General features: G+C 69.1%; 103 protein-coding genes and 1 pseudogene (1 of these 104 only partly in view). 61 read left to right on the plus strand and 43 right to left on the minus strand.

Going from position 1 to position 113687, the window contains the following annotated elements; all coding sequences use genetic code 11:
- Together E9536_RS04155 and E9536_RS04160 are read left to right on the plus strand one after the other, a co-directional pair.
- On the plus strand, nucleotides 1–992 hold the 3' portion of the coding sequence (locus E9536_RS04155) for an aminotransferase class I/II-fold pyridoxal phosphate-dependent enzyme (protein WP_021157380.1). 304 nt of this gene lie to the left of the window's left edge; only the last 992 of its 1296 coding nucleotides appear in the window; its start codon lies off the left edge, out of view; it ends in the stop codon at nucleotides 990–992.
- Nucleotides 993–1174: 182 nt separating this feature from the next.
- A complete protein-coding gene (locus E9536_RS04160; protein ID WP_060195046.1) occupies nucleotides 1175–1900 on the plus strand; it encodes a hypothetical protein in 726 nt (241 codons plus the stop codon).
- 22 nt (nucleotides 1901–1922) lie between these two features.
- Here the strand turns inward: E9536_RS04160 and E9536_RS04165 are convergent, their stop codons facing one another.
- Together E9536_RS04165 and E9536_RS04170 are read right to left on the minus strand one after the other, a co-directional pair.
- The gene (locus E9536_RS04165) at nucleotides 1923–2426 is read right to left on the minus strand and encodes a hypothetical protein (protein WP_136469319.1); all 504 of its coding nucleotides are present in this window, start codon (nucleotides 2424–2426) and stop codon (nucleotides 1923–1925) included.
- A 65-nt stretch (nucleotides 2427–2491) separates the two neighbouring features.
- Nucleotides 2492–2764 (minus strand): DUF4148 domain-containing protein, encoded by a 273-nt coding sequence (locus E9536_RS04170; protein WP_136469320.1) that lies wholly within the window; start codon nucleotides 2762–2764, stop codon nucleotides 2492–2494.
- Nucleotides 2765–3081: 317 nt separating this feature from the next.
- Here E9536_RS04170 and E9536_RS04175 point away from each other — a divergent pair, with 317 nt between their 5' ends.
- Nucleotides 3082–4242: a porin gene (locus E9536_RS04175; RefSeq protein ID WP_124839107.1), complete on the plus strand. Its 1161-nt coding sequence runs from the start codon at nucleotides 3082–3084 to the stop codon at nucleotides 4240–4242.
- A gap of 294 nt (nucleotides 4243–4536) precedes the next feature.
- Here E9536_RS04175 and E9536_RS04180 read toward each other — a convergent pair whose 3' ends face one another.
- Nucleotides 4537–4893, minus strand: a complete 357-nt coding sequence (locus E9536_RS04180; RefSeq protein ID WP_247873410.1) for a hypothetical protein — start codon at nucleotides 4891–4893, stop codon at nucleotides 4537–4539.
- 206 nt (nucleotides 4894–5099) lie between these two features.
- Between E9536_RS04180 and E9536_RS04185 the strand changes: the two genes are divergently transcribed.
- On the plus strand, nucleotides 5100–5387 hold the full coding sequence (locus tag E9536_RS04185) for a DUF4148 domain-containing protein (protein ID WP_027790907.1): 288 nt from the start codon (nucleotides 5100–5102) through the stop codon (nucleotides 5385–5387).
- A 79-nt stretch (nucleotides 5388–5466) separates the two neighbouring features.
- On the opposite strand, the gene E9536_RS04190 is transcribed toward E9536_RS04185, so the two are convergent.
- The 11 genes from E9536_RS04190 to E9536_RS04240 all read right to left on the minus strand — a co-directional run bounded on the left by E9536_RS04190 (nucleotide 5467) and on the right by E9536_RS04240 (nucleotide 21968).
- The gene (locus E9536_RS04190; protein ID WP_136469321.1) at nucleotides 5467–6897 is read right to left on the minus strand and encodes a heavy metal sensor histidine kinase; all 1431 of its coding nucleotides are present in this window, start codon (nucleotides 6895–6897) and stop codon (nucleotides 5467–5469) included.
- Nucleotides 6894–7577 carry a heavy metal response regulator transcription factor IrlR gene (gene irlR, locus E9536_RS04195; protein WP_136469322.1) on the minus strand — a complete coding sequence of 228 codons (684 nt, stop codon included), beginning with the start codon at nucleotides 7575–7577 and terminating at the stop codon, nucleotides 6894–6896. The genes E9536_RS04190 and irlR overlap by 4 nt, the downstream gene beginning before the upstream one ends.
- Nucleotides 7577–10801: a CusA/CzcA family heavy metal efflux RND transporter gene (locus E9536_RS04200; protein WP_136469323.1), complete on the minus strand. Its 3225-nt coding sequence runs from the start codon at nucleotides 10799–10801 to the stop codon at nucleotides 7577–7579. The genes irlR and E9536_RS04200 overlap by 1 nt, the downstream gene beginning before the upstream one ends.
- Nucleotides 10802–10926: 125 nt before the next feature.
- Nucleotides 10927–12399, minus strand: a complete 1473-nt coding sequence (locus tag E9536_RS04205; RefSeq protein ID WP_136469324.1) for an efflux RND transporter periplasmic adaptor subunit — start codon at nucleotides 12397–12399, stop codon at nucleotides 10927–10929.
- Between the two features lie 34 nt (nucleotides 12400–12433).
- Nucleotides 12434–13756, minus strand: coding sequence for a TolC family protein (locus tag E9536_RS04210; RefSeq protein WP_136469325.1), 1323 nt, complete (start codon nucleotides 13754–13756; stop codon nucleotides 12434–12436).
- Nucleotides 13757–14006: 250 nt separating this feature from the next.
- The gene (locus tag E9536_RS04215) at nucleotides 14007–15197 is read right to left on the minus strand and encodes a phosphotransferase (RefSeq protein ID WP_136469326.1); all 1191 of its coding nucleotides are present in this window, start codon (nucleotides 15195–15197) and stop codon (nucleotides 14007–14009) included.
- A 36-nt stretch (nucleotides 15198–15233) separates the two neighbouring features.
- Complete coding sequence (gene pnuC, locus E9536_RS04220) at nucleotides 15234–15866, minus strand: nicotinamide riboside transporter PnuC (RefSeq protein ID WP_021157393.1); 633 nt, start codon at nucleotides 15864–15866, stop codon at nucleotides 15234–15236.
- A 59-nt stretch (nucleotides 15867–15925) separates the two neighbouring features.
- Entirely contained in the window at nucleotides 15926–18157 is a 2232-nt protein-coding gene (locus E9536_RS04225) for a TonB-dependent siderophore receptor (RefSeq protein WP_136469327.1), read from the minus strand.
- A gap of 607 nt (nucleotides 18158–18764) precedes the next feature.
- Nucleotides 18765–18968, minus strand: coding sequence for a DUF2970 domain-containing protein (locus E9536_RS04230; RefSeq protein WP_021164122.1), 204 nt, complete (start codon nucleotides 18966–18968; stop codon nucleotides 18765–18767).
- Nucleotides 18969–19091: 123 nt separating this feature from the next.
- Nucleotides 19092–21287 carry a pyridoxamine 5'-phosphate oxidase family protein gene (locus tag E9536_RS04235; RefSeq protein WP_136469328.1) on the minus strand — a complete coding sequence of 732 codons (2196 nt, stop codon included), beginning with the start codon at nucleotides 21285–21287 and terminating at the stop codon, nucleotides 19092–19094.
- A gap of 36 nt (nucleotides 21288–21323) precedes the next feature.
- The gene (locus E9536_RS04240; protein ID WP_060342116.1) at nucleotides 21324–21968 is read right to left on the minus strand and encodes a glutathione S-transferase; all 645 of its coding nucleotides are present in this window, start codon (nucleotides 21966–21968) and stop codon (nucleotides 21324–21326) included.
- 127 nt (nucleotides 21969–22095) lie between these two features.
- Between E9536_RS04240 and E9536_RS04245 the strand changes: the two genes are divergently transcribed.
- The 12 genes from E9536_RS04245 to E9536_RS04300 all read left to right on the plus strand — a co-directional run bounded on the left by E9536_RS04245 (nucleotide 22096) and on the right by E9536_RS04300 (nucleotide 34605).
- Nucleotides 22096–23031, plus strand: a complete 936-nt coding sequence (locus E9536_RS04245) for a LysR family transcriptional regulator (RefSeq protein WP_060195077.1) — start codon at nucleotides 22096–22098, stop codon at nucleotides 23029–23031.
- Between the two features lie 230 nt (nucleotides 23032–23261).
- Nucleotides 23262–24956: a 5-guanidino-2-oxopentanoate decarboxylase gene (locus E9536_RS04250; protein ID WP_080981951.1), complete on the plus strand. Its 1695-nt coding sequence runs from the start codon at nucleotides 23262–23264 to the stop codon at nucleotides 24954–24956.
- Complete coding sequence (locus tag E9536_RS04255; protein WP_136469329.1) at nucleotides 24953–26425, plus strand: aldehyde dehydrogenase family protein; 1473 nt, start codon at nucleotides 24953–24955, stop codon at nucleotides 26423–26425. The genes E9536_RS04250 and E9536_RS04255 overlap by 4 nt, the downstream gene beginning before the upstream one ends.
- 150 nt (nucleotides 26426–26575) lie before the next feature.
- Nucleotides 26576–27673, plus strand: a complete 1098-nt coding sequence (locus E9536_RS04260) for an extracellular solute-binding protein (RefSeq protein WP_048245295.1) — start codon at nucleotides 26576–26578, stop codon at nucleotides 27671–27673.
- A gap of 4 nt (nucleotides 27674–27677) precedes the next feature.
- On the plus strand, nucleotides 27678–28601 hold the full coding sequence (locus E9536_RS04265; protein ID WP_027790891.1) for an ABC transporter permease: 924 nt from the start codon (nucleotides 27678–27680) through the stop codon (nucleotides 28599–28601).
- The gene (locus tag E9536_RS04270) at nucleotides 28598–29440 is read left to right on the plus strand and encodes an ABC transporter permease (RefSeq protein WP_136469330.1); all 843 of its coding nucleotides are present in this window, start codon (nucleotides 28598–28600) and stop codon (nucleotides 29438–29440) included. The genes E9536_RS04265 and E9536_RS04270 overlap by 4 nt, the downstream gene beginning before the upstream one ends.
- A gap of 40 nt (nucleotides 29441–29480) precedes the next feature.
- Nucleotides 29481–30554 (plus strand): ABC transporter ATP-binding protein, encoded by a 1074-nt coding sequence (locus tag E9536_RS04275; RefSeq protein WP_027790889.1) that lies wholly within the window; start codon nucleotides 29481–29483, stop codon nucleotides 30552–30554.
- Nucleotides 30555–30594: 40 nt separating this feature from the next.
- The gene (locus E9536_RS04280) at nucleotides 30595–31413 is read left to right on the plus strand and encodes a transporter substrate-binding domain-containing protein (RefSeq protein WP_021162906.1); all 819 of its coding nucleotides are present in this window, start codon (nucleotides 30595–30597) and stop codon (nucleotides 31411–31413) included.
- A gap of 43 nt (nucleotides 31414–31456) precedes the next feature.
- Complete coding sequence (locus E9536_RS04285) at nucleotides 31457–32221, plus strand: amino acid ABC transporter permease (RefSeq protein ID WP_136469331.1); 765 nt, start codon at nucleotides 31457–31459, stop codon at nucleotides 32219–32221.
- Nucleotides 32218–32874 carry an amino acid ABC transporter permease gene (locus E9536_RS04290; protein ID WP_059693821.1) on the plus strand — a complete coding sequence of 219 codons (657 nt, stop codon included), beginning with the start codon at nucleotides 32218–32220 and terminating at the stop codon, nucleotides 32872–32874. Before E9536_RS04285 ends, E9536_RS04290 begins: the two co-directional genes overlap by 4 nt.
- Nucleotides 32875–32915: 41 nt before the next feature.
- The gene (locus tag E9536_RS04295; RefSeq protein ID WP_091920165.1) at nucleotides 32916–33641 is read left to right on the plus strand and encodes an amino acid ABC transporter ATP-binding protein; all 726 of its coding nucleotides are present in this window, start codon (nucleotides 32916–32918) and stop codon (nucleotides 33639–33641) included.
- A 61-nt stretch (nucleotides 33642–33702) separates the two neighbouring features.
- Entirely contained in the window at nucleotides 33703–34605 is a 903-nt protein-coding gene (locus E9536_RS04300) for a LysR substrate-binding domain-containing protein (protein WP_136469332.1), read from the plus strand.
- 768 nt (nucleotides 34606–35373) lie between these two features.
- Here the strand turns inward: E9536_RS04300 and E9536_RS04310 are convergent.
- Nucleotides 35374–36030: a TetR/AcrR family transcriptional regulator gene (locus E9536_RS04310; RefSeq protein WP_059697151.1), complete on the minus strand. Its 657-nt coding sequence runs from the start codon at nucleotides 36028–36030 to the stop codon at nucleotides 35374–35376.
- An 88-nt stretch (nucleotides 36031–36118) separates the two neighbouring features.
- On the opposite strand from E9536_RS04310, the gene E9536_RS04315 reads away from it, so the two are divergent.
- The 3 genes from E9536_RS04315 to E9536_RS04325 are packed head-to-tail and all read left to right on the plus strand — an operon-like array spanning nucleotide 36119 to nucleotide 39577.
- The gene (locus E9536_RS04315) at nucleotides 36119–37021 is read left to right on the plus strand and encodes an SDR family NAD(P)-dependent oxidoreductase (RefSeq protein ID WP_027790883.1); all 903 of its coding nucleotides are present in this window, start codon (nucleotides 36119–36121) and stop codon (nucleotides 37019–37021) included.
- Nucleotides 37018–38583 (plus strand): NAD(P)/FAD-dependent oxidoreductase, encoded by a 1566-nt coding sequence (locus E9536_RS04320; protein ID WP_059687691.1) that lies wholly within the window; start codon nucleotides 37018–37020, stop codon nucleotides 38581–38583. Before E9536_RS04315 ends, E9536_RS04320 begins: the two co-directional genes overlap by 4 nt.
- Nucleotides 38584–38590: 7 nt before the next feature.
- Entirely contained in the window at nucleotides 38591–39577 is a 987-nt protein-coding gene (locus E9536_RS04325) for an alpha/beta fold hydrolase (protein ID WP_136469333.1), read from the plus strand.
- Between the two features lie 59 nt (nucleotides 39578–39636).
- Here E9536_RS04325 and E9536_RS04330 read toward each other — a convergent pair whose 3' ends face one another.
- Complete coding sequence (locus tag E9536_RS04330) at nucleotides 39637–40035, minus strand: carboxymuconolactone decarboxylase family protein (protein WP_027790880.1); 399 nt, start codon at nucleotides 40033–40035, stop codon at nucleotides 39637–39639.
- Nucleotides 40036–40394: 359 nt separating this feature from the next.
- Here E9536_RS04330 and E9536_RS04335 point away from each other — a divergent pair, with 359 nt between their 5' ends.
- Nucleotides 40395–42581 (plus strand): collagen-like triple helix repeat-containing protein, encoded by a 2187-nt coding sequence (locus E9536_RS04335; protein WP_136469334.1) that lies wholly within the window; start codon nucleotides 40395–40397, stop codon nucleotides 42579–42581.
- A 120-nt stretch (nucleotides 42582–42701) separates the two neighbouring features.
- Complete coding sequence (locus tag E9536_RS04340) at nucleotides 42702–43985, plus strand: isoprenylcysteine carboxylmethyltransferase family protein (protein WP_027790879.1); 1284 nt, start codon at nucleotides 42702–42704, stop codon at nucleotides 43983–43985.
- A gap of 117 nt (nucleotides 43986–44102) precedes the next feature.
- On the opposite strand, the gene cml is transcribed toward E9536_RS04340, so the two are convergent.
- Complete coding sequence (gene cml, locus E9536_RS04345) at nucleotides 44103–45335, minus strand: CmlA/FloR family chloramphenicol efflux MFS transporter (protein WP_136469335.1); 1233 nt, start codon at nucleotides 45333–45335, stop codon at nucleotides 44103–44105.
- Between the two features lie 687 nt (nucleotides 45336–46022).
- Between cml and E9536_RS04350 the strand changes: the two genes are divergently transcribed.
- Together E9536_RS04350 and E9536_RS04355 are read left to right on the plus strand one after the other, a co-directional pair.
- A complete protein-coding gene (locus E9536_RS04350) occupies nucleotides 46023–46700 on the plus strand; it encodes a histone acetyltransferase (RefSeq protein ID WP_136469336.1) in 678 nt (225 codons plus the stop codon).
- Between the two features lie 53 nt (nucleotides 46701–46753).
- The gene (locus E9536_RS04355) at nucleotides 46754–47326 is read left to right on the plus strand and encodes an NADPH-dependent FMN reductase (protein ID WP_136469337.1); all 573 of its coding nucleotides are present in this window, start codon (nucleotides 46754–46756) and stop codon (nucleotides 47324–47326) included.
- 79 nt (nucleotides 47327–47405) lie between these two features.
- On the opposite strand, the gene E9536_RS04360 is transcribed toward E9536_RS04355, so the two are convergent.
- Nucleotides 47406–47723 carry a DUF4148 domain-containing protein gene (locus E9536_RS04360; RefSeq protein WP_060086353.1) on the minus strand — a complete coding sequence of 106 codons (318 nt, stop codon included), beginning with the start codon at nucleotides 47721–47723 and terminating at the stop codon, nucleotides 47406–47408.
- A 248-nt stretch (nucleotides 47724–47971) separates the two neighbouring features.
- On the opposite strand from E9536_RS04360, the gene E9536_RS04365 reads away from it, so the two are divergent.
- Nucleotides 47972–48475 carry a DM13 domain-containing protein gene (locus E9536_RS04365; protein WP_136469338.1) on the plus strand — a complete coding sequence of 168 codons (504 nt, stop codon included), beginning with the start codon at nucleotides 47972–47974 and terminating at the stop codon, nucleotides 48473–48475.
- 34 nt (nucleotides 48476–48509) lie between these two features.
- On the opposite strand, the gene E9536_RS04370 is transcribed toward E9536_RS04365, so the two are convergent.
- Genes E9536_RS04370 through E9536_RS04385 form a run of 4 tightly spaced genes read right to left on the minus strand, consistent with a single transcriptional unit; the run spans nucleotide 48510 to nucleotide 53615 of the window.
- Nucleotides 48510–49133, minus strand: coding sequence for a DUF2894 domain-containing protein (locus E9536_RS04370; protein WP_136469339.1), 624 nt, complete (start codon nucleotides 49131–49133; stop codon nucleotides 48510–48512).
- Nucleotides 49130–49774 carry an OmpA family protein gene (locus tag E9536_RS04375; protein ID WP_021163899.1) on the minus strand — a complete coding sequence of 215 codons (645 nt, stop codon included), beginning with the start codon at nucleotides 49772–49774 and terminating at the stop codon, nucleotides 49130–49132. The genes E9536_RS04370 and E9536_RS04375 overlap by 4 nt, the downstream gene beginning before the upstream one ends.
- 3 nt (nucleotides 49775–49777) lie before the next feature.
- Nucleotides 49778–52825 (minus strand): DUF802 domain-containing protein, encoded by a 3048-nt coding sequence (locus E9536_RS04380; RefSeq protein ID WP_136469340.1) that lies wholly within the window; start codon nucleotides 52823–52825, stop codon nucleotides 49778–49780.
- A gap of 10 nt (nucleotides 52826–52835) precedes the next feature.
- Nucleotides 52836–53615 carry a DUF3348 domain-containing protein gene (locus E9536_RS04385; protein WP_136469341.1) on the minus strand — a complete coding sequence of 260 codons (780 nt, stop codon included), beginning with the start codon at nucleotides 53613–53615 and terminating at the stop codon, nucleotides 52836–52838.
- Between the two features lie 337 nt (nucleotides 53616–53952).
- Here E9536_RS04385 and E9536_RS04390 point away from each other — a divergent pair, with 337 nt between their 5' ends.
- Complete coding sequence (locus E9536_RS04390; protein ID WP_136469342.1) at nucleotides 53953–55164, plus strand: hypothetical protein; 1212 nt, start codon at nucleotides 53953–53955, stop codon at nucleotides 55162–55164.
- Between the two features lie 79 nt (nucleotides 55165–55243).
- On the opposite strand, the gene E9536_RS04395 is transcribed toward E9536_RS04390, so the two are convergent.
- Nucleotides 55244–55882: a LysE family translocator gene (locus tag E9536_RS04395; protein WP_027790869.1), complete on the minus strand. Its 639-nt coding sequence runs from the start codon at nucleotides 55880–55882 to the stop codon at nucleotides 55244–55246.
- Nucleotides 55883–56155: 273 nt separating this feature from the next.
- Here E9536_RS04395 and E9536_RS04405 point away from each other — a divergent pair, with 273 nt between their 5' ends.
- From E9536_RS04405 to E9536_RS04415, 3 genes and pseudogenes are all read left to right on the plus strand, one after another.
- On the plus strand, nucleotides 56156–56734 hold the full coding sequence (locus tag E9536_RS04405; protein ID WP_111939090.1) for a hypothetical protein: 579 nt from the start codon (nucleotides 56156–56158) through the stop codon (nucleotides 56732–56734).
- Nucleotides 56735–56951: 217 nt separating this feature from the next.
- Nucleotides 56952–58331, plus strand: coding sequence for an FAD-containing oxidoreductase (locus E9536_RS04410; RefSeq protein WP_136469343.1), 1380 nt, complete (start codon nucleotides 56952–56954; stop codon nucleotides 58329–58331).
- Between the two features lie 28 nt (nucleotides 58332–58359).
- Nucleotides 58360–58464 (plus strand): annotated as a pseudogene (locus E9536_RS04415) (zinc-binding dehydrogenase); the annotation flags it as partial.
- Nucleotides 58465–58523: 59 nt separating this feature from the next.
- Here the strand turns inward: E9536_RS04415 and E9536_RS04420 are convergent.
- Nucleotides 58524–59417, minus strand: a complete 894-nt coding sequence (locus E9536_RS04420) for an SDR family oxidoreductase (RefSeq protein ID WP_136469345.1) — start codon at nucleotides 59415–59417, stop codon at nucleotides 58524–58526.
- A 95-nt stretch (nucleotides 59418–59512) separates the two neighbouring features.
- Between E9536_RS04420 and E9536_RS04425 the strand changes: the two genes are divergently transcribed.
- From E9536_RS04425 to E9536_RS04435, 3 genes are all read left to right on the plus strand, one after another.
- The gene (locus E9536_RS04425) at nucleotides 59513–60352 is read left to right on the plus strand and encodes a helix-turn-helix transcriptional regulator (protein WP_027790862.1); all 840 of its coding nucleotides are present in this window, start codon (nucleotides 59513–59515) and stop codon (nucleotides 60350–60352) included.
- Between the two features lie 297 nt (nucleotides 60353–60649).
- Entirely contained in the window at nucleotides 60650–61879 is a 1230-nt protein-coding gene (locus E9536_RS04430; RefSeq protein ID WP_136469346.1) for a cyanate transporter, read from the plus strand.
- A gap of 144 nt (nucleotides 61880–62023) precedes the next feature.
- Nucleotides 62024–62794: an ABC transporter substrate-binding protein gene (locus E9536_RS04435; RefSeq protein WP_027790860.1), complete on the plus strand. Its 771-nt coding sequence runs from the start codon at nucleotides 62024–62026 to the stop codon at nucleotides 62792–62794.
- 78 nt (nucleotides 62795–62872) lie between these two features.
- Here E9536_RS04435 and E9536_RS04440 read toward each other — a convergent pair whose 3' ends face one another.
- Nucleotides 62873–63256 (minus strand): hypothetical protein, encoded by a 384-nt coding sequence (locus tag E9536_RS04440; protein WP_027790859.1) that lies wholly within the window; start codon nucleotides 63254–63256, stop codon nucleotides 62873–62875.
- A 223-nt stretch (nucleotides 63257–63479) separates the two neighbouring features.
- On the opposite strand from E9536_RS04440, the gene E9536_RS04445 reads away from it, so the two are divergent.
- On the plus strand, nucleotides 63480–64001 hold the full coding sequence (locus E9536_RS04445) for a GNAT family N-acetyltransferase (protein WP_059687671.1): 522 nt from the start codon (nucleotides 63480–63482) through the stop codon (nucleotides 63999–64001).
- Between the two features lie 36 nt (nucleotides 64002–64037).
- On the opposite strand, the gene E9536_RS04450 is transcribed toward E9536_RS04445, so the two are convergent.
- Nucleotides 64038–64700, minus strand: a complete 663-nt coding sequence (locus E9536_RS04450) for a hypothetical protein (protein WP_136469347.1) — start codon at nucleotides 64698–64700, stop codon at nucleotides 64038–64040.
- 258 nt (nucleotides 64701–64958) lie between these two features.
- On the opposite strand from E9536_RS04450, the gene E9536_RS04455 reads away from it, so the two are divergent.
- Nucleotides 64959–66038, plus strand: coding sequence for a DUF1176 domain-containing protein (locus E9536_RS04455; RefSeq protein WP_136469348.1), 1080 nt, complete (start codon nucleotides 64959–64961; stop codon nucleotides 66036–66038).
- A 158-nt stretch (nucleotides 66039–66196) separates the two neighbouring features.
- Here the strand turns inward: E9536_RS04455 and E9536_RS04460 are convergent, their stop codons facing one another.
- The 5 genes from E9536_RS04460 to E9536_RS04480 all read right to left on the minus strand — a co-directional run bounded on the left by E9536_RS04460 (nucleotide 66197) and on the right by E9536_RS04480 (nucleotide 71862).
- Nucleotides 66197–67681 carry an amidohydrolase family protein gene (locus E9536_RS04460; protein WP_136469349.1) on the minus strand — a complete coding sequence of 495 codons (1485 nt, stop codon included), beginning with the start codon at nucleotides 67679–67681 and terminating at the stop codon, nucleotides 66197–66199.
- A gap of 123 nt (nucleotides 67682–67804) precedes the next feature.
- On the minus strand, nucleotides 67805–69283 hold the full coding sequence (locus E9536_RS04465; RefSeq protein ID WP_136469350.1) for a sodium:solute symporter: 1479 nt from the start codon (nucleotides 69281–69283) through the stop codon (nucleotides 67805–67807).
- Entirely contained in the window at nucleotides 69280–69519 is a 240-nt protein-coding gene (locus E9536_RS04470; RefSeq protein WP_136469351.1) for a DUF3311 domain-containing protein, read from the minus strand. Before E9536_RS04470 ends, E9536_RS04465 begins: the two co-directional genes overlap by 4 nt.
- A 39-nt stretch (nucleotides 69520–69558) precedes the next feature.
- The gene (locus tag E9536_RS04475; RefSeq protein ID WP_060359781.1) at nucleotides 69559–70671 is read right to left on the minus strand and encodes a porin; all 1113 of its coding nucleotides are present in this window, start codon (nucleotides 70669–70671) and stop codon (nucleotides 69559–69561) included.
- Nucleotides 70672–70974: 303 nt separating this feature from the next.
- A complete protein-coding gene (locus E9536_RS04480; protein ID WP_059653728.1) occupies nucleotides 70975–71862 on the minus strand; it encodes an IclR family transcriptional regulator in 888 nt (295 codons plus the stop codon).
- 294 nt (nucleotides 71863–72156) lie between these two features.
- Here E9536_RS04480 and E9536_RS04490 point away from each other — a divergent pair, with 294 nt between their 5' ends.
- The 8 genes from E9536_RS04490 to E9536_RS04525 all read left to right on the plus strand — a co-directional run bounded on the left by E9536_RS04490 (nucleotide 72157) and on the right by E9536_RS04525 (nucleotide 80507).
- The gene (locus tag E9536_RS04490) at nucleotides 72157–73239 is read left to right on the plus strand and encodes an ABC transporter ATP-binding protein (RefSeq protein ID WP_060171306.1); all 1083 of its coding nucleotides are present in this window, start codon (nucleotides 72157–72159) and stop codon (nucleotides 73237–73239) included.
- A complete protein-coding gene (locus E9536_RS04495; protein ID WP_027790849.1) occupies nucleotides 73240–74223 on the plus strand; it encodes an ABC transporter permease in 984 nt (327 codons plus the stop codon).
- On the plus strand, nucleotides 74220–75014 hold the full coding sequence (locus tag E9536_RS04500; RefSeq protein ID WP_027790848.1) for an ABC transporter permease: 795 nt from the start codon (nucleotides 74220–74222) through the stop codon (nucleotides 75012–75014). Before E9536_RS04495 ends, E9536_RS04500 begins: the two co-directional genes overlap by 4 nt.
- Nucleotides 75014–75361 carry a (2Fe-2S)-binding protein gene (locus E9536_RS04505; RefSeq protein WP_027790847.1) on the plus strand — a complete coding sequence of 116 codons (348 nt, stop codon included), beginning with the start codon at nucleotides 75014–75016 and terminating at the stop codon, nucleotides 75359–75361. Before E9536_RS04500 ends, E9536_RS04505 begins: the two co-directional genes overlap by 1 nt.
- A complete protein-coding gene (locus E9536_RS04510; protein ID WP_060171308.1) occupies nucleotides 75358–76791 on the plus strand; it encodes an NAD(P)/FAD-dependent oxidoreductase in 1434 nt (477 codons plus the stop codon). The genes E9536_RS04505 and E9536_RS04510 overlap by 4 nt, the downstream gene beginning before the upstream one ends.
- The gene (locus E9536_RS04515; protein ID WP_027790845.1) at nucleotides 76784–77935 is read left to right on the plus strand and encodes an FAD-binding oxidoreductase; all 1152 of its coding nucleotides are present in this window, start codon (nucleotides 76784–76786) and stop codon (nucleotides 77933–77935) included. The genes E9536_RS04510 and E9536_RS04515 overlap by 8 nt, the downstream gene beginning before the upstream one ends.
- Complete coding sequence (locus tag E9536_RS04520; protein ID WP_136469352.1) at nucleotides 77932–78978, plus strand: ABC transporter substrate-binding protein; 1047 nt, start codon at nucleotides 77932–77934, stop codon at nucleotides 78976–78978. Before E9536_RS04515 ends, E9536_RS04520 begins: the two co-directional genes overlap by 4 nt.
- Nucleotides 78979–79142: 164 nt before the next feature.
- Nucleotides 79143–80507 (plus strand): MFS transporter, encoded by a 1365-nt coding sequence (locus E9536_RS04525; RefSeq protein ID WP_136469353.1) that lies wholly within the window; start codon nucleotides 79143–79145, stop codon nucleotides 80505–80507.
- A gap of 122 nt (nucleotides 80508–80629) precedes the next feature.
- On the opposite strand, the gene E9536_RS04530 is transcribed toward E9536_RS04525, so the two are convergent.
- The gene (locus E9536_RS04530; RefSeq protein WP_060208258.1) at nucleotides 80630–81640 is read right to left on the minus strand and encodes a 3-hydroxybutyryl-CoA dehydrogenase; all 1011 of its coding nucleotides are present in this window, start codon (nucleotides 81638–81640) and stop codon (nucleotides 80630–80632) included.
- Complete coding sequence (locus E9536_RS04535; protein WP_136469354.1) at nucleotides 81637–82743, minus strand: NAD/NADP-dependent octopine/nopaline dehydrogenase family protein; 1107 nt, start codon at nucleotides 82741–82743, stop codon at nucleotides 81637–81639. Before E9536_RS04535 ends, E9536_RS04530 begins: the two co-directional genes overlap by 4 nt.
- Nucleotides 82744–82892: 149 nt before the next feature.
- On the opposite strand from E9536_RS04535, the gene E9536_RS04540 reads away from it, so the two are divergent.
- Both E9536_RS04540 and E9536_RS04545 read left to right on the plus strand, forming a co-directional pair.
- Nucleotides 82893–83867, plus strand: a complete 975-nt coding sequence (locus tag E9536_RS04540) for an AraC family transcriptional regulator (RefSeq protein WP_136469355.1) — start codon at nucleotides 82893–82895, stop codon at nucleotides 83865–83867.
- On the plus strand, nucleotides 83864–84898 hold the full coding sequence (locus E9536_RS04545; RefSeq protein WP_060359742.1) for a LysR family transcriptional regulator: 1035 nt from the start codon (nucleotides 83864–83866) through the stop codon (nucleotides 84896–84898). The genes E9536_RS04540 and E9536_RS04545 overlap by 4 nt, the downstream gene beginning before the upstream one ends.
- A gap of 29 nt (nucleotides 84899–84927) precedes the next feature.
- Here E9536_RS04545 and E9536_RS04550 read toward each other — a convergent pair whose 3' ends face one another.
- Entirely contained in the window at nucleotides 84928–86046 is a 1119-nt protein-coding gene (locus E9536_RS04550) for a porin (RefSeq protein ID WP_136469356.1), read from the minus strand.
- Nucleotides 86047–86457: 411 nt separating this feature from the next.
- Between E9536_RS04550 and E9536_RS04555 the strand changes: the two genes are divergently transcribed.
- Nucleotides 86458–87855 (plus strand): MFS transporter, encoded by a 1398-nt coding sequence (locus E9536_RS04555; protein ID WP_060196658.1) that lies wholly within the window; start codon nucleotides 86458–86460, stop codon nucleotides 87853–87855.
- Nucleotides 87856–88011: 156 nt separating this feature from the next.
- Nucleotides 88012–88986 (plus strand): PDR/VanB family oxidoreductase, encoded by a 975-nt coding sequence (locus tag E9536_RS04560; protein ID WP_136469357.1) that lies wholly within the window; start codon nucleotides 88012–88014, stop codon nucleotides 88984–88986.
- A gap of 25 nt (nucleotides 88987–89011) precedes the next feature.
- Here E9536_RS04560 and E9536_RS04565 read toward each other — a convergent pair whose 3' ends face one another.
- Nucleotides 89012–89932: a LysR family transcriptional regulator gene (locus tag E9536_RS04565; protein WP_136469358.1), complete on the minus strand. Its 921-nt coding sequence runs from the start codon at nucleotides 89930–89932 to the stop codon at nucleotides 89012–89014.
- A 138-nt stretch (nucleotides 89933–90070) separates the two neighbouring features.
- Here E9536_RS04565 and E9536_RS04570 point away from each other — a divergent pair, with 138 nt between their 5' ends.
- From E9536_RS04570 to E9536_RS04580, 3 genes are all read left to right on the plus strand, one after another.
- Nucleotides 90071–91354, plus strand: coding sequence for an aromatic ring-hydroxylating dioxygenase subunit alpha (locus E9536_RS04570; RefSeq protein WP_136469359.1), 1284 nt, complete (start codon nucleotides 90071–90073; stop codon nucleotides 91352–91354).
- A complete protein-coding gene (locus E9536_RS04575) occupies nucleotides 91351–91854 on the plus strand; it encodes an aromatic-ring-hydroxylating dioxygenase subunit beta (RefSeq protein WP_124544288.1) in 504 nt (167 codons plus the stop codon). The genes E9536_RS04570 and E9536_RS04575 overlap by 4 nt, the downstream gene beginning before the upstream one ends.
- A 65-nt stretch (nucleotides 91855–91919) precedes the next feature.
- Nucleotides 91920–92306, plus strand: coding sequence for a 2-hydroxymuconate tautomerase family protein (locus E9536_RS04580; protein WP_136469360.1), 387 nt, complete (start codon nucleotides 91920–91922; stop codon nucleotides 92304–92306).
- A gap of 92 nt (nucleotides 92307–92398) precedes the next feature.
- Here the strand turns inward: E9536_RS04580 and E9536_RS04585 are convergent, their stop codons facing one another.
- Complete coding sequence (locus tag E9536_RS04585) at nucleotides 92399–93946, minus strand: ATP-binding protein (RefSeq protein ID WP_124673498.1); 1548 nt, start codon at nucleotides 93944–93946, stop codon at nucleotides 92399–92401.
- Nucleotides 93947–94112: 166 nt separating this feature from the next.
- Here E9536_RS04585 and E9536_RS04590 point away from each other — a divergent pair, with 166 nt between their 5' ends.
- The 5 genes from E9536_RS04590 (at nucleotide 94113) to E9536_RS04610 (ending at nucleotide 98305) form a co-directional block, all read left to right on the plus strand.
- Nucleotides 94113–95306, plus strand: a complete 1194-nt coding sequence (locus E9536_RS04590) for an acyl-CoA dehydrogenase family protein (protein ID WP_136469361.1) — start codon at nucleotides 94113–94115, stop codon at nucleotides 95304–95306.
- Between the two features lie 113 nt (nucleotides 95307–95419).
- Nucleotides 95420–95797, plus strand: a complete 378-nt coding sequence (locus tag E9536_RS04595) for a hypothetical protein (RefSeq protein WP_021161073.1) — start codon at nucleotides 95420–95422, stop codon at nucleotides 95795–95797.
- Between the two features lie 8 nt (nucleotides 95798–95805).
- Nucleotides 95806–96339, plus strand: coding sequence for a nuclear transport factor 2 family protein (locus E9536_RS04600; protein WP_136469362.1), 534 nt, complete (start codon nucleotides 95806–95808; stop codon nucleotides 96337–96339).
- 31 nt (nucleotides 96340–96370) lie between these two features.
- The gene (locus E9536_RS04605) at nucleotides 96371–97495 is read left to right on the plus strand and encodes an amidase (protein ID WP_136469363.1); all 1125 of its coding nucleotides are present in this window, start codon (nucleotides 96371–96373) and stop codon (nucleotides 97493–97495) included.
- Between the two features lie 66 nt (nucleotides 97496–97561).
- Nucleotides 97562–98305, plus strand: a complete 744-nt coding sequence (locus tag E9536_RS04610) for an SDR family oxidoreductase (protein WP_136469364.1) — start codon at nucleotides 97562–97564, stop codon at nucleotides 98303–98305.
- A gap of 97 nt (nucleotides 98306–98402) precedes the next feature.
- Here E9536_RS04610 and E9536_RS04615 read toward each other — a convergent pair whose 3' ends face one another.
- Nucleotides 98403–99035, minus strand: coding sequence for a response regulator (locus E9536_RS04615; RefSeq protein ID WP_027790826.1), 633 nt, complete (start codon nucleotides 99033–99035; stop codon nucleotides 98403–98405).
- Between the two features lie 353 nt (nucleotides 99036–99388).
- Here E9536_RS04615 and hpaC point away from each other — a divergent pair, with 353 nt between their 5' ends.
- The gene (gene hpaC, locus E9536_RS04620) at nucleotides 99389–99934 is read left to right on the plus strand and encodes a 4-hydroxyphenylacetate 3-monooxygenase, reductase component (RefSeq protein ID WP_059693798.1); all 546 of its coding nucleotides are present in this window, start codon (nucleotides 99389–99391) and stop codon (nucleotides 99932–99934) included.
- Nucleotides 99935–99945: 11 nt separating this feature from the next.
- Here hpaC and E9536_RS04625 read toward each other — a convergent pair whose 3' ends face one another.
- Both E9536_RS04625 and E9536_RS04630 read right to left on the minus strand, forming a co-directional pair.
- Nucleotides 99946–101214 (minus strand): YbfB/YjiJ family MFS transporter, encoded by a 1269-nt coding sequence (locus E9536_RS04625; protein WP_136469365.1) that lies wholly within the window; start codon nucleotides 101212–101214, stop codon nucleotides 99946–99948.
- Nucleotides 101215–101398: 184 nt separating this feature from the next.
- The gene (locus tag E9536_RS04630) at nucleotides 101399–101944 is read right to left on the minus strand and encodes an alpha/beta hydrolase (protein ID WP_136469417.1); all 546 of its coding nucleotides are present in this window, start codon (nucleotides 101942–101944) and stop codon (nucleotides 101399–101401) included.
- Nucleotides 101945–102067: 123 nt separating this feature from the next.
- Here E9536_RS04630 and E9536_RS04635 point away from each other — a divergent pair, with 123 nt between their 5' ends.
- The 3 genes from E9536_RS04635 to E9536_RS04640 all read left to right on the plus strand — a co-directional run bounded on the left by E9536_RS04635 (nucleotide 102068) and on the right by E9536_RS04640 (nucleotide 103996).
- Nucleotides 102068–102523: an Lrp/AsnC family transcriptional regulator gene (locus tag E9536_RS04635; RefSeq protein WP_011356102.1), complete on the plus strand. Its 456-nt coding sequence runs from the start codon at nucleotides 102068–102070 to the stop codon at nucleotides 102521–102523.
- Between the two features lie 338 nt (nucleotides 102524–102861).
- A complete protein-coding gene (locus E9536_RS42520; RefSeq protein ID WP_021158412.1) occupies nucleotides 102862–102984 on the plus strand; it encodes a hypothetical protein in 123 nt (40 codons plus the stop codon).
- Between the two features lie 58 nt (nucleotides 102985–103042).
- A complete protein-coding gene (locus tag E9536_RS04640; RefSeq protein WP_027790821.1) occupies nucleotides 103043–103996 on the plus strand; it encodes a leucyl aminopeptidase (aminopeptidase T) in 954 nt (317 codons plus the stop codon).
- 16 nt (nucleotides 103997–104012) lie between these two features.
- Here E9536_RS04640 and E9536_RS04645 read toward each other — a convergent pair whose 3' ends face one another.
- Entirely contained in the window at nucleotides 104013–104522 is a 510-nt protein-coding gene (locus E9536_RS04645) for an N-acetyltransferase (RefSeq protein WP_136469366.1), read from the minus strand.
- A gap of 55 nt (nucleotides 104523–104577) precedes the next feature.
- Nucleotides 104578–105609 (minus strand): AraC family transcriptional regulator, encoded by a 1032-nt coding sequence (locus tag E9536_RS04650; protein ID WP_027790819.1) that lies wholly within the window; start codon nucleotides 105607–105609, stop codon nucleotides 104578–104580.
- 296 nt (nucleotides 105610–105905) lie between these two features.
- Here E9536_RS04650 and E9536_RS04655 point away from each other — a divergent pair, with 296 nt between their 5' ends.
- From E9536_RS04655 to E9536_RS04670, 4 genes are all read left to right on the plus strand, one after another.
- Nucleotides 105906–107615: a GMC family oxidoreductase N-terminal domain-containing protein gene (locus E9536_RS04655; RefSeq protein WP_136469367.1), complete on the plus strand. Its 1710-nt coding sequence runs from the start codon at nucleotides 105906–105908 to the stop codon at nucleotides 107613–107615.
- Nucleotides 107602–110052, plus strand: a complete 2451-nt coding sequence (locus E9536_RS04660) for an alpha/beta hydrolase fold domain-containing protein (RefSeq protein WP_136469368.1) — start codon at nucleotides 107602–107604, stop codon at nucleotides 110050–110052. Before E9536_RS04655 ends, E9536_RS04660 begins: the two co-directional genes overlap by 14 nt.
- 340 nt (nucleotides 110053–110392) lie before the next feature.
- Nucleotides 110393–110725 (plus strand): type II toxin-antitoxin system RelE/ParE family toxin, encoded by a 333-nt coding sequence (locus tag E9536_RS04665; RefSeq protein WP_048020341.1) that lies wholly within the window; start codon nucleotides 110393–110395, stop codon nucleotides 110723–110725.
- Nucleotides 110722–111051 (plus strand): transcriptional regulator, encoded by a 330-nt coding sequence (locus E9536_RS04670; protein ID WP_011356110.1) that lies wholly within the window; start codon nucleotides 110722–110724, stop codon nucleotides 111049–111051. Before E9536_RS04665 ends, E9536_RS04670 begins: the two co-directional genes overlap by 4 nt.
- Nucleotides 111052–111067: 16 nt before the next feature.
- Here the strand turns inward: E9536_RS04670 and E9536_RS04675 are convergent, their stop codons facing one another.
- Entirely contained in the window at nucleotides 111068–113086 is a 2019-nt protein-coding gene (locus tag E9536_RS04675) for an LssY C-terminal domain-containing protein (protein WP_136469369.1), read from the minus strand.
- Nucleotides 113087–113188: 102 nt separating this feature from the next.
- Entirely contained in the window at nucleotides 113189–113641 is a 453-nt protein-coding gene (locus E9536_RS04680; RefSeq protein WP_027790814.1) for a hypothetical protein, read from the minus strand.
- Nucleotides 113642–113687: the final 46 nt, after the last annotated feature.

Raw genomic sequence — 113687 nt, forward strand, 5'->3', positions numbered from 1 at the left:
CCGAGGCCGGCGACAACATCGTGTCCGCGAGTTCGCTGTACGGCGGCACCTACAACCTGTTCGCGCATACGCTGCCGCAATACGGGATCACGACGCGCTTCGCCGATCCGCGCGACCCCGCGTCGTTCGAGCCGCTGATCGACGCGCGCACGAAGGCGATCTTCGCGGAATCGGTCGGCAACCCGCTCGGCAACGTCACCGACATCGCCGCGCTCGCGGAAGTCGCGCATCGCCACGGCATCCCGCTGATCGTCGACAACACGGTGCCGTCGCCGTATCTGCTGCGCCCGTTCGAGCACGGCGCGGACATCGTCGTGCATTCGCTGACGAAGTATCTCGGCGGGCACGGCACGAGCCTGGGCGGCGCGATCGTCGATTCGGGCAAGTTCCCGTGGGCCGAGCATGCGGACCGCTTCAAGCGGCTGAACGAGCCCGACGTCAGCTATCACGGCGTCGTCTACACGGAAGCGTTCGGGCCGGCCGCCTATATCGGCCGCGCGCGCGTGGTGCCGCTGCGCAACATGGGCGCGGCCATCTCGCCGTTCAATGCCTTCCAGATCCTGCAGGGCATCGAAACGCTGGCGCTGCGCGTCGAGCGGATCAGCGACAACGCGCTGAAGATCGCGCAGCATCTCGCGCGTCACGAGCAGGTCGAATGGGTGAACTATGCGGGCCTGCCCGATCACCCCGACCATCCGCTGGTCGCGCGCTACCTGTCGGGCCGTGCGCCGGGCATCCTGACGTTCGGCGTGAAGGGCGGCCGCGACGGCGGGGCGAAGTTCCAGGACGCGCTGAAGCTGTTCACGCGGCTCGTCAACATCGGCGACACGAAATCGCTCGCAACGCACCCGGCATCGACGACGCACCGGCAACTGTCGCCGGCCGAACTCGCGAAGGCCGGCGTGAAGGAAGAAACGGTGCGGCTGTCGATCGGCATCGAACATATCGACGACCTGCTCGCCGATCTCGACCAGGCGCTCGCGCAGGTGTGACCGGCACGGGCGCGCCGGCTTGCCGGTGCGCCCTGCATCGAATGTGTTGACCTTGAAGCGGCTTCAGGGTGTTCAATCGCCGGTTGATGCCGGGGCAATGCCCGGCGTGCATGAACCGTAACCTGCGGCCGGGCAGCCGGACGCCGAGCCCGCTGCGGTACGCCAACCGTTCGAGAGGCCTCATGACACCGACCGCGAAGCTTGCGCTACTGACGTTACCGCCCGTGCTGGCGGCCTGTTTCGGCGCACTCGCCGCCGCGTGGCGCGCCCCCGGCCCGACAACGTCTAGCGTCATCCAGCATTTCACCGGCGGCATCGTGTTCGCGGCCGCGGCGCTCGAACTGCTGCCGCAAGATCGCGCGCACGCGCTGTTTCCGGTCGTCGTCGGCTTCGTGCTCGGCATCGCGCTGATGCTCGCGATCCGTGCGTTGTCCGGCGCGATCGAGACGCGCTTCGAGGACGCGCGGCTGCCCGTGAGCCTCGTCATCGTCACCGCGATCGACCTCGTCATCGACGGCCTCGTGCTCGGCATCGCCTTCTCCGCGAGCGACGAAAGCGGCATCATCCTGACCGTCGCGCTGACGCTCGAGGTGCTGTTCCTCGCGCTGTCGGTCAGCGCCGCGCTCGCGGCCGCCGGCATCGGCCGCATGCTGTCGATCGTCGTGCCGGTCGGGCTCGCGGCGCTGCTGAGCGTCGCGGCCGTTGCCGGCAACGCGGCGTTCGCAGGGCTTCCCGCCAATATCTACGCGGCGCTGCTCGGGCTCGGCACCGTCGCGCTGTTGTACCTCGTCACCGAGGAACTGCTGGTCGAAGCGCACGAGGTACCCGAAACGCCGTTTGCGACGGCCGCGTTCTTCATCGGCTTCATCGTGTTCTTCCTGATCGAAGGATCGGTGAAGGCCGGATAAGCCGGCCGCGGCCGCGCGCCGGTTACCACGTCGTCGCGCCCGTCGGATACGTGTCGACGATGCGCGTGCCGTTGACCGGCGTCACGCCTTCGTTGCGCAGCGCGGCCCACAGGTCGATCGCGTGTTCGCGCGACTTGCGGCTGCCGTCGTCGGTCAGCACGTTCAGTGCGATCACCTCGTCGCGGGTCGTCAGTTGCAGTTGCTCCTTCAGCTTGCGCGACTGATGCGACGCGGTGCGGATATCGCCGAGCAGGATCCGCTTCTCCGCGACATCCTGCCCGCCGCCTGCATCGGCCGGCACGAACGTCAGCCGTCCGCTTCCGACCTCGCATTGCCCGCGCGTGAACGTCGCGCTCCATTCGCCGGCCGGCACGGTCGCGAGTTCGCAGCGCATCCGCTCGTTCGCGCGGCGGCCGACCTCGTGCGCCGGCGCGTGCGACAACGCGCGTTCCGGCCAGGCGGCCGCCATCGCAGCCGTCGACATCAGGCACGCCGCGAGCACGATTCCTTTCGCGAAATGGTGCATGGCACTCTCCTCTTCGTGTGGGGTGCGGCCGGCGGGCATCGTGCCGGCCGGCCGCGCATGAACGATCAACGAACCGCAAGACGGTTGTCGTGCGCATCGACCAGCGGCGCCGTCTCGCCGCGATGTACCGTCGCGCGATGGATTTCCTGGTTGCGCGCGACGGCGGCCGGGCTCGCCGGGTAGTCGTGGTTCGGGCTCGGGATCACGCCGTCGTGGCGGGCACGCACCAGCTCCTGACGGACTTCCTGACGGGTCTTCTGCTGCGCGGCCGCTGCCTGCGAGATGGCCGCAATCGACAGGACGGCGGCGGCGACGATCACCGGTCGCGGAATGTTCATGTGGCTCGCCCCTTGCTGGAAAGATGTGACAGGAGCCTTCACTTTGATCCGGCGGCGGTGCGCAACCGTGATCGCAGCATGACGGTTTCGTCACTGCCCCGGCCTCTCCTGTGTCGCACTCCCAATGAAAACGGGTCGCAAGTTTCCAGGTCGATGACGCGGCGATGACATTTTTCTCATTTGTCCCTCACCTTCACGATCCGAACGCTTTCCAGAATCGGCAGCGCGATTGCGACATTCCGCGCCTGCCGCACCAACGCGCGGCGCCGGAATCGACCGATGCACGGATCGATCCTCTTGAACCTCAGGGACACACCATGAAAACTCCAGTTCGGCTCGCGATGATGTCGGGTGCGATGCTCACGGCCGCCCACGCGGCGCACGCGTCGGAAGTCACGCTGTACGGCCTGTTCGATACGTCGTTGACCTACGTGTGGAACGCCGACGCGAACGGCAGGAATCTCGTCGGCCTCGGCAACGGCAACCTGCTCGGCAACCGCTTCGGCGTGAAGGGCGCGGAAGATCTCGGCGGCGGGCTGAAAGCGGTCTTCACCCTCGAAAACGGCTTCAACCCGAACACCGGCGCGCTCGGGCAAGGCAACCGGATGTTCGGCCGGCAGGCCTTCGTGGGCCTCGAAAGCGCGCGCTGGGGCACGCTGACGCTCGGCCGCCAGTACGACGCGCTCGCGGATGTCGCGTGGCCGGTCACCGGCGATTTCTACTTCGGCAGCGTCTATGCGACACCCGGCGACGTCGACAACTACGACACGTCGTCGCGCACCGACAACGCGGTGAAATACACGTCGCCGGTGATCAACGGATTCCAGTTCGTCGGCATGTACGCGCTCGGCGGCGTGACCGGCAAGAGCGGCGCCGGGCAAACATGGTCGGCCGGCCTGTCGTACAGCAACGGCCCGGTCGACGTGGCCGGCGGCTACTACTACGCGGCCAATCGTTCATCGCTCGCCAACGGCATCCGCACCGGCTGGAACGGCACCTCCGACGGCACGTTCGACGGGTCGCTGGTCAACGGCGGCTACCTCTCCGCGAAATCGATCGGCATCGCGCGCGGCGCGGTGCGCTACAGCTTCGCGCCGTTCGCGGTCGGCTTCGACTACAGCAACGCGCAGTACAAGGCCGATGCGATGTCCGCATTTCGGAGCACGCAGAAGTACGACACCGCGCGCGGCTTCTTCAACTACCAGGCGACACCCAGCCTGCTCGTCGGCGTCGGCTACAGCTACACGCGCGCCCGCGGCGATACGGGCGCGACCTATCATCAGGTGTCCGCCGGCGCCGATTACGTGCTGTCGAAGCGCACCGATCTCTACGCGGTCGGTGCATGGCAGCGCGCGAACGGCGAACAGCGCACGCTCGACGGCGGCACGCAAACGGCGCAGGCGTCGATCGGCTCCTATGGTTATGGCGGTACGCACACGCAGGGCATCGTCAATCTCGGGTTGCGCCACCGGTTCTGATCGCGGCGGCAATACGCGCGCCGCGTGACGAAAATTTCATGTTCCGATCAGGTTCGCGAAGCGTCGCTTCGCTACGATCGCAAACGTGACGGGCAGCGCCCGTTCCAGACCACGCAAGCGGGTCGCTGCCGCACGGCACGTCACGCGTTAGGCCCGGACTCGTCGAGTGCCGGGCTTCTTTTTTTCTCGTCGTGGATCGACATCCTGCTTGCTCGGAGACGAACCCGCGACCGACCGCGCGCTATCCCGGACGACTCCCGCCGCATACGCGGCACGCGTGCCGTGCGATCGCGGTCAACGCGTGCCGCTGCGCTGCGGGAACAGGCACACGTGCGTCTTGACGTACAGGTTCGGATTGCCGCAGCGATGCCCGGCATAGTCGATCTGCTCACCGGGCATGAGGTCGGCCGGTACCGGCTTGCGCGCGGCGGCCGGCGTGGTCGATGTGGTCGATGTGGCCGACGCAGCGGGCGTCGGGCCGGAACGCGTCGACGTGCAGCCCGCGAACAACGGGACGATCAGGACTGCGATCAAGGCGAGGCGAATGGCGGGACGAGGCACTTTTCGGTCCGGGGTGAAAGTCGGAAAGGGCCGCCCGCATTCCATGCTGCTGTCGCGGACGGCGTGAATGCCGTCGGCCAGGTCGACCATCGGCAGACTTCATGTTCCGCTTCCCGTTCATCGCGCCCATGACGCGAACATGACGATTGCATCATGTCGGCCGCAGTCGAACGGCACATCCCGGCATCACGCAATCTGACGCATTTTTCATCTCGCGATCACGATCACGCACGGCTGCTTTCGCATACTGGGTCCACGGTTCGCCACCCGGCGGCCCTGATCAAGGAGAGCACTCAATGAAAACCGCACAACTCGCAGCACTGTTCGTCACCGCCACGCTGTCGCTCGGCATGGCCACGCAGGCCGCGTTCGCGCAGACGCAAACGCAGGGCAAGACCCGGACGCAGGTCGTCAATGAACTGAAGCAGGCGCAGCACGACGGCGTCGTGCCGACGAGCAAGACGCAGTACCCGCCGAGCAGCGAGCTCATCGCGCGCAACAAGGAGCTTCACGGGATTTCGGTGCATGGCGGCGAGAAGAAGCCGCAGACCGACAACCACGACGAACTGACCGCGCGGCAATGACGCCCGGCCGCACGACCGCGGGCAGCGCGCCACGCGCGGCCGCCTCATGGCGAACGCGCGGGCGTGCCCGCCCGCGGTGTCAGGCGCCGGCAGCCGCCAGCCGCTTCGGCTCGGCCGGCTGGTGCGGAAAGCGCAGCCAGAACGTCGTGCGCCGGCCGGGGTCGCTGTCGACGCCGCATTCGCCGCCGTGATTGTCCATGATCGACCGGACGATCGCGAGGCCCAGCCCGGTACCCGACGCCGAATTGTGCCGCGACGGATCGACGCGATAGAAGCGCTCGAAAATCCGCCCGACATGCTCGGCGGCAATGCCGGGCCCCGTGTCCGACACGGCGATCGTCGTCGCACCGCCCTGCTCCACGCAGTCGATCGTCACGACGCTGCCGCGCGGCGCGTACCTCAGCGCATTGGACAGCAGGTTGCTCAGCGCGCGCTGGTACAGCGTCAGGTCCGCATCGACCCACGCGTGACCGTCGACCTTCACCTGCACGCCCGCATCCTCCGCAAGCGCCTCGTAGTAGCCGGCCACGCGCCCGGCCTCCTCCGCCGCATTCAATCGCCGCACGTCGATCGACGTGCCGGCCTGTTCCGAGCGCGCGAGAAACAGCATGTCCTCGATCATCCGCGACAGCCGCTGGTATTCGTCGATGCTCGACTCGATCACGTTCCGGTATTCGTCCGCGCTGCGCGGCTGCGACAGCACGACCTGTGCGGCCGCCTGCAGGTTCGTGAGCGGCGTGCGCATGTCGTGCGCGAGATTCGACGAGAACTGGCTCAGCCGCGTGAACGATTCGTTCAGCCGCCCGAGCATCCCGTTGAACGCGTGCTCGAGCTCCTTCAGCTCGCCCGCGGTATCGAGTTCCGGCAGCGGATGGGCGAGCCGGCTCGTCGACATCTGCTCGGCGCGCGCCGCGAACCGCCTCAGCGGGCTCAAGCCCAGCGCCGCGATGCCGTACGCAATCGCGGCCGCGAGCACCACGCCGAACACCTCGATCACGACGATCGTATAAGCGTGCGTGCGCAGCAGCAGCACGTCGGCGCTGCGGTCGTACTGCACCGCCACGCGTACCACCGGTGCGCCTGCGCCTGCGCCGGCGAGCGGCACGGTCGTCACGAGATACTGCTGCCGCGCGCCGGGCGGCGCGACGCCGACCGGCACGCGCCCCGCGTCGAGCGTCAGCAGCGGTGCAACCAGGCGGAATCCGGGCGTGCCGACGAGGCGCGTGCCCGCCGCGTCGTAGATCGCGAGATCCATGTTCGGATGGCCGTGCAACTGGTCGATCCAGATATCGACGTTGCGCGTGACGTCCGCCGTCGAGCGCGCTTCGGCCAGGTGCGCGCCCAGCGCGGCGGAAATCCCGGCCATCTGCTCGGCGGCCGTCGTTTCGACGCGATTGCCGAGCGCCTCGTAAAGCGCGACCCCGCTCGACGCGAGGATCACCGATGTCGACAGGATGATCAGCGCGGTCAGGCGTCCGCGCAGCGTGCGCGGCAGCAGTCGCGCGATCATGCGGCCGCGCCGCCGCGCGCTTCGAGCACGTAACCCATCCCGCGCACGGTGTGGATCAGCTTCGGGTCGTACGCATCGTCGATCTTCGAGCGCAGGCGCCGGATCGCCGAATCGACGACGTTCGTGTCGCTGTTGAAATTCATGTCCCACACCTGCGACGCGATCGTCGCGCGCGGCAGGATTTCGCCTTCGCGGCGCATCAGCAGCCACAGCAGCGCGAATTCCTTCGCGGTCAGCAGGATCGTGTCGCCCTGCCGCGTGGCCTTGCGGCGCGTCAGGTCGAGTTCGAGGTCGGCCACGCGCAGCGTGTTCGAATCGCGCGGCTGGCCGCGCCGCAGGATCGACTTGATGCGCGCGGTCAGCTCGACGAAGTCGAACGGCTTCGCGAGATAGTCGTCGGCGCCGAGCTCGAGCCCCTTCACGCGATCGCCGACATCGTCGCGCGCGGTCAGGAACAGCACCGGCGTCAACTTGCTGCGCCGAAGGTTCTGCAGCAGCGTCCAGCCGTCCTGCCCGGGCAGCATCACGTCGAGCACGAGCAGGTCGTATTCCTCGGTCTCGGCCTGGTGCTGGCCCGTGATGCCGTCCTCGACCCAGTCGACGACATAACCTGCTTCCGTCAGCCCCTTGCGCAGATAGGCGCCCGTCTTCGGTTCATCTTCGACAATCAGAATTCGCATCACGCATTACCCTTGAAGAAACCCAGCCGGCGCAGCACGCCCGACACGAAGCCGCCGCCGAAGCCGCCCGCCAGCGCGGCACGCCACGACACCGCATGGCTGACGCGGTACAGCACGGGCAGCACCAGCAGCGTCAGCGCCGTGGACGACAGGATACCGCCGATCACGACCGTCGCGAGCGGGCACTGCACCTCGGCGCCGGTGCCGGTGGCGAACGCCATCGGCAGGAAGCCGAGCGACGCGACGAGCGCCGTCATCAGCACCGGCCGCAGCCGCGTGAGCGCGCCTTCGCGCACGGCGGCCTCGAGCGGCGTCCCTTCGTCGCGCAGGTTGCGGATGAACGAGATCATCACGAGCCCGTTGAGCACGGCCACGCCCGACAGCGCAATGAAGCCGACCGCCGCCGTGATCGACAGCGGAATCCCGCGCAGCCACAGCGACACGACGCCGCCGCTCAACGCGAACGGAATGCCGGTGAACACGAGCAGCCCGTCCTTCACGTTGTTGAACATCACGAACAGCAGCACGAACACCATGAACAGCGCGAGCGGCACGACGAGCTTCAGGCGCTCGCTCGCACTCTGCAGCTGCTCGAACTGCCCGCCCCACGACACCCAGTAGCCGGCCGGCACGCGCACGTCCTGCTGAAGCTGCTCGCGCGCGTCGGCGACGAACGAGCCGACGTCGCGCCCGCGCACGTTCGCGCTGACGACCACCCGCCGCTTGCCGTCCTCGCGGCTGATCTGGTTCGGGCCGGGTGCGACGTCGATCGTCGCGAGCTCCGCGAGCGGCACGTACGGCGCCGCCGCGAGCGGCGCGCTGGCGCCGGCCGCCGGCGCGGGCAATGCGATCGGCAGCCGCTTGATCGCCTCGATGTCCGAGCGCAGCTCGTCGGGCAGCCGCACGACGATGTCGAAACGGCGGTCGCCCTGGAACAGCGTGCCGGCCTTCTGCCCGCCGACGGCCGCGGCCACCGTATCCTGCAGGTCGGCCACGCTCACGCCGTAGCGCGCGAGCTTGTCGCGGTCGAGATTGACGGTCAGCACGGGCAGCCCCGTGGTCTGCTCGACCTTCACTTCGGACGCGCCCGGCACCTTCTGCAATGCCGCCGCGATCTGCTCGCCGGTCTGGTTCAGCACGGCCATGTCGTCGCCGAAGATCTTCACGGCGACGTCGCTGCGCACGCCCGAGATCAGTTCGTTGAAGCGCAGCTGGATCGGCTGCGAGAACTCGTACGCGTTGCCCGGCAGCTCGGCGAGCGCTTCCTCGATCTCCCGCACGAGCTGGTCGCGCGGCTTCTTCGGGTCGGGCCACCGGTCGGCGGGCTTCAGCATGATGTAGCCGTCCGACAGGTTCGGCGGCATCGGGTCGGCCGCGATCTCGGCCGTGCCGGTGCGCGCGAACACGCGCTCGATCTCGGGGAAGCGCGCCTTCAGCGTCTTCTCGATCGACTTCTGCATCTCGACCGACTGCGACAGGCTCGTGCCGGGAATCCGCAGCGCGGCGACCGCCAGGTCGCCTTCGTTCAGGCTCGGGATGAACTCGCTGCCGAGCCGCGTCGCAAGACCGAGCGTGACGAGCACGATCGCGCCCGCGCCGAGCATCACGCGCACGGGTCGCGTCATGAATGCCGCGAGGACCGGCTCGTATGCGCGCCGCGCCCAGCCCATCAGCCGGTTCTCCTTCTCCTCGACGCGCTCGCCGATGAACAGCGCGACGGCCGCCGGAATGAACGTGACGGTCAGCACCATCGCGGCTGCGAGCGCCATCACGACGGTGATGGCCATCGGATGGAACATCTTGCCTTCGACACCCGTCAGCGCAAAGATCGGCAGGTACACGACCATGATGATCAGTTGCCCGAAGATCAGCGCGCGCCGCGCTTCCTGCGACGCGCCGAACACTTCCGCGAAGCGCTCGTCGCGCGTGAGCGGCCGGCCGGCGGCAGCCTGCGCATGCGCGAGCCGCCGCACGCAGTTCTCGACGATCACCACCGCGCCGTCGACGATGATCCCGAAGTCGAGCGCGCCGAGGCTCATCAGGTTCGCACTCACCTTCGCGTTGACCATTCCGGTGAAGGTCATCAGCATCGACAGCGGGATCACGAGCGCGGTGATCAGCGCCGCGCGCATGTTGCCGAGGAACAGGAACAGCACGGCGATCACGAGGATCGCGCCTTCGAGCAGGTTCTTCTTCACCGTCGCGACGGCCTTCTCGACAAGCACCGTGCGGTCGTACACGGGAATCGCCTTCACGCCGGACGGCAGCGTGCGGTTCACGTCCGCCATCTTCGCGGCGACGGCCTTCGCGACCGTGCGGCTGTTCTCGCCCATCAGCATGAAGACCGTGCCGAGCACGACTTCCTCGCCGTTCGACGTCGCGGCGCCGGTACGCAGTTCGCGGCCGATGTCGACGACGCCGACGTCCTTCATCCGCACCGGCACGCCGCCGACGTTGGTCAGCACGATGTTCGCGATGTCGTCGACCGTGCGCGCCTGGCCCGGCACGCGCACGAGATACTGCTCGCCGCGTTTCTCGATGTAGCCGGCGCCGACGTTGTCGTTGTTGCGTTCGAGCGCGCGCACGACGTCGGCGAGCGTCAGCCCGTACGACATCAGCTTCGCCGGGTTCGGCGCGACACGGTATTCCTTCACGTAGCCGCCGATCGAGTTGACCTCGGTCACGCCGCGCACGTTCCGGAGCTGCGGCCGCACGACCCAGTCCTGCAGTTCGCGCAGGTCGGCCGCCGTATAACGCGTGCCGTCGGGCTTGCGCGCGGCGGCATCGGCCTCGACGGTCCACAGGTAGATCTCGCCGAGGCCCGTCGACGTCGGCCCCATCGCGGGCGCGATGCCGGGCGGCAGCTTGTCCTTCGCTTCCTGGATGCGCTCGTTGACGAGTTGCCGCGCGAAGTAGATGTCGGTGCCGTCCTTGAAGATCACGGTGACCTGCGACAGCCCGTAGCGCGAGATCGAGCGCGTCTGCTCGAGGCCCGGCAGCCCGGCCATCACGGTCTCGACCGGATAGGTGATGCGCTGCTCGGCCTCGAGCGGCGAATAGCCGGGCGCGGCCGTGTTGATCTGGACCTGCACGTTGGTGATGTCGGGCACCGCGTCGATCGGCAGCTTCTGGTAGCTGAACACGCCCAGTGCGGCCACGGCCGCGATCGCCAGCATCACGAGCCAGCGGTGCGCAATCGCAAAGCGGATCAGGCGTTCAAACATGGCGGGGTTCCTTGAAGCGGGGCACGGTCACCCTCGACGGACGGGCCGCCCGGCCGGCCACCCGGCGGGCCGGGAATCCGGCCGCGAACCGGGCCGTGATTCGCACAACGGCGCACACGTGATGCTCATTCATGTTCCGCGCTCCCCTTGCCGAGTTCGGCCTTCAGCACGAAGCTGTTCGACGCCGCGTACTCCTGGCCCGGCTTCAGCCCCTTCAGCACTTCGGTCGCACGTTCGTCGCGCCGCCCCGTCTCGACGGCCTGCGCGACGAAGCCCTTCGGCGAACGCACGAAGACGGACGGTGCGCCGTCGACGTCCTGCAGCGCGTCGCTCGCGACCGCGAGCGGCACGCCTTGCCTGCCCGCGTCGACCGACACGTTCACGAACATCCCGGGCCGCCACACGCCGTCCGGGTTCGGCAGCACGACGCGCGCGGGCGCGGTGCGCGTCTGTTCGCCTAGCAGCGAACCCACGTACGCGATCGGGCCGCTCGAACGCGACTCGAACGCGGTCGCGACGACCGTCGCGTCGCGTCCCACCCGCACGTCGTTGAGCCGCTGCGCCGGCACGGCCATCTCGGCCCATACCGTCGACAGGTCGGAGATCACGAACATGCTGGCATCGGCGGCGATCGCTTCGCCGGGCGTCGCATGCTTCTCGACGATCGTGCCTGCGAACGGCGCGCGCAGTTCGTAGCGGTTCAGCGCGCCCGCACCGGCGGGCGCATTCAGCGCGGCGAGCTTCTGCCGCGCGTTCTGCACGGCGATCTCGGCTTCGCGCAACTGCACCTGCGCCTGCTGGTAGTCCTGCTCGGCCGAAATGCGCTCCTGCCACAGCGTGCGTTCGCGCTCGTAGGTCGCGCGTGCGCCCGACAACCGGCGTTCGGCCGTCAGCAGCTCGCTGCGCCGGTCGGCGAGATCGGTGCTCGCGATCACGGCCAGCACCTGCCCCTTCGCGACGTTCTGCCCGAGCGACACCGACACCTGCTCGACGATGCCGGCCACGCGCGGCACCACGTGCGCGGTGCGATCCTCGTTGAACTTGATCTCGCCCGGCAACTGGAACGGCGTCGCGATCTGCGCGGGGCCGGCCTTCGCGAGTGCGATCTTCGAGGTCGCCAGCTGCGCGTCGGTCAACACGATCGCGCCGTCAGCGCGTGCGAACGGGAACGAGGCGGCGTCATTGCCCGCCTTCACGTCGATCGTCGCATCGAACACGTGCGGCTTGGCGATCGACTGCGCGGACACGAACTTCCGGCCGGCCGCGTCGAAACGCAGCGGCTCGTGCGTGCGGTCGTAACGGATCAGCGTGCCGGACACGGTGACGCCCTTGCCGGCCGGCTTGCCGTCGACGAACGGATAGACGACGAGGCGCGCGTCGCCGGGCTTCTCCGTCATCACGATTTCGACGGACAGCTTGCCGCGCCTGAGCACGACACCGCCGCGCTCGCCGGCGGCTTCGGCGGATGAAGCGGCTTCGGGCGCCGCCGACGCGGAGGTGGTGGCGCCGCCGTTGCGCGTGACGCCGAGTGCGCCGAGGACGATCCCGGCGCTGCCGAGCACGACCGCCGCGATGATCAGGATTCTGCTGCGTGACATGATGATCCTTCAGGTAATGGAGGCGTCTGTGGCGCTATTGCGTGACAGGTGCGAACGGTGCAAGCGGCGTACCGACGAGCCGGCCGATGTCGGCACGCGCGGTATGGGCGTCGGCGAGCGCGCGCACGTATTGCGACTGGCCCTGGAACAGCGTGCGCTGCGCGTCGAGCACGTCGAGGAAGCTGAACTTCCCGAGTTCGTAGCCGCGCGACATCGCGTCGAGCGCGACGCGCGCGGCCGGCAGGATGTCGTCCTTCAGCCGCTGCGCTTCCTGCGCGGCGGCTTCGAAATTCGCGTAGGCCTGCGTGAGCTCCAGCCGCAGGCGCGTGCGTTCGCGATCGAGATCGGCGTTCGCCCGAGCGGCCTTGTGTGTCGCCTCGAGCAGCGCGCCCTTGTTCGTGTTGAACAGCGGAATCGGGATCGACACGCCGACCACGGCCTGGTTGTCCGGCACGCCGCCCGTGGTCACGCGCTTCACGCCCGCGCTGATCGTCACGTCCGGAATGCGCCGCGCGCGCTCGAGCGATACGGCCGCGTTCGAGCGCAGCATCTCGGCGCGCGCGATCCGCGCGAGCGGCGCGTCGTCGAGTTGCGCGGTGAGCGCGGGCAGCGACTCGACCGGCGGCACGGCTTCGAGGTCGCCGAGCACCGCCAGCCGGCCGTCGCGCGCCTCGCCCATCACCGCGTTCAGCTTCTCGCGTGCGACCTCGACGCGGCCGCGCGCCGTCACGACTTCGATCTGCACGCCGGCCGCCGCCACGTGCGCCTTGGTCGCCTCGACCGGCGACACCTTGCCGGCCTGTGCACGGCGGCTCGCGAGATCCGCGGAGCGCGCGGCGATCGCGGCCGATTCCTCGGTGACCTGAAGCTGGCGCTGCGCGGCGAGCAGCCCGTAGAACGCGGCGATCACGTCGGCGCGCACGACGGCGTCCTGTTCGTCGAGAGACGCATTGGCCGCTTCCCTGCCGTACGACGCGACGTCGAGCCGCGCGCCGCGCTTGCCGCCGAGTTCGATCGTCTGGTTGATCAGCGCGGTCGACGTGCGTTCGGCGCGACGGAAGCCTTCCTGCAGGAACGACACTTCCGGATTGGGGCGCGCACCGGCCTGCATCAGCGCGCCGGCCGACGCATCGACGTCCGCGCGCGCGCCGCGCAGCGCCGGATTGTTCCGGGCCGCGACCGCGAGCGCATCGGCAAGCGTCAACGAGGTGGAAGGGCGTGCGTCGGGTGGCGGTGCGCCGATCGGCGCACCGCCGCCGGAGGCAGCCGGAGCCGGCCCCGGCGACAGCGACGGCTGCGCATGAGCCGTCGCGGCCATCGCGAAGACGACGGCCGCGGCGAGGTTGAGCTTGAGCATGTTCGGTTCTGCGGTAACGGTTCGCGACCGATGCTACGGTCCGGCCGCAGTGCGAACATGAGGCGAAGATGATATTTCCGTCATCTTGGGCGTGGCCGCGCGCAAGCGTGCTGTGCCCTGCGGGAATGGCATCCCGCGTGAACGATCAGGAAGATCGGGTGAACGTGCAGCGCGACGGCTGCGGGGAAGACTGCGGGGGATCGGGGGATCAGGGAATCGGCGCGCGTGCGCCGAAACCCCGGCACGCGAATCAGGCTGTCCCTTGCTTCGCGCGCCGGCGCTGCACGAGCCAGTCGAGCAACTGCCGCCCGTCGCGTTCGCCGAACCACCGCGCATGCCCGATCAGATATCCGTCGTATGCGATGTCGACAATGGCCGGCGCATCGATGATGCACCCGAAATACGCCACTTCCGACAGCGCGAACTCCGTATGCACGATCGGCAGCATCGCGACCAGCGCCGCGTAGGCTTCGTCCCCCAGCGGTTCGAGTGACTCATACCCGTCGAGCAGCGCGTCGATCTGCGCGTACTCGACGCGGCGTGCCTCGGCCGGCGCCATCCAGTCGACCGTATTGCGCTCGATCGCGAGCGCGAGGTCCATGACGGCGCACGTGCGATCCGACAAGCCGAAATCGAGCACCGTCCGCACCTGCGCGCCGGGCCCCGCCTCGGTCCACAGCAGGTTCGACGCGTGCCAGTCGCCGTGCGTCCACAGCGGCGGCAGCGCCGGCAGCAGCGGCACGAGGCGCGCGTGATACGGGCCGATCGCGTCGGCCACGTCGCCGCGCCAGTCGCGCGCGCCGAGCGCGCGCACGAGCAGCGGCTGCGCCTCGACCCAGCGTTCGAGCGCGCCCGCCAGATCGTCGGACGACAGCACGCGGAAGCTCGACAGCAGCGTGCGCACGGGCCGCGCCGGCGCATCGTAGCCGGCCGACGCGCGATGCAGCTCGGCCAGCGCGCGACCGGCCGCGTAAGCGTGCGACGCATGCGTGAACGGCTGCCACGACATCACGCCGCGATACGGGTCGACGCCGGGCGCGAGCACATGCACTTCGTAGGTCCAGTCGCCGGACGCGAATGCGGTCGCACCGTTGCGATCCGCGAGCACGTCGACCACCGGCATGCCGCGTTCGCGCAGGTGCGCGATGAAGCGATGCTCTTCCTCGAGCCCCGCGACATCGCGCAGGCTCGCATGATGACGCTTGACGAACAGCCCGCGCCCGTCCGCCATCCGCACGAGCACGGCCGCCGCGAACTGTCGCGGGCTGTGCCACGTGAGCCGCTCGGGCTCGCCGGCGCCGTCGATGCGTGCGAGCACCGCCGCCACCTCGTTGTGCGTCATCAGCGGCCAGTCGCGTTCGGCCTGCTCGCCGTCGACACCGAATTGCGGCGGCGCGACGTCACGCGGCAGGGCGCCGTCCGGCTCGAGTGGGAATGACATGAACGACGTTGCTCCGTAGTTGAATCGGCGCGTGAATCAGCGCGCGCCGCCGCCCGTTGCCAGCGCACCGCCGGCCGCCGCGCGCAGCGCCGCGGCCGTGCGGCTCCAGTCGCGCCAGCCGACGACGGCCAGCCCGATGAACAGCGCGTAGAGGCCGGCCGTCAGATACAGTTCCTTGAACACGAACATCCCGACGTACACGACGTTCACGACGATCCACAGCCCCCACGATGCGATGTAGCGCCGCGCGGTCCAGTATTGCGCGACGAGGCTGAACGCGGTCAGCGAGGCATCGACGAACGGCAGCGCCGCATCGGTCCAGCGCGCCATCATGCCGCCGAGCAGCGCGCTGCCGACGACGGCCGCGATCAGGTCGGGCAGCATCTGCATCGGCCGCACGCCCGTGACGGGCGCGACATCGCCTGCCGGCGCCGCATTGCCGTCGGCCTCGCTCGCGCGCTGCGCGAGCCAGCGTTGCCAGCCGTACACCTGCAGCACCGCGAACGCGCCTTGCAGCAGCATGTCCGAATACAGCTTCGCGTCGAAGAAGATCCAGCCGTACAACGCGACCGACACGAGCCCGACCGGCCAGCACAGCATGCGCCGCTTCGCGGTCAGCCAGATCGCGAGCGCGCTGACGATCACGCCGGCGATTTCGAGTGGGGACATCGTCTGTGCTCTCCAGGTTAGCTGCCGGGGCCGCGCGTCACGCGGCCGGTTCCGGACGGTCAGAAATCATAGGTCAACGACACGCGGGCGGTGCGCGGCGCCCCCGGGAACAGGTACGCATCGCCCTGCTGCTCGCCCGCATCGCGCCAGTAGAACTTGTTGAACAGGTTGTCCACCGACACGCGCAACACCGTGCGATGGCCGCCGATCTTCGTCGTATAACGCGCGCCGAGATTGAACACGAACCACGCCGGCACCTGCGCGGTGCCCTCCTCGTTCGCGTTGCGGGCCGCGCTGTACTCGACGCCGCCCAGCACGTTCAGCCCCGCGACGCCCGGCACCGCGTAGTCCGCATACAGCGACGCGCGCAGCGCGGGCACGTTGATGATCTGGTGGCCTTCGTACGCCGGCGAACCCGAATCGTACGCGCGCGCGCGAATCGCCGCGACGCTGGCCGTCAGCCCCAGACGCTCGGTCACGCGCCCGGCCGCGCCGAGCTCGATCCCCTGGTGCCGCTGCGTGCCGCGCTGCACGAACGTGTAGGTCGTGCCCGATGCGTCCGGATCGGCGAACTGGAATGGCTTGCTGATCGAGAACACGGCGGCCGTGAGGCTCAGCCGGTCGAGCCAGTCGTATTTCGCGCCGACCTCGATCTGGTGCGATTCGACGGGCGGCAGGAACGCATACGCGTTGGTCGCGCGCACGGGCGCCTGGTCGCCGAGCGACAGCGCCTTGCTGTACGACGCGTACAGCGACAGCACGTTCACCGGCTTGTAGACGAGCGCGACCTGCGGCAGGAATACCGAGCGGTCGGTGTGCGTCGCGTCGCCGTCGAGGCTGCTCCAGCTGCGCTGGCGCAGCAGCACTTCCTTGCCGCCCGCGAGCACCTGCCAGTGTTCGCCGATGCTGATGCGGTCGAGCCCGAACACGCCGTATTGCCACGCATCGAGGCGCGGGTACGACGGCCCGGGTGAATTCGGCGACGGCGAGAAGGTCGTGTCGGGCCCGTAGATGTTCTCGCTGCCGACGTAGTCGTACACGGCGTCGGCCATGCTCACGACGCGGCGCTGCACGCTCACGCCGAGCGTCAGCTCGTGCCGCAGCGGCCCCGTCGCGAACTTGCCGGTCGTGACGGCACGCAGGTCGTCGTTGCGCCGGTATTCGCCGGGGCTGCGGAAGTCGTACACGTCGTAGTCGCCGTTCGCGCCGAAGAAGAACGGCGATGTCGCGCCGGCCGTGCAGCTCGCCGCGTACGAGCAGCCGTACGCGAACGCGCTGTTGTCGTCGATCATCGTGCGGCTGCGGCCGGCGGCGATATACGCCTTCCAGTCGTCGTTGAACTGGTAGTCGAAGCGCGCGTTCAGGTTCAGCGCGTCGGTCGTCACCGGCTTCGCCCACGGCTGCGTGCCGAGCGCCTTCGACGTCGTCTTGACCGACGGCACGACGATGCCGCCGAGCAGCTGGTAGCCGGGTGCTGAACGCTGGATCCACTGCTGGAATTCGGCGTTGAGCTGCAGGCTCGCGCGCGGGCTGATGTCCCAGTCGGCGGCGATCGAGCCGAACGTGCGCCGTCCGTTCGTGCCGTCGATGTAGGAGTGCATGTTCTCCTTCGCGGCATTGATCCGGAAGCCGAACTGATTGTCGGGGCCGAAGCGGCGGCCGAGATCGACGGCCGCCGACGTCGAACCGCGGCTGTCGACGCCACCCGTCACGCTCGCGACGTTCGCCGAGCGCTTGGTCACGAAGTTGATCACCCCGCCGGGCGCGACGACGCCGCTGTCGATGCCGGCCAGCCCCTTCAGGATCTCGACGCGCTCCTTGTTCTCGAGCGGCACGTTCTGTTCGCCGGACACCGTCAGCCCGTCGATCCGGATCGCGCTCGCAAGATCGACCGGAAAGCCGCGGATCGCGAAGCCTTCGAAATAACCGACCGGCGCGTAGTCGTTGACGACCGACGCGTCGTTGCGCACGACGTCGCTCAGCCGCTTCGCCTGCTGGTCGTCGAGCTGCGCGCGCGTGACGACGTTCACCGACGCCGGCGTGTCGCGCAGCGGTGCGTCGTCGAGCCCCGCGACGGATGCCGTGCGTGCGCGCAGCGCGTTGCCGCGCTCGCCGCTCACCGTGATCGTCGGCAGCGTCGCGCTGGCGGCCGCCCCGGCGTCCGGCGCCGGCGTGTCGCCCTGCGCCGCGGCGGCCTGGGCCGCGAAAAGCGTGATGCCGAAGCCGACACCAAGCCCGACCTTCGCGCGCCGCCGCCGTGCGGGCGACGCTGTTGTTCTATTCACCGTCATTGCTCTGGATGGAAAACTCGCCACTCGACCCTGTCGAAACCCGTTACGAAGCTGCGAAGCGTGCCCGCGACCGGATCTGCCTCCGCCGGACGCACGCGCCGGCACGACATTCGTCAGACGAACCGGGCGAACCAGACGATCCGGCACGCAAGCGGGCCGCTCGGTCGGGAATACGCAGGATGGGACATCGGATTCAGGTGACGCACCGAGAACCGACGCTGCCGTCGACCGGTTCGTCGGGGCGTGTCGGGCGGCCGGCTGCATCGCGCGGTCTTGTCATGCGGGGGGACGCTTCGAACGCCCCGGTACGGGCGCGACGGTCTGGCGCGCGCCGTTCGCTGGAACGGCGGCGTGCCCGTCGCGCACGACATCGCGGCGCGGCGCGCATTTTACCCCGGGCGGGGCGGGCTGCCCTGGAATCGGGCGAATCGGGTGGGCGGGGAAGGCGGGAACGGGAACCGCGCGATTCGCGCGGCACGGCGACGGTGCCGATGTGCGCATGACTGGCGTCGTGCGCGGCCACCTCGGTGACCGGCACCGTCACGCACCGGTCACGCGGCCGGAAACCGGAGCGGGAACGTTCGCCCGCTCGCAATTCGGCGGCCGGTCAGAATCCCTGCATCGTCGCGGTCGGATCGACGACCAGGTGCACGACGCCGTAGATCACCGCGCCGACGAGCAGCGCGAGCACGATCGCCACGAACGGCAGCAACGTGTAGTTGACGTTCGCGAGATCGGCCGCGTGCGCCTTGCTGTTGCGTACGCCGAAGAAACTCCACAGGACCAGCTTGATCATGCCGAGCAGTTTCATGGTTGTGCTCCTTTCATCGAATCGGTTGACGCTATCGTCGATCCGACCAGCATCCGAAAAAAGAAGCAGTTGCGCGCGCTTTTCGCGCAGCAGGCCGTCTGCGGCCGCATGTCGCAGGGCGCGTCAGCGGTCGAGCACGAGCAGCTCCGACCCTTGCGCGGGCCGCGCGACGCACAGCAGCGCGCAGCCGGGTTCGACCGGCGCATCGGGCGCCTGCTCGTAGTCGACCGCGCCGGACAGCACGCGCGTCGCGCACGTGCCGCACGACCCGGAGCGGCATTCGGACGGCACGGCCACGCGCTGCCCTTCCGCGAATTCCAGCAACGTGCCGTCGGCGGGCGTCCACGCGGCATCGCGGCCCGTGCGCCGGAACACCACCGGCACGCTCGCGACCGGCGCCCCGGTCGTGCGGGTCGCGCTGCGTGCCACGCTCGACGGCCCGAACGCCTCGAAGCGGATGCGTTCGTCCGGCACGTTCAGCGCGCGCAGCCCGTCGTACAGGTCGCGCATGAACGCCGACGGCCCGCACAGGTAGAAGTCGTAATCGTCGAACGTCAGGAGCCGCTTCAGTTGCGCGATGTCGATGCGGCCTGCCTGCGCCGCCGACCCGTCGTGAGGATGGCTGTCGAACCAGTGGAGCGACAGCCGTGCGTCGGCGGCCGCGATGCGTGCCAGCTCCGCCGCGAACGGCCGGTCGGCCGCGTCACGCGCGCCATGCACGAACACCACGCGGCGCGATGGCCGATCGTCCGCCAGCGCGCGGCGCAGCATCGCGGTCATCGGCGTGATGCCGATGCCGGCCGACACGAGCACGGCCGGGCGCGGGCTCGCGAGATCGAACGTGAAGCGCCCGCGCGGCATCTGCGCGTCGAGCGCCATGCCTGCCTGCGCGTGATCGTGCAGCCACGCCGACACGCGCCCTTCGCGCTTCACGGTGATCCGGTAATGCGTGCCGCCCGGCGCATCGGAGAGCGTGTAGCTGCGGATCGACGGCGCGTCGCTTCCCGGCAGCGCGATGCGCAGCGTCAGGTGCTGCCCGGCTTCGTAGGCGGGCAATGCAGCGCCGTCCGCCGGTTCGAAATGGAACGAGCGAATCGCGCGCGCTTCGTCGACGATCTTCGCGATGCGCAGCGGCCGCCATGCGGGTGCCGATGCGGGTGCCGATGCCGATGCCGATGTCGATGTCGATGTCGATGTCGATGTCGATGTCGATGTCGATGCCGATGTCGATGTCGATGCCGATGCCGATGCCGATGCCGATGCCGATGCCGATGCCGATGCCGATGCCGATAGTGATTCTGATGCGGGTGCGGTGACCGACGCGGTTGAAGTCTGCACCAACCCGCCCGCCGCCATCGCCGCGAACTGCGGCGCGCGTTCGACCGCCGACCACCGGAACGGCAGCACCGCGCGCATGCGCCGCACTTCCCGCACATGGAACCGCACGACCCGCTGCGCGCCGTCGAACGACGCGACGAGCGGCCCGTCCCACACGATCTCGGCGCGCGCGGCCACATACAGCAGGTCGCCGTTGTCGAAATCGACGAACAGCAGCCCCGCACGCGGATCGTGCTGCAGGTTGCCGAGCGTGTTGAAGAAGCGGTTGCCGCTGAAATCCGGCGTCGTCAGCGTGTGCGCATCGTCGACGCGCACGAAGCCCGGCATCCCGCCGCGATGCGACACGTCCGCGCCACGCGCAGCGCCCGCGTCGGTCGACGTGTTCGCGCTCGCGACGAAGAACGTATCGGCCTGCGCAAGCAGCGCTCGATCGGCCTCGTTCAACGCGTCCGATACGTCGGGCCCGGCGGACGCGCCGGCTTCCCGGGCGACGAACGTCGGCTTGCGTCCCTGGATGTACTTCGCGCAGTTGCCGAAGCTCTGCTCGACCGCGATCGTCAGCGCATCGCCGTCGACCGCGCGCACGACGCCGTTGACACGATTGCGCCGCCGCGTATCGAATTCGATCCCGAGCCCGCCGAGCGGCGCGCCCGGCTGCCACGCGCCGTCCAGCGGATCGCCCGGCAACGCGCGCGCCGCGATGCGCAGCGTACGCGGGTCCGGCGACGTCACGAACCCCGGCGCGCCGGCGCGCAGCGTCGCCCACGGCTGGCCGTTCGCATCGACGCCGCCAAGCACGAAGAATGGCAGTTGCGCGAAAAACGTCCGGTGCTGGTCCGGCATGAAACGCCGGATCCCGCGCCGGCCGGCCGAACCTGCGGCCGCCGTCACGCCCGCGCGCTGCTGCACGGCGAGCTCTCCCGCGTGAAACGGCGCGGTATCGAGTTCCCAGCCCGCTACGACGGTGGTCGGGGTGTTCATCGCATTCTCCGTGGGCAGGCGCGGCGTCGGTGGGCGTTACGCGGCAAGCAGGCCGGCGCGCGTCGTCGGCATCGCAACGAAGCCCGGCAGTGCCTCGACGCGCGCCAGCCACGCACGCACGTGCGGATACGGTTCGAGCGACACGCCGCCTTCCGGCGCGTGCGCGATGTACGAGTAGGCGGCGACGTCCGCAATCGTCGGCTGCGCACCGGCCGCGAACGGCTTGCCAGCCAGTTCGCGATCGATCACGTCGAGCACTTTCGCGGCCGTACGCTTGGCCGCCTCGTGGTCGAGCTTCGCGCCGAACACGGTCACGAGCCGCGCGGCAGCCGGCCCCGTTGCGATCGGCCCGGCCGCATACGAGAGCCAGCGCTGCACGACGGCCGCGCTGGCCGGGTCGTCGGGCAGCCAGTGCGCGTCGCCATAGCGCTTCGCGAGGTACACGAGGATCGCGTTCGAATCGGCGATCACCGTGCCGCCGTCGTCGATCACGGGCACCTGCCCGAGCGGATTGAGCGCGAGGAACGCCGGTTCGCGCTGTGCGCCGGCCGCGAGATCGACGTCGACGGTCTCCGAAGGCAGGCCGAGCAGCGACAGGAACAACCGGACGCGATGCGCATGCCCGGACAGCAGGAACGAGTAGACGCGAATCGGCGAAGCAGGCTTGCGGACGGCAGACATGGAAAACACTCCGGAATCTCGCGCCGCCGGGAATCGGCGACGAACACCTGCAGCGTAGCGCTCGCCGTTCGTCTCCAGAAGATGGATAATCGCGGAAACATTATCCGCTCCCATAGGACAATCGACGATGGCCGATCTGCGCGACGTGAACCTGAACCGGCTGGCGGTCTTCGTCGCGGTGGTCGACGCCGGCTCGCTGACGGCCGCGGCCGAGCGGCTCGGCCTGGCGAAGACGGTGGTCAGCACGCACATGCAGCGCCTCGAATCCGAGGTCGGCGCGAACCTGCTGGTGCGCACCACGCGGCGGCTGAGCGTGACCGACGCGGGGCGGGCGTTCTACGACGCGTGCCGCGACATCGTGCGCGCCGCGGAAAGCGCGCTCGACGCGGTGTCGTCCGACGCGGGGCCGCTGCGCGGCACGCTGCGCGTGAGCGTGCCGATCGACTACGGCGCGCTGGTCGTCGCGCCTGCCGTCGTCGCGTTGCGCGACCGGCATCCGGGCCTCGACGTCGAACTCGTCGCGAACGACCGCGTCGTCGATCTCGTCGCGGACAACCTCGACGTCGCGATCCGCATCGGCCGCCTCGCCGATTCGAACTATCGCGCGGTGCAGCTCGGCACCTACGAGAAATGGCTGGTCGCGAGCCCCGCGTTCGTCGCGCGCCACGGGCGGCCGCAGGACACCGATGCGCTCGCCGCGCTGCCGTTCGTGATGCTGTCGACGCTGCCGCGCCCGCATACGCTCGAACTCGAAGACGCGAACGGCGGCACCGCTTCGGTGCGCTGTGTCGCGCACGTCGTGTCGAACACCGCCACCGCGTGCCGCGCGATCGTGCTCGCGGGCGGCGGCTTCGGGCTGCTGACGGACTTTTCGACCGCCGACGACCTCACGGCCGGCCGGCTCGTGCGGCTGCTGCCCGCGTGGCGCTCGGCGCCGGCCGGGATCCATGCGGTGTATCCGTCGACGCGGCTGCCTTCGCCGAAGGTGCGGGCGTTTATTGATGCGATGAAGCAGAGGATCGACGACACGCGGCCGGCACGCAAGACGAAACGCGAACGCTAGCGCACGCCGAATTCCGTTGCGGCTGCGCGCCGCGCCGTTGCCGGCCCGCGCATTCCATTCCTCCGACGTATCGCGACATCCTCGCGACCACGCATCGCCATGCAAGGCGCTCATGCGCGGCATGAAAACTAATCGATTGTTGGCGCCCCGGATCGACGCCGACAATCCGCTGCATGCCCCCTCGTTTGCGGTACGGGCCACTCCCCCTCCCAATCGGCACGTCACGATCCATGAACCATCCAGTCCCCCTCTCCTGCATCGCCGAGGCCCGCACGGCCGCGCCGGCACCGTTCCTTGCCCGTCCCCGCACCTGCGGCGAAGCACTCGTCGACCTGCTCGAACGTTATGGCGTCGAATGCGTGTTCGGCATTCCCGGCGTGCATACCGTCGAGCTGTATCGCGGGCTCGCAGAGTCGTCGATCCGCCATGTCACGCCGCGCCACGAACAGGGGGCCGGCTTCATGGCCGACGGCTACGCGCGCGTCACGGGCCGGCCGGGCGTCTGCTTCATCATCACCGGGCCGGGCATGACCAATATCGCGACCGCGATGGCACAGGCCTACGCGGATTCGATCCCGATGCTGGTGATCTCGAGCGTCAACGCACGGCGCGAGCTCGGCAGCGGCGACGGCCGCCTGCACGAGCTGCCGTCGCAGCGTGAAGTCTTCGCGGGACTCACCGCGTTCTCGCACACGCTGCTCGACGCGGCCGACCTGCCGCAGGTGCTCGCGCGCGCGTTCGCGGTCTTCGAAAGCGCACGGCCGCGGCCCGTGCACATCGAGATTCCGCTCGACGTGATCGTGACGCCGGCGCCCGCGCTGCCCGCCGCGCCACCCGCGCTGCCCGCCCGCCCCGCACCGGACGCCGGCGCGCTCGCGGCGGCCGCAGACCTGCTCGCCCATGCGCGCCGGCCGCTGATCCTGGCGGGCGGCGGCGCCGTGCATGCGGCGGCCGAATTGCGCGAGCTCGCCGAACGCCTGCACGCGCCGGTCGCGCTGACGATCAACGCGAAGGGTCTGCTGCCGGCCGGCCATCCGTTGCTGATCGGCTCCACGCAATCGCTGCCCGCCACCCGCGCGACGATCCGCGACGCCGACGTGGTGCTCGCCGTCGGCACCGAGCTCGGCGAAACGGATTACGACGTCACGTTCGACGGCGGCTTCGCGATCGATGGCCGGCTGATTCGCATCGACATCGACGCGCAGCAGCTGATGCGCAATGCCCGCGCGGAGATCGCCATCGCCGGCGATTCACGGCTGGCGCTCGGCGCGCTGTCGACCCGCCTGCACGAAAAACCGACGACGCCCCCCGAAGCCGGCTGGGGCGCGCCGCGCGTGGCCGCCGTGCGCGCCGCGATCGCGTCGGGCCACGACGGCCCGGCGCGCGCGCAGGCGCGGCTGATCGACACGATCGTCGCGGCGCTGCCCGGCGTAATCGTCGCCGGCGATTCGACGAGCCCCGTGTACGTCGGTAATTTCACCCACGACGCGCACGCACCGCGCAGCTGGTTCAACTCGTCTACCGGCTACGGCACGCTCGGCTACGGGCTGCCCGCCGCGATCGGCGCGAAACTCGCCGCGCCCGCACGCCCGGTCGTCTGCCTGATCGGCGACGGCGGCCTGCAGTTCACGTTGCCGGAGCTCGCGAGCGCGGTCGAGGCCCGCGTGCCGGTGATCGTGATCGTCTGGAACAACCGCGGCTACGGCGAGATCCGCAAATACATGGTCGCGCGCGACATCACGCCGATCGGCGTCGATCCGTACACGCCCGATTTCCTGGCGCTCGCGCGCGGCTTCGGCTGCGCGGCGCACGCGGCCGCGACGCCCGATGCACTGGCTGCCACGTTGCGCGACGCCGTCGCGCGCGCGATCCCCACCGTGATCGAGATCGACGAAGCGACATGGTTCGAGCAGGTGCAGCGATGAGTCAGGCCCCCGATTTCCACTTTGATCCGCCGCTGCGTACCGGGCTTTTCATCGCCGGCGCGTGGGGGGCCGGCGCCGACGGCGCCACGTTGCCGATCGTCGATCCGTCGACTGAAGCGGTCCTCGCGCATGTGGCTGCCGGCGGCAGCACGGACGTCGAGCGCGCCGTCCAGGCCGCGGCCCGCGCGTTTCCCGGCTGGAAACGCACGACGGGTGCCGCGCGCGCGGCCCTGCTCCGCGCGATCGCGCGCGGCGTCGACACGCACCGCACACGGCTCGCGACGCTGCAGTCGTTCAATAACGGCAAGCCGTTCGCCGAAGCGGAGATCGACGTCGCCGACGTGATCGCCACGTTCGACTACTACGCCAGCCTCGCGGAACGCATCGACACCGACGGCGAAACCGAGGTCGCGCTGCCCGGCGACGACCACCGCGCATGGATCCGGCGCGAACCGGCCGGCGTCGCCGCGCTGATCGTGCCGTGGAATTTCCCGATGGTGACGACCGCGTGGAAGCTCGCGCCGGCGCTCGCGGCCGGCTGTACCGTCGTGCTGAAGCCGTCCGAGATCACGCCGCTGCCGGAACTCGAACTCGTCGCGATCGCCGCCGCAGCGGGCCTGCCGCCAGGCGTGCTGAACGTCGTGACGGGCACCGGCCCCGACGTCGGGGCCCGGCTGTGCGCGCATCCGCTCGTCGCGAAGGTGTCGTTTACCGGCAGCACGGCGGTCGGCGCGCAGGTCATGAAAACCGCCGCGGACACGATCAAGGGCGTCGGCCTCGAACTCGGCGGCAAGTCGTCGATCGTCGTGTTCGACGACGCCGATCCCGACCACGCGGTCGAGCTGATCGCGGGCGGCGGCCTGTTCAACGCGGGGCAGATGTGTTCGGCGACCTCGCGCGTGCTCGTCGCCGCGCCGCTCGCCGACGACCTGATCGCACGCCTCGCGCGGCGGATCGACGCGACCGTCGTCGGCCCGCCGTTCGCGCCCGGCGTGCAGATGGGCCCGCTGACGAACCGCGCGCAATACGAGCGCGTGAAGCGCCACATCGCGCAAGGCCGCGCCGACGGCGCGCGGCTCGTGACGGGCGGCGACGTGCCCGCCGGCCCCGGTTACTTCATCCGGCCCGCGCTGTTCGCCGACGTGCCGGCCGACAGCCCGCTATGGCGCGACGAAATCTTCGGGCCGGTGCTGTGCGTCCGCACGTTCGATACCGAGTACGACGCGATCGCGGCCGCCAACGATACCGAATACGGGCTCGTCGCGACCGTCGTCACGCGCGACGCGGCACGCGGCAAGCGGGTCGCCGACGCGCTCGAAGCAGGCGTCGTGTGGATCAACACGCCGCAACTGATCTATCCGCAAACCTCATGGGGCGGCTACAAGCGCAGCAGCGTCGGACGCGAGCTCGGCCCGTTCGGGCTGGCCGCATTCCAGGAGATCAAGCAGGTCATGATGCCGGCCCGCTGAGGCCGTCCGGGCCATGCGTTTATCTCATGCCGCGCATGCGGATATTTCGTTTGTTGCGGAAATTTGACGTCCCTACAGTGCATCCACACCCCGCGCCGCCATTCGGCGACCGGCATCGAACCACCCGGCATCGTTCATCAGGAGACGGCCATGCAACACTTCAAGGCGGGCAGAAGGCAGGTGATCAAAACCCTCGGCACGGCACTCGCCGCATCCGCCCTTCCGATGCCGTTCATCAGTACTGCGAAGGCACAGACGAGCAGCTTCGCGGGCAAGACGCTGCGCATCCTCACGTGGTCTGACGATACCGGTGCGGCCGCGCTGCGCAATATCGCGGAAACGTTCAGCAAGCAGACCGGCGCACGCGTGATCGCCGACCGCGCGGACGGCACGTCGGGCATGGTCGCGAAGGTCAAGGCCGCCGGCGAGCGGCCGACCTACGACGTGATCACGCTGGCCGGCGTCGGTGCGGCCGGCCTCGCCGATGCAGGCCTGCTCGCGAAGCCGGACCTGAACCGGCTGCCGAACCTGAAGGACGTCGCGCCGCAGTACCGCACGGGCGCAAACGGGTTCGGTGTCGGCTACCTGCTGTGGTCGGACGGGCTGATCTACAACACGTCGACCGTCAAGACCGCACCGGCGAGCTACGAAGCGCTGTGGGATCCGAAATATGCGGGGCGCCTGTTTCTTCCGCCGCCGGAGTGGGCCGAGGCGGTCGATCTCGCGATCGTCGCCGCGAAGCTGGCCGGCGGTTCGCAGCAGAACATCGAGCCGGGTTTCCGCAAGCTCGCGGCGCTCAAGGATCGTGTGATGACGCTCGGCGAAAACCCGAACCAGGTCGCCGACCTGTTCCGCACCGGCTCGCTCGACATCGGCGGCATCTATTCGCCCGCGTTCTTCCCGGACCAGATCCGCAAGCCCGACTACAAGATGGGCGTGACGTACGGGATGAAGGAAGGCTTCGCGACGCAACTGATGTTCACGGTGATTCCGAAAGCGCACCCGGGCGACCTCGACCTGATCCATGCGTTCATCAACCACACGCTCGACGCGGGCGTGCAGGGCCGGATGGCGGCGGACGTGCTGAACGGGCCGGTGAATTCGAAGGCCGTGATCCCGGCGGAAAGCCGCGCATTCGTGCCGTCGCCGCAGCAGATCGCGGAAAAGGCCATCCTCCACGACGACAAGGCGCTCGCCGCCGTTCAGCCGGCGTGGATCAAGCGCTATACCAGCCTCTTCGCGGCCTGACGACATGGCCTCGCTGCCTTCCTCCCGTCACGCGGAACCCGTCGCCGCCGGCCCGGCCGGCGGCGCTTCGGCCGCCGCTGCCGCGCGGCCCGGCGTGCCGCCGTGGCTGCTGCTTGCGCCGATCCTCGCATTCCTCGCGGTGCTCGCGGCGGCGACGCTCACCGTGCTGCGGATGAGCGTCGGTACGCCGGGCGACGAATGGCGCACGTTCACGCTGCAGAACTACGCCGATCTCGCCGACCCGTACTTCATGCACTCGCTGTGGCTCACGCTGCGCCTCGCGTTCCAGAGCATGGTATGCGCGGTGCTGCTCGCGATCCCGGTCGCGCTGGCGATGGCGCGCGCCGAATCGCGGCTCGCGCGGCGGCTCATGCTTGCCGGCGTGCTGCTGCCGCTGCTCGTCAACCTGCTGCTGCAGGGTTACGGCTGGCTCGTGATGCTCGGCCCGGCGGGCCTGCTCAACCGCTCGCTGCTGGCGGCGGGCGTCATCGAACGGCCACTGCAGCTGCTGTACCGCGAACACGGCGTGCTGCTCGGGCTGATCCAGACCGCATTCCCGCTCGCCGTGCTGCCGCTGTCGAGCGCGCTGCGTGCCGTGTCCCGCGCGTACGACGAAGCCGCCGCGACGCTCGGCGCGACGCGCTGGCAGACGCTGCGGCACGTGACGCTGCCGCTCGCGATGCCGGGGCTCGTATCGGGCGCGCTGCTCGTGTTCGCCTACAACGCGAGTGCGTTCGCGGTGCCGCTGCTGCTCGGCGGCCGGCGCGTACCGATGCTCGCGGTGCTCGTGCATGACCAGGTCGCGCCGCTGCTGAACTGGCCGGCCGCGTCGGCCTCGGGTGTCGTGCTGATGGGCGCGACGCTCGTCGTGATGGCGGTTTCCCAGCGCCTCGTGCGCGCCCTGCAACGTGACGAGGTGAACCGATGAATGCCCTTCTGCCGCGAGCACCGCTGCCCGGCCGTCTGAGCCGCACGACCGGCACCCTCGCGACGCTCGTGCTGTGCCTCGCCGCACTGCCGATCGTGACGATGATCACGATGTCGTTCGGCTCGTCGGGCACGCTCGAATTCCCGCCGCGCGATTTCAGCCTGCACTGGTACCGCGCCGCCTGGCAGACCTTCGTGACCGCCGATGCCGGCAGTGCGCAATCGATGGGTGCCGCGCTGACGACGAGCCTCGTCGTCGCGATCGCGACCATGCTGGTCGCGACCGCGGTTTCGGTACCCGCCGCCTACGCGCTGTCGCGTTATCGCTTCCGCGGCAAGACGTTCGTCGAGCAGCTCGTCGCGCTGCCGATCGTCTATCCGCTCGTCATGCTCGGCCTCGCGCTGCTGCTCGTGTTCAACGCGCTGCCGGTCGAACTCGGGCTCGTGCGGCTCGTCGTCGCGCACGTGATCCTGACGCTGCCGTTTACCGTGAAGAACTGCGCGGCATCGGTCGCGTCGATCGGCCCGGAATTCGAGGAAGCCGCGTGCCTGATGGGCGCGAGCCCGCGCCGCGCGTTCGTCGATGTCGTCCTGCCGCTGATGCGGCCGGGCGTCCTCGCCGGCATGCTGTTCGCGTTCATCGTGTCGTTCAACGAGTTCACGGTGACGTTCTTCCTGTACAGCGTCGACACGATGACGCTGCCGGTCTGGCTCTACAGCCGCACCGTGTCGTCGCTCGACCCGACCGTGTTCTGTTTCGCGGTGTTCACCGTCGCGATCGATTTCGCGCTGATCTGGATGCTCGAAAAACTCGTCGGCGACAAGGGCGTTGCGCTCTGATACGCGCACGACTCCGCCCTCGCCCATCCAAGGACTCCCCATGACCCAGCTCACCCTTCAGAGCGTGACGAAGCGCTTCCAGCACGCGTATGCCGTGGATCACGTCGACCTGTCCGTGCCGGACGGCAAGCTCGTCTGCTTTCTCGGCCCGTCGGGCTGCGGCAAGACCACGCTGATGCGGATCATCGCCGGCCTCGAGACGCCGACGTCGGGCACGATCACGTTCGCCGGCCGCGACCTCACGCACGTGCCGGCCAACCGGCGCGACTTCGGCATGGTGTTCCAGTCGCTCGCGCTGTTCCCGCACATGACGGTCGCGCAGAACATCGCGTATCCGCTGCGGCTGCGCAAGACGGCCAGGACGGCTCAAACGCAGCGTGTCGCGGAGCTGCTGGAACTCATCCAGCTTCCGCACCTGGCCGACCGGCTCGTCACGCAACTGTCGGGCGGGCAGCGCCAGCGCGTCGCGATCGCACGCGCGATCGCTTCGTCTCCGCGCCTGCTGCTGCTCGACGAGCCGCTGTCGGCGCTCGACGCGAAGCTGCGCGAGGCGATGCAGGTCGAGATCCGGCTGCTCCAGCAACGGCTCGGCATCACGACGATCATGGTCACGCACGACCAGCGCGAAGCGATGACGATGGCCGACGAGATCGTCGTAATGGAGAAAGGCCGCATCCAGCAGGTCGGCCGGCCGCTCGACATCTATCGCGATCCGGTCAACGAATTCGTCGCGGATTTCATCGGCCTCGGCAACATCCTGCCGGTCGCGTGCGACGGCGACGACGCGATCGTGCTGCCGGGCGGACAACGGCTCGCGATCCGGCGCGCACCCGACGCGCCCCGCGCGGACGACGCCGTGCGCCTGCTGATTCGCCCCGAGGACGTGTGCGTGCGCGCGGCCTCGGTCTCGCCGTCCGCGCCGAACACGCTCGCCGGCACGGTCACGTTCGTGCGCGACGTCGGCGCGTCGATCGAGGCGACGATCGATTGCCGCGGCTTCACGCTGACGGCAGCGACGACGCCGCGCGAAACGCCCGACCTGCACGTCGGCATGCCGGTCGCCGCCGAGCTACCCGCGCATGCATGCAAGCTGATCGCCGCACGCGGCGCCTGATTTCCGGTTCTCTCCCCAGCGCAGCAACAAGGACTCCATCATGAACGCATCGACCCAAGCCCACCGTCTCGTGCGACGCCTGCTCGCCCGCACCGCCCTCGTCTGCACCTGCGCGGCGGGTCTCGCCGCCATCGCGCCGCTCGCACATGCCGACGCACTCGACACGATCGCGAAATCCGGCGTCGTGCGCATCGGCGTGTTCGAGGACTACCCGCCGTTCGGCTCGATCGGCCCCGACATGAAGCCGCAAGGTTACGACATCGACATGGCGGCGCTGATCGGCAAGGCGCTCAACGCGAAGGTCGAGCTCGTGCAGGTCACCGGCGACAACCGGATGGCGTATCTCGCCGACCGCAAGACCGACATGCTGCTGTCGGTCGGCCAGACGCCGGAGCGCGCGAAGGTGATCGATTTCTCGAACGCGTATGCGCCGTACTATCTCGCGGTATTCGGCCCGAAATCGCTCGCCGTGAAAGGCACCGCCGATCTCGCCGGCAAGTCGGTCGCGGTCGCGCGCGGCACGCTCGAGGACCTGAGCGTGAGCAAGGTCGCGCCGCCGAACGCGACGATCAAGCGCTTCGACGATCCAAACGGCGCGATCGCGGCGTTCCTGTCGGGGCAGGCGCAACTGCTCGTGATCGGCAACGACGTCGGCGCGACGATCATCGCGCGCCATCCGTCGATCGATCCGGAGCAGAAGTTCTCGCTGTTCAGCTCGCCCGATCACGTCGGCCTGAACAAGAACGAGCCGCGCCTGATGCAGAAGGTCAATGACGCGATCGCCGGCGCGAAGAAAAGCGGCACGCTGAACACCCTGTCGCAGAAGTGGCTGCACGCGGCACTGCCGGCCGACCTGTGATGCGCGTCGCGCCCGCCCCGCATTCACGACGGAAGGTATCGTTATGACCTACGTGTTCGACTTCAGCGATTTCGGCCTCTACGCCGGCATGCTCGCGCGCGGGATCGGCGTGACGCTCGGCCTCACCGCGGCCTCCACCGCGCTCGGCGGCCTGATCGGCACCGCCGGCGCGTGGGCCGCGCTCGCCGGCCCGCGCTGGGCACGCACGCTGGTCGCGGCCTACGTCGAGCTGATCCGCAATACGCCGTTCCTGGTCCAGCTGTTCTTCATCTTCTTCGGGCTGCCCGGGATCGGCGTGCACATCGACGAAGCGCAGGCGGCCGTGCTGGCGATGACGGTCAACCTGGGCGCGTATGCGGTCGAGATCCTGCGGGCCGGCATCGAATCGGTTCCGCACGGGCAAACGCAGGCCGCACGTGCGCTCGGGCTGCACGGCCGGCAGGTGTTCGGTCAGGTCGTGCTGCCGCAGGCGCTCGCGAACGTGTACCCCGCGCTGCTCGGGCAAGTGCTGATCGTGATGCTCGGTTCGGCCGTCGTGTCGCAGATCTCGGTGCCCGACCTGACCTATGCGGCGAACTTCATCCAGTCGCGCAATTTCCGTGCGTTCGAGATCTACATCGTCGTGACTGCGATCTACCTACTGCTGTCGATCGCGCTGCGCATGCTGCTCAATCGCGTCGGCCGCCATCTGTTCGCGGGCCGCGCGCCGCACGGTGCGGGCAACGCACCGCGCCGCTCGTGCGTTGCCCGCTTTACGTGGCGCGCGCGCTCCCCTGAAACCGGCCTCCCGACGGAGCGTGCCCGATGATCGAATTCACCTTCCAGGATATTGCGTGGAACCTGCTACTGGCCGCGCGCTGGACCATGCTGCTGTCGCTGATCACGTTCGTCGGCGGCAGCGTCGCCGGGTTTGCGCTGCTCGCGATGCGCATCTCGCCGATGCCGGCGCTGCGCCGCTTCGTGAGCCTGTACGTCGAGCTGTTTCAGGGCACGCCGTTGCTGATGCAGCTGTTCCTCGGTTTCTTCGGGCTGCCGCTGATCGGCATCGACGTGACGCCGTGGACCGCCGCATCGGTCGTATTGACGTTGAACGCGAGCGCGTACCTGGCCGACATCTGGCGCGGCTGCGTCGACGCCGTGCCGCGCGGCCAGTGGAGTGCGGCGGCCAGCCTCGGCATGACGTGGACGCAACAACTCCGTTACGCGGTGTGGCCGCAGGCATGGAAAATCGCGCTGCCGCCGACCGTCGGCTTTCTCGTGCAGGCGGTGAAGAGCACGGCGCTGACGTCGATCATCGGGCTGACCGAACTCACGAAGACCGGCAACATCATCACCAATGCGGTGTTCAAGCCGTTTCCGATCTACGCGATGGTCGCGCTGCTCTACTTCGCGATGTGCTTCCCGTTGACGTGGTACGCCCGCGTGCTCGAACGCCGCTACCGCGTCGCGAAGGCACGCTGAACCGGCGCCGCGCGCGCCTCATTACGATGCAGGTATCCCCCATGATTTCCATCAGCAACGTTTCGAAGTGGTACGGCCCGTTTCAGGTCCTCACCGACTGCACGACCGAGGTCAGGAAAGGCGAAGTGGTCGTCGTGTGCGGCCCGTCGGGTTCCGGCAAGTCGACGCTGATCAAGACCGTCAACGGTCTCGAGCCGTTCCAGCAGGGCGAGATCCTCGTGAACGGCCAGTCGGTCGGCGACAAGAAGACGAACCTGTCGAAGCTGCGCTCGAAGGTCGGGATGGTGTTCCAGCATTTCGAGCTGTTCCCGCACCTGTCGATCACCGAGAACCTGACGCTCGCGCAGATCAAGGTGCTCGGCCGCGGCAAGGACGAGGCGAACGAGAAGGGCCTGAAGCTGCTCGACCGCGTCGGCCTGAAGGCGCACGCGCACAAGTTCCCGGGCCAGTTGTCGGGCGGCCAGCAGCAGCGTGTCGCGATCGCGCGCGCGCTGTCGATGGACCCGATCGCGATGTTGTTCGACGAACCGACGTCCGCGCTCGACCCCGAGATGATCAACGAAGTGCTCGACGTGATGGTCGAACTCGCGCAGGAAGGGATGACGATGATGGTCGTCACGCACGAGATGGGCTTCGCGAAGAAGGTCGCGCATCGCGTGATCTTCATGGACAAGGGCGCGATCGTCGAGGACGACCGCAAGGACGATTTCTTCTCGAATCCGAAATCGGAACGCGCGAAGGACTTCCTCGCGAAGATCCTGCACTGAACGCTGCCGCGACGCGACGCACCCGCCCCTTCCGATCGCCCGTTCCATGCCGGCCTTTCCAATGAAACGACTGCCTTCCCTCAACGCGCTGCAGATCTTCGACATCGTCGCCCGCCACGGCAGCTTCACGCGCGCCGCCGAGCAGCTGCGCCTGACGCAGGGTGCGGTGAGCCGGCAGGTCCTCGCGCTGGAGGCGTTCTACCAGTTCCCGCTATTCAAGCGCACGCCAAAGGGACTGACGCTGACGGCGGAAGGCGAGCTGCTGTTACCGACGGTGCGCGAGAGCTTTGCGCGCATCGAAGAGGTATCGATGCGCCTGTCGCGCCGGCGCACCGAGCTCGCGCTGAAGGTGCCGACCTGCATGATGCAGTGGATGTTGCCGCGGATCATGCGGTTTCAGTCCGAGCACCCGGAACTCCAGGTGCAGATCACGACGACCTGGGGCCATCACGTCGATTTCCGCATGGAGCCGTTCGACGCCGCGGTGATCTACGCCCCCGGCGCCGGCCCCGACATGCATGCGATCCCGCTGTTCGAAGAGCGGCTCACGCCGGTATGCTCGCCGGACCTGCTGAACCGGCATCCGCTCTCAAGCGTCGACGACCTGGCCGACCATACGCTGCTGCATCCGACCCGCGATCACCGCGACTGGAAACGGTGGCTCGACCATGCGGGCGCACCGCACGTCGACTCGACGCGCGGATTGAGCTTCGAGACGCTCGACCTCGCCACCCACGCGGCGATCGACGGCTACGGCATCGCGATCGGCGACCGGACGCTCGTCGACGAAAGCGTGGCGGCGCACCGGCTCGTGACGCCGTTCGACGTGTCGATGCCGACCGGGATGGGCTATTACTTCGTGTATCCGGGCGGCGCCGAGCAGCAGCAGAAGATCCAGCTGTTCGGCGACTGGATCACGGGTGAACGCGAGCGCCAGACCTCCGTTTTCAATCGGCGCGCGTGAGCCGGCTCATCGGCACGGCACGCAAGCGCTTGCGTGCCGCATACGGCCGCCCGGCGCGCCCGACCGGATCCGGCCCGCGCAATGCCGGCAGGCGGCGATTTCCCCTCGCTTCCAGTTCGCTTTCGAACCGCTCCGCAACCGTGAATAAGCGAGATTATTGAATCCAAAAAATTCGATATTTTATTTTCGGCTTATCCACTAAACTTTTTCATGGCAATTCGTTGACCTGCGTTTGCCGAAGCACTTCAATTCTCCGCCTCATTAAATCAATCAAGGAGTTTGAAATGTAAGCTGCCGCAATTTCATCGGGAACCACACCGTCGATTCGTGTCGACGCGGCCAACGGCAACCGGATCACCGGGCACTGCTGCTACGGCCAGGGCCGGCACACGGGCGCGTTCAGCCAGGCAGGCGACAACGTGTCGGCGACGTGCCGGCGGGTCGGCAGCGCCGGCACGACGACCGAGTATCGCCGGGACGGCGAAGGCCGAACCGGGGCGGATACACGGGTTCCTGATCGAGGTGCCTGGGCGCTGAGGGTTTCGCGCCATGAACGGCGCAATGCGAACTGCCTTTTTGCATTGCGCCGCCTTTTTAATTTGATCCGGATTGTTTTAACCCACTCATCGTCACACGCAAACCGAATCAAATCAAAAAAGAGACAATCCGACGTGCCGTGCGCCGTGTGCCGTGTAGTAGCTTCTTTATTTTGACTTTGAACCTGCAATTTGCCGGCGGACATGCCGGGAACAACGCGACACCATCCGGTCAGCTTATCTCCCGCAACGTCCCCAACAGCACCTTCCTGCAACTCGCGACCATCTGCGCTTCCGGATCGCGATATTCCGTGAGCAGCCACGCCGCGCCGACGTTCGTCATCGCGCCGACGAGCGCGAGCCCGATCAGCCGCTGCTCGGTGCGCTCCGCGGGCGTCGCCGCTTCGCGCGGCGCGCCGATCGCCATGATCAGCTTGCCGAAGTCGATCAGCATGCGCTGGTAGGTCATGTCGGTGTCCGCGCTCACGCCCATCACCTCGAGCAGCAGCACGCGCGCCGCGCACGGGTCGCGCAGGAACGCGAAGAACGCGGCGAGCCCGGCATCGATGCTCTCGCGCAGATCGCCGCCGCGCTCGGCCACTGCCCGCTCGACTGCCTCGTGCAACTGCTGCGCGTGATGCAGGTAGGTGCAGCGCAGCAAATCCTCGGTGCTGTCGAACGCCGCATAAAAATAGCGATCGTTCAGCTTCGCTTCCTGGCAGATCGACCGTACCGTCGCCTTGCGGAACCCGACCGTGCCGAACACGCGCGTCGCCGCGCGGATCAGCGCGTCGCGCCGCTCGGCGGCCCGCACCTCGGGCGCCACGCCGCCATACGAGCGGCCCCGTTTTTCCGTTTCGAGTGCTTTCTCCATTCCGCTATTTGACATCAGGACACCCGAAAACTAAAGTGGTGACGATCAACACCACATTAGACGCGCCGCCGGTACAGGGCAAGCGGAACGGGAGGAGCAACGGATGAACGGGTTTTCCGGCAAGGTCGCCGCGATCACGGGCGCCGGTTCGGGCATGGGCCGCAGCCTCGCGGTCGAGCTTGCGCGGCGTGGCTGCGAGGTCGCGCTCGCCGACGTCAACGAAACCGGGCTCGCCGGCACGGCGGCCGCCTGCGCCCAGCATGGCGTGCGCGTGAGCACGCGGCGGCTCGACGTCGCCGACCGCGATGCGGTGTTCGCGTGGGCCGATTTCGTGCGCGCCGGGCATGGCAAGGTCAACCTGATCTTCAACAACGCGGGCGTGTCGCTGGCCGCCAGCGCCGAGACCGCGGACATCGCCGACCTCGAATGGATCGTCGGCATCAACTTCTGGGGCGTCGTGCACGGCACGCAGGCATTCCTGCCGCACCTGCGCGCGTCGGGCGACGGTCACGTCGTCAATACGTCGAGCCTGTTCGGGCTCGTCGCGATGCCCACACAAAGCGCTTACAACGCGACCAAGTTCGCGGTGCGCGGCTTTACCGAGGCACTGCGGATGGAGCTCGAACTCGACGGCGCGCCGGTGAGCGCGACCTGCGTGCATCCGGGCGGCGTCGCGACGAACATCGTCGACGCGGGCCGCGTCGATACCAGCATCCACGCACTCACGGGCCAGGACGAAGCGACCCATCGCCGCCAGGCGAACCGGCTGATCAACGCGACGACGGCCGACGAGGCCGCGCGGCAAATCCTCGCGGGTGTCGAGCGCAATGCGCGCCGCGTGCTCGTCGGCGCCGACGCACGCCGGCTCGACAGGATCGCGCGCCTGCTCGGCGCGGGTTACCAGTGGCTGATGCTGCGCCACGTGCGCCGCGCCCGGGCCCGCAACCTCCGCCCGAAGGAAGCCCCGGCCGCGCTCCCGACCACGCCCACCAAGGACCCGGCATGACCTCGACGACAACCGACCGGCGCGACGCGCCGCCCGCCCCCGGCGACAGCCGCGACCTCGACGTGCTGATCGTCGGTGCCGGCCTGTCCGGCATCGGCGCGGCGTATCACCTGAAGCAGCGCTGCCCGTATGCAAGCGTGGCCATCGTCGAGGCGCGCGACGCGATCGGCGGTACCTGGGACCTGTTCCGCTATCCGGGCGTCCGTTCGGATTCCGACATGTTCACGCTCGGCTACAGCTTCCGCCCGTGGCACAGCGACAAGGCGATCTCCGACGGCCAGACGATCCTCGACTACATCCGCGACACCGCACGCACCTACGGTATCGACAAGACAATCCGTTACGGCCAGAAAGTCGTCGCGGCCGACTGGGATTCGAACCGCGCGCGCTGGACGGTGCGCATCGAGCGCACGCAGGGCGGCACGACCGACACGCTCGTCTACACCTGCCGCTTCCTGTTCATGTGCAGCGGCTACTACGACTACGACGCCGGCTACCTGCCCGACTGGGCCGGGATGGACACGTTCGAAGGCAAGCTCGTGCATCCGCAGCACTGGCCGAAGGACCTGTCGTACGCGAACCGGCGCGTCGTCGTAATCGGCAGCGGCGCGACGGCCGTCACGCTCGTGCCGTCGATGGCGGCCGACGCGCAGCACGTGACGATGCTGCAGCGCTCGCCGACCTACATCGTGTCGCTGCCCGCACGCGACAAGATCGCGAACGCGTTGCGCCGCGTGCTGCCGTCCCGGCTCGCGCACCGGCTCGTGCGCGTGAAGAACGTGCTGCTGACGATTTACCTGTACAACGTGTCGCGCCGCAAGCCCGACCAGACGAAGAAGTTCATCATCCGCGCGGCCAGCAAGCAGCTCGGCCCCGACTTCGACGTCGCGAAGCACCTGACGCCGCGCTACATGCCGTGGGACCAGCGCGTGTGCCTCGTGCCGAACGGCGACCTGTTCAAGTCGATCCGCGCGGGCCGCGCGTCGATCGTCACCGACGAGATCGAGCGCTTCACGCCGACCGGCCTCAAGCTGAAGAGCGGCCAGCAGCTCGACGCGGACGTGATCGTCACCGCGACCGGGCTGAAGGTGAAGATGCTCGGCGGCGCGCGCGTCACGGTCGACGGCCGCGCGGTCGACCTGCCGGAAACCGTGTCGTACAAGGGAATGATGTACAGCGACGTGCCGAACCTCGCGTCGTCGTTCGGCTACACGAACGCGTCGTGGACGCTGAAGGCCGAGCTGATCGCGCGCTACGTATGCCGGCTACTCAACCACATGCGCGCGAACGACTTCGACACGTGCGTGCCGCGGCTCGGCGCCGGCGAGCTCGGCGACGTGCCGGCCGTCAATCTGAGCTCGGGCTACATCCAGCGCGCGGCCGGCATCCTGCCGAAGCAGGGCCATCGCAAGCCGTGGAAATTCCACCAGAACTACGTGCGCGATCTCGCGTCGCTGAAGTTCAGCGCGCTCGCCGATTCGGCGATGCATTTCGAACGCCGCGCGAAAGCCGGCACGGCCGCCGCGGCGCCGGTTGCCGAACCCGCACTCGAACCCCGTTGAGGCCGACATGACCCCTACGCTCCATCTGATCCAGAACGTCCTGCTCGGCGTCGTCGCGGCGCTCGCCGCGCTCGCGCTGTTTACCGGTTATGTGGCCCGTCGCGTGACGCGTGCGTTTCCGCCCGAAGGCCGCTTCGTCGACGTCGGCGGCGACCGCATCCACTACGTCGAATACGGTAACGGCCCGCCGATCGTGTTCGTCCACGGGCTCGCCGGGCAACTGCGCAATTTCGCGTATCTGCCGCTCGCACGGCTCGCGCAGCGGCATCGCGTGATCCTCATCGACCGCCCGGGCGCCGGCCGCTCGCTGCGCGGCGCGGCTTCGCAGGCGAACGTGTTCGCGCAGGCCCGCACGGTCGCCGCGTTCATCGACGCGCTGCGGCTCGACAAGCCCGTGCTGGTCGGCCACTCGCTCGGCGGTGCGATCGCGCTTGCCGTCGGCCTCAACCATGCGGACCGCGTGAGCCGGCTCGCGCTGATCGCGCCGCTGTCGCACCAGCAGACCGAGCCGCCGGCGCCGTTCAAGCCGCTGATGCTGCCCTCGCCGCTCGTGCGCCGCTTCGTGTCGTGGACCTTCGCGATCCCGCTGACGATCCTGACCGGCCGCAAGGCCGTGCGCCAGGTGTTCGCGCCGGAAGACGTGCCGCGCGACTTCCCGGTCAAGGGCGGCGGCCTGCTCGGGATGCGCCCGCACGTGTTCTACGCGACGGCGACCGACCTGCTGTCGGCACCCGTCGACCTGCCCGCGATGGAACGCCGCTACGCGGATCTCGCGCTGCCGGTCGACGTGCTGTACGGCCGCGCCGATCCGATCCTGAACTGGCGCGAGCACGGCGAAGCGCTCACGAAGAAATCGGCGCGCGTGCGGCTGAAGGTCGTCGAGGGCGGGCACATGCTGCCGGTCACGATTCCGGAGGCCACCGCCGACTGGCTGCTCGAAGTCGCCGCCGCCCCGGCCGAGGCGGCACCGCAGGCAGCGCGCGTCGCGCACTGAGCCGGGAACCGGCGAAAACGAGCCTGATTCCGCGCCGTGCAACCGAAGCGGCGGCGGAATCAGGCTTCGTCGTCGGGCACCGACAGCCCGAGATCCGAGATCACCTCCCGCGCGCTGCGGAATGCCTCGACCGCGGCCGGCGCGCCCGCGTACAGCGCGCTGTGCAGCAACACCTCGCGGATCTCGACGAGGCTCGCGCCGTTGTTGAGCGCGCCGCGAATGTGCCCCTTCAGTTCCGTGCCGCGGCCGAGCGCCGCCAGCATCGCGCACGTGCACAGGCTGCGCGTCTTCAGGTCGATCCCGTCGCGCTGCCACGTGCTGCCCCACGCATGCTCGTTCAGCCAGTTCTGCAGCGGGCGCGAAAAACCGTCGAGGTCGCGCATCGCACGCTCGACGAACGCCTCGCCCATCACGTCGATTCGTCGCGCCTTGCCGTTTTCCCTGTCCTGTTCGCTCATGTCCGGGTCCTGTATGGAGTCGTGGCCGCTTCGGCATCGTCGGCAGCCGGGGATTTCGCGCCATGTTCATCGGGCCGGCGCGTTTCGTCAAAGATGCGGCCCTCGGTTCGAGGCCATCCGCGCAACGCGATATCGAACGCTACGTAACATCGCGCCGCGCGTTACGGCGGCTTACGGGAACATCGCAACCGCCGCGCCCGTGCACCGAGCATGCCCGTCGCGCGAAAGCGCCGTTACTCCGTTTAAATCGCGCCGATCTTCCCGATTCCTGCAATAAAGCGCGACACCGTTTCGCGAATGCTGTCGTGGCGCGGAATTTGCAGAGGAGGCTTGGACACACTTCCAATGTCGAGGCCAACATGCACACACTCTTCAAGAAGACGACGGTAACGATGGCCGTCTCGTCGCTGCTCGCACTATATGGTTGCGGCTCGGTCGATGGACCGACGACCCCGCCGACGATCAAGCCAAGCACGTCAGGGACGGGCGGCAGCTCGGGGACTTCGGGTACGTCGGGCGGTGGGACGTCGGGGACTTCGGGTGGCGGGACTTCGGGTAGTTCGGGGACTTCGGGTACGTCGGGTACTTCCGGCACCTCGGGCACCTCCGGTACGTCGGGCACTTCCGGCACCTCGGGCACTTCCGGTACGTCGGGTACTTCCGGCACCTCGGGTACTTCCGGCACGTCGGGCACCTCCGGTACGTCGGGTACCTCCGGCACCTCGGGCACCTCCGGTACGTCGGGTACCTCCGGCACCTCGGGCACTTCCGGTACGTCGGGTACCTCGGGTACTTCCGGCACTTCGGGTACCTCCGGTACGTCGGGCACTTCCGGCACGTCGGGTACCTCCGGCACCTCGGGCACTTCCGGTACGTCGGGTACTTCCGGTACCTCGGGTACCTCCGGCACCTCGGGCACTTCCGGTACGTCGGGTACTTCCGGTACCTCGGGTACTTCCGGCACTTCGGGTACCTCCGGTACGTCGGGCACTTCCGGCACCTCGGGTACCTCCGGCACGTCGGGTACCTCCGGCACGTCGGGTACTTCCGGTACGTCGGGCACTTCCGGCACCTCGGGCACCTCCGGTACGTCGGGTACGTCGGGCACTTCCGGCACCTCGGGTACTTCCGGCACCTCAGGCACCTCCGGTACGTCGGGTACGTCGGGCACCTCCGGCACTTCCGGCACCGGCGTCACCCCGCTCGGCAATGTCCTCCAGAAATCCGGCAACCTCGTGACGGCAGTCGGTACGACGGTCGCGAACGGCGGCGGCGTGATCGGCGGCGTGCAGATCCCCGGCACGAACCCGACGACGGCCAACAGCGTCGGCAACGCGGTCACGAGCCTCGGCAACGGCGTGCAGGCGCTCGGCAACGGCATCGCGGCCGGCCTCGGCTCGATCGGCGTGTCGGCGAACCCGCTCGGACCGACGCTGACGTCGACCACCGGCCTGCTGACCGGCGCCGGCGGCGCGGTCAACAACCTCGGCAACGCGGTGAAGAGCCTCGGCTCCGGCCCGCTGTCGCCGCTGTCGCCGGTCACGACGCTCGTCGGCGATCTCGTCAACACCGTGGGCGGCACCGTCAACTCGACCGCGTCGGGCCTCAACACGGCGCTGAACAGCTCGCCGGTCCAGCAGCTCGAGACGCAGGTCGGCAAGGTGATCAACCCGATCACGAACACGCTGACCGGCGGTGTCACGACGCCGGGCGCCACGCAGACGCTTGGCGGCGTCACGCTGCTCGGCACGCCGCTCAACGGCCTGCTGAGCGCGCTCGGCAACGGCCTCGCCCTCGCCGGCACGAAGGTCGGCGGCGCAACCGGCAACCCGGTCGGCACCGGCCTCGGCGGCGTCGTGGCACAGCTCGGCAACACGGTGACATCCACCGGCGGCCTCGTCCACGACAACAACGCGGGCAGCTCCAGCAGCGGCACGGGCGGCAGCAACCCGCTCGCCCCGATCACGGGCCTGCTCGGCACGCTGACGGGCGGCCTGGGCGGCGGCAGCTCGAGCGGTTCGGGCGGCACGAGCGGCACGAGCAGCGGCGGCCCGCTCGGACCGGTCACGGGCCTGCTCGGCTCGCTGACGGGTGCGCTCGGCGGCCTCGGTTCGAGCGGCACGAGCGGCACGAGCGGCACCGGCGGAACGAGTGGCACCAGCGGCACCGGTGGCGCGGGTGTCGGCGGCCTGCTGGCGCCGGTCACCAACCTCGTCAATTCGCTGACGCCGCTCGGCGCCAGCCTTACGGGCACGGTCACGACGCCGGGCGGCAACGTGACGGGCACGCTCGGCGGCCTGCTGTCGAGCGGCCCGGTCGGCACGGTGACGGGTGCGCTGACGACGCCGGCAGGCGCCGCGGGCGCCATCGGCACCGCGAGCCCGGGCGGCGCGGCCGGCACGGCCACGACGCCGGCCGGCGGCGGCTCCGTGGCAGCCGGCCTGACCGGCAGCTCGAACGGCGGTGCCGCGGGCGGCGCCGGCAACCTGCTGTCGCCGGTGACGAACCTCCTCGGCGGTCTGCTGGGCGGCGGCACCAAGAAGTAACGCTTTACTTATCAGAACCACAGGCCAATGGCCGGGCGCGCATCCATACAAAGCCCGGCCGACGGCCGGCGTCACCCGCCAAGCGGGGGCGCCGGCCTTCACCCGTACGAGGATCCGATCATGAACTCCACGCTTGACGGCATCGCCGCGGTCCAGGACCGCCCACCCCGTTCCGCCACGCCCCTGCGCGCCGGCCTGCTCGGCATCGCCGCCGGACTGTTCGCGCTGTGGATCACGCGCGGCCAGCCGACTTTCGATGCGGCCACGCGCGCGGTCATCGCCAGCCTCGCGATCATCGGCACGATCGCGCTGCACGAAATCTTCATCTCGCGCGTCTACCTGCGTCCGAGCGCGGGCCTGTCGCGGCAGGCCGTCCGCCCGCTCGGCATCGCGCGCGTCGCGACGCGGCTCGGCGCGCTGGCGTCGATCTATGCGGGCATCGGCGCGATCTACTGGCTGCTGCCCGAATACCACGGCGCGTTCTACCGGCCGTTCTGGTCGCTGCTGCGCTCGCTCGCGCCGTACGTGATCGTCGCCGCGCCGTTCTACTTCGCGTGGATGGATCGCCACCAGCGCGAGACCGACGATGCCTACCTGCTGTGGGGCCGCTTCCTGTTCCGCCGCGAGCAGCCCGCGAGCTGGAAGCCGGTGCGCGAGATGCTGGCCGGCTGGGGCGTGAAGGCCTTCTTCCTGCCGCTGATGACCGTCTACCTGTCGAAGGACGCCGATCACCTGACCGCGTCGCTCGCGAACGCGATGCACGCGCCGGCGACGATCGCGACCTTCATGTTCATGTACGACCTGTCGTTCACGATGGACCTGATGTTCGGCACCGTCGGCTACCTGTGCACGTTCCGCATCCTCGACAGCCACGTGCGCACCGTCGAGCCGACGACGCTCGGCTGGGTAGCCGCGCTGATGTGCTACCAGCCGTTCTGGTCGCTGTTCTCGAACAACTACATCCGCTACGAAGGCACGTTGTTCTGGGACAACTGGCTGCTGTCGGCCCCGACGCTGCGCGTGATCTGGGGCACGGTGATCATCCTGCTGCTGCTGACGTACGCGCTGTGCACGATCTCGTTCGGGCTGCGTTTCTCGAACCTGACCAACCGCGGGATCATCACGTCGGGCCCGTACCGCTTCACGAAGCATCCGGCGTACATCACGAAGAACCTGTCGTACTGGATGGTGTCGGTACCGTTCGTCGAGCCGCTCGGCTGGCAGGTCGGGCTGATGCACTGCGCGGGGCTCGTCGCGGTCAACCTGATCTACTACACGCGGGCGAAGACCGAGGAACGGCACCTGATGCGCGACCCCGACTATCGCGCGTATGCCGAATGGATCGCGCAGCACGGGTTGTTCGCGCGGATGAGGCAGGCGTTCGGGCAGCGCGCGCCGGCCTGACGCGGCGGCGCAAGGCGGGGCCTGCTGGCCCGCCCACGGTTGACGGCACCGGCCGCGCGCCCGCGACTCCGCCGGAGCGCCGCGCCGCCGGAAATCGCCGTGCGTCGCCGCGCGCGCTCAGTCGAAACCAACGCCGCGAGCGCGCCCGTCATGCAGATGGCCGGTCGCACGCGTCAGCCTCCTGATCGCGACGAAGCTCGCGAGGCCCATGCCGAAGCAGCAAGCCGCCAGCGGCCACGCGGTAGCCCCGTCGAACACCAGCGTCGCAAGCGTGCCCACGCCGGTGACGATCACGCTCTGCACCGCGTAATAAAGCGCCACTGCCTTGCCGGCGACATCGCCGAAATCGCGCAGCGCACCGTTTGCCGTCACCGCCGACATCAGCACGATGCCGACCGCAACCAGCCACATCGGCATCACGAACGTCGCAAACGACGGCTTCGTCAGGATCGTGCCGAGCGCCAGCACGATCGCGCCCGCCATCATCGCGACCGCGCCTCGCGCCACGCAGCCCGCCTCGCCCCACTTCGACACGAATCTCCCGGCGAAGCGCGAGACGACGACCATGACGATCGCGACAGTCGCAAAGGCCACGCTGAACGACACGCGCGAGTAACCGGCCACACCGACCAGCACGCGCGGCGCGGTCGAGAAGAACACGAAGAACGCGCCCATCGAGGCCGCAAACGCGAGCGTGTGAACCCGGAACGGCCGGCTGCCGAGAATCGATGCGACGGACGGCCCCTGCCGGTTTGCCGTCCGCGGACGCGTTTCGTGCCAGCGCGGCCACGCGCGCCCGCATGCCAGCAGCCCCAGCAGGCCGAGCATCGCGAAGATCGCGCGCCATCCGCAGGCCGTTGCGACGGCCGTACCCAGCAACGGCCCCAGCGCGGGCACGAACGCCAGCATCGCGCCGAACTGGCTGTAGATGATGCGGCCTTCGGGGCGATCGGCGTAGACATCGCGAACGGTTGCGAACGTGGCGACGAGCGCCGCCGCGGCGCCCAGCGCCTGCAGCGCGCGCAGCACGACGAACGGGACACCGCCGGTGGTGACCACAAGCGCCAGGGAAGCTACCGCAAAACACAGCGCGCCGCCCAGCATCACCGGCCGTCTGCCGATGCGATCCGACAACGGGCCGAAGATCATCTGGCCCAGGCCGAGAACGACCATGTAGACGCTCAGCGTCAACTGGACGACGGCCGGCGACGTGCCGAGCGCGGACGGCATGTCCGGGATCACCGGCAGGTACACGTCCATCGCCAGCGAAGCGAGGAGATCGAAAGGGGCCATCAGCAGGAGCGCCGACGGCAACGAATGGGCCCACACGGGCGTGGATTGTTCAGGCATGACAAGGCATCCGCTCAGAAAGGGAAATCTGGCGGCGATCTGCCTGGTCAGCGATGGACAACGGGAGATCGCCGCAACGACCGGTTGACGAAGGTCGTTGCGGCTCAGCGATCCGTGGACGGGCCAGCTCCCATGGAGGAATCCTTGCGTGGTGCGTTTTGCGTTGACCGTGCAGTGTAGTCGGTTCGCCAGGCCGGCACCAGCCGGGCGCGCGGTGCACGGCAGCGACTGTCCGGCCGGCCCTCCACTCAGGCTACGGCACGCACCCATGCGGCCAATCGTCGCGAAACGATGCGATTCTCCGCGTTTCGTCGCTTTTCTCCACCGATACGATTGCCCGCTCCCGGCGCCTCGCGTATGGTGCTGGCCGTCCGCGCCCGATCGGTCGCCCGGACACCCGACCGTCGTCGCGCACGACGGCCGCGCGGGCCGTGCCCGCCGTCACCGTCTCCGCGGCACCGCCCTTCGGCGCCGCGCATTCATGAGGAGAGAGACGTGATTCACAAAGTCCTGATCCTGTTCGCACTCTGCATCGCGGGCCTCGCCGCGATCGCCGCCGGTTTCCAGCACATCCCCAGCTGATTCGCGGCCCCGGCTCGCTTCGCCGAGCCCGGGGGCCGCACCCATTCCTCTCCCCTCTTGCGATGAACCACTTTCTCGGACCGCCCGGGACGGGCGGCTTTTGCCATGCGCATCGACGTACAGCATTCCCAGCACGACATCGACGATGAACTCGACTCGCTCTACGCACGCCTGCACCAGCCGGGCCATCGCCTGCACGGCCTGCCGGCCGTCGCGCTCGGCCGCTCCGGCCTGATCGTCCGCCACCGCGAGGCCGACGGCGAATACTTCCTGTACGTCGAGGAGCCGGCCGCGCGCCAGCTCGCCGGCTATACGGTATTCAACCGCCTGCCCGAAATCCCCCGTCGCGCAGACCGCTACCTGCGCGCGCCGCACACGCGGCTGCGCGGATCCGCGCAACGCAAGGGCCTCGCGACGACGCTGTATCGCTGGGGACTCGACGCCGGCCTGTGCCTGATCAGCGGGGCACGTCAGTCGATCGGCGCGGCGCAGCTGTGGACCGCGCTGGCCCATGACTATCGACACGGCTTCGTCGACATCGAAGGCCGCGCGCTGCGCTATCTCGGCGAAGCCGTTGCCGACGACGTGCACGGCGCGCTGCATACGCGTCGTCTGCTGCTCGGCAACGGGTGGGAAATCGGCACATTCGCGCGTGCGGCCGGGATGGCCGACGTCGTTGCCGCAGAATGTCGCCACCCGGGATTTCCGCGGGAAAGGCGCGAACCGCACCGCTTGCACGGGGGCGCCCAAGCGCGTCACTCCGCCCGTGCGCCGATGCGATAATCCGTCGGGCCGGCGCGCCCCCTCGCGCAAACCACTCAACGACACGCTCCCCAATGGCTACCGAACTCCAACCCGATTCCGAGCGCCGCATCGACATCGTCGCGCTATGCGGCAGCCTGCGTGCGCAGTCGTATAACGCGGCGCTGCTGGATGCTGCGGCACGCGTCGCGCCGCCCGGGACGCACATCACGCGCTTCGATCGCCTCGGCGAATTTCCGCTGTTCAACCCCGACGCGGAATATCCGTCGCCCGCCGCGGTGCGCGACCTGATCGATCGCCTGAACGCCGCCGACGGCGTGCTGATCGCGAGCCCGGAATACGCGCACGGCGTGACCGGCGTGATGAAAAACGCGCTCGACTGGGTCGTGGGATGCGAAGCGTTCGTGTACAAGCCGGTCGCGGTGCTGAACGCATCGCCGCGCGCGACGCATGCGGACGCGGCGCTGCGGGAAACGCTGACGGTGATGTCGGCGCGCATCGTCGAGCGCGCGTCGATCTCGCTCCCGATCCTCGGCAGCCAGCTCGACGCGGCCGGCATCGCCGCGCATCCGCCGTTCGCGGCGGCGCTGGTCGAGGCGTTGCACGCGCTCGGCGCGGAGATTGCCGAAGGCACGCCAGCACGCTGACGTTGCGTAACCTGAAGTCGATCGCAGTCCGGATTAATCGGACGCCGCGCCCACCGACGGGCGCAACGTCCGGCCCGGATCATCGTCCGCGATAGATCGGTCTGTCGGCCGCCATCGGGCCCGATTCGCTCGCGGCCGGTGCCGCCATTCCGTATCCGCTGGTATCGGCCGCCGACGTGCCGGTCGAACCGACCTTCTTCAGCGCCTCCGCCAGCCGCGCCGGATAGTACGGGTCTTCGCCGTTCTGGCGGTAGCCGGCCGCACGCAGGGCGGCCAGTTCGGCCTTCACCTCCGCGCGCGTCACGGTGGACTGCGGCGCGGCCCACGCGGACACGGAAACGAAAGCGGAAGCGGTCGCGGCAACCGTCGCGAGAACATACAGGGCAAGCTTGTTCATCTGATCTCTCCTGAGCATCGACGATGTTGTCGACGGAGAGTGAGTCGCGCCGCGTGCGCAAAGATGACACTCGCCGAAGAAAAAATCCGGCGTCGCGTCACTGTGCAGCTGCCACGCAGCAGGCCGACAGGAACGGCATGTAACGGCGTGTTGAACGAAAACCCGATCGGCTGTCAGATTCCGCCGGCCCGCGCGACTACCGGCATGTGGCCCGGCGCCACCCTCCGTTTTCGTTCAAAGGGTCCGACATGAAAACCAGATTCTGGATACTGATCGCGTCGCATCTCGCGACGGGCCTCGCGGCGTTCGCCACGGGCATCTACGTGCTGCCGATCCTCACGGCGACGGAAGGCGCAAGCGCCGTCGAACTGCAAGTGGCCGCGGAAAACGCGCGCCATACCGGCCGCTTCGAACGCAACCTGCCGGGCAGCGACGCGCTGCACTGGGCGGACGGCAAGCTGACCGTCACCGATTCGTCGATCGCGTTCGAGGGCGACATCGCACCGGGCCCCGACTACAAGCTCTATCTCGTGCCGGCCTTCGTCGACACGCGAGCGTCGTTCCTCGCGATCAAGGCGCGCGCCGTACGCGTGGGCGACCTGAAGACATTCGGCAATTTCGTCGTGGCGCTTCCCGACGACGTGAATCCCGCGCAATACACGTCGGTCGTGATCTGGTGCGAACGCTTCTCGAAATTCATCAGCGCGGCCCGCTATCAAAGCGCGCCGGCGTCGGGCCTGACGTCGATGTGACCGGCGCGCGGCCGCAACGGTGCGTGCTCGCGCGCTACCGGGTCTTGGCGCGCGCGCTCTTCTTCACCGCCTTCGCGCGCGGTGCTTCCTTCTCGGGCTGCGCGCCGCCGCCGGCGAGATCCTCGAGCCACGCGAGCGCATCGACGTACGACAGGAACTGCTGCAGATATTCCGGCGACAGCTCGCGCATCGTCGCGAGCGACCGGTGCACGAGGCTGTTCGAATTGAGCGGCCCCGCGTTGCGCGGCACCTGGTCGAGCGACTGGCGGTACTGCTGTTCGGTGCGGACCTTCGACCACATCGTGCGGAAGTAGTCGACCAGCTCGGGATCGAGCCCGCGCCGGTCGGCCTGCGCATCGCGGCCGAGCCGCTCGACGAGCGCCGCCAGCGACGGGCCGCGTCCGGCCGCACCATCGGCGGCTTGCGCGGTGCCGCTCGCGGCGGCCTTCGCTTCGTCGGCCCGCGCGACGACCGCCGCGAAGCCTTCGATCAGCGCGGCGAGCCGCGCGTCGAGCAGCCCGCGCGCGTTGCCTTCGAGCGCGGCCGCACGCCGCTCGAGCGCGTCGATCCGGAGAAAGCGCACGGGGTCGAGCCGGTCGGCGCCCTGCTCGCGCCATGCGTCGAGTGTCGCGCGAACATGCGTCGCGTCGTCGGTCACTTCGCGTTCCCTCCGTTCGATGCCGACTTGCGCGGCACCGGCGCGATCTCCACGCGACGGTTCTTCGCGCGGCCTTCATCGTCCGCATTCGAGCTGACCGGCTGTTCCGAGCCGAACGCGGCCGCGAACACCGACGACGCCGGCACGCCGGCGTCGATCATCGCACGCGTGACCGTCAACGCGCGCTTGGCCGACAGTTCCCAGTTGTCCGCGAACTGGCGGTTGCCGGCATGCACCTGCTGGTCGTCGGCGAAGCCGCTGATCATCAGGATCTCGTCGCGTGTCTTCAGGTAGGCGGCGAGCGGTGCGGCCAGCGTCTTCAGCAGGTCGCGGCCGGCGGGCTGCAACTGGTCGGAGTTCAGCGCGAACAGCACGTTGCCGCTGATGCCGATGCGTCCGTTCACGAGCGTCACGCGGCCGGCCGCGAGCGGCCCGGCGAGCGCCTGCTCGAGCGACTTGCGCTGCTGCGCTTCCTGCTGGCGCGCGCGCACGGCTTCCTCGAGCTTCGACGTGAGCTGCAACTGCATGCCAATCACGCCGACGAGGATCAGCACGAACGCGCCGAGCAGCACCGACATCAGGTCGGCGAATGCGGGCCACACCGGCGCGGAGGACGCGCCGCCGTCGATTTCGTCGTGCATGCGTTACGCTCCGACGGACGCCCGCCGGCCGGCGAGCTGCTGCAGGTCTTCGACGATCTGCTTCTGCGACATCATGCTCAGGTCGATCACCTCGCGCGCCTGCGCGACATAGTATTCGAGCTGCTCGTCGCTGCGCGCGAGCGACTTCTCGAGCGCGGCCTCGATGCGTTGCAGATGGGTCAGCAGCTTGTCGTTCGACTCGCCGAATACCTGCACGGCCATCCCGAACGCATCGCCGAGGCTCGCGACTTCGACCGCGCCCGCCGTGACTTGCGCGGCCACCGAGTCGAGCTTGCGCGTTTCGGCGTCGACGGTGTCGTTGAAGCGTGCCCCGACGCGGTCGAGCAGGTCGGCCGACGTGCTGACGAGCGCGTCGATCGCGGTGCGCTGTTCGGTCGACGCGTGATTGACCGCGCCGAGCAGCGTTTCGAGCGTCGCGAGCAGGCGGCTGCGTTCCTCGAGCATCGCGGTGTCGTGTACCAGGCTGTCGGACAGGCGCTGGCGCAGTTCGGCGACGACGTCGGCCGCGGCCTTCGGCGCCTCCGACGCAGCCTGCACGAGGCGCGCGATCTCGTTGATCGTGTCGCTCGCATGCACCTGCGCCTGCGCGGTGATGTCGTTCGCGGTGCGGGCCAGCGTGTCGCAGATGTCCTGCTGGCGCGTTGCGGCCTGCGCGCTCGTGTGCGCCCATTCGTCGCGCAGCGCGGCCGCCATCGCGGCGAGCGAGTCGTTCCACGCGGCGAGGCGTTGTTCGTCGCGGGCGGCCAGTTGCGTCTGCAAGCCCGTGTGCGACTCGCGGATCGTCGACAGCAGGTCATTCGAGCGTTGTTCGAACGTTGCAGCCTGCGCGGTCAGGTCGCGCGTCGTTTGCGCGAGTGCGTCGCAGATTTCCTGCTGACGGCCCGCACTGTGCACGCCTGCGCGTTGCCATTCGTCGCCCAGCTTCGCGGCCATCGCGGCCAGCGATTCGTTCCACGCGGTGAGGCGTTCCTCGTCGCGCGCGGCCAGTTGCGTCTGCAGACCGGTGTGCGAATCGCGGATCGTCGACAGCAGGTCGTTCGAGCGCTGTTCGAAGGTCGAAGCCTGCGCGGACAGGTCGCGCGTCGTTTGCGCCAGTGCGTCGCAGATCTCCTGCTGACGGCCTGCGCTGTGTACCCCCGCACGCTGCCATTCGTCGCCGAGCTTCGCGGCCATCGCGGCCAGCGAATCGTTCCACGCGGTGAGACGTTCCTCGTCGCGCGCCGCCAGTTGCGTCTGCAGGCCCGTGTGCGACTCGCGGATCGTCGACAGCAGGTCGTTCGAGCGCTGTTCGAAAGCCGAAGCCTGTGCGGTCAGGTCGCGCGTCGTTTGCGCCAGTGCGTCGCAGATTTCCTGCTGACGGCCTGCGCTGTGCACGCCTGCACGCTGCCATTCGTCGCCGAGCTTCGCGGCCATCGCGGCCAGCGATTCGTTCCACGCGGTGAGACGTTCCTCGTCGCGCGCCGCCAGTTGCGTCTGCAGGCCCGTGTGCGACTCGCGGATCGTCGACAGCAGGTCGTTCGAGCGCTGTTCGAAAGCCGAAGCCTGTGCGGTCAGGTCGCGCGTCGTTTGCGCGAGTGCATCGCAGATTTCCTGCTGACGGCCCGCGCTATGCACACCCGCACGCTGCCATTCGTCGCCGAGCTTTGCAGCCATCGCGGCCAGCGATTCGTTCCACGCGGTAAGGCGCCGTTCGTCGCGCGCGGCCAGCTCGGTCTGCAGCCCCGCGTGCGACTCGCGCATCGCGGCAAGCGTCGCGCCCGAATGGCGTTCGAACGTCGCGGCGGCCTCGCCCAGCGCACGCGCATGCTGGCCGGCCAGCGTCTCGCCGACCTGCTCCTGGCGCGCCAGCGCATCGCGCCAGGCATCCGACAGGCGGCTTTCGGTCGATTCGAGGCGCGTCGCGACGCCGTCGAGCAGGTCCGTCGAACGCTGCGCGAAGGTCTCGGTGAACTGGCCGAGGGTCGTCTGCAACTGCTGCGCGACGGCATCGCCCGCGCGGCGCTGTTCGTCGAGCGCGCGGCTCCAGACGGCCGTCACGTTGCCGGTGGTCTTCTCGAAGCCGTCCGTCAGCCCGTCGAGCTGACGCTGCACGGCGCCCGTCACGGTGTCGCGCAGCGCGGCCATCTCCTGCGCGAGCCCCGTCATCGTCGCGGCGACGACCGGCTGCAGCGCGGCACCGGCCACGCGCGCGCTTTCGGCGGCGCTTTCCTTCAGCGCGTCCCCGACATTCGACGCGAGGCCCGCATACGCGCGCTCGGTCCGATCGAAGAACGCTTGCTGGCTTTCGATCTGGCGATCGTGCAGCGCGACGCTGCGCGCCTCGAGCGACGTCATCATCGTCTGCAGGCGGTCGACCAGCGCCGGCATCACGTCGGCCTGGCGCTGCAGCAGCCGGAACGATTCGTCGCGCTGGTGCGCGGACGAGTGCACACGCAGCGTCGTCGCGATCTTCGCGTCGAGCTGCTGGGCCGCGTCGATCCGCTCGCGGCGCACGAGCGCGGACAGCAGGCCGAGCATCGCGGACGCCGCGACGCCGGCAATCGACGTGCCGAATGCGAAGCCGAGGCCCTTCACCGGCGCGATCAGCGACGCGCGAATCGCGTCGAGATCGGTCGCGCTTTCGAGCGCGGCGCCCGTGCCCTTCAGCGTGACGACCATCCCGAGCAACGTGCCGAGCATGCCGAGCAGCACGAGCAGGCCGACGAGATAAGGCGTGAGCGACGGGCCCGGCAGCGCGACGCGCGCGCCTTCGACCCGCGCGCGCACGGCGCCGCGCAGGCCCGGGTGCAGCGTGTCGAGCCACGTGTCGAGCTTCGCGGGCGGCTCGGTCAGGCCGGCGACCGCGTGCGACAGCGTGGCGGTGGCCTGCCGGTAGCGCAGCAGTTCCCATGCGCCGGCGACGTAGCACGCGGCGATCAGCAGCGTGACGGCCGACGCCAGCGGGTTCGACGCGACATAGCCGACGCCGATCCAGCCCACAGCGAGCAGACCGGCGACGAAGACAACGAGATCAAGGCGAATTCTGGACATAGCGTGTTGATTAGCAGGTGCGAAGGGCCGCGAGCAGCCCGTCTACCGTTTGAAACCGGACTTCGAGTTCGGCAAGCAGGATGCTTTGCATCTCGTCGCGAAACGTATCGAGCCATGCGCCGGGCACGATCGCCGCGACGGCCGGGCTGTTGACGATCGCCGCGCCGTCATCGGCTGGATCGGCCGCGGATTCCGCTGCGGCCGCGGCTTCGGCATCTGCCAGCGCCTGCCGCTCCGCGTCGCGCAGCCGCCCGAAGCGCGTACCGAGCAGCGCGGGCACGGCCGACAGCAGGCTGCGCTCGCGCGCGCCGAGCACGCGCTCCATGATCGCGTCGAGCGTCGCGAGCCGCGCCATCCCGGACGAGCACGCGGCGAGCGCGACCCGCAGGCGCCCACGCAACTGGCCGATCGCCGTTTCCATGTCCTGCTGCAGGGACAGGTAACGCTGGCGGAAGTCCGCGAAATCGGCTGTGTCGGCGGCTGGCGGCGGCGGATCGCCGGGCCGGCGCCGCGCACGCGGCCGGTTGGCGGCCGTGATCGCCTGCGCGAGCTCGTGGCGCACGCGCGCGCAGTCGCGCTCCGCGTCGTAACCGCGCACGCCGGCCGCGACGCCGGGCGGGCTCGCATTCAGCGCGGACGACAGCGTGATCGCGTCGGTCCAGCCGAGCCACTGGCTCAGCCGGTCGGACAGCGTCTGCCGGGATTCCGCGACGTCGGCGTCGGCCAGGCGCGCGAGCAGCCGGACGAGCGCCGGGCCGCTCAGCGCCGGGCGCGAAGGTGCTTGCACCATGCTGCAAACCGTCAAAAAAGGCAGCAGTTTACACGTCGCCGGGAGGTCGACCGCCAGAATCGGGGAAGCGCCACCGCCCGGTGGCGCGTGCGGCACTCGCGAACGCCCGCCACACAAGGCTTGGCGGGCAGCCGAGGGCTGCTGCCGCGACGGTTCTGCCGCCCTTGCCCGCCGCCGCATCGCCCGCCGGTTGCGAATTCGGGCCGCCGAGACCCGCCGCGTTGCGCTACCATCGCAGCACCCGTCGGGCCACGCGTGCCGGCCGCGGGCTGCGCCCCCGAGACCGGGTGCCACCGACCCACAACGACAACAAACGGGCCCGGCCCGACCGCACACGATGCTTGCCAACCTCGTCACGCGCCTGCGCGACCGTTTCGGCAAACCGCCGACCCCGCAGGCCTTCGCCGAACGCCTGATCGCCACGCTGCGCGCATCGGGCGACACGCGCACCTGGCACCACGAGGACGAGAAGGGCTGTCTCGTCCAGTCGGATGCTCCGTCGACCATCATCAACCTGCACAACCTGTTCCGCGACTACGCGGCCGCGAAGCCGTCCGAGCGCGACACCGTGCTGAAACGGCAGGCGAACGCGATGATGCAGCACGAGATCCCCGAGGATTTCGCCGCCGCACGCGCGCAGCTGCGGCCCATAATCCGCAGCGCGACCGAGCGCGGCGTGGCCGCGCTGCAACTGGCCGGGCAGCCCGGCGTAACGGAACTCGCATTCCGGCCGCTGTGCGAGAACATCGAAATCGGCATCGCGTACGACGGCGAGTTCAACATCGCGCGCCTGCCGACCTCGACGCTCGACAAATGGGGCGTCTCGTTCGACGACGCATGCGAGATCGCGATCGACAACCTGCGGGCCGAATCGTCGGCGCCGTGGGCCGCGCTGCCGAACGGGGTGTTCCTGTCGCAATTCAACGATTACTACGACGCGGCGCGGCTGCTGCTGACCGACCTGCTCCACCGGCAGCCGATCGCCGGCGCGCCGGTCGTGATGGCACCGAACCGCGCGGTGCTGCTGCTCACCGGCGACCGCAATCCGGCCGGGCTCGCCGCCATGGTCGACCTCGCCGAACAGGCGCAGGCGCAGCCGCGCCCGCTGCCGCCGCTGATGCTGCGCTGGGACGGCACCGCGTGGCGGCGTTTCGTGCCGGAAGGGCTCGAAACGAAGCTGGCCGCGCTGCGCGTCGGCGAGCTGGCGGGCGACTACCAGGATCAGCGGATGCTCCTCGACGACGTGCATGAACGCGACGGCACCGACGTTTTCGTGGCGACCTACTCGGTGTACAAGCGCCAGGACGGCAGCCTGTTCAGCGTCGGCGTATGGAGCGACGGCGTGCACACGCTGCTGCCCGAGACGGATATCGTCGCGCTCCATCGCGAGTCGACCGGACAGTCGGCCTACGTGCCGATGGCCGAGCTGCTGAACACGTGCGGCGACCTGATGACGGCCACCGGGCATCGCCCGGTGCGTTATGAAGTGAAGGTGTTTCCCGACGACGCGCGGTTCGCGGCGCTGCTGGAGCGGTTCAGCGAAGCCTGATGCCGAAGCGCAGTGCGCGCCGACGGCCGGCCGCTGGAATGGCCGGCCGCCGTGCGATGCAGAACAGGAATGGAAGCGCTCAGATTCCCGCTTTCGGCGCGTTCAGGATCAGCCGCAGCCCGAGCAGCGTGATCGCACCGGCCGCGACGCGGTCGACCCACTTCTTCGCGCGCAGGTAGAGCTCGCGCGGCCGACGCGTGGAGAAACACAGCGCGACGATCGTGTACCAGCCGAACTCGACGCCGAACACGAGCGGCGGCAGCGCCAGATAGCACCACAGCGGCGGATGCTGCGGGAGCAGCGCCGCGAAGATGCTGCCGTACCAGATCGCCGTCTTCGGGTTGCTGAGCTGGGTCGTGAGGCCCGTCCAGAACGACTTGCGCGCGCTGCCGCCGCCCATCGCCTGCGGATCGTCCATCGCGATCGGCCGGTCGGCGCCGCGCCAGATCTTCGACGCCATATAGATCAGGTACGCGCCGCCCGCCACCTTGAGGCCCACGTACAGCCATTCGACGGCCTGCAGCAGCGTGTAGAGCCCGGCCAGCGCGACGCCGCCGAACACGATGCCGCCGATGCCCATGCCGAGCGCGGTGGCCAGCCCGTCGCGGCGCGACAGCCCGATCGCATTGCGGGCCACCAGCACGAAGCTCGGGCCCGGAATCATCGCGCCGAGAAACAGCGCAGCCAGGATGGCGAGTACGGCAGCCGATGCGGTCATCGAAATCTCCTTGGTGAGCGACGCCGAAGCGCCGGCGCCTGCGTGTCGTGTCCGACCGTCGAGCCGTCGATTCTGGCACGCTTCGCGCATGGCCGAAAGCCGCCTTGCGCTGCTATGCTGGCCCTCTTTCCCGTCAGTCGCGCCGACCGCCATGATCGAGATCCGCGCCGCCCGTCGCGTTCAATCCGGTGCCGGGCACCGCGTTTCGCGGGCGGAAGTTGTCGCCCCGCGCGATCGGCCACCCTCTTCCTCTTTTCGACCGGACACCCCGTCATGCGCGTTTTCCACCTGCCCATCGTGCTCGCCTCGCTGCTCGCCGTGCTTTCGCCCGACGCCCGCGCGGCCGACCTGCCGAAGTCGATCGCCGCGCAGCTGCCTGCCGGCTACCAGCCGCTGCTCGCGCAAGCCGGGCCGGATCTCGACAACGGACGGCACAGCTTCCTCGTCGTCGTGCACCGGGCGGTCGATACGCGCGAGCAACCGTCGCCGCGCCCGCTGCTGATCTTCGAGGAGCAGGCCGACCACGCGTTCCGGCTCGCCGCGCGCAACGACCAGGTCGTGCTGCGCGCGAACGAAGGCGGCCAGTGCGATCCGTTCGATCCGGACGATGCCGCCGACAACGGCTTCGCGGTGAAAGGCCGCTATTTCACCGTGCAGAACTTCGTCGCGTGCGGACAGCACTGGACCGACTACGTGACGTTCCGCTACGACCCGCACACGCATGGCTGGGTGTTTTCGAACCGGATCGTCACCGAATCGTTTCCGCTCGACGACCAGCCCGATCACGTCACCGTCACGCGCGCCGACGCGCACCGGCCGGTGTCGTTCGGTCAGTGGCAACGCAAGGACTGACGCGGCCGGCGCAACGCGTCGCGACCGCTTGCATCGCACACCGGCCGGCGCGGGTACGGCCGGGCCCGGGCACGCGCCGCCGCGTTCGCCCCGCCGGCGCTCGCGAGCGCACGCCAACAGGACTACCATAGGCGCTCGCCGTCGCGCGACCGTGCGCCGGCCTCGCACGCGGCTCGCCCGCACGCGTTCCCTCGCTGCACCCGCACAGGAGGACGTCATGACGCAACACTTCGACGCGATCGTCATCGGCACCGGGCAAGCCGGGCCGCCACTCGCCGCGCGGCTGTCCGCCGCCGGAATGAAGGTCGCGATCATCGAGCGCGGCCGCTTCGGCGGCACCTGCGTGAACACCGGCTGCATCCCGACCAAGACGCTGATCGCGAGCGCATACGCCGCGCACCTCGCGCGGCGGGCCGCCGAATACGGCGTGTCGGTCGGCGGCCCCGTCACCGTCGACATGAAAGCCGTGAAGGCGCGCAAGGACCAGATCTCCGGCCGCTCGAACCACGGCGTCGAGCAATGGGTGCGCGGGCTCGCGAACACCACCGTGTTTCAGGGTCACGCCCGCTTCGAGCGCGCCGATGCGGTGCGCGTGGGCGACGCGCTGCTCGAGGCGGAACGCATCTTCATCAACGTCGGCGGGCGCGCGCAGGTGCCCGCGATGCCGGGCCTCGACACGGTGCCGTACCTGACCAACTCGACGATGATGGACGTCGATTTCCTGCCCGCGCACCTCGTGATCGTCGGCGGCAGCTACGTCGGACTCGAATTCGGCCAGATGTATCGCCGCTTCGGGTCGCGGGTCACGATCGTCGAGAAGGGCCCGCGCCTGATCCGCCGCGAGGACGAGGACGTGTCGCAGGCCGTGCGCGAGATCCTCCAAGGCGAAGGGATCGACGTGCAGCTCGATGCGACCTGCCTGAGCGCACGGCGCGACGGCGACGGCATTGCGGTCGGCCTCGACTGCGCGGGCGGCGGCCGCGAAGTCGCGGGCTCGCACCTGCTGCTCGCGGTCGGACGCGTGCCGAATACCGACGATCTCGGGCTCGACCGTGCGGGCGTCGCGACCGATGCACGCGGTTATATCGAAGTCGACGAGCAGTTGCGCACGAACGTGCCCGGCATCTGGGCGCTCGGCGACTGCAACGGGCGCGGCGCGTTCACGCATACCGCATACAACGACTACGAGATCGTCGCGGCCAACCTGCTCGATAACGACCCGCGCAAGGTGTCCGACCGCATCACGGCGTACGCGATGTATGTCGATCCGCCGCTCGGCCGCGTCGGCATGACGCTCGCGGAAGCGAAGCAGACGGGCCGCCGGCTGCTCGTCGGCACGCGCCCGATGACACGTGTCGGCCGCGCGGTGGAAAAAGGCGAAAGCCTGGGGTTCATGAAGGTGATCGTCGACGCGGACAACCATGCGATCCTCGGCGCGACGATCCTCGGCGTGACGGGCGATGAAGTCGTGCACGGGATGCTCGACGTGATGGCCGCGGGCGCGCCGTACACGACGATCAGCCGCGCGATGCACATCCATCCGACCGTGTCGGAGCTCGTGCCGACACTGCTTCAGGATCTGCATCCGGTCGAATGACGCGCGACCCGGCGGGCGGCCGCGCATGCTGAAGCCGCTGATCGATTGCACATGCGCGTTCGACGACATCGTGCACGCGCATCGATACAGGGAAGCCGGCGCGCAGGTCGGGAAGATCGTCGTCGCGGTCTGAAAGGGGTCACGCGGGCGGCGGGCGCGGCCGTTGCAAGCGGCCGCACGACCGCCGCCGGCTCAGCCTTCGAAATACTGCGGCCGGTCGATATCGGCCAGCAGCCCCGGCTGCGTCGGTGCCCAGCCGAGCGATGCGCGCGTGCGCTCGCTCGTTGCCGGCGCATCCATCCCCGCGAACATCGCGAACCAGCCGAAGTGCTCGCCGGCTTCGGCCGCCGTTTTCGCGACGACCGGCACGTCGAGCCGCCGGCCGATCACGTCCGCGATGTCGCGGAACGGCACGCCCGTATCGTCGACCGCGTGATAACGCGCGCCGGCCGCGCCGCGTTCGACCGCGAGCCGGTACACGCGCGCCGCATCGAGCCGGTGCACGGCAGGCCAGCGGTTGCCGCCATCGCCGACGAAGGCCGATACCCCCTTCTCCCTCGCGAACGCGATCAGGCGCGGCACGAAGGCGTGATCGCCGTCGCCGTGCACCGACGGCGGCAGACGCACGACCGATGCGTGCACGCCGCTCGCCTCCAGGGCGACCGCTGCCGCTTCCGACGCACGCGGATAGACCGACGACACCGGCACGTGCGGATCGTCTTCCGTCGCCGCACGCCCTGGCGCGACGAGCGCGAGGCCCGACGTGACGACCAGCGGCCGCGCCGAGCCCGCGAGTGCCGCGCCGATCGTCTCGATTGCGCGACGGTCGAGTTCGCAGTTCTGCGCGAAGCGCGAGAAGTCGTGATTGAATCCCGTGTGGATCACCGCATCGGCGGCTTCGGCGCCGCGCGTGAGGCTGTCGAGATCCTCCAGCGACCCGCGATGGACGTCGGCCCCCGCCGCCGCAACCGACGCGGCGGCCGCGTCGGACCGCGCGAGACCGAGCACCGAGTGCCCGGCGGCCACGAGTTCGGCAACCACGGCAGAGCCGACGAATCCCGACGCTCCAGTAACAAAGACACGCATGTTCAGTACCTCCGGATGGCATGGAGGCTTACTATCTGTCGACGGCCGCTCGCGGTGAAGTTGTGACGGTTTACCGGTAAACGAACTAACAGGATATGGCTGACGCCCCCGACAACCTGCTCGGCGCGTACCTGCGGGACCGCCGCGAGAAACTCGACCCCGCCGCGCTCGGGCTGCCGGCCACGCGGCGCCGCACGCCGGGCCTGCGGCGCGAGGAAGTCGCGCAGCGCGCGCATGTGAGTGCCGCGTGGTACACGTGGCTCGAACAGGGGCGCGGCGGCGCGCCGTCAGCCGACGTGCTCGACCGGCTCGCCCGCGCGCTGCTGCTGAACGACGCCGAACGCGAGCACCTGTTCCTGATCGGTGTCGGCCATCCGCCGGAGGTGCGCTATCACGCGACCGACCACGTGTCGCCGCGCGTGCAGCACGTGCTCGATTCGCTCGACGCGAGCCCCGCGATCGTGCGCTCGGCGACGTGGGACGTCGTCGCGTGGAACAACGCGGCGGCCGCGACGCTGACCGACTACGCGACGCTATCGCCGGAACGGCGCAACATCCTGCGGCTCATCTTCGTCGATCCGCACGTGCGCGGCGTGCAAGCGAATTGGGCACGCGTCGCGCAGTTCGCGGTGGGCGCGTTTCGCGCCGACGTCGCGCGCGGCGGCGCGACGCAGGCCGTGCAGGCATTCGTGGACGAGATGCGCGCGACGAGCGCCGAGTTCGACGCGCTGTGGCGCGACCACGATATCCGCTCGCACGAGGAAGGGACCAAGGAGATCCACCATCCTGCCGTCGGGCGAATCGCGCTCGAATACTCGGCGTTCGCCGTGAGCGGCCGGCCCGACCAGACGCTCGTGATCTTTACGCCGGAGACGGCAGACGATCGCGCGCGCATTCGGGCGCTTGTCGCGGCCCGCGAGAAATACGAAATTTAGCGATTCGCGTAACAATCGCCCTCTTCAACAAACGACGAATCTCCTTGATTGTGCGACGCGCCGTCACTATCGGCGCGTCGATTGTCAGCCTCGGGGCAGCGATCCCGGGTTCTGACGGGCAACACCTCCAACGCCAAAGCCAATCGAGCCTCGATGACCGACGGCAAGCCCACTCCGCCTGGCCATCGCATTCCGCACTGATTCCCAGTCGAATATTTAATTTTCACCTGGCGTAGCGCGCGCTTACCCTTTCGGCATCGCATCACAGGGCCACCGGCCCCTCCCTGGAGCATCCCGATGTCCGACCCCGGCACCGCGCAAGCTGTCCGCCGCCCGCATGCGGCTTCCGTGTCCTATGGCGCGCTCGCGCTGCTGGTGCTGGCCGGCCTCAACCTGCGTCCGTTCCTGACCGCGTTCGGCCCCGTGCTCGACGTCGTGCGCGCCGACACCGGCCTCGGCTTTCGCGCGGCCGCGCTGCTGACCACGCTGCCGTTCGTGCTGATGGGGGTCGTCGCCGGAGTCGGTGTCGGGCTCGCGCGACGCGTCGGCGAGCAGCGTGCGCTGACCGTCGCGCTGGCGCTGATCGCGGCAGGCTGCACGGCGCGCCTGTGGACGGACGGCAGCGCCGGCCTGATCGCGACCGCCATCGTCGCGGGCGCCGGCGTCGCCGTGATCCAGGCGCTCGTGCCCGGCCTCGCGAAGCGCTGGTTCGCCGGCCGGCTGCCGCTCGCGATGGGCCTCTATTCGGCCGCGCTGGTGGGCGGCGGCGCCTTCGGCGCGGTCGCGAGCCCGTGGCTCGCCGCGCACGGCGGCTGGCATCTCGCGCTCGCCGTGTGGGCCGTGCCCGCGCTCGTCACGCTCGCGCTATGGCGCGCGAAGGCACCGCGCGACACCGTGCACGCGACGGCCGCGACAGCGCCGCGCGCCGCGTTCGCCCGCATTCCGCGCGCGTGGCAGCTCGCGCTGTTCTTCGGGCTCAGCAACAGCGGCTACGCCAGCCTCGTCGCATGGCTGCCCGCGTTCTACCGCAGCATCGGCATGAGCCCGCAAGCGAGCGGCAACCTGCTCGCGTGGATGGCGCTGTTCCAGGCGACCGGCGCGCTCGCGATGCCGCTGCTCGCCAAAGGTTCGCCCGACCGCCGCGCCGTGCTGTGGCTCACGCTCGCGCTGCAGGCGGCCGGCTTCGCCGGGTTCGCGAAGCTGCCCGCGTTCGCGCCGTGGTTCTGGGTCGCATGCGTCGGCCTCGGTCTCGGCGGTTTCTTCTCGATGAGCCTGATCGTCACGCTCGACCACCTGCCCGATGCGCGGCTCGCGGGCGCGCTCGCCGCGTTCGTGCAGGGCATCGGCTTCCTGACCGTCGCGGCGAGCCCCTGGCTGATCGGCTGGCTGCGCGACGCGGGCGGCGGCTTCGCGACCGCCTGGTGGATGCATCTCGGCGTGATCGCCGCGATGGCCGCGCTGAACGCCGCGTTCTCGCCCGCCGGCTACCGGCACAGCATGGCGCGCCTCACCGGCGCCGCCCGCTAAAGCCTCCTTTCGAATCCGGACGCTTCGCCGGCCGCTTCCGGCAAAGCGTCCAGCCGCCCGCGCGTGGCCGGGCGCGGGCAGTCACGCCTGTCGGCCGCCAGTTCGCTTCACCACATACAACATCGACCGGTATTGGAGACAATCATGAAAAAGCTCGTTCTCGCCATTGCGCTCGCGCTGACGGCAGGCGCCGCCGCCGCGAAGGACCCGGCAGTCCTGCGCCTCGGCGTCGACCCCAGTTATGCGCCGTTCGAATCGCTCGCGCCCGACGGCAAGCTCGTCGGTTTCGACATCGATCTCGGCAATGCGATCTGCGAACGGATGAAGGTGCGCTGCGTGTGGGTCGAGAACGCGTTCGACGGGATGATCCCGGCGCTGAAGGCGCGCAAGTTCGACGGCGTGCTGTCGTCGATGAGCGTGACCGAGAAGCGCCTCGCGCAGATCGCATTCACCGACAAGATCAACAACGTTCCGCCCCGGCTCGTCGCGCGGCGCGGCTCGAACCTGCAGCCGACGCCCGAATCGCTGCGGGGCAAGAGCGTCGGCGTCGAGCAGGGTTCGACGCAGGAGACTTACGCGCGCACGTACTGGGAGCCGAAGGGCGTGATCGTCCGCACGTACCAGACGCAGGATCTCGTCTACCAGGACCTGCTGTCGGGACGGCTCGATGCATCGCTGCAATCGTCGGTGCAGGCCGACCTCGGTTTCCTGAAAACCGCGAAGGGCGCGAACTTCGAATTCGCGGGGCCGCCGCTGCACGACCCGAAGACGCTCGGCGTGGGTTCCGCGATCGGCGTGCGCAAGGATGACGACGCGCTGCGTACGCAGATCAACCAGGCGCTTGCGAGCCTGATCCAGGACGGGACGTACCAGCGGATCGCGAAGAAGTATTTCTCGTTCGATATCTACAACTGACGGACGCGTAGCGGACAACACGAAGAGGCGTCACGCATGAATGCGCACGCCTCTTCTTCGTTAACCGAACGATATCGACTACGCCGCTCGCTGCAACAAATCCGTCGCGAAAGACCTCGCATGCTCGACGGCTTCCTGCGCGTCGCCGAACACACCGAGCTGATCCCAGTGTTCCTCGGCCGCATACGTCCCCTTCACGGCAAGCGCCCGCTGAACGCTCAGCTGCGCTGCGTACTTGCCATCCTCAAGCGGTCGAGCCGTCGCCACCACCTTGTGCGGCGGGCTCGCGCGCTCCGGCTGAATCAGTTCGACAGCACCGCCGGCCGTGTCGACGTACATCAACTCGTTCCTGGCTTTGCAGTCCGGGCAGTAGAAGCACCAGCCCGCGTCCTCCTGACGGGGCCTGACCTGCCCGCGAGCGAGCACGGCGCGGCATTCAACGTTTTCGCAGATGAACGGCATGGCAGTCTCCGAGGTTGTTTGCGGAAAATCCTAGCATGTCCGCCGAAGGTCAACCACCGTCTTCGTCATCGACATGGCCACGGAGCGTGTGGTGCGGATCGCCGAGACGGTCAGGCTCCCCCCAACCTTTCACACGCCGTACACGCGGGTCGACCGGATGCTCGCGAGCCCGACGTCACCCGGGCTAAACTGTCTGCCCGACCGACGAACCGAGCCATCCTTCATGTTGATCCGCGTTGCAACCCTGTCCGATGCCATCCCGCTTGCCGAATTGAAGCGCGACACGTTTCGCGAAACCTTTCTTCAGGACGGGTTCGGCATCGACTACCCACCGAACGACCTGGCTGCGTACGAGGCTCGAACCTACTCGGTAGAAACGATCACGGGCCAGCTCAACGATCCCGAATGCCGCACATGGGTTGCTGAAAGCGACGACGGCACGCTGGTAGGCTATGCGCACGCGGGGCCGTGCAAGCTCCCGCACCCGGACGTCGCAGAAGGTTCGGGCGAGATCCATCAGATCTACCTTCGGCGCGGTACGCAAGGAACCGGCGCCGGGCGAGCCCTGTTCGACTCCGCACTGGACTATCTGGCAACGGAGCGGCCCGGCCCGGTATGGCTTGGCGTGTGGTCCGGCAACGCGAAGGCGATTGCCTTCTATGAGAAGGCAGGGTTCACGCGTGTCGGTACGTACGATTTCAAGGTCGGGGAATCGACCGATCTGGAATTCATCTATCGGCGCTGAGGCGGTGGATCGAGACGCGGTGCGATTGACGCGCCTTCAGTAACCGCGCGGATAAGGCGCCGGCGTCATTCGCGGATCGTCGATAGGCATGTCGACATTCAGCAAGGACAGAAGCTGCCGATCAAGGCAATGCTGCGGAAAGAAGTGATTGAAATAGGAAACGTCCTCGCGTCGGTCCGCCCTCTGGAACATCGCTTCGATCGGCCCCCAGTAGTATTGCCAGGACAACCTGTCCATCTCGCGCTGTCGATCGCCCGGAAATGCATCGATCTCAATCGTGCGCAGCCCGTCATGCATGAATTGATGGACACGCCAGAGCCGGTCGCTCAGAAAATTCGGCGCACTCGGCGAGAACGCGACATAGTCCGCATCGGCTTCGTCCCGATACCCCGCAATGCGGGTGAATGCCTGAAAGGATGGAACGCCGGCCATGCTGTCCGGATCGCGCAATTCAAGCTGGTAGAAATAGAACAGCGTCGCCGTGTCCGCGTCATACCGGATGACCAGCTTGTTGCCGGGATGGTGATACCACCCGGTTGCCGGATCCACGAATCCGCCCTGACTGTCCGGCTGCAGCCCCGGCTTGATGCCCAGGATGCATCGAACATCGTCGATCAGCGCATCACCCCAGTCGGCATAGAATCGGCTCAACTGTGTCCTGCCAATCGATACAGAAGCATAGATACCTACCGGCTCCATGTGATTGCTCCGTCAGGGTTGCTCCGATTCACCACCACGCATGTTACAACCGGCCCCGGCGCGGGCATGCCGGCGCGTTGCAATCAATCGAACGGTATCCGGGGTTTGCGACGCAACCGGAACGAAAAATGGTCAGGCGCACGTGCGTAAAGCGATTCGACCTTCGCGTCGACCCAGGCAGCACCACTCCGGGATGCTTTCATTTCCGGCGCATCGCTTGCGTTACGATTCACGTCATCCTCAACTCCGTGGAAGCACATGAAGACTCGCGCCATTGCGGTGGGCACGGCGCTCGTCGCGCTTTTCGCCACCGCGGCCACGTCGCTCGCCGCCAGCGCGGCACCTGCCCGGGAACCCGGCGCGCCCAGCTACGACACCTACAAGTCATGGCTGGTCGCCTGCGACAACGGTTTGACCTGCGAGGCGAAGGGTCTCGCGAACGGTGGCGAGACCGGCGCAGACTTGCGCTTCATTCGCTCAGCCGGGCCGAACGGCGCGCTCACGGTACGGCTGAGCGTCGCCACCAACACCAGCATCAATCTCGATGACCTGCGCGTCGACGACGCGCCGCTGCGGCTGGACGACTCGGCCTGGAGCGAGAAATTCGACGACGGGATAGCGACTTTGTCGACCACGCGACCGGCAGCCGTGGCGGCCTTCGTCTCACCGCTTCGCAACGGCACGAAGCTTCAGTTCGGCGAGGATGCAGACGCTTATGTTCCGCTCGATGGCATGGTCGCCGCGCTGCTGCGTATCGATGACCGGCAAGGGCGCATCGGGGGAACTACCGCGTTGATCCGCAAGGGGCCTGCCCCTGCGTCGCAGGTCACACCTGCTCCGTCACTGCCCGTCGTACCGAAGCGGAAGATCACGTCGCAGTTGTCCGATCAAGAAGAAGAACACCTGATCGCGCGCGCGAAACGAATCCGGGATGCCAGCAGTTGCGAGGAGAATGCGTCGCGCTATCTCCATGAAGCAGCGTATGCACTCGACAAGCACAACGCGCTCGTGTTTCTTCCATGCATCATGGGCGCCTACCAGGGTTCGTCGGATGTGTTCATCGCCCCGCGTATCGGCGGCGGAAAACCGGAGCCCGTCAAGCTGCCGATTCCTGAAGGGGGCTTTTCAGACCCTTCACTGGTCGAACCGGACTTCGACCCGGCTACCGGCACGCTGTCCACCTTCGGCAAGGGACGCGGGCTGGCCGATTGCGGCTTTCAGGCCAGCTGGATCTGGGACGGCCATGCGTTCCGGATGTCGACTGTGTCGCAGCAGAAAACGTGTGGCGGCGTTCAAGGAGGCGACTGGCCGACGCTCTATCGGTCGCGAACGAAGTAGGCCAACGATCGCTCTCGATGGCGCAGATTCCATGCGGTCGTTATTCCAACCACACTGGAGTCGGCCAACCAGGGCATCGCCAACGATTCGGCGGCGTTGCCGAACGAACAGGCCGGCCACGCCGGCCCGCCACCGCACGACAACGCCCACCTGCCCGCTCAATAGCGGCTGCGCCCCCACAGCGTCTTCGGCTCCTCGAGCAAATGACGCAACCCGCTGCGCTCGATCGTGATTGCCGCGACTTCGTTCACCCGTTCGAGCACCGCGTTCTCGTCGACCGACAACACGCGCCGATCCTCCATCAGCACCCGTCCGCCCACCATCGTCATGCACACGTCGGCCGCGTTCGCGAAGCACGTCACGCGATACACGGGCATGTTCATCGGCATCATGTGCGGCCGGAACAGGTCGACGAGGATGATGTCGGCGAGCTTGCCGGCTTCGAGCGAACCGGCCTCGTGCTCGATCGACAGCGCCTTCGCCGCGTCGATCGTCACCATCTCCAGCACCTTGCCGTGCGGCAGCACGTCCGGGTCGCGGAAATGCCGGCGGTGGTAATGCATGCACTGCCACATGTGGCGGAACATGTCGTAGCCGCGATCGGGCGCCGCACCGTCCGACGCGATCGCCACCGTCACGCCCGCATCGATCAGCTCGGGCACCGGGCAGCGCCCGATGATCGACATGATCGCGCTCGGGTTGTGGACGATCGCAGTGCCCGTCTCGACGCACGCCGCGATGTCGTCGTCGGTCAGGTCGATGCTGTGCGACATGAACGACGTCGGGCCGAGCAAGCCGAGCTCGCGATGCGCGAACGCGAGCGTGCCCGCGCGGTGGCCGTCCTGCGTGAACGTCAGCCCGCGCTCGCGTGCGAGCGCGCCGTAGCGTGCGGCCTGGTCGCGGAAGTCGTGCTCGTACCGCGCAAGCTCGGGATCGTGTTCGGGCCCGTACACGGGCAGCGTGAGCGCGATGCGGATCCGGCCGTCGGCATCGCCGTGGCACTCGTCGACGATGCGCTCGCATACGTCGAACATCGTGTCGAAACCGATGTCGCGCGTGTCGCGGCCCTCCGGCGTGTGGCGCGTATAGGCACGCGGCGCGGGCGGCCGCGACGGGCCGACCGCGACGATCGAGCGCGTACCGGTGCGCACGACCGCGTCGCAATGGCGCCGCGCGTAGACCGGATCGTCGACGCGCATGATCGAATTGCCGCCGCCGAGCAGCGACACGCCGGTCGTCACGCCGGCCTTCAGGCGTTCGAGCGCGGCGAGATGCGATTCGGCCTCCCAGAACGCCTCGTCGGACGCGCGCGTGTAGATCGTCTCGGCCGCGGCCGACCACGCATCGCCGTCCGCGCCGCCGATCGTGCGCAGCATCGCGTGGCCCGCGTGCGCATGCGCATCGATCAGGCCCGGCAGCACGGCCTTGCGGCGCGCATCGATCGTGCGCGCGGCACGGTAACGCGCCTGCAGTTCATCGGTGCCGCCCACGGCGACGATGCGCTCGCCCTTGACCGCGACCGCGCCGTTCTCGATCACGCGCCGCTGCGGGTCCATCGTGATCACGCAGCCGTTCGCGATCAGCGTGTCGATCGCTTCGCGGTCGTACTCTCGCGTGCCCCCTCGCTTGTCCTCGGTAGTCATTGTTCAGTGTCCTGTTGTGGTTCGATTGGCCTTGCTGCCATCCAGTGGCCGAGAGTGGCCGAGCGGCCGGGCCGCCGGGTGGAACCCCGGCGGCCCGGCGACGGCGTCATGCCCGAAAAACCGTCACGCCGAACCGACCGGCGCGGCGACCCGCGCCTTCAGCTTGCGCTGCACCGCGCTGATCACGACGAACACCAGCGCGTTCACCGCGAGCGCGACGAGCCCCGGGTTGATCGACGTCAGCGTGTTCGACGCGCCCGGGAACAGCGACGCGAGCGTCACGCCATAGTAGTTCGTCATCGCGATCACGATCGCGCCGGCGACGATGCCCGCGAACGCGCCTTCGCGCGTGCCGAACGGCCGCTTCAGGAAGCTCGAGGCGAGCATCGGCACGAGCTGCGTGAGCAGGCTCGACGAGAAGATCGCGAGCGTGACGAAGGTCGCGCCGCCGCGCAGCACGAAGTAGACGACCACCAGCGTGAAGATCGGCAGCGCGATGCGCGCGACGCGCGCCACCTCGCGGTCGGTCGCGTTCGGCGCGAAGCCTTCGCGGTAGATGTTGCGCGCGATCGTCGTCGATGCGTTCAGCATGATCAGCGACCCCGGCACCAGCGCGGTGAGCAGCCCCGTGCCGCCGACGATGCCGACGAACCACGCAGGGAACGTCTGCTTCACGAGCCGCAGCAAAGCGAGATCGGTCTGTGCGCCTTCGAGCCCGTGCACGGTCATCACGGCCGCGAAGCCGACGAGGAACAGGAACGCGATCAGCACCTGGTACAGCGGCATCAGGATCACGTTGCGGCGCAGCGCGCGCTCGTCCTTCGCGACGTAGATCGCGGTGAAGCCGTGCGGATACAGGTAGTAGCCGAGCGACGTGAGCAGGATCGTCGAGTTGTACCAGCTCAGGTTGAAGCCGTGCTCCGGCATGCGCAACAGTTCGGGATGCGCGGCGTCGATCTTCGCGAACATCTCGCCGAGCCCGCTGTAGTAGTGCATCGGCAGGTACAGGCCGAGGAAGATCGCGATCGCGAGGATCAGCACATCCTTGAAGATCGCGATGCTCGCCGAGCCGTGGATGCCCGACACGACCATGTACACGGCCATCAGCGTCGCGGCGATCCAGATCGCGGCCGCCTGCGGAATCAGCCCGTACGACATCTCCGACACGATCACGCCGAGCCCGCGCAACTGGATCATCAGCAGCGACACCATCGCGAACACCGCGACGATCGACACCAGCACGCCGATCGCGCGGCTGTCGTACTTCGACGCGAAGTAGTCGGCGAACGACACGAGCCCGTGCGCCTTCGCGTAACGCCAGATCGCCGGCAACATCCAGTAGCCGATCACGAACGCGAGGCAGCCGTACGACAGGATGTAGAACGCGGGCACGCCCTTGCTGTAGGTCCAGCCGCTCGCGCCGAGGAACGAGAACGTCGAGAATGCCTCGCCGGCCATCAGCAGGAACGTGAGCAGCGAGCCGAAGCCGCGCCCGCCGACCGCCCACTGCTCGAGCGTGAGCTTGCGGCCGCGGCGCGCCATCACGCCGATGGCGAGCGCGAACACGGCGAACGCCGCGATGATGACGATCGACGCGTTCATCGCGCGTCTCCCGAACGGCCGGCGCGGGCCGCGTCGCGTGCGTCTCGCTCGTCGCGCTCATCGCGCTCGTCGAGATGGAACAGGATCGCGAGAATCGCGGCCGTGGCCGCCATCCAGACCAGGCTCCAGACGAGCAGGAACGGCAGCCCGAACAGCAGCGGACGCGCCTCGGCAAGCGAGCCGCCCGCATACATCCCGACGAACGGCAACGCCGCCAGCAACAGTTTCAGTTTCATGAGTGCCTCCTCCGGAAGACGCGCGTGAGCGTCAGAACATCAGAACTTCTGGCGGATGCCGACCACCACCGCCACCTGCGACGTCGTCGTCGACGCGCTGTCGGTGCCGTCGATCCATGCCTGGCCGACACCCGACGACGCCTTCTGGTAGAAGCCGTTCACGTAGACGTCGGTGCGCTTGGACAGCAGGTACTGCACGCCGGCCGATACCTGGTGGTAATGGCCGCTTTCGCTGGCGCGCGCGACCTGCGTATAGGTGTAGCCGGCCGCCGCCATCAGCGCGGGCGTGACCATGTAGCGCAGGCTGCCTTCGTAGTTGTTGAAACGCAGCGCGCCGCCCGTCGCCTGGCCGAAGTTCGAGCCCGTGTACAGCAGGCCGAGCGTTGCCGGCCCGATCGCGTAGCTGCCGCCCGCCCCCCAGATCTGCTGGCGGATCGCGCTCCCGAGGCGTGCACCGAACACCGATGCCGACGCCGGATAGTAGTTATCCGAAGCAACTGCGCCGCTCGCGCTGACCGCCGGATGGTTCACGCGCGCATACGCGGCGCCCGCGTTGAGTGGCCCGTTCACGTACGTGACGCCCGCGCTCCAGCTGTTGTCGTTCGCGAAGCCGGTCGAGTTCGAGAAGCCGTACACGAGGTTCGCCTGCAGGCCCGCGATCGTCGGCGACACGTACTTCACCGCGTTGTTGAGACGGAACGTGTTGTTGATGTCGTCGTTGTCGAACGGGTGCGTCGAGTATTGCGCAAGGAAGCTGCTCATCTGCAGCGAGCCGAGGATGTCCTGCGTCGAGTTGTACTGGCGGCCGAGCGTCACCGCGCCCCAGTTCGCGCCGCTCAGGCCGACCCACGCCGAACGCCCGAACATCCGGCCGCCCTGCCCGAGCGCGCCGTTCGCGACGTTGAAGCCGTTCTCGAGGCGGAAGTTCGCCTTCAGGCCGCCGCCGAGATCCTCGGAGCCGATCAAGCCCCAGCGCGGCCCCGATTCGTTGCCGCCCGTGAACTGCCACAGCGAATGGCCCTTCGCGTTGTTCGTGTAGGTCACGCCCGCGTCGACGATCCCGTACAGCGTCACCGTCGACTGCGCGTGCGCGGCGCCGGCGAGCAGCATTGCGATCGCGGCGCCCGTCTTCCCACCCTTCATTCGCACCATCTCCGTCATCTCCTCTCCAAACCTGCTCATCGATGTTGTGTTTTGTTGGTCCTGCCCATGCATCCCGACCGGGTTGTATAGACAGTCGCTGGATGGTATCCAGCCGCAATCACATCAAGAAATGAAATGTTCAACTGGCCGGCAGTTGAAAATCGAATGAGAGGCGACGGAGGGGAAATGAGCGGGGGTCGCGCGACCCCGCAAGGGAAACGAAAGCACGCAGGCCCGCTGGACGCGGCACGTTTTGATCGGACGTGAATGGCTTGCGTAAGCAAGCTGACGAAACGGCGACGCGCGAGGCGGCTATACGGTTTTCCCTGATAGCCCGTGCATCGGCCGCCGCAACGCGGCATCGAACGGATTGGTACGTGGCCCGATCGCGTCGGCCTGGCGCCGCAGCAGTTCGACGACCATCGGCATCCGGTCGTCACCGAGGCGTGACGCGAGCGTGCCGACGCTCAACGCGCCGACCGGATAGCCAGTGCGATCGAGGATCGGCACCGCGACACCGGCCATCCCGTCGAGCACGCCGCTGTTGCGGCCCGCGTAGCCGAGCTGCCGCACACGTTCGATCTCGGTACGCAGGTACACCTCGTCGAGCACGCCGTAGCCGCGAATGCGCGGCACGTTGAAGCGGATCACTTCCTCGCGTTCGGCTTCCGGCAGGAACGCGAGGATCGCAAGGCTGCCTTGTCCGACACCGAGCGCGATGCGGCCGCCGATGTCACCGGTAAACGAACGGATCGGAAACGGCCCTTCGCACAGGTCGAGACACACGGCGTCGAAGCCGCTCTTCACCAGCAGGAAGATGGTCTCGCCGAGGCTTGCGCACAGCCTCAGCAGCGCGGGACGGCACAACGTGCGCATGCTGCTCGGGTTGCCGGCCTGCGCGGCGAGCGCGAAGAAATCGACACTCAGGCGGTACAGCTTCGACTGCTCGTCCTGTTCGACCATCCCTTCCGCGATCAGCGATTGCAGGATCCGGTGCGCGGTGCCCTGCGTGAGGCCGACGGCCTTTGCCAGATGCGTGACGCGCACGCCGTCCTGCTGCATGCCGGCCAGCGCGCGCAGGATCGCGAACGCGCGCTGCAGCATGCCGGTGCCCGGTGCGCCGGCCGCATCGACGGCGTCCTCGTCCGGGCGCGGCGCGCGTGCGGCCGGCGACGTTCCGGTCGAATGGGGTTCCTGCATGCCGGCTCTCCTCGATGATTTCATTGAACGGAATACGGTAGCCGCCATTGTCGTCCCGCCGAAATTCCACGGGCATCCGGGTGTGCACGGGATTGACGCGTGCATTTCGCGGCTCGGCCACGCCTCATTCAACGGAACGATCCGCCCGCGATTTCACCAACCGTTCCGGTCAATGGAATTTTTCCGAAATTCCTCCCGTTCATCAGAATTCGAAATTGACGCGCCGAAATATGGCTGGCTAGAGTCCGCCACATCGGTACACCGGCCACGCGGTGTGCGAACCCGGAGCTTCCCATGTCGTTTCTCACGCTTACGGATCTGACGAAAACCTTCGGCGAGCTCACCGCCGTCGCCGACGTCAACCTGTCGGTCGAACAAGGCGAATTCGTGTCGCTGCTCGGGCCGTCCGGCTGCGGCAAGACCACCACGCTGCAGATGATCGCGGGCTTCGTCGACGTCACGCGCGGCCGCATCGCGCTCGACGGGCAGGACATCACGCACCTGAAGCCGAACCGGCGCGGGCTCGGCATCGTGTTCCAGAGCTATGCGCTGTTTCCGCACATGAGCGTCGCCGAGAACGTTGGCTTCGGCCTCGACATGCGCGGCGTCGACAAGGCGGAGCGCGCGGAACGCATCCGCGCGGCCCTCGCGCTCGTGCGTCTCGACGCGCTCGCGCACCGCTTCCCGCGCGAGCTGTCGGGCGGCCAGCGGCAGCGCGTCGCGATCGCGCGCGCGGTCGTGATCGAGCCGCCGGTGCTGCTGCTCGACGAACCGATGTCGAACCTCGACGCGAAGCTGCGCGAGGACATGCAGTTCGAGCTGCGCGCGATCCAGCGCAAGATCGGCACGACGACGATCATGGTCACGCACGATCAGTCGGAAGCGCTGTCGATCAGCGATCGCGTGGTCGTGATGGAAGCCGGCCGCATCACGCAGACCGATACGCCGTACCGCGCGTACGAACGCCCGGAGAACCGATTCGTGTCGCAGTTCATCGGCAAGGCGAACCTGCTGCCCGGCACGATCGTCGCGCACGACGGCGATGCGATCCGCATCGACCTCGGTCACGATCTCGCCGAGACCGGCCGCACCGCGCATCTGCCGCCGCGCGAGCGCGACGTGCGCGTGGGCGATGCGGTGTCGGTGTGCATCCGCCCGGAGAAGCTGCGGCTGTGCGCGCCCGACGCGGGCCGCTTCGCCGCGACCGTCACGAGCCGCTTCTTCCTCGGCAGCCAGTGGCTGTACCGCGTCGACAGCGCGCTCGGCGAAGTGCTCGTGTGCTGCCAGAACGAAGGGGCGGAGCCGCTCGCGGAAGGCGCGCCGGTCGGAATCGACTGGCACAGCGACGCGGTGCGCGTGATGCGCCGGGAGGCCTGAATGGGACAGCCTACCCGTCCGCTCCCGACCGACGGCGCGCCGGCCGCGCTCGCCCGCCCGGTCGCGGTTTCCGCTGACGCCGCACCGGCACGCGCCGCCGCCGCGCACACGATGCGCGCGACGTGGCGCGCGCATGCGCCGCTGTGGCTGATGTGCGCGCCCGCGTTCGCGCTGTTTGCCGCGCTCGTGCTCGTGCCGCTCGCGATGACATTCATGCTGACGTTCTACCGCTTCGATCCGGCCACCGGCCCGATCGCCGCGTTCCAGTTCGGCAACTACGCGGAAGTGCTCGGCTCGTCGTACTTCCACACGATCTTCGCGCGCACGTTCGGCATCGCCGCGCTGACCACCGCGATCTGCGTCGCGATCGGCACGCCGGAGGCGTACGTGCTGTCGAAAATGCGCGACCCGTGGCGCTCGCTGTTCCTGCTCGCGATCCTCGCGCCGCTGCTGGTGTCGGTCGTCGTGCGCGCGTTCGGCTGGAGCATGTTGCTGAACACGAGCGGGCTCGTGAACCAGGCGCTCGGGCTCGTCGGCCTCGGGCCGTACAAGCTCGAATACACGACCTTCGCGATCGTGATCGCGCTGGTGCACGTGATGCTGCCGTTCATGGTGATCCCGGTGTGGACCGCGCTGCAGCGGCTCGATCCGCAGACCGAGCATGCGGCGCTGTCGCTCGGCGCATCGCCGTTCACGACGCTGCGCCGCATCGTGCTGCCGCAGCTGATGCCGGGCGTGCTGTCGGGCAGCCTGATGGTGTTCGGGCTGTCGGCAAGCGCGTTCGCGATTCCGGGCCTGCTCGGCGGACGCCGGCTCAAGGTCGCGGCCACGGCCGTCTACGACGAATTCCTCGGCTCGCTGAACTGGCCGCTCGGCGCGACGATCGCCGTGCTGCTGCTGGTCGCGAACCTCGTCGTGATGCTCACTTACTACCGCGTGCTCGAACGCCGCTACGCGCGCAGCCTCGGAGGCGCATCGCGATGAGAAAGAACGGCCCCTTTGCCCTCGCCTTCCACACGCTCGTGATCCTGTTCGTGCTCGCGCCGCTCGTGATCGTCGTGCTCGTCGCGTTCACGCCCGACGAAACGCTGACACTGCCGACACACGGGTTGTCGCTGCGCTGGTTCCGCGCGATCCTCGACTATCCCGACTTCGTCACCGCGTTTTTCAACAGCGTGAAGCTCGCGTTCGCGTCGGCGACGCTGTCGCTCGCGATCGCGCTGCCGGCGGGCCTCGCCATCGGCCGCGCGACGTTTCCCGGCCGCGCGTTCCTGAACGGGCTGCTGCTGTCGCCGCTCGTGATTCCCGGCCTCGTGCTCGGCATCGCGCTGCTGCGCTTCTTCGCGCTGATCGGCGCGACCGGCTCGTTCGCATGGCTCGTGCTCGCGCACATGGTCGTCATCACGCCGTTCGTGATGCGGCTCGTGCTCGCATCCGTCGCGGGCCTCGACCGCAGCATCGAGCAAGCCGCATGCTCGCTCGGCGCGGACCCGTGGACGACCTTCCGCCGCATCACGCTGCCGATGATCGTGCCCGGCATCACCGGCGGCTGGCTGCTCGCGTTCATCAACAGCTTCGACGAACTGACGATGTCGATCTTCGTCACGTCGCCGCAGACGGTCACGCTGCCGGTGCGCATGTACATGTATGCGACCGAGTCGATCGACCCGATGATGGCGTCGGTGTCGGCGCTCGTCATCTTCATCACCGCCGGCGCGATGCTGCTGCTCGATCGCGTGTACGGCCTGAACCGCATCCTGATCGGCCAACACTGATGACGACTTCCGTTTCCCGTTCCACCGGCATCCCGGACGACGGCGCGCAGTTCGTGCGCGTCGCCGAACGCGAACGTGCCGCCGTCGCGTTCACGCTGGACGGCCGCCCCGCGCTCGCGCTCGCCGGCGACACCGTGCTCACCGCGATCCTCGTTGCGCAGCGCCGCGTGCGCGTGAGCGAATTCAGCGGCCAGCCGCGCGCCGGCTTCTGCCTGATCGGCGCGTGCCAGGACTGCTGGGTGCGCACCGAAACCGGTGCGCGCGTGCGCGCATGCTCGACGCCGATCGCCGAAGGCATGCGGATTCTCACGTCCGCCCGGCCGGCCGCGACCGGAGACGCATCGTGACCGCCGCACTGCAACCGGTGATCGTCGGCGCGGGGCCGGCCGGCGTACGTGCGGCCGAAGCGCTGGTCGACGCGGGGCTGCGCCCGGTCGTGATCGACGAGAACGCGCGCTGGGGCGGACAGATCTACCGGCAGCCGCCGGCCGACGGCGCCTTCGCGCGCGGCAAGCGCACGCTGTACGGCTTCGAGGCCGCGAAGGCCGACGCCGTGCACCGGACGATGGCCGCGCTGCTGCCGCATGTCGACTACCGGCCGAATACGCTTGCCTGGTCATGCGGTGCGGGCCGCGTCGACACGCTGCAGGATGGCCGCGAAGTGACGGTGCCCTACTCGCACCTGATCATTGCGAGCGGCGCGACCGACCGCCTGTTGCCCGTGCCGGGCTGGACGCTCGCGGGCGTCTATACGCTCGGCGGCGCGCAAGTGGCGCTGAAGGCGCAGGGCTGCGCGATCGGCCGGCGCATCGTGTTCGCGGGCACGGGCCCGCTGCTTTACCTCGTCGCTTACCAGTATGCGAAGGCCGGCGCGCAGGTCGCGGCCGTGCTCGACACGAGCCCGCTGCGCCGCCAGGCCGCTGCCGCGCCCGCGCTGCTGCGCATGCCGTCGACCTTCGCGAAGGGGCTCTATTACATCGGCTGGCTGCGCGCGCACGGCGTCGCGATCGAAACGGGCGTCACGCTCGAGCGCGTGCTCGGCGACCCGCACGTGACGGGAATCGCATGGCGCGCCGCCGGTGACGGCGCACCGCCGCGCCTGCTCGACTGCGACGCGCTCGGTCTCGGCTTCGGCCTGCGCTCCGAAACGCAGCTGGCCGATCTCGCCGGCTGCCGGTTCGGGTTCGACCCGCTCAACCGCGCATGGCTGCCCGAGCGCGACGCGGCCGGCCGTACGTCGGTGCGCGGCCTCTACGTCGCCGGCGACGGCGCGGGCATCGCGGGCGCCGACGCGGCCGAGGCATCGGGCCGGCGCGCGGCACTCGCGTTGCTCGACGACGCCGGCATCGCGTCGCCCGCGCCCGCCGGCAAACCCGACGGGGCGACGCTCGAACGCACGCTCGCGCGCGTCGGCGCATTCCGGGCGGGCCTCGAAGCGGCGTTCGCGCCGCCGGTCGAGCAGGCCGTACGCTGCGCGGACGACACGATCGTGTGCCGTTGCGAGGAGGTCGATGCAGGGACGCTGCGCCGCTGCGTCCGCGACGGCGCGGCAACCGAGCTGAACCGGCTGAAGGCGCTGACGCGCGTCGGAATGGGCCGCTGCCAGGGCCGCATGTGCGGCGACGCGGCCGCGCTCTTGCTGGCCGCCGAAACCGGTCGCCCGCTCGCCGACGTCGGCCGGTTGCGTGCGCAACCGCCCGTGAAGCCGTTCCCGATCTCGGCCGCGCTGGCGGGCGACGATGTCGCGGCGATTCCCGACGAGGCACGCGATGAATGAGACCCGGCATTACGACGTCGCGATCGTCGGCGGCGGCCTCGTCGGCGCGTCGGCCGCACTCGCGCTGACGCGACGCGGCTTGCGCACCGGGCTGTTCGAGCGGCGCGATTGCGGTGCGCAGGCGAGCGGCGTGAACTACGGTGGCGTGCGCTGCCAGGGCCGGCCCGCCGAGCAGCTGCCGCTCGCGCTGCGTGCGCGGCGCATCTGGGATCGCCTGCCCGAACTGATCGGCATCGACGGCGAATTCGTCGTGTCGGGCCACCTGCGGCTCGCGCGCAGCGACGCCGATCTCGACGCGCTCGATGCCTACGCGACGCTCGCCGGCGAATACGGTCTGCCGCTGCAGGTGATGCGCGGCGATGCGTTCCGGCGCCGCTACCCGTGGCTCGGCCGTGCGGCGCTCGGCGGCTCGCTGTGCGAGACCGACGGTCACGCCAACCCGCGCCTCGTGTCGCCCGCGTTCGCGCGCGCGGCCCGCGCGGCGGGCGCGGACGTGTTCGAGCACACCCCCGTCGACGACGTTCACCACGACGGCACGCGCTTTCACTTTCAGGCAGGCGGCCGCGCCTGCACCGCGACGTGGCTGATCAACTCGGCCGGCGCGTGGGCGAACACGATCGCCGAACGCTTCGGCGAAGCCGTGCCGATGGAGCCGATCTACCCGAACATGTGGGTGACCGAACCGCTGCCGCCGTTCATCACGCACAACCTCGGCGTGTACGGCGGCGGCGTGTATGCGCGGCAAGTCGCGCGCGGCAACTGCGTGATCGGCGGCGGGCGCGGCCGCGGCGACGGCGAATTCGGCCAGCCGTCGGTCGATACGACGCGCGCGGTGATGCGCGATGCCTGCGCGCTGCTGCCCGCGCTGCGTGACGCACTGCTGATCCGCACGTGGAGCGGCGTCGAAGGCTGCACGCCCGACCACAACCCGATCATCGGCGCGAGCCGCACGACGCCGCGCCTGCTTCATGCGTTCGGCTTTTCCGGCGGCGGCTTCCTGCTCGCGCCGGGCGTCGGCGACGTGCTCGCCGATCTCGTCACGACCGGCGAAACCGCCACCCCGCTCGATGCATTCTCGATCGGCCGCTTCTTCCGCGAAGCCGAGCCGACCGCCCCTTTCCGTCAAGAGGAGACCCACAAATGAAACTGCCCGGAACGATCGCGGCGGCCGCCGCCCTCTGCATCGCAGGTGCCGGCGCGCCCGCGTTCGCGCAAACGAAGACGATCTACGTCGGCATGAATGGCGGCCCGATGGAGAAGGCCTACACGAGCCAGGTGCTGCCCGACTTCGAGAAGGCGAACAACGTGAAGGTCGTCGTCGTGCCCGGCACGTCGTCGGACGTGCTCGCGAAACTGCTCGCGAACCGCAACAAGCCGCAGATCCACGTCGCGTTCCTCGACGACGGCGTGATGGCGCGCGCGGTCAGCCTCGGCGTGTGCCAGAAGCTCGACGATTCGCCGGTGCTGAAGGAGTTGTATCCGTTCGCGCGGATGAAGGACGACATCGGCGCGGGCGTGCAGCTCGGGATGACCGGCATCGCGTACAACAAGAAGCTGTTCGCCGAGAAAGGCTGGACGCCGCCGACGTCGTGGATGGATTTCGCCGATCCGAAATACAAGGGCAAGGTCGTGTTCCAGTCGGCGTCCAGCAGCACGTTCGGGCTGCACGGCTTCCTCGCGATCAACCGGCTGCTCGGCGGCAACGAGCAGAACGTCGAGCCCGGCTTCAGCAAGTGGGCAAGCACGGTCGGGCCGAACGTCGTCGAGTACATCCCGAACTCGGCGAAGATCTCGGAGATGGTGCAGACCGGCGAAGCCGGCCTGTTCCCGCTCACGCCGACCGGCGTCGGCGACCTGCAGGACAAGGGCATCCCCGTCGCCTACGCGAACCCGAAGGAAGGCCCCGTGCTGCTGCTCGTCGACCTGTGCGTGGTCGCGAACAATCCCGATCCGCAGCTCGCGCAGAAGCTCGCGCAGTTCCTGCTGTCCGCGCCCGCGCAGACGAAGGCGGCCGAGGCCGGCAAGCAGATTCCGACCAATCGTCTCGCGAAGATGCCCGCCGCGATGCAACAGAGCCTCGGCAATGTCGACGATCTCGTGCGCAAGGTGACCGTGGTCGACTGGACCGCGATCAACGCGCGCCGCGCGCAGTGGGACACGCGCTGGAACCGGCAGATCGAGCGGTGACGGCATGCCGGGCGCGCGGGCACGGCCGCGCGCCGCATGACCATCATTTGCGGGAGTGATGACACTCCCCTTTTTCTGCGGATTTGACCGGGGACACGGGGCCGACAACACTAGCCCGCAGTGCCGCAAAGACGGCACGCGCCCGCCCCCCTTCAGAGTCCGCCATGTACCCGACCGACACCGTGCAATCCCCGAGCGCCGCCCGACCGCTCGCCGACCGGCATCTGCGCCGGATCGTCATCGCCTCCGTCGCCGGCAACGCGATGGAGTGGTACGACTTCTTCGTTTACGGCACGGCCGCGGCGCTCGTGTTCGGCCACGTGTTCTTTCCGCCCGGCGCGTCGCCGCTCGCGGGCAGCCTCGCCGCGTTCGCGGCATTCGCGCTCGGCTTCGTCGCGCGGCCGCTCGGCGGAATCGTGTTCGGCCACGTCGGCGACCGCTACGGGCGCAAGGCGTCGCTCGTGTGGACGCTGCTGATCATGGGCGCGTCGACCTTCGCGATCGGCCTGCTGCCGACCTATGCGCAGGTCGGCCTGTGGGCACCGGCGGCGCTCGTCGTGCTGCGCCTGCTGCAAGGCATCGCGTCCGGCGGCGAATGGGGCGGCGGTGTGCTGATGATCAGCGAGAACGCGCCGCCCGAACAGCGCGGCTACTACGCGGCGTGGAGCCAGCTCGGCGTGGGCGGCGGCTTCGTGCTGTCGTCGGCCGCGTTTCTCGCCGCGCAGGCGCTGCCGGACGACGCGTTCCGCACCTGGGGCTGGCGGCTGCCGTTCCTCGCGAGCATCGCGATCTTCGCGATCGGCATCTATATCCGCCGTCATCTGCCCGAAAGCCGTGACTTCGAGCAGGCCGGCCGGCGCGGCGCGCACACGCATCTGCCAATCGTCGAGTGCATCCGCCGCCATCCGAAGGAAATCCTGCTCGCGATGGGGCTGCGCGTGGCCGAGAACGGCGGCGCCTACATCTTTCTCGCGTTCTCGCTGGTCTACGGCAAATACGTCGGCATCCCGAACGGCGTGATGCTGACCGGCGTGATGATCGCGATGATCGTCGAGATGGGCGCGATGCTCGCGTGGGGCCGGCTGTCCGATCGGATCGGCCGCAAGCCCGTGTACCTGATCGGCGCGCTGAGCCTCGTCGCGTGCGCATTCCCGTTCTTCTGGCTGCTCGACACGCGCGCGACGCCGCTCGTCTGGCTCGCGCTGACGGTCGGCACGGCGGTGAGCCACGGCGCGATGATCGGCACGCTGCCCGCGCTCGTCGGCGAGCTGTTCAGCACCGAGGTGCGCTACTCGGGCGTCGCGCTCGGGCATGAAGTCGCGTCGATCTTCGCCGGCGGGATGTCGCCGCTGATCGCCACCGCACTGCTCGCGCGTTATCACGCATCGTGGCCCGTGTCGCTGTTTCTCGTCGCGCTCGGCCTCGTCACCGTCGCGACGCTGTGCGTGATGCGCGAAACGCGGATCGTGAGGGCCGCTCCCGCTGCTCCCGCCGCTCCCGCTACCGGCACGCGCGGCGACACGGCGTGACCACGACGCTTCGATCCGCGCACGCGGGCCGATCCGCACCGGCAGGCGGCGAACACGGCAGCGGCCGGCGCGGCCGTTCCAGGTGCGTGCCACCGGCCGCGCCCGCCACCCCGGCGCGCCGCCTAGTTGCCGCCCTCCCGCCGCGCGCCGTCGAACGCCGGCGCCAGCCCCAGGTGATCGAGCAGCCGCGCGAATTCGCCGAGCCGCTGCCGCATGTACGCGGGCACGTCGACCGCCGCATAGTCGTGGAAGCCCGCGCCCGTGCGCACGCCGTCGCGCCCGGCTTCCATGTTGCGCACGACGCTCGCGGCCGGCGCGAAGCGCGGGCCGATCTCGCCGGCCAGGTACCGCGACGCGTAGTACAGGATGTCGCAGCCGCCCCAGTCGATGAATTCGAGCAGCCCGAGCACCGCGAAGCGCGGGCCGAAACCGGTGCGGATTGCCGTGTCGATGTCCGCCGCGCTCGCGACGCCCTCCTCGACCATCCGCGCGGCTTCGTTCATCGCGAGCGCCTGGATGCGCGGCACGATATAACCGGGCGCCGGCCCGCAGATCACCGGCTTCTTGCCGACACGTTCGAGCAACGCGGCAAGCGACGCGACGACGGCCGGATCGGTCGCATCGCTGCGGCTGATCTCGACGAGCGGCATCAGCAGCGCGGGATTCAGCCAGTGCGCGTTCAGCATCCGCGCCGGATGCGCGACGTGGCGCTGCAGCTCGGTGACGACGAACGTCGACGTCGTCGACGCGATCGTTGCATGCGCACCTACATGCACGCCGAGCCAGCGCAGCGCGTCGGCCTTCGCATCGAGCACTTCGGGCAACGCCTCGAACACGATGCCGGCCTGCCGCACCGCATCGGCCGCACCGTCCCGGGCGACGAGCGCGATGCGCGCGACCACGGTTTCGGCCTGCGCGGCGTCGATGCGGCCGAGCGCGAACTGCGCGTGCAGCGGCCTCTCGATCTCGTCGCGCGTGCGTGCCTCGAAGGCGCGCCATCCGGCCGCGTCGCGCGGCTTGAAGTCGACCAGCGTCACGTCGAGCCCCGCGAACGCGAACACGAGCGCGATCCCCTGCCCCATGCGCCCCGCGCCGAGCACGTGGACGCGCGTCACATCGGCGCCCGCCTTCATGCCGCGTACCCCGCGTCGAGCAGCGCGCGCATCGCGTCCTTCGACAGCGCGGCGAGCCCGAGCCGCTCCAGCGTGCGGCCTTCCGCATACAGGTCGCGCACCGCGACCGCGCTCGCAATGCTCAGCAGCCCCTGCGCGACAGGCGTCGGCACACCGGCCCGGCGCCCGCACGACACGATGAACGACAGCCCGAGCCGGGTGTCTTCGAGCATGTAGCGATGCGTGCGCAGATCGATCTTCTCGCGCCAGTCGCCGCTATCGGTCAGCTTGCCGTGCGCGCCGCGCCCGTACATCCATTCGTCGCCGTCGGTCGCGTAGTGATCGGCGAGCGGGAAATGCGGCGCCGGGTAACCGAGCGCTTCGCGCACCGCGATGCGTTCGGCGTCGAGCGCGTTCGTCACGCGGCGGATCGACGGCTGCGTGCCTTCGTTGTGGATGTCCCATGCGTCGAAGTGTTCGAGCGGCCCGGCGTTCATCAGGATCAGCGGCGGATGGATCACTGGGCCCGCGTTCATCAACGCGCCGGACAACGCGTCCTCGACCGGTTCGACCGACGGATAACCCGCGCGCAGCACGTCGAACGCCCAGCCGGCCGCGTTCGCCGGAAATACGCCGGTCGGCAGCCGCGTCGCGTACGCGCTGATCACGACGTCGTTGTCGCCGTGCCTGCGCACGAGATACGGCAGCGTGCCCGTCTCGGCGAAGGCGACCCGCGAACGGTTGCCGGCATCGGCCGCTGCACGCGCGAACACGATGCTGCCGAACGTGCCGGGCGGCAGGAACACGACCTGGCCGTCCTCCAGCAGCGGCGCGACCTGCGCGGCGAGCGCGTCGTGCGAGGTGGCCGGCAGCGGCACCACGACGAGCCGCGCGCCGCGCAGCGCGGCCGCGAGATCGCCGGTCAGGCGGATCGCGCCGGGCGCGTCGCCGAGCGGCACCGTCCGCTTGCCGCGATAGTCGGTCACGTTCAGCACGCCAAGCTCGCGCAGCCGCGCGTGCGGCTCGCGATCGCGCCGCCACCACGTCACGTCGTGGCCCTTCTCGAACAGGTCGATGGCCGCCGCATGGCAGCCGTGGCCGCCGCCCAGAACACATACCTTCATCGTCTTCTCCCGGTGAATGAGTGCTTCCGAGACTACGCGTCCGCCCCTGCCGCGTCGCTTCAAAACGCGCAACGGCACGCCCGTTCGCGCAACGCAATCGGGGCGGCACGCACGAAACCGCGCCCCTGCATCCGATAGGAGGTCCGTGAATGGATATCGCCCTTTCCCGCCATGCGCCGAACCGGCTCGGCACGCTGCACGCCCCCGACGAAGTCGAACGCGCGGTTGCGCACCGGCTCGGGCCGCACCGGATGGCCGCGCGCGGCCGCGATCCGTTTCATGCGGAGCTGTACGAAGTGCCGCTGCATCACGGCGCGCTGCTCGAACTCTGCTACGGCCGCGAAACGCGCATCGATTTCGGCGACGATGCCGGTCACTTCCTGTTCAGGCTGACGCTCGCCGGCGCCTGCGAACTGCAGGCCGGCAGCGTCGTCGCGCGCGCCGGCCCGGGCGAGCTGACCGTATCGTCGCCCGCGCTCGCCAGCCGCCTGAGCACGAGCCCCGATTGCCGCAACCTCGTGCTGCGGCTCGAACGCGGCGCGCTCGAACGCAAGCTGCAGCACATGCTGCGGGCAACGCTCACGCGGCCGTTGCAATTCGACCTCGCGGCCGGCGGCACCGGCACGGGCGCCGCGCTCGTGCTGCCGACCTTCGAATACCTGTGCAAGCTCGGCGCACAACCGCGCATCGGCACGGCGTCGCCCCTCTTCGGCGCCGATCTCACCGCATGGCTGATGTCGCTGCTGCTCACGCACCTGCCGCACTCGTACAGCGACGCGCTCGCGCGCGGCACGCAGCCGTTGCCGGCGCATGTGCGCCGCGCGTGCGATCACGTCGACGCGCACCTCGGCGAGCCGCTCGCGCTCGCCGCGCTGGCGGCCGTCGCGGGCGTCGCGCCCCGCACGCTGCAGCACGCGTTTCGCGCGTTCCTGCACACCACGCCGGCCGCGTACGTGCGCGAGCGCCGCATCGCCGCCGTGCACGCGGCGCTGCAACGCGGCGGCACGTGCAGCGTGACCGACGTGCTGATCGCGCACGGCATCCATGGCTTCGGCCATTTCGCGAAGGCGTATGCGCGGCGTTACGGCCATGCGCCTTCCGTCACCGCGAGGCAATCCCGATGACGCACGCCGCAACCGGCCGCCCGGCGGCCCCGACCCGCGCCGAATCCGCGCCGCACGACAGCGACCTGTCCGAACTGCGCGTGCAGGATCTCGACCTCAACCTGCTGAAGACGTTTCGTGCGGTCTACGAGGAGCGGCATGTCGGCCGCGCGGCGCTGCGGCTCGGCGTCACGCAGCCGTCCGTCAGCCATGCGCTCGGCCGGCTGCGGCTGATGTTCCGTGACGCGCTGTTCGTGCGCACCGGCACCGGCGTCGAGCCGACGCCGCGCGCGCAGCGGCTGGCGATCTCGGTCGACAAGGCGCTCGCGATCCTGCAGGACGTGCTCGACGAAGGGTCGCGCTTCACGCCCGACAGTACGCAGCGCGTGTTCCGCCTGCACATGAGCGATTTCGCCGCGAGCGCGTTCCTGCCGACGCTGCTCGCCGCGTTCGACCGCCGCGCGCCGGGCGCGGTGATCGAGACGCTGCACGTCGACGAATGCCAGCTCAACGTCGCGCTCGAATCGGGGCGCATCGACTTCGCGCTCGGGCATTTCGCCGACGCGTCGAGCCACTTCCAGCGCACCGCGCTGCTGCACGAGCGCTGCGTGCTGCTGATGCCGCGCCGCACCGCGCAGCGCGTCGCGCTCCCCGACGATTACGTGCTCGACGGCACGGCGCCCGATACATTGCGCTTCGTCGCGGTCACGTCGCATCCGCAATCGATGCAGCTGCTGGAGCGGCACGGGCTGATGCCGCGCGTGCGCGCAGCGCTACCCGATTTCATGGTGGTGCCCGCGCTGCTGCGCGACGGCGACTATGCGCTGATCCTGCCGGAGACGATCGCGATCACGTTCGCGGCGCGGCAGCCCTGCGCACTGTACGAGATCGCCGGTGCCGGCGAATGGGCCGTCAACGCGTACTGGCACCGGCGCTTCGACGCGGACCCCGGCCATCGCTGGTTGCGCGCGCTGCTGCTCGAACTGTTCAACATCGGCGAGCTGGCGCCGTTCGACGCATGGCTCGCGCCGCAACCGCCCGCCTGCGCATGACGGCGCAAGCGGGCAGCGGCGTGCGCCGCTCAGAACGACGTGAGGATGCCCGCGACGATCGAGCTCGCGGTCGCGCCCGGCTTGGCGACCGCGACGCCGCCGCCCGCCGCGCCGTTGACGACGAAGCGCGCATGCGCGCCGTTGCGCACCATCGCGGCGCCCGTGTACAGCACCGTGCGCTTCGACAGCGGATAGTCGAAACGGATGCCGTACGAATCGGCGTTGCCGTCGCTGTCCGCGACCTTGCGGTAGTGGCCGACGCTCAGCAGCAGCGACGCACGCCCGATCGGCACCGTCGCGCTCAGCTCCATGATGTCGCTGTGCGGATACGCGCTCTGGCTGTCGATCGCGGTCGCGACGTCGGGGCCGCCGCGATGGCGCAGGTACAGCGCGGCGATCTTCACGACATTGAAGTCGTACGAAATCGCGCCGAGCGTGTAGTTGCCGTTCGCGGCCGGGCTCGTGTCGCCGAGCGCGACCGCGGCCACCGGGCTGAACTTCTGCTGCATGTAGTCGATGTCGACCGACAGGCCGCCGCGCACGTAGTTGAGCCCCGCGCCGTACGTATCGCCGAGCGTCGCCGGCTGCCCGGCCGCGCCGTTGGTGCCGCGCGCGGCCATCGCGCGCAACATGAGGCCCGCATAGCGCGGCGACGTATAGCGCATCGAGTTGCGCACGCGCAGGAACGCGGGCCCGACGAAGTTGTTCGTCGCGTTGCCCCACGCGAGCCCCGCGCCGAGTCCGGGCAGGCTGTAAGTGACGAGCGTCGTGTGCAGGATCGTGTAAAGCTCGCCGAACTGCACGCCGCCGAACGGCCCCGTGATGCCGACCCACGCTTCGCGGCCGAACAGCGCACTGCTGTTCGACAGCGCGCCGCTGGCCGCGTTGAAGCCGTCCTCCAGCTTGAAGATCGTCGCGTAGCCGCCGCCGAGATCCTCGACACCCTTCAGCCCCCACTGCGAAGCGAACAGGTTGCCGCTGCCCATGCGCGTCACGTGGTTCGGCCCGGCGCTCGCGTATTCGATCGCGGTGTCGACGCGGCCGTAGAGCGTCACGCTCGATTGCGCGAATGCGGGCAGCGCCGCGCAGGCCAGCAGTGCGGCAAGCGGTACGGCAAGCCGGTCGGCCCGCCCGTTCGGTTGGTTCATCGTCGTCGTCCCGTAGAGGTTCCGGCGCCTGTCGGTATCGCGCCGGCTGGTGTGAAGCGCGTTCGCCGCGAAGGGCCAACGCAGCCGATCAAAAACGGGCCGAGTCTAGGAACGACAATTTCGGACGTCGACGCAATGCGCTCTATAACGCTTATAGATGTGCCGCATGATGCGTGCGCGCCCCGCTGCAAGCGCGCCGCGCGGCGGCCGGCGCGCGTCACCCTGGTGTTTTCTTTATCCGGGTCGGTAGATGCCCGTGTGGCGCGGCTGTCACTCCGGCTATGGCGGCCGGATTTGGCCGACTACGCTGCGTCTCCGACACGTGCCCCCCGCACGCTTTCGCGCCGCGACGGCGCCCGGCCCGCCAGGCCGCTGCCGCGCATCCCCACCGCCCGCTCCTGGAGAATCCGCATGTCTGCATCCACGGCCCGCGCTGCCGACGGCAAGCGCTATACGTACGAATGGTATGTCGTCGTCATCTGCATGCTCGCGTACGTCTTTTCGTTCGTCGACCGCCAGGTCCTCGTGCTGATGATCGAGCCGATCAAGCGCGACCTGCATCTGTCCGACACGCAGTTCAGCCTGCTCAACGGCTTCGCGTTCTCGCTGTTCTATGCGGTGATGGGGCTGCCGGTCGCGTATCTCGCCGATCGCTACGCGCGCCCGCGGATCATCTCGCTCGGCATCGCGCTGTGGAGCGTCGCGACCGCCGCGTGCGGGCTCAGCCAGCATTTCGTGCAGATGTTCATCGCGCGCATGGGCGTGGGCGTCGGCGAGGCCGCGCTGTCGCCCGGCGCGTATTCGATGCTCGCCGACTACTTCCCGAAGGAGAAGCTCGGGCGCGCGATCGCCGTGTATTCGCTCGGTTCGTTCATCGGCGGCGGCGTCGCGTTCCTGATCGGCGGTTACGTGATCGCGCTGCTCAAGCATGCGAGCGCGTTCACGCTGCCGGTGGTCGGGCAGGTGCATGCGTGGCAGGTCACGTTCCTGATCGTCGGGCTGCCGGGGCTGCTGGTCGCGCTGCTGTTCGCGGCGACCGTGCGCGACCCGCAGCGCAAGGGGCTCGCGCAGGATCGCTCGGGCGCCGTGCGGCGCGTGTCGATGCGCGACTCGCTGCGCTTCGTCGGCACGCATCGCGCGACCTTCGCATGCCACTACCTCGGCTTCTCGTTCTACGCGATGACGCTGTACTGCCTGCTGAGCTGGACGCCCGCGTTCTATATCCGCCGCTTCGGGATGACGGCCGTCGAAGCCGGCTACACGCTCGGCATCGTGCTGCTGGTCGCGAACACGGCCGGCGTGTTCTGCGGCGGCTGGCTCAACGACTGGCTGCTGCGGCGCGGCCGCAGCGATGCGCCGATGCGCGCCGGCGCGATCGGCGCCGCGTGCATGGTGATTCCCGCGACGCTGTTCACGCAACTCGACTCGCTGCCCGCTTCGCTCGCGATGCTCGTCGTCGCGATGTTCTTCGCGTCGTTCCCGATGCCGACGTCGACCGCCGCGATGCAGACGCTCGCGCCGAACCAGATGCGCGCGCAGATCTCCGCGCTGTTCCTGCTCGTGTCGAACCTGATCGCGCTCGGGATCGGTACGACCGTCGTCGCGCTGTTCACCGATCGCGTGTTCGGCGCGCCGGCGGCGGTCGGCCATTCGATGTCGATCGTCAACGTCGCGGCGGCCACGCTCGCCGCGCTGCTGCTCGCCGCCGGCTGCCGGCACTATCGCCGCAGCCTCGATCGCGAGCGCGGCCATGCGTCGGCAGCGGCACCGCAGGCGGCCGAGGCGGGCAACGCAATCGCCGCGCGCTGAACGACGGGCGCGCTCCGTCGCCGACCATCATCCATTCCACTGATTCAGGCATCGCTTTTTAATCGATTTGATTTATGCGATGCCCGTCCCTATTCTCGATCGCATGACGGCGCGGTGTCTGCCGCGCCGCTTTCCTCGTACCCCACGGAATATCCCATGCAAGCGAACCGCCACCAGGTCCGGATCGACGCGCTGATCGACGCGGCGCAGGACATCCGCTGTTTCCGGGTTTCGCGCATCGACGGCCAGCCGTTCGACGCGTACGAACCCGGCGCCCATATCGACGTCACCGCGCCGTCCGGCATCACGCGGCAATACTCACTGTGCGGCAACCCCGACGAACGCGGCAGCTACCTGTTCGCGGTGAAGAAGGAGGCGCAGTCGCGCGGCGGCTCGCGTTCGCTGCACGACGATGTGCGGGTCGGCGCCGAGCTGTCGATCGGCACGCCGCGCAACCTGTTTCGTCTGACGGACGACGCGAGCGAGCACGTGCTGATCGCGGCCGGCATCGGCATCACGCCGCTGCTGTCGATGGCGTATGCGCTGCACCGGCGCGGCGCGCGCTACCGGTTGCATTACTTCGCGCGCAGCCGCGAGCACGCGGCCTTCGTCGACGAACTGTCGGCCGAGCCGTTCGCGTCGCACGTGACGTTCCACTACGGCGTCGAACCCGACGCGCTCGCGGCCGCGCTGGGCCGCTGCGTCGAATCGCTCGACGCACACGCGCACGTCTACACGTGCGGCCCGGGGCCGTTCATGGAGGCGGTCGTCGCGGCAGCCGCGACGCGCTTGCCCGAAGACTCGATCCATCTCGAACGTTTCGCGGCGGAACCGGTCGCCGCCGATGCCGACCCCACCCCTGCCGATGGGTTCGAAGTGCGCCTGCAACGCAGCGGGCAATCGGTACGCGTCACGCCCGACACGTCGATCGTCGACGCGCTCGCGCGCATCGGCGTCGAAGTCGACACGTCGTGCGGCGAAGGCGTGTGCGGCACCTGCATGGTGCCTGTCGTCGACGGCGAGCCTGATCATCGCGACCACTGTCTCAGCAAGGCCGAGCGCGCGAGCAACACGGTGATCTGCTGCTGCGTGTCGCGCGCGCGCTCGGCGGTGCTGGTGCTCGATCTCTGACGCATCCGGCACGCGCCGGCCGCCGTCACGCGTTGTCGAACCCCTCGACAAGCTCGGCCAGCAGCGTGCGCATCCACGCGTTGCCTTCGTCTTCATGGAAATGCTCGTGCCAGTGCATCGTCACCGGCGCGGGCGGCAGCGTGACGGGCAGGTCGTACAGGCGGAACGCGTTGTCGCGGTTCAGGATCCGCGCGAGCCGCTTCGGCAGCGTCGCGTAGAGATCCGTGACCGACAGCACGCTCGGCAGCGCGACGAAGTGCGGCACCTCGAGCGCGATGTTGCGGCCCACACCCTGCGCGCGCAACGCGTCGTCGAGCGCGTGGTGGCTGTGCTCGACCGATTTCACGTTGACGTGCGCGGCGCGCACGAATTGCTCGAGGCTCAGCGTGCCGCCGCTCGGCAACCCGCGCCGGCGGCCCGTCATGCACACATACGTTTCCTCGAACAGCACCTGGTGGCGCGTACGAGGCATCAGTTCCGGCAGGTTGCCGATCGCGAAATCGAGCCGGCTCGCGCGCAGCGCTTCCTCGATCTCTTCCACCGGCAGCGGCTGCACGCTCAGCGTCACGCGCGGCGCGCGCTCGCGCAGTGCCTGGCAGATCGCCGGCAGGTACGCCATCTCGCCGGCATCCGACAACGACAGCCGGAACGTGCGCGTGCTCGTGGCCGGATCGAAGCGCTCCGCGTAGCGCAGCGCCACACGCACCATGTCGAGCGCCTTGCCGACGATGCCCGCGAGTTCGAGCGCGACCGGCGTCGGCTGCATGCCCGAGCGCGTGCGCACGAACAGCGGATCGTCGAACAGCGTGCGCAGCCGGCCGAGCGAATAGCTGACGGCCGGCTGCGACAACGCGAGCCGCTCGCCGGCCTTCGTCAGGCTGCGTTCCTCGACGATCGCCTGGAATACGCGCAACAGGTTCAGATCGAGATGATCGACCGACGTCATCGTAGCCTCCATCATTTGCCGTATTTATTGAGTCGCCAATTTTAGATCAATTTGACGGATATGTAGCGGGAGACGAGACTGGGTACTCGATACCGTGCGCTGCGCGGCCCGATTTCGCGACTCTTCCCCACGACAACGATGAGCGACATTCCCTACCAGACGATCGACACCCGTGCGTTGCACGGCCTCGCGCAACCCGACCGCATCGCGCCGGCGATGTATCACGATCCCGCGCTGTTCGAAGCCGAGCTCGAGCGCATCTTCTACCGCACCTGGATCTGGGTCGCGCACGAGAGCGAGCTGCCGAACCCGGGCGACTTCATCACGACGACGATCGGCCGCCAGCCGGTGATCGTCGTGCGCGACAAGACCGGCGAAATCAACGTGCTGCAGAACCGCTGCCGCCATCGCGGCGCGACCGTCTGCGAATCGCACAAGGGCAACGCAAAGGGCTTCACGTGCCCGTATCACAGCTGGTCGTACGCGCTCGACGGCACGTTGCGCGCGCTGCCGTACGGCGACGGCTACGAAGGCGTGTGCGAGAAGGGCGACCTGCCGCTCGTGAAGCTGCGCGTCGGCGTGTACCAGGGGCTGGTCTTCGCGAGCTTCAACGACACGATCGAGCCGCTCGAGGATTTCCTCGGCGGTGCGAAGCCGTGGATCGACCTGTTCATGAAGCAGGGCGCCGGCTACCCGATCAAGGCGAACGGCGAGCACAAGTTCAAGTTCAAGGGCAACTGGAAGATCCAGCTCGAGAACACGACCGACCTCTATCACTTCCCGGTCGTGCACAAGTCGTGGATGAAGTCGATCGACGACGAGACGGCCGCCGCGATCACGAGCTTCATGACGAGCGAGGACGCGTTCTGCCGCGGGCTCGGCAACGGCCACAGCCTCGCGGTGCTGATGCCCGAACTGATCGATCTCGACGAAGACGACGGCGCGCCGCTGCCCGAGCGCTTCGCGCCGCTCGCGGCGAAGCTCGCCGAGCGCCGCTCGCCGGACGAAGTGCGCCGCATCGTGCGCTCGCTGATGGGTGTCGGCTTCAACCTGAACCTGTTCCCGAACCTCGCGCTGTCGATGGCGTTCTTCCGCGTGCTGCGGCCGATCTCGGCGAACGAGACCGAGATCCGCCACGTCGCGCTCGCGATGGACGGCGGCCCCGACGAAGCGAACCGCGAGCGGCTGCGCATTCACGAGCACTTCCAGGGCCCGTTCGGCTTCGGGAGCCCCGACGATGCGGAGGCGTGGGAGCGCGTGCAGCGCGGCGCGCACGCGGGCCCCGACGTGCCGATCCTCGTGAATCGCGGGCTGAACCGCGAGACGACCGCCGCGAACGGCGAAAAGACCGCCCATGCGACCGACGAAACCGGCATGCGCGAGGCCTACCAGCAATGGCGCAAGATGATGGAGCAGCAATGATGGACGACCGCAACGCCCTCTTTTCCGAGCAGACCTTCGCCCGCGCGGTCGAATTCGTGTGGCGCGAAGCCGAGATGCTCGACCGCCGCGACTATCGCGCGTGGCTCGACCTGTGGGATCCGGCCGGTCACTACGTGGTGCCGATCGATCCCGACACGACCGATTTCGCCGCGACGCTGAACTACGTGTTCGACGACCAGGACATGCGCGAGAAGCGCGTGCAACGGATGGTGTCAGGCTACTCGGCGTCGGCCGCCGACGCCGCGCGCACGGTGCGCACCGTGTCGCGCTTCACGCTGGAAAGCGGCAGCGCCGGCGCCGTCGAGCTGAAATCGGCGCAGGTCGTCGTCGCGTACAAGCGCGGCGTCGCGACGCTGTTCGCGGCCGACGTCACGCACACGCTGCACGTCGATGCCGACGGCGAGATGCGGATTGCCGAAAAGGTCGTGCGCCTGATCGACTCGACCGAAGCGCTCAGCGCGATCGGCTTCCTGCTGTGAGCCGTGGCCGGTTCGCCGCTGCAAGCGCAAAGGTGAGCCGGCAACCTTCACCTTTCCGGACGACCATGCCCACACTCGAAGTATTCCTGCCCGCCGGCCATGACGATGCACGCAAGGCCGAACTGATCGCGCGGCTCAGCGGTGCGACCGTCAACGCGATCGGTGCACCGCTCGAATCGGTGCGCGTGCTGCTCACCGAATTGCCCGCCACGCATATCGGCCTTGGCGGGCGCACCGCCGCCGACGGCGCGCCGCCGTCGTTGCCCGTGATCGTCGCGATCCTGATCGCCGGCCGCACCGATGAACAAAAACGCGCGCTGATCGCCGCGTTGTCCGACGCGGGCGCGAACGTGCTCGATGCACCGCTGCAGGCCACGCGCGTGATCATCAAGGACATCCCGAACACCGACTTCGGCATCGGCGGCCAGACCGCGCGGGCGCTGGGGCGCTGACCATGGGCCGGGCGTCGCTCCATCATGCGCCGCGGGCGCGCCGTGATGTCCGTGATGTCCATTGCGGCCTTAACGCGATGCAGCGGCTACGGCTACGCGCCCGCGAGCGGCAGCGTCACGCGGCAGTCGAGCCCGCCGCCCTCGGCCGGGCTCGCGCCGATCCGGCCGCCGTGGCGCGTCACGATGCTCTTGCACAGCGACAGTCCGATCCCGTTGCCGCCGGCCTTCGACGACGAGAAGCCGTCGAACAGCCGGCCGTGCGCGCCGGCCGCGATGCCCGGGCCGTTGTCGATCGCGCGCAGCTCGGCGTGCCCGGCCACGTTCGCGGTGCCGAGCGTCAGCATGCGCGGCACGCGATCGCAACCGGCGAACGCCTCGATCGCATTGAACGCGAGATTCAGGATCACCTGCCCGATCAGCACGCGCTCGCAACGGATCGGCAGCGGCGCATCGGCCTGCACGATCGCGACCGTCACGCCGGCCTCCTTCGCACGCAGCTCGATGAAGTACGCGACGTCCGCGAGGATGTCGCGCAGGTCGGCGAGCGCGACGACCGGCTCGCGCTTCACGATGAATTCGCGCACGCTCTTGATGATCAGCGCCGCGTGCTCGGCCTGGCGGTCCGCGCTGCGCAGCCCCCAGATCGCGTCGTCGATGGCGCCGCGCCCGTTCAGCCGCTGCACCGCCCCTTCGATGAAATTGCGCACGGCCGCGAGCGGCTGGCTCAGCTCGTGCGCGATCACGCTCGCCATCTCGCCCATCGCGTTGTAGCGGCCCGCGTGTTCGAGCATGCGCGCTTCGGCGCGGCGCGCGTCCTCGATCGCGACTTCGTCGCTCACGTCGCGGAACTGCACGAGCAGCCCGTCGAGATCGCCCTCGATCTCGACCTGCCGGCACAGGATGCGCAGCCAGCACGGCGAGCCGTCGCGCCGCACGATCCGGTAGCGCTGCGGCGCCGACGGGCACGCAGACGGCGCATCGTGCAATTGCGCGACGAGTCGGTCGCGATCGGCCTCGGAGCAGTAGTCGAGCACCTCGCCGAGCGCTTCGTCGGGCGCGAGCCCGAGCACGCGGCGGCCCGACTCGCTGATGAACTGCACGCCGCCGCGCGGCGTGACGACCGCGATACCTTCGTCGAGATCCTGCATGAACTCGCGCAGCCGCGCCTCGTAGCGGCGCAACTGCCGGCGCACCGCCTCTTCCGCGCTGATGTCGCGGAACTGCACCATCACGACGTCGCGCCCGCGCAGCGGCACGTAGGTGGCGGTCGCCTCGGACAGCATGTCGACGCCCGTGCGCGACCGGTAGCACCATTCGTACACCTGCGGCCCGTCGACGAGCGCGCGATCCCACGCGCTCACGGCGATCTCGCGCTGGTATTTCGGCTCGGGACGCGTCATGTCCGGCGCCTTCAGCGGCAGCAGTTCCTCGACGGAAAAACCGAGCGCGATGCACGCGGCGCGGTTCGCCCATACGATCGCCTTCGTCTGCGCGTCGTGCAGCAGCACGCAGGTGGTCAGCGCGTCGAGCAGCCGGTGGAAATCGTCTTCGTCAGGGAAACTCATGATCGGCTTCGGATGAAGGCGCGCGGCGTCGCGCGGCCGGAAAGCCAACATAGCACCGGCGCGCGCCGATCGCATCTGAAGATTTCTTTAGGCCGGCACGGAACCTCACCAGTCGCGCGGCCCAACGCACCAATTGCTGCGTGTTTTCGGCGTTTCTAGACTGGTCGCATCGTCGTGTTGCCACCCGAGACAGCACGCATGCCGCCCCGCATCCGAACCCCTATCCGTCCAGGAGACCACCATGCCGCAAGCCGCCCTCGCCATCGAACCCGCGCCGTCCTCCCAGCCCGTGGCAGGCACCGCGGCCGCGCCGTTGTCGCCGCTCGACGCCGTGATCGAAACCGTCGCCGCGCGCCGCGACGAATTCGATCGCCTGTCGCACGTGCCGCGCGACGTGATCGCGCTGTTCAGGCAGGCCGGCATCTATCGCGCGGGCACGCCGCGCCGCTTCGGCGGCGACGCGCTCGCGCCGACCGCCTTCCTCGACATGGTCGAACGGATCGCGACCGCCGACGGCTCGGCCGCATGGGTCGCGAGCTTCGGCTCCGCGAACGTCTATCTCGCCGCGCTGCCGCTCGAGACCCAGGCCGAGCTGTACGCGAGCGGCCCCGACCAGGTGTTCGCGGGCGGCCTGTTCCCGGTGCAGCCGGCGCAATCCGCGCCGGGCGGCTGGCGCGTGAACGGCACGTGGAAATTCGCGAGCGGCTGCAAGGGTGCCGACTGGCTCGGCGTCGGCATCGCCGTGCCCGGCGCGCAGGACGCCGCACCGAACAAGCCGCGCACGGCCGTGTTCCGCGCGGCCGATGTCGAGATCGTCGAGAACTGGAGCGTGGTCGGCATGCAGGGCACCGGCAGCCACGACCTGCGCGTCGACGACCGCTTCGTGCCCGAAGCGTGGACCTTCGTGCGCGGCGGCGAGCCGACCGTCGACGAGCCGCTGTACCGCTACCCGACCGTCGCGTATGCGGCGCAGGTGCTGGCCGTCGTCAATCTCGGCCTCGCGCGCGCGGCGCTCGACGTCGCGAACCGCATGTCGGGCGGCCGGCAGACGACGACCGGCGCGCCGCGCCTCGCCGATCGCGCATATTTCCGCATCGAGCTCGCGAAGGCCGAAGCGCAACTGCGCTCGGCACGCGCGTTCTTCTACGACGCAACCGACACGGTGTGGCAATCGATCCTCGCGGGCAACCCCGTGACGCCCGACCAGGTCAGCCTGCTGCGGCTCGCGGCCACGCATGTCGCACGCGAAGGCGCGAGCGTCGTCGAACGCGCGTACCGCCTCGGCGGCACGGCGGCGATCTATCGCACGCATCCGCTTCAGCGGCTGCTGCGCGACGCGATGGTCGTCACGCAGCACGCGTTTCTCGCGGAAGGCAACTTCGACGGCGCGGGCGCGGTGTTCACCGGCGTCGCGCCGTTTCCCGGCTACCTGTAACCCGCGCAACCCGCGCCCGGGCGGCGCTGTTTCCCGAACGTGCATGGCGCCGATGCCGAAGCACCGCTACCGGCCGGCGCATGCGCCCAACCGTTTCCCCTGGAGAACCCGAGATGTCCGATTCGAATCCGCTGCCGCTGCGTGTCCTGTTCTGCTGCGGCGTGTCGCAGAACTTCTTCGACCTGCCGCGCGAGAAGATCGGCGAAGTGTGGCAGGCGTACGGCGCGATGCTCGCCGCCGTCGAGGCGATGCCCGGCGTGCGCGTGCTCGGCGTGATGGACGACGATCGCCTCGTGGTCGGCCAGGCCGACGGCGCGCCGTGGACCTTCTACATCATGGCCGACGTCGCCGATTTCGACACGACGGTCGCCGTGTGCAACCTGTATCGCACGACGCCGGTCGGCGAATACAACCTGTGGCGCTACGGCAAGATCGAAGCGCGGGTCGGCCGCGCGCTGACCGTGCCGCCGGCCGCGAAACCCGCGTCGTGAGGCGCGCGATGAACGACCTGTCTCCCGGCTCCTCCCCCGGCCTGATCGACGCACTCGCGCAGCGCGTGGCGGCGCTCGACGCCGAGCGCGCGGTGCGCGCGACGATGACGCGCTACATGGCGCTGTGCGACGTGCCGGAGGATGTCGGCGACGGCCCGCGGCTCGCCGGCCTGTTCACACCCGACGCCGTGTGGGAAGGCATCGGCCCGCAGTACGCGCAGAAGTTCGGCCGCCTCGAAGGCACGGCCGCGATCGTCGCGATGCTGGGCCGCTACCTGCCGCCCGATCCGCATTTCTCGGCGAACCTGCACTTCCTGACGTCGGAGTCGATCGAGATCGGCGCCGGCAACACGAGCGCGCGCGGCCGCTGGATCATGCTGCAGGCGTCGCGCTACGCGAACGGCACGGCCGAGCTGATCGCCGCGCGGCTGACCGTCGATTTCATGCCGGCCGGCGACGGGTCGACCTGGCTGATCCAGCACTTTCGCACCGAACGCGTGCTCGACGGCCCGTGGCCGCTCGCCGCCGCGCCACGGCCCTGATGCTCTCCACCGCTTCCGCACGATACCGACCATGACAGGCTTCATCGACACCTTCACGCTCGGCGGCCCGGGCCCCACGATCGCGATCAAGGACACGATCGACATCGCGGGCCATCCGACCCGCGCGGCGAGCCGCGCGCTCGCCGATGCACCGCCGGCCGCGCAACACGCGGACGTCGTCCGCCTGCTGCTCGACGCGGGCTGGCAGATCGCCGGCAAGGCGAACATGCACGAGCTCGCGTTCGGCATGACCGGCATCAACGACTACACGGGCACGCCCGTCAATCCGCAGGACGCGACGCGCATCCCGGGCGGCTCGTCGAGCGGTTCCGCTTCGCTCGTCGGGCTCCGCGCGGTCGACGCGGCGCTCGGCACCGACACCGGCGGCTCGATTCGCGGGCCGGCCGCGTGCTGCGGCGTGGCCGGGCTGAAGCCGACGTTCGGCCGCGTGTCGCGGCGCGGCGTCGCGCCGGCCGATACCACGCTCGATTGCGTCGGGCCGTTCGCACGCGATATCCGCACGCTGGCCGCGGTGATGGCCGCGATCGCGCCGGGCTTCGATCGTGCGCACGCGGCGGCCTCCGTGGCGGGCTGCACGATCGCGCAGATCCGCGTCGAAGCCGATCCGGCGATCGCCGCCGCGCTCGATGCAGCCGTGCGCGCGTCGGGCCTGCATTCGCACGCGCTCGTGCTCGACGAAATGCCGGCGTCGTTCGCGGCGGGGCTCACCGTGATCAACGCGGAAACGTCGCGCGCGTTCGGCCATCTGGTCGACACCGGCAAGCTCGGCGCCGATCTCGATGCGCGGCTGCGCACCGCCGCGACGACGACACCCGCCGCCCTCGCGGAAGCCGAAGCCGTACGCGCACGCTTCACCGCGCAGGTCGACGCCGCGCTCGAACTCGCGGACGTGCTCGTGCTGCCGACGCTGCCCGCGTTGCCGATCACGCTGCAGCAGGCGCGCGACGGTGTATCGGTGATCGCGATGTCGTCGCTGATCCGGCCGTTCAACCTGAGCGGCCATCCGGCGCTCAGCCTGCCGCTGCCGCTGGCCGGTTCGCCGCTGAAGGCGGGCCTGCAGATCGTCGGGCGCAAGGGCGCGGACGAGCGGGTCTGCGCGATCGCGGCACACTTCGAAGCGGCCCTCGCCGCATGAACCACGAAGCGGGCGCGGCTTCACCCTTCACCCTTCACGCGCCCGCGAACCAGGGAATCACGCACCATGTCAGACCGAGTCGTCCTCGTTACCGGCGCCGCACGCGGGCTCGGCACCGTCATCGCCGACCGTTTCCATGCGGCCGGCTATCGCGTCGCGCTGGCCGACATCGCCGCCGACGCCATTCATGCGCATGCGCGCGAACTCGACCCTGGCGGCGAACGCGCGATCGCGCTGCCGCTCGACGTCACGTCGAAACGCGATTTCGAAGCTGCGCGCGATGCGCTCGTCGCGCGCTGGGGCACGATCGACGTGCTCGTGAACAACGCGGGCGCATCGAAGGTCGTGCCCGCGATGGAGATCACGGCCGAGCAGTTCGACCAGGTGATCGACGTGAACCTGCGCAGCGTGCTGTTCGGCTGCCAGGTGTTCGGCCAGTATTTCGCGGAACGTGGCGCGGGCCGGATCGTCAACATCGCATCGCTCGCCGGCCAGAACGGCGGCTCGGCGACGGGCGCGCACTACGCGGCCGCGAAGGGCGGCACGCTGACGCTGACCAAGGTGTTCGCGCGCGATCTCGCCGCGCGGGGCGTGACCGTCAACGCGATCTCGCCGGGCCCGCTCGACCTGCCGATCGTGCATGAAAGCGTCGCACCGGAAAAGCTGCGCCAGGTGCTCGCGAGCCTGCCAGGCGGCAAGCTCGGGTCGGCCGGTTTCGTGGCGGATGCGGCCGTGCTGCTCGCGTCGGGCGACGCGCACTTCGCGAACGGCGCGTGCTGGGACATCAACGGCGGGTTGTACATGCGCTGAGCGGCGGGCGGCATCGCTTGCGCTGTCGACCGGTGCCGCGCGCAGGACTCGTGCGGAACTCGTGCGAGCAGGCGAACGTCGGCGTGCCCGCAGCCCCCTATCGCGACGACTCCCCGTCGTCGCCCCACACGACCATCACGTCCCGCACGAGCGCGGCGATCGACGTCGCGCCGAGCTTCTCCTTGATGCTCGCGCGATGCACGTCGACGGTCTTCACGCTGATCGACAGATCCGACGCGATCTGCTTGCTGCCCTTGCCGTCCACCACGCCGCGCAGCACTTCCTTCTCGCGCGCGGTCAGCGCATCGAGCCGCTGGCGCAGCTCGCGGTGGCGCTGGCTCACCGCGTGCCGCTGCTGCGCGAGCCGCAGTGCGCGCTGCACGCGCTCGAGCATCTGCTGCGAGTTGTACGGCTTCTCGACGAAATCGATCGCGCCGTTCTGCAGCGCGCGCACGGACATCGGGATATCGCCGTGCCCGCTGACGAAGATCACCGGCAGCGTCGCGCCCCGCGCGTTCAGTTCGGCCTGCACGTCGAAGCCGCTCTTCTCCGGCATCCGCACGTCGAGCACCAGGCACGCGGGCAGGTTCACGTCGAAGCGCGCGAGAAAATCCGCGGCGTTCGCGAACCCCTCGGACGCGATGCCGACCGATTCGAGCAGCCAGGCGAGCGATGTCCGCATGCCGCCGTCGTCGTCGACGATGTATACGATCGGTGCGGGTGACGTCATCGCGGGGGTCTCGCTGAATATCGGTATGGGTATCGCACGCGCCGCATACGGGGCCGGTTGCCGGCGCGTCGCGCACGTCGTTCGCTGGGGATGCGCGGCACATCATAACGAGCCGAAAACCCGCTGAAAACCCCTTCACGGGCCGCACGAGCGCACATTCCCGGTTTTTTTCGCGCGCCGCGCCGCGTACCTAGGTAGAACCTTTAGACGCGTTGGCGAGAACGCCATCTCCATCGTCAATCGTGCGAATGGTCGCCAGCCTTTTCGCGACGTACGCTTGGGTCATCGTCGGCGATCAGGCGCTGCATCCGCAGCGCCGCACGATCGCCGCTCTCGTCCAACCAGGAGCGCCCATGTCTTCCACGACCGATATCCAGCGACCGGCACGCGTCGAGCCGACCGACGCGCAGAAGGCCTTCCGGCAAGCGATGGCCCACCTCGGCGCGGCCGTCAACGTGATCACCACCGCCGGGCCGCACGGCCGCTGCGGGATCACCGCGAGCGCCGTGTGCTCCGTCACCGACACGCCGCCGACGCTGCTCGTGTGCCTCAACCGGTCGAGCGCGATGCATGCGACGTTCGAACGCAATCGCCACGTCTGCATCAACGTGCTGCCGGCCGAACACGAACAGCTCGCGCGGCACTTCGCGGGGCTCACCGAGCTGCCGATGGACCGGCGCTTCGAACTGCCCGGGTGGGATCGCGGCGAGCAGGACGTGCCCGTGCTGCGCGACGCGCTCGCGAGCCTGCAGGGCACGATCGCCGACATGAAGGAAGTCGGCTCGCATTCGGTGATGTTCATCGAGGCGACGTCGATCCGCGTGCGCGACGACGGCGACAGCCTGATCTACTTCGGCCGTGCGTTTCATCGCGTGTCGCGCACGGCGTGCGTGCGGTGAACCGCGCGTGACTACGCGGCGGCCCGCAACGCGCGCTGCCCGGCCGCGAGCGCGGCACCCGCGAACAGCGTCAGCGCCGAATACACGAGCCCGCGCGCGAGCCCCGCGCTGTCCGACACCCAGCCGATCGCGACCGGCCCGGCGATCTGCCCGAATGCAAAGACCGTCGTGAACGCGCTGATCCCTTTCGCCCAGCCGTCGGGCGACAGGTTGTGGCGCACGAAGGCCGTCGTCGACGCGACGGCCGACAGGAACGTCGCGCCGAACAGCACGCCCGACGCGAACGCGGCAACCGGATGCACGAACATCGCCGGCATCAGCGTCGCGATGCCGAGCAGCGCATTGAGCACGGCCAGCGCCTGGCCGCCGCGCATCCGGTCGAGCAGCCCCGACCACAGCCGTGCCGAGACGACGGTCGCGACGCCGAGCATCACGTAGAACGCGGCGACCACCGTGCCGCTCATTCCCGCGCCGCGCAGCAGCGCGACGATGAACGTCATGTAGCCGATGTAGCCGACGCCGAACAGGCCGTAGCCGGCCAGCGCGAGGGCGAAACGCACGGGGCTCGCGGTCGCGGCCGGCACCGCACCGTCGCGCGGCGCGGCGGGTGCCGCGTGCACGCGCTCGATGCGGCGCGCGGCCGACACGGCCACCGCCGAGAACAGCACGCATGCGAACGCGAGCGCGAACCACGCGGGCTGCCAGCCATGTACGCCCTGCGCGAGCGTCGCCGGCACGAGCAGCGATGACGCGACGATGCCCCATCCGGTGCCGCCGTAGTAGAGGCCGAGCAGCAGGCCCGCATCGCGCGGTGACGCCGACGCGAGCCGCGCGGCCAGCACGCCGCCGCTGATGAAGATCAGCGCGCTGCCGACGCCGGTCGCAAGCCGCTGCGCGAGCAGCGCGTGCATGCCGGACGTGAACCCGCACGCGGCCATCAGCAATGCGGTCAGCACGCACCCGGCCGCAAGCAGCGTGCCCGCGCGCCAGCGCCGCGACAGCAACGGAAACACGAGCGCACCGATCAGGTAGCCGGCCGCGTTCGCCGTGTTCAGCGCGCCGGCCTGCGCGAAGGTCCAGCCGAGATCGGCCTTCATCGGCGGCAGCAGCAGCGCATACGAAAAGCGTGCGAGGCCGAGCGCGATCGCGCTGCCGAGCGACAGGCCGATCGCGAGCCGCCACGCGGCCATGCGATCGGGGTCACGTTCGGGGGTATGGCGGGTCGCGCCGGTGTCCGGCTGCGACGGGCCGGCAGGCTCCGGTTGCGGCGCTGCGCGCATCGCGTGTCTCCTTTGTCGTTCGAAGCCGAGGGGGAGCGGCGCGACGGAACCGGCGTTTCGCACGCGCCGGTCCCGACTGTCCGTCGAGGCTTCCGATTCTGTCGACCGATCATACTTGAGCCGCCACGGCCAGGCACGCGCCGGCAGGCAGCACGCGCGGAACGACGGCAGCCGCTTGCCGGCGCTAGCGCTGCAATCCGGCCACGAAGGCCGTCAGCAATGCACGCCCCTCCGGCCACTGCGCCAATCCCGCTTCCGCATTCAGGTGGCCGCGCGGGCCGAGCCGCAGCGGCGTCGCGCCACGTTCGCTTGCCCATGCGATGCCGCGCCCGGACGGGTCGTACCCGTCGTCCGAACTGGCGATCGCCAGCACCGGCAAACCGCCGAAATCGGCGCCCGGCACGTTCGCGAACGCACGCGCCGCGGCCGGAAAACGCGGGCCGCCCGGATCGGGCACCGCAACGAGCCATGCGCCGCGCACGACGCGCGCCGACGCCGCGCGCCAGTGCGCGAACAGCAGGCACCCCAGCGAATGGCAAATCAACACCGGCGGCGCCGCGGCTTGCGCGACGGCTTCATCCAGCGCCGCCATCCAGTCACGCAGGTCGGGGGCATCCCATGACGCAGGCGCCATGCGGATGGCGCCCGGAATCGCGGCCTCCCAGTGGCTCTGCCAATGATCCGGTCCCGAGTTGCCGATCCCCGGCACGATCACGATCGTTTGGTCCATCTCCATCTCCGTCTCCATAAACAGGCGAGCGCTCAGTCTCGTCCGCCGGAAACCGGCCGGGAATGGCAAGTCATCGGTTATTGAGACAATATGCCGATGAATTAACGGAGCGGGAGAACGGACATGTCGAATGGAGAGCTCGATCGCCTGGATCTTTCGATCCTCGAGGCACTACAGGAAAACGCGCGGATGCCGCTGTCCGAAGTGGGCCGGCGCATCGGGCTGTCGCAGCCTGCGACGTCGGAGCGCGTCAAGCGGCTGGAAGAACGCGGCATCATCGCCGGCTACGGCGCGCGCATCGACCCGGCGGCGCTGGGGTTGGGGATGATGGCCATCATCCGGCTGAAGACGACGCACGAACACATCAAGCCCGCGCTGCGCGCATTCGCCGAGATGCCGCACGTCATCGAGGTTCACCGGATGACCGGCGAGGATTGCTTCTTGCTGAAGGTACTCGTGCCGACACCGGGGCAACTGGAAACCATCATCGACGCGATTGCCCGTTTCGGCGCGGTTACGACGTCGCTGGTGCTCCGCTCCGAGCCGGCCAAACCGCTCGGCAAGGCGCTGCTCGGCTGACACGGCATCGGGCCGCCGCCACGCCCGCGCCACGATCGAGGCCATCGAATTCCCGATAAAAATTCGCCGAATGCAATGCATCGATTCCGATTCATTTCATTAAAAAAATGACCTGGAATCCGTCAGGCCATTTACCCGCGTTTTACCGCACGCGCCTCGTCAATCCCCGTTGTTTAGCACGCCGAGGCTAAAATTCTTGCAACGCATTGCATTCGTAAATTCGTCAGACTAATATCAACGCCACTCATCCGGCATTCACGAAATGCCTGATGAGGAGTGGCAAATTTTTAGCCGCGCTTTCATGTTGAAACACTCATGTTCACCACAGGAGAATTGACATGCAGGACACCCAGCAGATCGAATTGCTTGACTGGATGCAGGAAGACACGCACCCCGAGGCCATCGACATGATGGTCGAGGACGCCGTGGTGCCGTTCGGCACCGCGCTCTGGCCGGTCTGAGCGGGCCACCCGTTCTCGCGGAAGGGCCGCGGCCCTTCCGCCGCTTCCGGAGACACGCATGCTGAACCTGCACCGCGCACTCGGCTTCCACCCCGCGCTGCGCGACAAACTGGCGCGCGGCGAATCGGGAAAACTGCTGGTCGGCCACGACACCCGCAACCGCGACATCGCGTTGCGCGCATTTGCCGCCCTGCCCGATTCACTCGACGCCACGACCCTCTGCCTCGAAAGCACCCCGCCCGCCGATATCACCGCCGCACTCGATGAAGCCGACCTGTTCGTGCTGCTGTACGACTCGTCGTGCCTGCCGACACCGTCGCCGAGCGGGCCGCCGTTCCTCGCCGCGATCCGCCCGGCGATCGTCGAGCACTGGAGCAAGTCGGTGCTGTTCAAGGATTACGGCCCGCATCTCGACGAGGCGTTCGCCGAATCGCTCGACGACATCGCGGCACGCAACGGCCGGCTGATCGACGCGGCCGCGCGCGCATCGCAGATCCGCTTCATCGACGAAGCCGGGAACACGCTGACGGGCTCGCTCGCGCCGGACCAGAAATGGACGAGCGTGGACGGAATGGGCAACCTCGACGTCGTGCCCGGCGAGATCGCGACGCACGTGACCGATCTCAACGGCACGATCGTCTTCAGCGGCACGTTTCTCGGCACCGTGCCGTTCGCGATCAAGTACAAGGTGGCCGAGCGGCTCGCGACGCTGCAGGTCGAGAACAGCACGATCGTCGGTTTCGATACCGACGACACGGGCTTCCGGCGCGATTTCTCGGCCTATCTCGACCGGCATCCGAATCACCGGCGGATCGAGGAATTCGGCATCGGCACGAACCTCGGCATTCGCGGGCTGTACGGCCGCAATGCGGGGTTCGAGGAACGTCATCCGGGCCTGCACCTCGGGCTCGGCGGCGGCGAAAACGGCAGCCACCATCTCGACCTGATCTTCGCGCGTGGCACGCTCGCGCTCGACGACCGGATCGTGTTCGACGGCGCGTTCGCCGTCTGATTCGCCAGTTGCGCGCTCAGGCTCCGGCGGCAGGTGTGTCGCCGAGCCACTTGAACATCACGAGGCAATCGACGAACCCGAGCAGCGCGTGACGATACGCACGCGGCAGCCGCCCGACGATTTCAAATCCCAGCTTCTGCCACAGCGCGACCGCCACCTCGTTCGTCGAGACGACCGAGTTGAACTGCATCGCGAGGAAACCGCGCTCGCGCGCAACCTGCTGCGAGTGCTCGCACATCAGGCGCGCGACGCCACGGCCGCGCGCTGCCTCGCTCACCATGTAGCCGCAATTGCACACGTGATTGCCGGGGCCGGCCGCGTTCGCCTTCAGGTAGTACGAGCCCAGTACCACGCCGTCCTCCTCGGCGACCCACGTGCAGAGCGGCGCATCGAGCCATAACGCGCGCGCCGCTTCGGGTGTCGCATCGGGATCGAATGCATAGGTTTCCCGAGCAGCGACGATGGCGCGATAGGTCGGCCAGAAGCGCGGGAAATCGTCGTCGGTCATCGGGCGAATCGTGATCATGCGGGTTCTCTCTTGATTGGAATGCCGGCGGGACAGCCGGCGATCGTGGCGTGATTCAGGAACGGCCGCCGTCCCGTTGCGCCGCGCTGCGATATGCGCCCGGCGGCACGCCGTACCAGCGCTTGAACGCCTGCGAGAAACTCGACAGGTCGCTGAAGCCGAGCCGCTCGGCCACTTCCGCGAGCGACAGGCGTGCGTCGCCGAGCAGCGTCTCGGCCATCGCGCCGCGCGCCTGCGCGAGCAGCGCCCGGAACGTCGTGCCCTCCTCCTGCAGCCGGCGCTTGAGCGTACGCGGGCTCGTGTTCAGCAGCCGCGCCATGTCCTCGAGCGAGAACGGCGCGGGGCCAGGCGTCGCGCCCAGGTACTGGCGCACCATCTCCGACGTGCCCACCCGCGCGCGCCGCGCTTCGAGCAGCTGGCCGCACATCTGCTCGCACATCGACACCGTCAGCGGATTCGCGTGCGGCAGCGGCCGGTCGAGCAACGCGCGGTCGAACGCGAGGCTGTTCGCGCGCGCCGAAAAAACCGGCTCGACGCCGGCGATGCGCGGCACCGGCACGGACGGCGCGCGCGTCGCCTGCACCGTGAAGCGCGACAGCTCGAATGCGTCGCCGCCGATTTCCCGCAGCAATACGGCCGCCGCCGTCATGTCGCGCTCGACGAGGAACCGGCTCAGTGCACCATCGAGTTCCGGCGCGCCGAAACTGAGCACGCACGTGCTGCCCTCTTCACGATACGTGATCACGGTGAACGCATAGGTGAGCGGCAGGAAGCGCATCGCCAGCGCGAGTGCGTCGCGCGCGGTCGCGCTCGCGATCAGCCCGTAGCCCCACACGCCGTACGCGGAGAAGTGGTAGCGCAGGCCGACCTCGAACCCGAGGCCCGGCGCCCGCCCGAGCGCACGCAGCAGGTTGCCGGTCAGCCGCAGTTCCTGCGCGGCCGTCACCTCGACCTTCGGATCGTCGAGCTGAGCGTTGGCGAGCCCCGTGCCGGCCAGCAGCGTCGCGTGCGGCACGCCGCGTTCGTCGCCGAAATCGACCAGCAGCCGGGCGCTGGCCGGACTCCGGGTGAAATCCCAGAAGCTCATGCGGAGAAACCCTCGAAGCGCCGATTTGGCCCAAATACTAAAACAATTGTCCCGAAGCAGCATTGGTGTTTTCCCATGCGGCCAGCACCATCGGCGTCATCCAGTCGTCGCCCGAACGACGCCAACGCCCCCGGAGGAGACACCATGCGACGCAGTCGCCCGACCGATCCCGCAGCCCGCTTCGCACGCCGGCGCGCCGTGCCTGCACGAACCCCTGCCCCTGCCCGGCCAAGCGCCGGCCGCCCGTGCGCGCTGCCGCGCCCCGCCTGATCCATCGACCATCGGAGGATGAACCCATGAGCAGGACTTTCGACTACATCGTCGTCGGCGGCGGGTCGGGCGGCTGCGTCGTCGCCGGGCGGCTGACCGAGGACCCGGCCGTGACCGTCTGCGTGCTCGAGGCCGGCGGCCGCGGCGACGGCACGCTCGTCAACGTGCCGACCGGCGCGGTCGCGATGATGCCGACCCGCGTGAACAACTGGGCCTTCGACACGGTGCCGCAGCGCGGCCTCGGCGGGCGCATCGGCTACCAGCCGCGCGGCAAGGCGCTGGGCGGTTCGTCGGCCATCAACGCGATGGTCTATATCCGCGGCCATCGCATCGACTACGACGGCTGGGCCGCGCTCGGCAACGAAGGCTGGGCCTACGACGACGTGCTGCCGTACTTCCGCCTGAGCGAGCACAACGAGCGCTTCGACGATGCGTGGCACGGCCGCGACGGCCCGCTGTGGGTAAGCGACCTGCGCACCGGCAACCCGTTCCATGCGCGCTACCTGGAAGCGGCGCAACAGGCCGGCCTGCCGCTCACCGACGATTTCAACGGCGCGCAGCAGGAAGGCATCGGCATCTACCAGGTCACGCAGAAGCACGGCGAACGGTGGAGCGCGGCGCGCGCGTACCTCTTGCCGCACATCGGCCGCCGCGACAACCTGACGGTCGAGACCCACGCGCAGGTGCTGCGCATCCTGTTCGACGGCACGCGCGCGACCGGCGTCGAAGTCCGGCAGCACGGCGAGATCCGCACACTGCGCGCCCGGCGTGAAGTCGTGCTCGCGGCCGGCGCGCTGCAAACGCCGCAACTGCTGATGCTGTCGGGCGTCGGCCCGGGCAGCGAGCTCCGGCAACGGGGCATCGCGGTGCACGCCGACCTGCCCGGCGTCGGCCGCAACCTGCAGGATCATCCGGATTTCATCTTCGGCTACCGCACGCGCAGCGTCGACACGATGGGCGTATCCGCGCGCGGCGGCGTGCGCATGCTGCGCGAGCTCGCGCGCTTTCGCCGCGAACGGCGCGGCATGCTGACGTCGAATTTCGCGGAAGGCGGCGGCTTCCTGAAGACCCGCGCGGACCTCGACGCACCGGACATCCAGCTGCACTTCGTCGTCGCGCTCGTCGACGATCACGCGCGCAAGCTGCACGCCGGCCACGGGCTGTCGTGCCACGTGTGCCTGCTGCGGCCGCGCAGCCGCGGCTCGGTCACGCTCGACAGCGCCGATCCGCTCGCGGCACCGCGCATCGACCCCGCGTTCTTCGACGATCCGCGCGACCTCGACGACATGGTCGCGGGCTTCCGGCTCACGCGACGGCTGATGGAAGCGCCGGCGCTCGCCGGCTGGACCACGCGCGACCTGTTCACCGCGAACGTCGACACCGACGATGAAATCCGCGACGTGCTGCGGCGGCGCACCGACACCGTGTACCACCCGGTCGGCACGTGCCGGATGGGGCACGACGCGCTCGCCGTCGTCGATTCGCAGCTGCGCGTGCGCGGCCTGCAGGGGCTGCGCATCGTCGATGCGTCGGTCATGCCGACGCTCGTCGGCGGCAACACCAACGCACCGACGATCATGATCGCCGAGAAGGCCGTCGACCTGATCCGCGGCGTGCGCCGCACGCCCGCGCGGCCACAGCGCGAAACCGTCAGGACAGCGACGGATTCCGCTCCCGCTTCGCGCGCCGCGCACGAAGCCGTCCAGCCTGAGGAGACCCGCCATGTCGTCGCGTGACGCTGCCCACCTGACCGAATCCGCCGCACCGCTCGCGGCGATCATCATCGGCGCCGGCTTCGCCGGCATCGGCATGGCCATTGCGCTGCAACGTGCCGGCATCCACGATTTCGCGATCGTCGAACGCTCGCACGACGTCGGCGGCGTGTGGCGCGACAACAGCTACCCGGGCGCCGCGTGCGACGTGCCCTCGCACCTGTACTCGTTTTCGTTCGAGCCCAACCCGGCCTGGTCGCGCGTGTTCGCACCGCAGCCCGAAATCCATGCGTACCTGCAGCATTGCGCGCGCAAGTACGGCCTCGCGCGCTACCTGCGCTTCGGCGCCGACGTCGCGCATGCGCGTTACGACGAAGCCGCCGCGCTGTGGCGCGTCACGCTCGCCGACGGCACGACGCTCAGCGCCGCCGTGCTCGTCAGCGGCACCGGGCAGCTGAGTCGCCCCGCGATGCCCGACCTGCCCGGCATCGACACGTTCCGCGGCCGCGCATTCCACTCCGCGCACTGGGATCACGACTATGCGCTCGCCGGCAAGCGCGTGGCGGTGGTCGGCACCGGTGCGTCGGCGATCCAGTTCGTCCCCGCGATCGCCGGCGACGTGCAGCGCCTGACCGTATTCCAGCGTTCGCCGGCCTACGTGATGCCGCGCCCCGACCGCGCGTACCGCCCGTGGGAGAAGGCGCTGTTCCGCACGCTTCCGTGGGCGATGAAGCTGCATCGCGCATCGATCTACCTGCGCTACGAATCGCGCGCGATCGCGTTCACGCGCCTGCACCGGTTGATGAAGGTCGCGGTCGGCCGGCCGTTCCGCAAGCTGCTCGCGCGCGACGTGCCGGACGCCGCGTTGCGCGCACGGCTCACGCCCGACTACCCGATCGGCTGCAAGCGCATCCTGCTGTCGAGCGACTACCTGGCCGCGATGAGCCGCGACAACGTCGAACTCGTCACGCAGCGGATCCGGCGCGTGACGGAGCGCGGCATCGAGACCGTCGACGGCGTGCATCATCCGGTCGATGCCATCGTCTACGGCACGGGGTTCGCGGCGACCGAGTTCCTGTCGCCGATGCGCATCACGGGCCGCGACGGGCTCGACCTGAACGACGCATGGCGGCGCGGCGCGCAGGCGTATCTCGGGCTTACCGTGCCCGGTTTTCCGAACTTCTTCATGCTGTACGGCCCGAACACCAATCTCGGCCACAACTCGATCGTCTACATGCTCGAAAGCCAGATCGCGCACGTGATGCGCTGCCTGCACGCGATGCGGCGCAACGGCGCGCGCGAGATCGACGTCGACGCGCGCCGCTACCGGCGCTTCAACGCGCATGTGCAGCAACGGCTCGAAGGATCGGTGTGGAACAGTTGCAAGAGCTGGTATGTCGATGCATCGGGACGCAACAGCACGAACTGGCCGGGCTTCACGCTGACCTACCGGTGGATCGCCCGCTTCACCGGGATGTCCGCCTACCGTTTCACGCATCCAGTGCCCGAATCGGTTGCCCCGACGCGCGACGTCGTAGTCGCGCCGCCCGCCGGCCCGCTGGAGGCACTCACGGCTGCCTCGCTGCGCGGTTTCCTGCGCGTGGCGTTCCGGCCGCTGATCGGGCCGCCGTTCGGTGCACGCATGCAACGCCGCGTCGTCGCGCTGCTGTCGCCGCTGATGCCCGGCACGGGCGGCACGCTGCGCTACCGTACGCACGCGCACCGCGTGCCGGTCGAAGTGGTCGCGCCGAAACGCGGCGACACGGGCGGCGCGATCCTCTACCTCCACGGCGGCGCATTCTGCCTCGGCGGGCCGCATACGCATCGCGGCGTGACGACGCGGCTCGCGAACGATGCCGGCCTGCCGGTGTGGGTGCCCGATTACCGGCTGGCCCCCGAGCATCCGGGCCCGGCCGCGCTCGACGATGCGCTGGCCGTCTATGACGCGATGCGCGCGCAGGGTCACGCTCCGCACCGGATCGCGATCGCGGGCGATTCGGCCGGCGGTGCACTGGCGCTGGCACTGGCCATCGCGCTGCGCGAGCGCGGCGAGCCGGCCGCCGCCGCGTTGCTGCTGATCTCGCCCGTGACCGATCCCGCCCTCGGCGGCGCGACGCTGGCTTCGCGCCGCCACGACGATCCGATGATCCGCCGCGGCTGGCTCGAGCAAGGGCTGCGCTGGTATCACGGCGCCGGATCGGCGGCGGCCCGCGGCCCGCTCGATACCGACCTGCGCGGTCTGCCGCCGATGCTCGTTCAGGCCGGCGACCAGGAAGTGCTGCTGTCGGACGCGCAGCGGCTGGCCAGTCACGCGCAGGCCTGCGGCGTGCCGTGCCGGCTGGAGATTCATGCGGCGCGCTGGCATGTGTTTCATCTGCAGTCGTTTTACCTGCGCTCGGCGCGGGACGCGTTGCGCACGCTGGCGGAGTTTGCGTCGGCACGCGTTGCCGCGACGGCATGACGATGCAACGGTAACGCACGAGGATTTTCCGGCGGGCGCGCCGCACGACGCGCCCGCCGTCGGACTGTTCGCGCACTTGCCTCACGTCCCACTCATGGCGCGTGCCCTCGGCACGCGCCATCGACACCGGCCATTCGGCCGAATCGCCACGCCAGGTACCGGATGAAAGAATGATCTTCGTCCGGGAAGCCGGTTTCGCTGCCTGCACTGCAACTGTCCCGCATGCGGCGTCGTGTGTCGTCCCGACTCGCCAATGCGCGCACGCCCCTGCGCACACCACCCGGCAACTCGCACGACCGCCTCCTTTCTCATTCACCCCTTTTGTAGCTTATAAGTTACAATGCTCTCCAAGTTCGAACTTCTTCGCTACCAGCGCGACGATGGTCGCGAGCCCTTCACCGAATGGTTGAACGCCGTGCGCGACAAGCTTGCACAGGCCCGGATTCGCGAACGCCTGCGCCGCGTGCAAACGGGCAACTTCGGCGATTGCGAGCCTGTCGGCGAAGGCGTGATCGAACTGCGCGTCCACGTCGGCGCCGGCTATCGCGTGTATTTCGGGCGGTACGGCGGCGCACTGGTGCTGCTGCTGTCGGGCGGCGACAAAAGCAGCCAACCCGACGACATCAGGCGCGCCAAGGAACACTGGTCGAACTGGAAACGGAGGCAAACATGACCAAGCTCAAAGGTGCGGTATCGCACCACGACGCGGAAGTCGCCGAACTCGGCGCCGACCGCGAACTCGCAGTGGCCTATCTGCGCGTCGCGATGGAGTCGCTCGACGATCCCGACAACCGCGCGGCCGGCCTGCTCGCGCTGCGCACCGTCGCGGAAGCGTACGGCGGGCTCGGTGCGGTCGCGGCCGAAGCCGGCATCAGCCGCGAATCGCTGTATCGCACGCTGTCCCCCAACGGCAACCCGACGCTGAAAACGCTGCTCGCGGTGCTCAAGACCGTCGGCTTGCGCCTGTCCGTCGTCCCCGCGCAGCCGGCGCACGCGTAAGCGGCGCACGGCCCGCTCACGGCCTGACCATCCATACCAGCAGCATCTCGGCCGGCGCGGCCGTCGTCCCCGCCGGCGGATGCCCGATCGTCGGCTCGACTGCCAGCGCCTTCGCAATCGACGCCGCATCGTCGATCGTCGTCGAGCGCACGATCGTCATCAGCCGCGCCGGCCGATGCAGCGTCTCGCGATACAGCGCGCCGTACCACAGCGGCCGCATGCCGAGCGCGTCCTGCAACACGTACGGATAACGCCACAGCCGCAGCACGAGGCGACTTTCCGGCTGGCCCGGATCGACGCGCACGAACACGCGGCGCGTGCTTTCGCCGTGCGTGTAACGCGGCAGCACCGGCAGCGCCTCGGCCGGCGCCTGCGGCAGCAGCCAGCGCAGCGCGGTGGCGGGCGACCACGGCGTCGCGCGCTGCCAGCCGGCCTGCGCGAGATGCCGGTCGAGCGTGTCCGACGTCGCGCTCCATTGCAGCGGCAGATACTCCTCGCGGTCGCCGCCGATCTCGGTGCGCCGCACCGGCACGCGCTGCCATCCGCCGCGCAGCCACTGGTCGACGGTCATCGCGACCACGTCGCCGACATGCGGGCGCGCCGCGCAGTCGAGCTGCCATTGCGCGGGAACCGTCCATACGCCGGCCGTCGCGAGCACCACGGTCACCGCGACGAGCGCGCCCCTCGGCTGCACATGCTCGCGCACGCGCCAGTACGCATGGGCGCCGGCCAGCAACGCGAACCAGGCCAGCCCGAGGCTCCAGCCGCCCAGCAGGCCCGACAGCCACGTGTCTCCGACATACAGCCGCGCGAAGCCGCCGAGCACGATCCACAGCACCACCGCGGTCACGACCGGGATCCGCCACGGCGCGGGCCGGTCACGCGTCAGCACCCAGCCGAGGCCACTGCTTGCGAGAATCGCGAACGCGGCTTCGGCATCGGGCAGCGGTACGTGCAGCGCGCCGGGCGGCAAGCTCGCGGGCGTCGCGCCGGGTACGCCCGCGCCGAACGCCGGCACGAGCAAGACGGCGACGCCGACGGTCGCGAGCCACCACGCGGCGGTCAGCCAGCAGCGATGGATCATCAGCCAGACGAGAAACGCGGCCGCGACGATCAGCCCCGTATCGTGCCCGTGCAACACGGCAAGCGCGCGCATCACGGCGTCCACCGGCGGTGTGCGCAGGTTCTGCAGGAACGCGTACAGCGCGATGTCCGCGTGCGTCAGCGGATCGTTCGCGACGACATCCTGCACGAGTCCCGCGAACAGCCACACGCAGCCGACGAACAGCAGCGCGAGCGCGGGCACCGCGCCCGGCAGGCCGCGCACGTATGCGATCGCGTCGTGCAGCCGCGCGCCGACCCGCGGCCAGCGGTGCTCGCATGCGTGCACCCCTTCGACGAGCGCACGACGCAACAGCGGCCAACCGCGCCGCAGCGCGACGCGCACGCCGATCCACACGAGCGCGACCAGCGCCGCGACGACCAGCAGGATCACGGCGACCCGCACGCTGATCGCCGCGGCCAGCGCGGCCGACGCGCCGAACACGATGCCCGGCGCGACGTGCACGGGCGCCCAGATGAGTGCCGAGACGACGTTGACCGGATAGAACGACCGGCGCGGCAGCGTCGCGCAACCGACGACGACCGGCACGACCGCGCGCACCGGCGCAAGAAAACGTGCGAGCACGATGCTCTTCACGCCATGGCGCAGCACGAACTCCTCGCCGCGCCCGTAGGCGCCCGCATAACCGAAGCGCGCCCATGCGTTGCGGATCATTCCGCGGTAGTGCCGCCCCAGCTCGTAGCTGATGCCGTCGCCGATCACGGCGCCGACTGCCGCGACGCCGATCGTCGTCCAGCCGTCGAGCGCGCCCGCGCCGATCAGCGCACCGGCCGCGAACATCACGGCACCAGCCGGCACGACCGTGCCGATCAGCGCGATCGCCTCGGCGCACGCGGTCACGAACACGACCGCGAGCACGAGCAGCGGATGCGCGCCGATCGCGCCGATCCACGCGTGGATCGTGTCGCTCATTGCACGCTCCATGGCGAAGCGACCCGGCGTGAGAACACCGGGCCGGCGATGGCATGGGGAGCGTTCATCGGGCGGTGCGTGCGGTCGCGCCGGCGTGGCGGATCAATCGAACTCGTGCTGCCGCGCGTCGGCCTCGAGCGGCGCGTCGTGGTAGCCGACCGTCGCGATCTCCTGCAGATAGCGCGCGAGAAACGCGCCGATCGATCCGGCGGCCTCGTACTGATGCACGTGGCGAAATTCATGGGTCAGCAGGCGGCGCGTGTCCTGTCCGCGCAGCACGTACACCGCATGACCGAGCGTGAGCCCGATCGTCCCCGGCGACAACAGCCCCGTGTCACGGGCGATCGCGGCGAGCGTCGGCGTCTCCGGAAACGGCATGCGCTCGACGATCACCACGCGGATCCGCTCCGGCTGGGCGACACCCACCGTGCGCGCGTCGTCGGCCTGCGCCGGCGTCAGCGGCGCACCCTGCGCGATCCCGCGCGCCGCCTCCGCTTCGGCCCACGCGACGGCGGCGGGCAGTGCGGACGGCAGGATATCGGCAAGATCGATCATCACGGGGCTCCTCGTTAGTGTCGTGGCATCGGGCACCAGTTTAGTC

Origin of the sequence: Burkholderia sp. LS-044 (genome assembly GCF_004803625.1) — a bacterium.
Taxonomy (GTDB): Bacteria; Pseudomonadota; Gammaproteobacteria; order Burkholderiales; family Burkholderiaceae; genus Burkholderia; species Burkholderia cepacia.

Coding starts and splice junctions, on each gene's coding strand:
- E9536_RS04160 (WP_060195046.1), top strand. CDS start 1,175: ATGACACCGACCGCGAAGCTTGCGCTACTGACGTTACCGCCCGTGCTG.
- E9536_RS04165 (WP_136469319.1), bottom strand. CDS start 2,426: ATGCACCATTTCGCGAAAGGAATCGTGCTCGCGGCGTGCCTGATGTCG.
- E9536_RS04170 (WP_136469320.1), bottom strand. CDS start 2,764: ATGAACATTCCGCGACCGGTGATCGTCGCCGCCGCCGTCCTGTCGATT.
- E9536_RS04175 (WP_124839107.1), top strand. CDS start 3,082: ATGAAAACTCCAGTTCGGCTCGCGATGATGTCGGGTGCGATGCTCACG.
- E9536_RS04180 (WP_247873410.1), bottom strand. CDS start 4,893: ATGGTCGACCTGGCCGACGGCATTCACGCCGTCCGCGACAGCAGCATG.
- E9536_RS04185 (WP_027790907.1), top strand. CDS start 5,100: ATGAAAACCGCACAACTCGCAGCACTGTTCGTCACCGCCACGCTGTCG.
- E9536_RS04190 (WP_136469321.1), bottom strand. CDS start 6,897: ATGATCGCGCGACTGCTGCCGCGCACGCTGCGCGGACGCCTGACCGCG.
- irlR (WP_136469322.1), bottom strand. CDS start 7,577: ATGCGAATTCTGATTGTCGAAGATGAACCGAAGACGGGCGCCTATCTG.
- E9536_RS04200 (WP_136469323.1), bottom strand. CDS start 10,801: ATGTTTGAACGCCTGATCCGCTTTGCGATTGCGCACCGCTGGCTCGTG.
- E9536_RS04205 (WP_136469324.1), bottom strand. CDS start 12,399: ATGTCACGCAGCAGAATCCTGATCATCGCGGCGGTCGTGCTCGGCAGC.
- E9536_RS04210 (WP_136469325.1), bottom strand. CDS start 13,756: ATGCTCAAGCTCAACCTCGCCGCGGCCGTCGTCTTCGCGATGGCCGCG.
- E9536_RS04215 (WP_136469326.1), bottom strand. CDS start 15,197: ATGTCATTCCCACTCGAGCCGGACGGCGCCCTGCCGCGTGACGTCGCG.
- pnuC (WP_021157393.1), bottom strand. CDS start 15,866: ATGTCCCCACTCGAAATCGCCGGCGTGATCGTCAGCGCGCTCGCGATC.
- E9536_RS04225 (WP_136469327.1), bottom strand. CDS start 18,157: ATGACGGTGAATAGAACAACAGCGTCGCCCGCACGGCGGCGGCGCGCG.
- E9536_RS04230 (WP_021164122.1), bottom strand. CDS start 18,968: ATGAAACTGCTCGGCATGATCAAGCTGGTCCTGTGGAGTTTCTTCGGC.
- E9536_RS04235 (WP_136469328.1), bottom strand. CDS start 21,287: ATGAACACCCCGACCACCGTCGTAGCGGGCTGGGAACTCGATACCGCG.
- E9536_RS04240 (WP_060342116.1), bottom strand. CDS start 21,968: ATGTCTGCCGTCCGCAAGCCTGCTTCGCCGATTCGCGTCTACTCGTTC.
- E9536_RS04245 (WP_060195077.1), top strand. CDS start 22,096: ATGGCCGATCTGCGCGACGTGAACCTGAACCGGCTGGCGGTCTTCGTC.
- E9536_RS04250 (WP_080981951.1), top strand. CDS start 23,262: ATGAACCATCCAGTCCCCCTCTCCTGCATCGCCGAGGCCCGCACGGCC.
- E9536_RS04255 (WP_136469329.1), top strand. CDS start 24,953: ATGAGTCAGGCCCCCGATTTCCACTTTGATCCGCCGCTGCGTACCGGG.
- E9536_RS04260 (WP_048245295.1), top strand. CDS start 26,576: ATGCAACACTTCAAGGCGGGCAGAAGGCAGGTGATCAAAACCCTCGGC.
- E9536_RS04265 (WP_027790891.1), top strand. CDS start 27,678: ATGGCCTCGCTGCCTTCCTCCCGTCACGCGGAACCCGTCGCCGCCGGC.
- E9536_RS04270 (WP_136469330.1), top strand. CDS start 28,598: ATGAATGCCCTTCTGCCGCGAGCACCGCTGCCCGGCCGTCTGAGCCGC.
- E9536_RS04275 (WP_027790889.1), top strand. CDS start 29,481: ATGACCCAGCTCACCCTTCAGAGCGTGACGAAGCGCTTCCAGCACGCG.
- E9536_RS04280 (WP_021162906.1), top strand. CDS start 30,595: ATGAACGCATCGACCCAAGCCCACCGTCTCGTGCGACGCCTGCTCGCC.
- E9536_RS04285 (WP_136469331.1), top strand. CDS start 31,457: ATGACCTACGTGTTCGACTTCAGCGATTTCGGCCTCTACGCCGGCATG.
- E9536_RS04290 (WP_059693821.1), top strand. CDS start 32,218: ATGATCGAATTCACCTTCCAGGATATTGCGTGGAACCTGCTACTGGCC.
- E9536_RS04295 (WP_091920165.1), top strand. CDS start 32,916: ATGATTTCCATCAGCAACGTTTCGAAGTGGTACGGCCCGTTTCAGGTC.
- E9536_RS04300 (WP_136469332.1), top strand. CDS start 33,703: ATGAAACGACTGCCTTCCCTCAACGCGCTGCAGATCTTCGACATCGTC.
- E9536_RS04310 (WP_059697151.1), bottom strand. CDS start 36,030: ATGTCAAATAGCGGAATGGAGAAAGCACTCGAAACGGAAAAACGGGGC.
- E9536_RS04315 (WP_027790883.1), top strand. CDS start 36,119: ATGAACGGGTTTTCCGGCAAGGTCGCCGCGATCACGGGCGCCGGTTCG.
- E9536_RS04320 (WP_059687691.1), top strand. CDS start 37,018: ATGACCTCGACGACAACCGACCGGCGCGACGCGCCGCCCGCCCCCGGC.
- E9536_RS04325 (WP_136469333.1), top strand. CDS start 38,591: ATGACCCCTACGCTCCATCTGATCCAGAACGTCCTGCTCGGCGTCGTC.
- E9536_RS04330 (WP_027790880.1), bottom strand. CDS start 40,035: ATGAGCGAACAGGACAGGGAAAACGGCAAGGCGCGACGAATCGACGTG.
- E9536_RS04335 (WP_136469334.1), top strand. CDS start 40,395: ATGCACACACTCTTCAAGAAGACGACGGTAACGATGGCCGTCTCGTCG.
- E9536_RS04340 (WP_027790879.1), top strand. CDS start 42,702: ATGAACTCCACGCTTGACGGCATCGCCGCGGTCCAGGACCGCCCACCC.
- cml (WP_136469335.1), bottom strand. CDS start 45,335: ATGCCTGAACAATCCACGCCCGTGTGGGCCCATTCGTTGCCGTCGGCG.
- E9536_RS04350 (WP_136469336.1), top strand. CDS start 46,023: ATGCGCATCGACGTACAGCATTCCCAGCACGACATCGACGATGAACTC.
- E9536_RS04355 (WP_136469337.1), top strand. CDS start 46,754: ATGGCTACCGAACTCCAACCCGATTCCGAGCGCCGCATCGACATCGTC.
- E9536_RS04360 (WP_060086353.1), bottom strand. CDS start 47,723: ATGAACAAGCTTGCCCTGTATGTTCTCGCGACGGTTGCCGCGACCGCT.
- E9536_RS04365 (WP_136469338.1), top strand. CDS start 47,972: ATGAAAACCAGATTCTGGATACTGATCGCGTCGCATCTCGCGACGGGC.
- E9536_RS04375 (WP_021163899.1), bottom strand. CDS start 49,774: ATGCACGACGAAATCGACGGCGGCGCGTCCTCCGCGCCGGTGTGGCCC.
- E9536_RS04380 (WP_136469340.1), bottom strand. CDS start 52,825: ATGTCCAGAATTCGCCTTGATCTCGTTGTCTTCGTCGCCGGTCTGCTC.
- E9536_RS04385 (WP_136469341.1), bottom strand. CDS start 53,615: ATGGTGCAAGCACCTTCGCGCCCGGCGCTGAGCGGCCCGGCGCTCGTC.
- E9536_RS04390 (WP_136469342.1), top strand. CDS start 53,953: ATGCTTGCCAACCTCGTCACGCGCCTGCGCGACCGTTTCGGCAAACCG.
- E9536_RS04395 (WP_027790869.1), bottom strand. CDS start 55,882: ATGACCGCATCGGCTGCCGTACTCGCCATCCTGGCTGCGCTGTTTCTC.
- E9536_RS04405 (WP_111939090.1), top strand. CDS start 56,156: ATGCGCGTTTTCCACCTGCCCATCGTGCTCGCCTCGCTGCTCGCCGTG.
- E9536_RS04410 (WP_136469343.1), top strand. CDS start 56,952: ATGACGCAACACTTCGACGCGATCGTCATCGGCACCGGGCAAGCCGGG.
- E9536_RS04420 (WP_136469345.1), bottom strand. CDS start 59,417: ATGCGTGTCTTTGTTACTGGAGCGTCGGGATTCGTCGGCTCTGCCGTG.
- E9536_RS04425 (WP_027790862.1), top strand. CDS start 59,513: ATGGCTGACGCCCCCGACAACCTGCTCGGCGCGTACCTGCGGGACCGC.
- E9536_RS04430 (WP_136469346.1), top strand. CDS start 60,650: ATGTCCGACCCCGGCACCGCGCAAGCTGTCCGCCGCCCGCATGCGGCT.
- E9536_RS04435 (WP_027790860.1), top strand. CDS start 62,024: ATGAAAAAGCTCGTTCTCGCCATTGCGCTCGCGCTGACGGCAGGCGCC.
- E9536_RS04440 (WP_027790859.1), bottom strand. CDS start 63,256: ATGCCGTTCATCTGCGAAAACGTTGAATGCCGCGCCGTGCTCGCTCGC.
- E9536_RS04445 (WP_059687671.1), top strand. CDS start 63,480: ATGTTGATCCGCGTTGCAACCCTGTCCGATGCCATCCCGCTTGCCGAA.
- E9536_RS04450 (WP_136469347.1), bottom strand. CDS start 64,700: ATGGAGCCGGTAGGTATCTATGCTTCTGTATCGATTGGCAGGACACAG.
- E9536_RS04455 (WP_136469348.1), top strand. CDS start 64,959: ATGAAGACTCGCGCCATTGCGGTGGGCACGGCGCTCGTCGCGCTTTTC.
- E9536_RS04460 (WP_136469349.1), bottom strand. CDS start 67,681: ATGACTACCGAGGACAAGCGAGGGGGCACGCGAGAGTACGACCGCGAA.
- E9536_RS04465 (WP_136469350.1), bottom strand. CDS start 69,283: ATGAACGCGTCGATCGTCATCATCGCGGCGTTCGCCGTGTTCGCGCTC.
- E9536_RS04470 (WP_136469351.1), bottom strand. CDS start 69,519: ATGAAACTGAAACTGTTGCTGGCGGCGTTGCCGTTCGTCGGGATGTAT.
- E9536_RS04475 (WP_060359781.1), bottom strand. CDS start 70,671: ATGGTGCGAATGAAGGGTGGGAAGACGGGCGCCGCGATCGCAATGCTG.
- E9536_RS04480 (WP_059653728.1), bottom strand. CDS start 71,862: ATGCAGGAACCCCATTCGACCGGAACGTCGCCGGCCGCACGCGCGCCG.
- E9536_RS04490 (WP_060171306.1), top strand. CDS start 72,157: ATGTCGTTTCTCACGCTTACGGATCTGACGAAAACCTTCGGCGAGCTC.
- E9536_RS04495 (WP_027790849.1), top strand. CDS start 73,240: ATGGGACAGCCTACCCGTCCGCTCCCGACCGACGGCGCGCCGGCCGCG.
- E9536_RS04500 (WP_027790848.1), top strand. CDS start 74,220: ATGAGAAAGAACGGCCCCTTTGCCCTCGCCTTCCACACGCTCGTGATC.
- E9536_RS04505 (WP_027790847.1), top strand. CDS start 75,014: ATGACGACTTCCGTTTCCCGTTCCACCGGCATCCCGGACGACGGCGCG.
- E9536_RS04515 (WP_027790845.1), top strand. CDS start 76,784: ATGAATGAGACCCGGCATTACGACGTCGCGATCGTCGGCGGCGGCCTC.
- E9536_RS04520 (WP_136469352.1), top strand. CDS start 77,932: ATGAAACTGCCCGGAACGATCGCGGCGGCCGCCGCCCTCTGCATCGCA.
- E9536_RS04525 (WP_136469353.1), top strand. CDS start 79,143: ATGTACCCGACCGACACCGTGCAATCCCCGAGCGCCGCCCGACCGCTC.
- E9536_RS04530 (WP_060208258.1), bottom strand. CDS start 81,640: ATGAAGGCGGGCGCCGATGTGACGCGCGTCCACGTGCTCGGCGCGGGG.
- E9536_RS04535 (WP_136469354.1), bottom strand. CDS start 82,743: ATGAAGGTATGTGTTCTGGGCGGCGGCCACGGCTGCCATGCGGCGGCC.
- E9536_RS04540 (WP_136469355.1), top strand. CDS start 82,893: ATGGATATCGCCCTTTCCCGCCATGCGCCGAACCGGCTCGGCACGCTG.
- E9536_RS04545 (WP_060359742.1), top strand. CDS start 83,864: ATGACGCACGCCGCAACCGGCCGCCCGGCGGCCCCGACCCGCGCCGAA.
- E9536_RS04550 (WP_136469356.1), bottom strand. CDS start 86,046: ATGAACCAACCGAACGGGCGGGCCGACCGGCTTGCCGTACCGCTTGCC.
- E9536_RS04555 (WP_060196658.1), top strand. CDS start 86,458: ATGTCTGCATCCACGGCCCGCGCTGCCGACGGCAAGCGCTATACGTAC.
- E9536_RS04560 (WP_136469357.1), top strand. CDS start 88,012: ATGCAAGCGAACCGCCACCAGGTCCGGATCGACGCGCTGATCGACGCG.
- E9536_RS04565 (WP_136469358.1), bottom strand. CDS start 89,932: ATGACGTCGGTCGATCATCTCGATCTGAACCTGTTGCGCGTATTCCAG.
- E9536_RS04570 (WP_136469359.1), top strand. CDS start 90,071: ATGAGCGACATTCCCTACCAGACGATCGACACCCGTGCGTTGCACGGC.
- E9536_RS04575 (WP_124544288.1), top strand. CDS start 91,351: ATGATGGACGACCGCAACGCCCTCTTTTCCGAGCAGACCTTCGCCCGC.
- E9536_RS04580 (WP_136469360.1), top strand. CDS start 91,920: ATGCCCACACTCGAAGTATTCCTGCCCGCCGGCCATGACGATGCACGC.
- E9536_RS04585 (WP_124673498.1), bottom strand. CDS start 93,946: ATGCGATCGGCGCGCGCCGGTGCTATGTTGGCTTTCCGGCCGCGCGAC.
- E9536_RS04590 (WP_136469361.1), top strand. CDS start 94,113: ATGCCGCAAGCCGCCCTCGCCATCGAACCCGCGCCGTCCTCCCAGCCC.
- E9536_RS04595 (WP_021161073.1), top strand. CDS start 95,420: ATGTCCGATTCGAATCCGCTGCCGCTGCGTGTCCTGTTCTGCTGCGGC.
- E9536_RS04600 (WP_136469362.1), top strand. CDS start 95,806: ATGAACGACCTGTCTCCCGGCTCCTCCCCCGGCCTGATCGACGCACTC.
- E9536_RS04605 (WP_136469363.1), top strand. CDS start 96,371: ATGACAGGCTTCATCGACACCTTCACGCTCGGCGGCCCGGGCCCCACG.
- E9536_RS04610 (WP_136469364.1), top strand. CDS start 97,562: ATGTCAGACCGAGTCGTCCTCGTTACCGGCGCCGCACGCGGGCTCGGC.
- E9536_RS04615 (WP_027790826.1), bottom strand. CDS start 99,035: ATGACGTCACCCGCACCGATCGTATACATCGTCGACGACGACGGCGGC.
- hpaC (WP_059693798.1), top strand. CDS start 99,389: ATGTCTTCCACGACCGATATCCAGCGACCGGCACGCGTCGAGCCGACC.
- E9536_RS04625 (WP_136469365.1), bottom strand. CDS start 101,214: ATGCGCGCAGCGCCGCAACCGGAGCCTGCCGGCCCGTCGCAGCCGGAC.
- E9536_RS04630 (WP_136469417.1), bottom strand. CDS start 101,944: ATGGACCAAACGATCGTGATCGTGCCGGGGATCGGCAACTCGGGACCG.
- E9536_RS04635 (WP_011356102.1), top strand. CDS start 102,068: ATGTCGAATGGAGAGCTCGATCGCCTGGATCTTTCGATCCTCGAGGCA.
- E9536_RS42520 (WP_021158412.1), top strand. CDS start 102,862: ATGCAGGACACCCAGCAGATCGAATTGCTTGACTGGATGCAGGAAGAC.
- E9536_RS04640 (WP_027790821.1), top strand. CDS start 103,043: ATGCTGAACCTGCACCGCGCACTCGGCTTCCACCCCGCGCTGCGCGAC.
- E9536_RS04645 (WP_136469366.1), bottom strand. CDS start 104,522: ATGATCACGATTCGCCCGATGACCGACGACGATTTCCCGCGCTTCTGG.
- E9536_RS04650 (WP_027790819.1), bottom strand. CDS start 105,609: ATGAGCTTCTGGGATTTCACCCGGAGTCCGGCCAGCGCCCGGCTGCTG.
- E9536_RS04655 (WP_136469367.1), top strand. CDS start 105,906: ATGAGCAGGACTTTCGACTACATCGTCGTCGGCGGCGGGTCGGGCGGC.
- E9536_RS04660 (WP_136469368.1), top strand. CDS start 107,602: ATGTCGTCGCGTGACGCTGCCCACCTGACCGAATCCGCCGCACCGCTC.
- E9536_RS04665 (WP_048020341.1), top strand. CDS start 110,393: ATGCTCTCCAAGTTCGAACTTCTTCGCTACCAGCGCGACGATGGTCGC.
- E9536_RS04670 (WP_011356110.1), top strand. CDS start 110,722: ATGACCAAGCTCAAAGGTGCGGTATCGCACCACGACGCGGAAGTCGCC.
- E9536_RS04675 (WP_136469369.1), bottom strand. CDS start 113,086: ATGAGCGACACGATCCACGCGTGGATCGGCGCGATCGGCGCGCATCCG.
- E9536_RS04680 (WP_027790814.1), bottom strand. CDS start 113,641: ATGATCGATCTTGCCGATATCCTGCCGTCCGCACTGCCCGCCGCCGTC.